The 115,343-nt window shown below is 35.7% G+C and carries 102 protein-coding genes and 2 tRNA genes (2 of these 104 only partly in view); 53 read left to right on the top strand and 51 right to left on the bottom strand.

Translation table 11 applies throughout. The annotated features are described in order from the left end of the window. The 3 genes from ACZ2G0_RS02715 to ACZ2G0_RS02705 all read left to right on the top strand — a co-directional run. Window positions 1-959: the 3' portion of a fasciclin domain-containing protein gene (locus tag ACZ2G0_RS02715; RefSeq protein WP_470308892.1), read on the top strand. Its footprint begins 67 nt before the window's first position; the window shows 959 of its 1,026 coding nt (coding positions 68-1,026); its start codon lies beyond the left edge, outside the window; the stop codon is at window positions 957-959. Between the two features lie 119 nt (window positions 960-1,078). Next, the gene (locus ACZ2G0_RS02710; protein ID WP_470308891.1) at window positions 1,079-1,501 is read left to right on the top strand and encodes a hypothetical protein; all 423 of its coding nucleotides are present in this window, start codon (window positions 1,079-1,081) and stop codon (window positions 1,499-1,501) included. A gap of 83 nt (window positions 1,502-1,584) precedes the next feature. Beyond that, window positions 1,585-2,070, top strand: coding sequence for a septal ring lytic transglycosylase RlpA family protein (locus tag ACZ2G0_RS02705; RefSeq protein ID WP_470308890.1), 486 nt, complete (start codon window positions 1,585-1,587; stop codon window positions 2,068-2,070). On the opposite strand, the gene ACZ2G0_RS02700 is transcribed toward ACZ2G0_RS02705, so the two are convergent. Continuing rightward, window positions 2,071-2,541 (bottom strand): CYTH domain-containing protein, encoded by a 471-nt coding sequence (locus ACZ2G0_RS02700; protein WP_470308889.1) that lies wholly within the window; start codon window positions 2,539-2,541, stop codon window positions 2,071-2,073. It lies immediately after the preceding gene. Window positions 2,542-2,697: 156 nt separating this feature from the next. On the opposite strand from ACZ2G0_RS02700, the gene dinB reads away from it, so the two are divergent. Together dinB and ACZ2G0_RS02690 are read left to right on the top strand one after the other, a co-directional pair. After that, window positions 2,698-3,783, top strand: coding sequence for a DNA polymerase IV (gene dinB / locus ACZ2G0_RS02695; RefSeq protein ID WP_470308888.1), 1,086 nt, complete (start codon window positions 2,698-2,700; stop codon window positions 3,781-3,783). An 89-nt stretch (window positions 3,784-3,872) separates the two neighbouring features. Further along, window positions 3,873-4,385, top strand: coding sequence for a PAS domain-containing protein (locus ACZ2G0_RS02690; protein ID WP_470308887.1), 513 nt, complete (start codon window positions 3,873-3,875; stop codon window positions 4,383-4,385). 70 nt (window positions 4,386-4,455) lie between these two features. Here ACZ2G0_RS02690 and ACZ2G0_RS02685 read toward each other — a convergent pair whose 3' ends face one another. The 6 genes from ACZ2G0_RS02685 to ACZ2G0_RS02660 all read right to left on the bottom strand — a co-directional run bounded on the left by ACZ2G0_RS02685 (window position 4,456) and on the right by ACZ2G0_RS02660 (window position 9,787). Then, window positions 4,456-5,223, bottom strand: a complete 768-nt coding sequence (locus ACZ2G0_RS02685) for a Bax inhibitor-1/YccA family protein (protein ID WP_470308886.1) — start codon at window positions 5,221-5,223, stop codon at window positions 4,456-4,458. A gap of 108 nt (window positions 5,224-5,331) precedes the next feature. Then, window positions 5,332-6,765, bottom strand: coding sequence for a pyruvate kinase (gene pyk, locus ACZ2G0_RS02680; protein WP_470308885.1), 1,434 nt, complete (start codon window positions 6,763-6,765; stop codon window positions 5,332-5,334). A 5-nt stretch (window positions 6,766-6,770) separates the two neighbouring features. Then, window positions 6,771-7,259, bottom strand: a complete 489-nt coding sequence (locus ACZ2G0_RS02675; RefSeq protein ID WP_470308884.1) for an IPExxxVDY family protein — start codon at window positions 7,257-7,259, stop codon at window positions 6,771-6,773. A gap of 114 nt (window positions 7,260-7,373) precedes the next feature. Further along, the gene (rnc, locus tag ACZ2G0_RS02670) at window positions 7,374-8,114 is read right to left on the bottom strand and encodes a ribonuclease III (RefSeq protein WP_470308883.1); all 741 of its coding nucleotides are present in this window, start codon (window positions 8,112-8,114) and stop codon (window positions 7,374-7,376) included. A gap of 4 nt (window positions 8,115-8,118) precedes the next feature. Continuing rightward, a complete protein-coding gene (gene fabF, locus ACZ2G0_RS02665; protein WP_470308882.1) occupies window positions 8,119-9,372 on the bottom strand; it encodes a beta-ketoacyl-ACP synthase II in 1,254 nt (417 codons plus the stop codon). A 178-nt stretch (window positions 9,373-9,550) separates the two neighbouring features. After that, the gene (locus ACZ2G0_RS02660) at window positions 9,551-9,787 is read right to left on the bottom strand and encodes an acyl carrier protein (protein ID WP_007137004.1); all 237 of its coding nucleotides are present in this window, start codon (window positions 9,785-9,787) and stop codon (window positions 9,551-9,553) included. Window positions 9,788-9,963: 176 nt separating this feature from the next. Between ACZ2G0_RS02660 and purN the strand changes: the two genes are divergently transcribed. The 4 genes from purN to ACZ2G0_RS02640 all read left to right on the top strand — a co-directional run bounded on the left by purN (window position 9,964) and on the right by ACZ2G0_RS02640 (window position 14,054). Beyond that, window positions 9,964-10,521 (top strand): phosphoribosylglycinamide formyltransferase, encoded by a 558-nt coding sequence (gene purN, locus ACZ2G0_RS02655; RefSeq protein ID WP_470308881.1) that lies wholly within the window; start codon window positions 9,964-9,966, stop codon window positions 10,519-10,521. 32 nt (window positions 10,522-10,553) lie between these two features. Further along, entirely contained in the window at window positions 10,554-11,039 is a 486-nt protein-coding gene (rnhA, locus tag ACZ2G0_RS02650; RefSeq protein WP_300288516.1) for a ribonuclease HI, read from the top strand. Between the two features lie 76 nt (window positions 11,040-11,115). Continuing rightward, window positions 11,116-12,039, top strand: coding sequence for a PfkB family carbohydrate kinase (locus ACZ2G0_RS02645; RefSeq protein ID WP_470308880.1), 924 nt, complete (start codon window positions 11,116-11,118; stop codon window positions 12,037-12,039). Window positions 12,040-12,155: 116 nt separating this feature from the next. Then, on the top strand, window positions 12,156-14,054 hold the full coding sequence (locus ACZ2G0_RS02640; RefSeq protein WP_470308879.1) for an amidophosphoribosyltransferase: 1,899 nt from the start codon (window positions 12,156-12,158) through the stop codon (window positions 14,052-14,054). 246 nt (window positions 14,055-14,300) lie between these two features. Here the strand turns inward: ACZ2G0_RS02640 and ACZ2G0_RS02635 are convergent, their stop codons facing one another. Together ACZ2G0_RS02635 and ACZ2G0_RS02630 are read right to left on the bottom strand one after the other, a co-directional pair. Continuing rightward, on the bottom strand, window positions 14,301-14,909 hold the full coding sequence (locus ACZ2G0_RS02635) for a superoxide dismutase (RefSeq protein WP_470308878.1): 609 nt from the start codon (window positions 14,907-14,909) through the stop codon (window positions 14,301-14,303). Between the two features lie 164 nt (window positions 14,910-15,073). After that, window positions 15,074-15,757: a ComF family protein gene (locus ACZ2G0_RS02630; RefSeq protein ID WP_470308877.1), complete on the bottom strand. Its 684-nt coding sequence runs from the start codon at window positions 15,755-15,757 to the stop codon at window positions 15,074-15,076. 95 nt (window positions 15,758-15,852) lie between these two features. On the opposite strand from ACZ2G0_RS02630, the gene ACZ2G0_RS02625 reads away from it, so the two are divergent. Further along, window positions 15,853-17,394, top strand: a complete 1,542-nt coding sequence (locus ACZ2G0_RS02625; protein ID WP_470308876.1) for a glycine--tRNA ligase — start codon at window positions 15,853-15,855, stop codon at window positions 17,392-17,394. Between the two features lie 59 nt (window positions 17,395-17,453). Here ACZ2G0_RS02625 and ACZ2G0_RS02620 read toward each other — a convergent pair whose 3' ends face one another. Continuing rightward, window positions 17,454-17,981, bottom strand: coding sequence for a DUF3575 domain-containing protein (locus ACZ2G0_RS02620; RefSeq protein WP_470308875.1), 528 nt, complete (start codon window positions 17,979-17,981; stop codon window positions 17,454-17,456). Between the two features lie 458 nt (window positions 17,982-18,439). On the opposite strand from ACZ2G0_RS02620, the gene ACZ2G0_RS02615 reads away from it, so the two are divergent. From ACZ2G0_RS02615 to ACZ2G0_RS02600, 4 genes are all read left to right on the top strand, one after another. Next, entirely contained in the window at window positions 18,440-19,258 is an 819-nt protein-coding gene (locus ACZ2G0_RS02615) for a LytR/AlgR family response regulator transcription factor (protein ID WP_470308874.1), read from the top strand. A gap of 184 nt (window positions 19,259-19,442) precedes the next feature. Next, window positions 19,443-19,733 (top strand): 3-oxoacyl-ACP reductase, encoded by a 291-nt coding sequence (locus ACZ2G0_RS02610; RefSeq protein ID WP_470308873.1) that lies wholly within the window; start codon window positions 19,443-19,445, stop codon window positions 19,731-19,733. Between the two features lie 104 nt (window positions 19,734-19,837). Further along, window positions 19,838-21,886, top strand: a complete 2,049-nt coding sequence (locus tag ACZ2G0_RS02605) for a tetratricopeptide repeat-containing sensor histidine kinase (protein WP_470308872.1) — start codon at window positions 19,838-19,840, stop codon at window positions 21,884-21,886. Between the two features lie 2 nt (window positions 21,887-21,888). Beyond that, entirely contained in the window at window positions 21,889-22,581 is a 693-nt protein-coding gene (locus ACZ2G0_RS02600; RefSeq protein WP_470308871.1) for a response regulator, read from the top strand. 71 nt (window positions 22,582-22,652) lie between these two features. Here ACZ2G0_RS02600 and thiL read toward each other — a convergent pair whose 3' ends face one another. Next, window positions 22,653-23,699 (bottom strand): thiamine-phosphate kinase, encoded by a 1,047-nt coding sequence (thiL, locus tag ACZ2G0_RS02595; protein ID WP_470308870.1) that lies wholly within the window; start codon window positions 23,697-23,699, stop codon window positions 22,653-22,655. 165 nt (window positions 23,700-23,864) lie between these two features. On the opposite strand from thiL, the gene ACZ2G0_RS02590 reads away from it, so the two are divergent. The 5 genes from ACZ2G0_RS02590 (at window position 23,865) to ACZ2G0_RS02570 (ending at window position 30,514) form a co-directional block, all read left to right on the top strand. Beyond that, window positions 23,865-24,749: an ABC transporter ATP-binding protein gene (locus ACZ2G0_RS02590; protein WP_470308869.1), complete on the top strand. Its 885-nt coding sequence runs from the start codon at window positions 23,865-23,867 to the stop codon at window positions 24,747-24,749. After that, entirely contained in the window at window positions 24,743-28,393 is a 3,651-nt protein-coding gene (locus ACZ2G0_RS02585) for an ABC transporter permease/M1 family aminopeptidase (protein WP_470308868.1), read from the top strand. Before ACZ2G0_RS02590 ends, ACZ2G0_RS02585 begins: the two co-directional genes overlap by 7 nt. A 106-nt stretch (window positions 28,394-28,499) precedes the next feature. Beyond that, window positions 28,500-29,432: a 1-phosphofructokinase family hexose kinase gene (locus ACZ2G0_RS02580; RefSeq protein ID WP_470308867.1), complete on the top strand. Its 933-nt coding sequence runs from the start codon at window positions 28,500-28,502 to the stop codon at window positions 29,430-29,432. Between the two features lie 46 nt (window positions 29,433-29,478). Beyond that, window positions 29,479-30,003 (top strand): hypothetical protein, encoded by a 525-nt coding sequence (locus tag ACZ2G0_RS02575; protein WP_470308866.1) that lies wholly within the window; start codon window positions 29,479-29,481, stop codon window positions 30,001-30,003. 16 nt (window positions 30,004-30,019) lie between these two features. Next, a complete protein-coding gene (locus ACZ2G0_RS02570; protein WP_470308865.1) occupies window positions 30,020-30,514 on the top strand; it encodes a hypothetical protein in 495 nt (164 codons plus the stop codon). A gap of 66 nt (window positions 30,515-30,580) precedes the next feature. Here the strand turns inward: ACZ2G0_RS02570 and lepA are convergent, their stop codons facing one another. Continuing rightward, on the bottom strand, window positions 30,581-32,377 hold the full coding sequence (gene lepA / locus ACZ2G0_RS02565; RefSeq protein ID WP_470308864.1) for a translation elongation factor 4: 1,797 nt from the start codon (window positions 32,375-32,377) through the stop codon (window positions 30,581-30,583). Between the two features lie 129 nt (window positions 32,378-32,506). Continuing rightward, a complete protein-coding gene (locus ACZ2G0_RS02560) occupies window positions 32,507-33,499 on the bottom strand; it encodes a YihY/virulence factor BrkB family protein (protein ID WP_470308863.1) in 993 nt (330 codons plus the stop codon). Between the two features lie 153 nt (window positions 33,500-33,652). Here ACZ2G0_RS02560 and dusB point away from each other — a divergent pair, with 153 nt between their 5' ends. Next, window positions 33,653-34,645, top strand: a complete 993-nt coding sequence (dusB, locus tag ACZ2G0_RS02555; RefSeq protein ID WP_470308862.1) for a tRNA dihydrouridine synthase DusB — start codon at window positions 33,653-33,655, stop codon at window positions 34,643-34,645. 65 nt (window positions 34,646-34,710) lie between these two features. On the opposite strand, the gene ACZ2G0_RS02550 is transcribed toward dusB, so the two are convergent. After that, window positions 34,711-35,910, bottom strand: coding sequence for an ABC transporter permease (locus tag ACZ2G0_RS02550; RefSeq protein ID WP_470308861.1), 1,200 nt, complete (start codon window positions 35,908-35,910; stop codon window positions 34,711-34,713). A 1-nt stretch (window position 35,911) separates the two neighbouring features. Next, window positions 35,912-36,304, bottom strand: coding sequence for a 30S ribosome-binding factor RbfA (gene rbfA, locus ACZ2G0_RS02545; RefSeq protein ID WP_300288900.1), 393 nt, complete (start codon window positions 36,302-36,304; stop codon window positions 35,912-35,914). 211 nt (window positions 36,305-36,515) lie between these two features. Between rbfA and ACZ2G0_RS02540 the strand changes: the two genes are divergently transcribed. The 4 genes from ACZ2G0_RS02540 to ACZ2G0_RS02525 all read left to right on the top strand — a co-directional run bounded on the left by ACZ2G0_RS02540 (window position 36,516) and on the right by ACZ2G0_RS02525 (window position 45,369). Further along, on the top strand, window positions 36,516-39,677 hold the full coding sequence (locus tag ACZ2G0_RS02540; RefSeq protein WP_470308860.1) for a UvrD-helicase domain-containing protein: 3,162 nt from the start codon (window positions 36,516-36,518) through the stop codon (window positions 39,675-39,677). Between the two features lie 134 nt (window positions 39,678-39,811). Continuing rightward, window positions 39,812-41,005: a glycine C-acetyltransferase gene (gene kbl, locus ACZ2G0_RS02535; RefSeq protein WP_470308859.1), complete on the top strand. Its 1,194-nt coding sequence runs from the start codon at window positions 39,812-39,814 to the stop codon at window positions 41,003-41,005. 133 nt (window positions 41,006-41,138) lie between these two features. Beyond that, on the top strand, window positions 41,139-42,539 hold the full coding sequence (locus tag ACZ2G0_RS02530; protein WP_470308858.1) for an OmpA family protein: 1,401 nt from the start codon (window positions 41,139-41,141) through the stop codon (window positions 42,537-42,539). Between the two features lie 64 nt (window positions 42,540-42,603). After that, window positions 42,604-45,369 (top strand): PD-(D/E)XK nuclease family protein, encoded by a 2,766-nt coding sequence (locus ACZ2G0_RS02525; protein ID WP_470308857.1) that lies wholly within the window; start codon window positions 42,604-42,606, stop codon window positions 45,367-45,369. Between the two features lie 42 nt (window positions 45,370-45,411). Here ACZ2G0_RS02525 and ACZ2G0_RS02520 read toward each other — a convergent pair whose 3' ends face one another. The 4 genes from ACZ2G0_RS02520 to ACZ2G0_RS02505 all read right to left on the bottom strand — a co-directional run bounded on the left by ACZ2G0_RS02520 (window position 45,412) and on the right by ACZ2G0_RS02505 (window position 49,781). Beyond that, window positions 45,412-45,900, bottom strand: a complete 489-nt coding sequence (locus tag ACZ2G0_RS02520) for a P-loop nucleotide/nucleoside kinase family protein (protein WP_470308856.1) — start codon at window positions 45,898-45,900, stop codon at window positions 45,412-45,414. A 19-nt stretch (window positions 45,901-45,919) separates the two neighbouring features. Continuing rightward, a complete protein-coding gene (locus ACZ2G0_RS02515) occupies window positions 45,920-46,702 on the bottom strand; it encodes an alpha/beta fold hydrolase (protein WP_470308855.1) in 783 nt (260 codons plus the stop codon). A gap of 712 nt (window positions 46,703-47,414) precedes the next feature. After that, window positions 47,415-48,215 (bottom strand): TIGR00266 family protein, encoded by an 801-nt coding sequence (locus ACZ2G0_RS02510; protein WP_300287915.1) that lies wholly within the window; start codon window positions 48,213-48,215, stop codon window positions 47,415-47,417. Between the two features lie 273 nt (window positions 48,216-48,488). Then, the gene (locus ACZ2G0_RS02505; protein WP_470308854.1) at window positions 48,489-49,781 is read right to left on the bottom strand and encodes an aminopeptidase P family protein; all 1,293 of its coding nucleotides are present in this window, start codon (window positions 49,779-49,781) and stop codon (window positions 48,489-48,491) included. A gap of 214 nt (window positions 49,782-49,995) precedes the next feature. Here ACZ2G0_RS02505 and ACZ2G0_RS02500 point away from each other — a divergent pair, with 214 nt between their 5' ends. From ACZ2G0_RS02500 to ACZ2G0_RS02475, 6 genes are all read left to right on the top strand, one after another. Beyond that, a complete protein-coding gene (locus ACZ2G0_RS02500; protein WP_300287913.1) occupies window positions 49,996-51,477 on the top strand; it encodes a helix-turn-helix domain-containing protein in 1,482 nt (493 codons plus the stop codon). A gap of 389 nt (window positions 51,478-51,866) precedes the next feature. Beyond that, window positions 51,867-52,532, top strand: a complete 666-nt coding sequence (locus ACZ2G0_RS02495; protein ID WP_470308853.1) for a succinate dehydrogenase cytochrome b subunit — start codon at window positions 51,867-51,869, stop codon at window positions 52,530-52,532. Window positions 52,533-52,544: 12 nt separating this feature from the next. Beyond that, on the top strand, window positions 52,545-54,545 hold the full coding sequence (locus tag ACZ2G0_RS02490) for a fumarate reductase/succinate dehydrogenase flavoprotein subunit (protein ID WP_470308852.1): 2,001 nt from the start codon (window positions 52,545-52,547) through the stop codon (window positions 54,543-54,545). 92 nt (window positions 54,546-54,637) lie between these two features. Further along, the gene (locus ACZ2G0_RS02485; RefSeq protein WP_300287910.1) at window positions 54,638-55,384 is read left to right on the top strand and encodes a succinate dehydrogenase/fumarate reductase iron-sulfur subunit; all 747 of its coding nucleotides are present in this window, start codon (window positions 54,638-54,640) and stop codon (window positions 55,382-55,384) included. A 195-nt stretch (window positions 55,385-55,579) separates the two neighbouring features. Then, window positions 55,580-58,378 (top strand): GH92 family glycosyl hydrolase, encoded by a 2,799-nt coding sequence (locus ACZ2G0_RS02480; protein WP_470308851.1) that lies wholly within the window; start codon window positions 55,580-55,582, stop codon window positions 58,376-58,378. Window positions 58,379-58,432: 54 nt separating this feature from the next. After that, entirely contained in the window at window positions 58,433-59,203 is a 771-nt protein-coding gene (locus tag ACZ2G0_RS02475) for an amidohydrolase (RefSeq protein WP_470308850.1), read from the top strand. On the opposite strand, the gene ACZ2G0_RS02470 is transcribed toward ACZ2G0_RS02475, so the two are convergent. Continuing rightward, window positions 59,193-60,866: an Ig-like domain-containing domain gene (locus tag ACZ2G0_RS02470; protein WP_470308849.1), complete on the bottom strand. Its 1,674-nt coding sequence runs from the start codon at window positions 60,864-60,866 to the stop codon at window positions 59,193-59,195. The genes ACZ2G0_RS02475 and ACZ2G0_RS02470 overlap by 11 nt on opposite strands. A 177-nt stretch (window positions 60,867-61,043) precedes the next feature. Between ACZ2G0_RS02470 and mce the strand changes: the two genes are divergently transcribed. From mce to ACZ2G0_RS02455, 3 genes are all read left to right on the top strand, one after another. Then, the gene (mce, locus tag ACZ2G0_RS02465; RefSeq protein ID WP_300287916.1) at window positions 61,044-61,445 is read left to right on the top strand and encodes a methylmalonyl-CoA epimerase; all 402 of its coding nucleotides are present in this window, start codon (window positions 61,044-61,046) and stop codon (window positions 61,443-61,445) included. A 141-nt stretch (window positions 61,446-61,586) separates the two neighbouring features. Further along, window positions 61,587-61,660 (top strand) — tRNA-Ile (locus ACZ2G0_RS02460). 160 nt (window positions 61,661-61,820) lie between these two features. Further along, a complete protein-coding gene (locus ACZ2G0_RS02455) occupies window positions 61,821-62,060 on the top strand; it encodes a hypothetical protein (RefSeq protein WP_470308848.1) in 240 nt (79 codons plus the stop codon). Window positions 62,061-62,088: 28 nt separating this feature from the next. Here the strand turns inward: ACZ2G0_RS02455 and ACZ2G0_RS02450 are convergent, their stop codons facing one another. After that, window positions 62,089-62,676, bottom strand: coding sequence for a riboflavin synthase (locus ACZ2G0_RS02450; RefSeq protein ID WP_470308847.1), 588 nt, complete (start codon window positions 62,674-62,676; stop codon window positions 62,089-62,091). 56 nt (window positions 62,677-62,732) lie between these two features. Between ACZ2G0_RS02450 and pdxA the strand changes: the two genes are divergently transcribed. The 6 genes from pdxA (at window position 62,733) to accC (ending at window position 67,728) form a co-directional block, all read left to right on the top strand. Next, the gene (gene pdxA / locus ACZ2G0_RS02445) at window positions 62,733-63,776 is read left to right on the top strand and encodes a 4-hydroxythreonine-4-phosphate dehydrogenase PdxA (protein ID WP_470308846.1); all 1,044 of its coding nucleotides are present in this window, start codon (window positions 62,733-62,735) and stop codon (window positions 63,774-63,776) included. A gap of 89 nt (window positions 63,777-63,865) precedes the next feature. Then, the gene (locus ACZ2G0_RS02440; RefSeq protein ID WP_470308845.1) at window positions 63,866-64,417 is read left to right on the top strand and encodes a YceD family protein; all 552 of its coding nucleotides are present in this window, start codon (window positions 63,866-63,868) and stop codon (window positions 64,415-64,417) included. Between the two features lie 9 nt (window positions 64,418-64,426). After that, window positions 64,427-64,621, top strand: a complete 195-nt coding sequence (gene rpmF / locus ACZ2G0_RS02435) for a 50S ribosomal protein L32 (RefSeq protein WP_007137315.1) — start codon at window positions 64,427-64,429, stop codon at window positions 64,619-64,621. 173 nt (window positions 64,622-64,794) lie between these two features. Further along, the gene (locus tag ACZ2G0_RS02430; protein WP_470308844.1) at window positions 64,795-65,793 is read left to right on the top strand and encodes a beta-ketoacyl-ACP synthase III; all 999 of its coding nucleotides are present in this window, start codon (window positions 64,795-64,797) and stop codon (window positions 65,791-65,793) included. Between the two features lie 23 nt (window positions 65,794-65,816). Beyond that, on the top strand, window positions 65,817-66,296 hold the full coding sequence (gene accB / locus ACZ2G0_RS02425; protein WP_470308843.1) for an acetyl-CoA carboxylase biotin carboxyl carrier protein: 480 nt from the start codon (window positions 65,817-65,819) through the stop codon (window positions 66,294-66,296). Between the two features lie 88 nt (window positions 66,297-66,384). Next, on the top strand, window positions 66,385-67,728 hold the full coding sequence (gene accC, locus ACZ2G0_RS02420; RefSeq protein ID WP_470308842.1) for an acetyl-CoA carboxylase biotin carboxylase subunit: 1,344 nt from the start codon (window positions 66,385-66,387) through the stop codon (window positions 67,726-67,728). A gap of 69 nt (window positions 67,729-67,797) precedes the next feature. Here the strand turns inward: accC and ACZ2G0_RS02415 are convergent, their stop codons facing one another. After that, window positions 67,798-69,699, bottom strand: coding sequence for a S9 family peptidase (locus tag ACZ2G0_RS02415; protein ID WP_470308841.1), 1,902 nt, complete (start codon window positions 69,697-69,699; stop codon window positions 67,798-67,800). Between the two features lie 153 nt (window positions 69,700-69,852). Here ACZ2G0_RS02415 and ACZ2G0_RS02410 point away from each other — a divergent pair, with 153 nt between their 5' ends. The 3 genes from ACZ2G0_RS02410 to ACZ2G0_RS02400 are packed head-to-tail and all read left to right on the top strand — an operon-like array spanning window position 69,853 to window position 72,644. Then, complete coding sequence (locus tag ACZ2G0_RS02410) at window positions 69,853-70,965, top strand: NAD(P)/FAD-dependent oxidoreductase (RefSeq protein WP_470308840.1); 1,113 nt, start codon at window positions 69,853-69,855, stop codon at window positions 70,963-70,965. Next, on the top strand, window positions 70,965-71,708 hold the full coding sequence (gene mtgA, locus ACZ2G0_RS02405) for a monofunctional biosynthetic peptidoglycan transglycosylase (protein ID WP_470308839.1): 744 nt from the start codon (window positions 70,965-70,967) through the stop codon (window positions 71,706-71,708). The genes ACZ2G0_RS02410 and mtgA overlap by 1 nt, the downstream gene beginning before the upstream one ends. Next, a complete protein-coding gene (locus tag ACZ2G0_RS02400; RefSeq protein ID WP_470308838.1) occupies window positions 71,709-72,644 on the top strand; it encodes a lipid A deacylase LpxR family protein in 936 nt (311 codons plus the stop codon). A gap of 110 nt (window positions 72,645-72,754) precedes the next feature. Here the strand turns inward: ACZ2G0_RS02400 and ACZ2G0_RS02395 are convergent, their stop codons facing one another. The 3 genes from ACZ2G0_RS02395 to ACZ2G0_RS02385 all read right to left on the bottom strand — a co-directional run bounded on the left by ACZ2G0_RS02395 (window position 72,755) and on the right by ACZ2G0_RS02385 (window position 73,472). After that, a complete protein-coding gene (locus ACZ2G0_RS02395; protein ID WP_470308837.1) occupies window positions 72,755-73,009 on the bottom strand; it encodes a GIY-YIG nuclease family protein in 255 nt (84 codons plus the stop codon). 93 nt (window positions 73,010-73,102) lie between these two features. After that, the gene (locus ACZ2G0_RS02390; protein WP_470308837.1) at window positions 73,103-73,357 is read right to left on the bottom strand and encodes a GIY-YIG nuclease family protein; all 255 of its coding nucleotides are present in this window, start codon (window positions 73,355-73,357) and stop codon (window positions 73,103-73,105) included. Between the two features lie 41 nt (window positions 73,358-73,398). Beyond that, a tRNA-Ala gene (locus tag ACZ2G0_RS02385) sits at window positions 73,399-73,472 on the bottom strand. Between the two features lie 171 nt (window positions 73,473-73,643). Here ACZ2G0_RS02385 and ACZ2G0_RS02380 point away from each other — a divergent pair. The 3 genes from ACZ2G0_RS02380 (at window position 73,644) to ACZ2G0_RS02370 (ending at window position 75,806) form a co-directional block, all read left to right on the top strand. Beyond that, window positions 73,644-74,414 (top strand): enoyl-CoA hydratase/isomerase family protein, encoded by a 771-nt coding sequence (locus ACZ2G0_RS02380; RefSeq protein WP_470308836.1) that lies wholly within the window; start codon window positions 73,644-73,646, stop codon window positions 74,412-74,414. A gap of 161 nt (window positions 74,415-74,575) precedes the next feature. Then, window positions 74,576-75,028 carry a 6-pyruvoyl trahydropterin synthase family protein gene (locus ACZ2G0_RS02375; RefSeq protein WP_300287799.1) on the top strand — a complete coding sequence of 151 codons (453 nt, stop codon included), beginning with the start codon at window positions 74,576-74,578 and terminating at the stop codon, window positions 75,026-75,028. 22 nt (window positions 75,029-75,050) lie between these two features. Further along, window positions 75,051-75,806: a UDP-2,3-diacylglucosamine diphosphatase gene (locus ACZ2G0_RS02370; protein ID WP_470308835.1), complete on the top strand. Its 756-nt coding sequence runs from the start codon at window positions 75,051-75,053 to the stop codon at window positions 75,804-75,806. Window positions 75,807-75,811: 5 nt separating this feature from the next. On the opposite strand, the gene ACZ2G0_RS02365 is transcribed toward ACZ2G0_RS02370, so the two are convergent. The 7 genes from ACZ2G0_RS02365 to ACZ2G0_RS02335 all read right to left on the bottom strand — a co-directional run bounded on the left by ACZ2G0_RS02365 (window position 75,812) and on the right by ACZ2G0_RS02335 (window position 82,788). Next, on the bottom strand, window positions 75,812-76,168 hold the full coding sequence (locus ACZ2G0_RS02365; RefSeq protein WP_470308834.1) for a hypothetical protein: 357 nt from the start codon (window positions 76,166-76,168) through the stop codon (window positions 75,812-75,814). 64 nt (window positions 76,169-76,232) lie between these two features. After that, window positions 76,233-77,516 carry an MFS transporter gene (locus ACZ2G0_RS02360; protein WP_470308833.1) on the bottom strand — a complete coding sequence of 428 codons (1,284 nt, stop codon included), beginning with the start codon at window positions 77,514-77,516 and terminating at the stop codon, window positions 76,233-76,235. Then, window positions 77,516-79,204, bottom strand: coding sequence for a single-stranded-DNA-specific exonuclease RecJ (recJ, locus tag ACZ2G0_RS02355; RefSeq protein WP_470308832.1), 1,689 nt, complete (start codon window positions 79,202-79,204; stop codon window positions 77,516-77,518). Before recJ ends, ACZ2G0_RS02360 begins: the two co-directional genes overlap by 1 nt. Before the next feature lie 346 nt (window positions 79,205-79,550). Further along, the gene (locus ACZ2G0_RS02350) at window positions 79,551-79,895 is read right to left on the bottom strand and encodes a HopJ type III effector protein (RefSeq protein ID WP_470308831.1); all 345 of its coding nucleotides are present in this window, start codon (window positions 79,893-79,895) and stop codon (window positions 79,551-79,553) included. Between the two features lie 11 nt (window positions 79,896-79,906). Further along, the gene (locus tag ACZ2G0_RS02345) at window positions 79,907-80,959 is read right to left on the bottom strand and encodes a flavin monoamine oxidase family protein (RefSeq protein ID WP_470308830.1); all 1,053 of its coding nucleotides are present in this window, start codon (window positions 80,957-80,959) and stop codon (window positions 79,907-79,909) included. Window positions 80,960-80,962: 3 nt separating this feature from the next. Beyond that, window positions 80,963-81,679, bottom strand: a complete 717-nt coding sequence (gene rsmI, locus ACZ2G0_RS02340; RefSeq protein ID WP_470308829.1) for a 16S rRNA (cytidine(1402)-2'-O)-methyltransferase — start codon at window positions 81,677-81,679, stop codon at window positions 80,963-80,965. A 59-nt stretch (window positions 81,680-81,738) separates the two neighbouring features. Beyond that, a complete protein-coding gene (locus tag ACZ2G0_RS02335) occupies window positions 81,739-82,788 on the bottom strand; it encodes a hypothetical protein (protein WP_470308828.1) in 1,050 nt (349 codons plus the stop codon). 239 nt (window positions 82,789-83,027) lie between these two features. Between ACZ2G0_RS02335 and ACZ2G0_RS02330 the strand changes: the two genes are divergently transcribed. Together ACZ2G0_RS02330 and ACZ2G0_RS02325 are read left to right on the top strand one after the other, a co-directional pair. Then, a complete protein-coding gene (locus tag ACZ2G0_RS02330; protein WP_470308827.1) occupies window positions 83,028-83,630 on the top strand; it encodes a thymidine kinase in 603 nt (200 codons plus the stop codon). Window positions 83,631-83,838: 208 nt separating this feature from the next. Further along, window positions 83,839-84,243, top strand: coding sequence for a YMGG-like glycine zipper-containing protein (locus ACZ2G0_RS02325; RefSeq protein WP_470308826.1), 405 nt, complete (start codon window positions 83,839-83,841; stop codon window positions 84,241-84,243). A 76-nt stretch (window positions 84,244-84,319) separates the two neighbouring features. Here ACZ2G0_RS02325 and ACZ2G0_RS02320 read toward each other — a convergent pair whose 3' ends face one another. The 5 genes from ACZ2G0_RS02320 to ACZ2G0_RS02300 form a co-directional block, all read right to left on the bottom strand. Next, window positions 84,320-84,625 (bottom strand): hypothetical protein, encoded by a 306-nt coding sequence (locus ACZ2G0_RS02320; RefSeq protein WP_470308825.1) that lies wholly within the window; start codon window positions 84,623-84,625, stop codon window positions 84,320-84,322. 172 nt (window positions 84,626-84,797) lie between these two features. After that, on the bottom strand, window positions 84,798-86,264 hold the full coding sequence (gene rpoN, locus ACZ2G0_RS02315; protein ID WP_300287814.1) for an RNA polymerase factor sigma-54: 1,467 nt from the start codon (window positions 86,262-86,264) through the stop codon (window positions 84,798-84,800). A gap of 214 nt (window positions 86,265-86,478) precedes the next feature. Next, a complete protein-coding gene (gene asnS / locus ACZ2G0_RS02310) occupies window positions 86,479-87,915 on the bottom strand; it encodes an asparagine--tRNA ligase (RefSeq protein WP_470308824.1) in 1,437 nt (478 codons plus the stop codon). A gap of 119 nt (window positions 87,916-88,034) precedes the next feature. Further along, window positions 88,035-88,277 carry a hypothetical protein gene (locus tag ACZ2G0_RS02305; RefSeq protein WP_470308823.1) on the bottom strand — a complete coding sequence of 81 codons (243 nt, stop codon included), beginning with the start codon at window positions 88,275-88,277 and terminating at the stop codon, window positions 88,035-88,037. Window positions 88,278-89,657: 1,380 nt separating this feature from the next. Beyond that, window positions 89,658-90,629 (bottom strand): zinc metalloprotease, encoded by a 972-nt coding sequence (locus ACZ2G0_RS02300; protein ID WP_470308822.1) that lies wholly within the window; start codon window positions 90,627-90,629, stop codon window positions 89,658-89,660. Between the two features lie 438 nt (window positions 90,630-91,067). Between ACZ2G0_RS02300 and ACZ2G0_RS02295 the strand changes: the two genes are divergently transcribed. Together ACZ2G0_RS02295 and ACZ2G0_RS02290 are read left to right on the top strand one after the other, a co-directional pair. Then, complete coding sequence (locus ACZ2G0_RS02295; RefSeq protein ID WP_300288392.1) at window positions 91,068-91,526, top strand: RNA methyltransferase; 459 nt, start codon at window positions 91,068-91,070, stop codon at window positions 91,524-91,526. Between the two features lie 115 nt (window positions 91,527-91,641). Beyond that, window positions 91,642-92,421, top strand: a complete 780-nt coding sequence (locus tag ACZ2G0_RS02290) for a TlpA family protein disulfide reductase (protein WP_470308821.1) — start codon at window positions 91,642-91,644, stop codon at window positions 92,419-92,421. Window positions 92,422-92,471: 50 nt separating this feature from the next. Here the strand turns inward: ACZ2G0_RS02290 and ACZ2G0_RS02285 are convergent, their stop codons facing one another. The 3 genes from ACZ2G0_RS02285 to ACZ2G0_RS02275 all read right to left on the bottom strand — a co-directional run bounded on the left by ACZ2G0_RS02285 (window position 92,472) and on the right by ACZ2G0_RS02275 (window position 98,913). Then, window positions 92,472-95,096: an MGH1-like glycoside hydrolase domain-containing protein gene (locus ACZ2G0_RS02285; protein WP_470308820.1), complete on the bottom strand. Its 2,625-nt coding sequence runs from the start codon at window positions 95,094-95,096 to the stop codon at window positions 92,472-92,474. A gap of 303 nt (window positions 95,097-95,399) precedes the next feature. Next, window positions 95,400-96,236 carry a mechanosensitive ion channel family protein gene (locus tag ACZ2G0_RS02280; RefSeq protein WP_300288357.1) on the bottom strand — a complete coding sequence of 279 codons (837 nt, stop codon included), beginning with the start codon at window positions 96,234-96,236 and terminating at the stop codon, window positions 95,400-95,402. A 262-nt stretch (window positions 96,237-96,498) separates the two neighbouring features. Further along, on the bottom strand, window positions 96,499-98,913 hold the full coding sequence (locus ACZ2G0_RS02275) for an efflux RND transporter permease subunit (protein ID WP_470308819.1): 2,415 nt from the start codon (window positions 98,911-98,913) through the stop codon (window positions 96,499-96,501). A 195-nt stretch (window positions 98,914-99,108) separates the two neighbouring features. Here ACZ2G0_RS02275 and ACZ2G0_RS02270 point away from each other — a divergent pair, with 195 nt between their 5' ends. Then, entirely contained in the window at window positions 99,109-101,379 is a 2,271-nt protein-coding gene (locus tag ACZ2G0_RS02270; protein WP_470308818.1) for a cation:proton antiporter domain-containing protein, read from the top strand. A gap of 47 nt (window positions 101,380-101,426) precedes the next feature. On the opposite strand, the gene ACZ2G0_RS02265 is transcribed toward ACZ2G0_RS02270, so the two are convergent. The 4 genes from ACZ2G0_RS02265 to ACZ2G0_RS02250 form a co-directional block, all read right to left on the bottom strand. Next, window positions 101,427-103,925, bottom strand: a complete 2,499-nt coding sequence (locus ACZ2G0_RS02265; RefSeq protein ID WP_470308817.1) for a DUF5686 family protein — start codon at window positions 103,923-103,925, stop codon at window positions 101,427-101,429. Between the two features lie 117 nt (window positions 103,926-104,042). Continuing rightward, window positions 104,043-104,606 carry a ribosome recycling factor gene (gene frr, locus ACZ2G0_RS02260; RefSeq protein ID WP_470308816.1) on the bottom strand — a complete coding sequence of 188 codons (564 nt, stop codon included), beginning with the start codon at window positions 104,604-104,606 and terminating at the stop codon, window positions 104,043-104,045. Between the two features lie 63 nt (window positions 104,607-104,669). Next, window positions 104,670-105,377, bottom strand: a complete 708-nt coding sequence (pyrH, locus tag ACZ2G0_RS02255; RefSeq protein ID WP_470308815.1) for a UMP kinase — start codon at window positions 105,375-105,377, stop codon at window positions 104,670-104,672. Between the two features lie 68 nt (window positions 105,378-105,445). Beyond that, window positions 105,446-106,240 (bottom strand): patatin-like phospholipase family protein, encoded by a 795-nt coding sequence (locus ACZ2G0_RS02250; protein WP_470308814.1) that lies wholly within the window; start codon window positions 106,238-106,240, stop codon window positions 105,446-105,448. Window positions 106,241-106,334: 94 nt separating this feature from the next. On the opposite strand from ACZ2G0_RS02250, the gene ACZ2G0_RS02245 reads away from it, so the two are divergent. Then, window positions 106,335-106,955 (top strand): thioredoxin family protein, encoded by a 621-nt coding sequence (locus ACZ2G0_RS02245; protein ID WP_470308813.1) that lies wholly within the window; start codon window positions 106,335-106,337, stop codon window positions 106,953-106,955. 165 nt (window positions 106,956-107,120) lie between these two features. Here the strand turns inward: ACZ2G0_RS02245 and ACZ2G0_RS02240 are convergent, their stop codons facing one another. The 5 genes from ACZ2G0_RS02240 to ACZ2G0_RS02220 all read right to left on the bottom strand — a co-directional run bounded on the left by ACZ2G0_RS02240 (window position 107,121) and on the right by ACZ2G0_RS02220 (window position 110,399). Further along, complete coding sequence (locus tag ACZ2G0_RS02240) at window positions 107,121-107,654, bottom strand: hypothetical protein (protein WP_470308812.1); 534 nt, start codon at window positions 107,652-107,654, stop codon at window positions 107,121-107,123. Between the two features lie 5 nt (window positions 107,655-107,659). Then, on the bottom strand, window positions 107,660-108,346 hold the full coding sequence (gene truB / locus ACZ2G0_RS02235) for a tRNA pseudouridine(55) synthase TruB (protein ID WP_470309804.1): 687 nt from the start codon (window positions 108,344-108,346) through the stop codon (window positions 107,660-107,662). 8 nt (window positions 108,347-108,354) lie between these two features. Then, window positions 108,355-109,173, bottom strand: a complete 819-nt coding sequence (locus ACZ2G0_RS02230; RefSeq protein WP_470308811.1) for an undecaprenyl-diphosphate phosphatase — start codon at window positions 109,171-109,173, stop codon at window positions 108,355-108,357. A 70-nt stretch (window positions 109,174-109,243) separates the two neighbouring features. Next, window positions 109,244-109,483 carry a DUF3098 domain-containing protein gene (locus ACZ2G0_RS02225; RefSeq protein ID WP_470308810.1) on the bottom strand — a complete coding sequence of 80 codons (240 nt, stop codon included), beginning with the start codon at window positions 109,481-109,483 and terminating at the stop codon, window positions 109,244-109,246. 40 nt (window positions 109,484-109,523) lie between these two features. Then, a complete protein-coding gene (locus tag ACZ2G0_RS02220) occupies window positions 109,524-110,399 on the bottom strand; it encodes a cell division protein FtsX (protein ID WP_470308809.1) in 876 nt (291 codons plus the stop codon). 160 nt (window positions 110,400-110,559) lie between these two features. Here ACZ2G0_RS02220 and leuS point away from each other — a divergent pair, with 160 nt between their 5' ends. Then, window positions 110,560-113,463 (top strand): leucine--tRNA ligase, encoded by a 2,904-nt coding sequence (leuS, locus tag ACZ2G0_RS02215; RefSeq protein WP_470308808.1) that lies wholly within the window; start codon window positions 110,560-110,562, stop codon window positions 113,461-113,463. 153 nt (window positions 113,464-113,616) lie between these two features. After that, the gene (locus ACZ2G0_RS02210) at window positions 113,617-114,309 is read left to right on the top strand and encodes a zinc metallopeptidase (protein ID WP_470308807.1); all 693 of its coding nucleotides are present in this window, start codon (window positions 113,617-113,619) and stop codon (window positions 114,307-114,309) included. A gap of 64 nt (window positions 114,310-114,373) precedes the next feature. Here the strand turns inward: ACZ2G0_RS02210 and ACZ2G0_RS02205 are convergent, their stop codons facing one another. Next, the gene (locus tag ACZ2G0_RS02205) at window positions 114,374-114,844 is read right to left on the bottom strand and encodes an Lrp/AsnC ligand binding domain-containing protein (protein ID WP_300288375.1); all 471 of its coding nucleotides are present in this window, start codon (window positions 114,842-114,844) and stop codon (window positions 114,374-114,376) included. Window positions 114,845-115,025: 181 nt separating this feature from the next. After that, window positions 115,026-115,343: the 3' end of a uroporphyrinogen-III synthase gene (locus ACZ2G0_RS02200; protein WP_470308806.1), read on the bottom strand. The gene runs 432 nt beyond the window's last position; 318 of the gene's 750 nt are visible here — the last part of the coding sequence; the start codon falls outside the window, past its right edge; the stop codon is at window positions 115,026-115,028.

The raw sequence follows: 115,343 nt of genomic DNA, 5'->3' as shown, positions 1-115,343 counted from the left end.
GTACAAGTGATTCTCCAAAAGAGGTTACTCCTTTGAAATCAATTATAGCAATCGCTCAAGCTGATCCTGCTAACTTTAGTATATTGGTAGATGCATTGAAAAAAACAAGTCTAGATGCTTCTTTAGGGAATGCAGGTTCTTATACTGTTTTTGCTCCAACTAATGCTGCTTTTACTGCAGCAGGTATTACAAGTGCTTCAATTGCTTTGATGACTCCTGCTCAAGTTGCTGATTTGAAAGTAACTTTACAAAACCACGTAATTGGTGTTGGTACAAGAGCTAATGATTTATTAACTGCAGGTTATACAAAAACTTTTGGGTTTTTACGTGCTACTTCTACGGCTACATCAGGGGCTAACTTAAGTGTTTTTGCTAACACAGTTGGTGGAAATGTATTATTAAACGGAGGTACTGCTAATGGTGGTGCTAAAGTTGTAACAGCTGATATTCAAGCTAGCAACGGTATTTTACACGTTATTGATGGTGTTTTGAAATTGCCTACAATTGTAGACCATATCAAAGCTAATCCAAGTTTGTCTTCATTATTAGGAGTGGTTACAAGTTCTGCACAGGCTGGTGTTTTAACTGATTTAACTGCTGCTACAGGTTCTGTTCCGGTTACCGTATATGCTCCTAACAATGACGCATTTACCGCTGCATCTACATACTTAACAGGAAGGACTGATGCTCAAGTAACTAATATCTTGAGATATCATTTAGAAAAGAGCAATAGATTGTCAAGTTCAGCGACTTCATTCACTTCATCTTCTGCAACTGCTGATGTTTCAGTGACTACATTGTATAAAGCTCCTGCAGACACTAAATTTACAATCTTGTTGGGTACAGTTAAAATCAAAGATGTAGTTGGTACAACAAATGCAAATATTAAAATAACAAATATTCAAGGAACCAACGGTGTAGTTCAAGTAATTGATAAGGTTTTGCAACCTTTCTTATAAGTTTCTAATTACCGCATTATAGAATAATTCTATATTATAAAACCGCTCTAGCTTTTAAGTTAGAGTGGTTTTTTTTTGATCCTTTTTTGTTTATATTTGTTATTCAAAAAACAAATTCTATGTACCAATTTATTCAAAAATTCCATTCAGGATGGGCTTATATCGCTTTACTTTTATTACTAGTTGCAGTAGTTAATGCCTTAATCGGACTAGTATCTAAAAAAGAGTTTACTGCTAAAGATCGTAAGATTGCCCTTTTTGGTTTAATAGGGATGCACATACAGCTCTTAGTTGGAATCATTTTATATTTTGTATCTCCTCTTGGTCTTGCTTCATTTGGACGAATGGCGGACAAGGCATTACGTTTAACATCGTTAGAGCACCCTTTAATAAATGTTATTGCTATCGCACTTATTACTATTGGTTGGTCAAAACATAAAAAAATAGAAGCAAGTAGTAGTAAATTTAAAACTTTCTCTATTTTTTACGGATTGGGATTAGTGCTTATTTTAAGTAGAATACCTTGGTCCATGTGGTTATAAAAACTTTTTAAAAGTCCTTATTGAGGACTTTTTTTATCGAGGTATGGTTTTTGTTTCTATTAAGTCAAACTAATACGTTATTAATGAAAAAATCAATTACATTACTATTATTGTTTTTTGCTTTTACTATGGTTGCCATTCGATCCAATGGATTTGTAGACAAACCAAAAGTTGGGATTCAAAGAGATACACTCAAGAGAAATAAACAAGGAATGGTGCTACAAGAGACCAGCAAGGACTCCGTATTGCAGGAAATTGGAAAGTTCAAATTCTATAAAAAAAATGCACACGCTTCCTATTATGCTGATAAGTTTCATGGTAAGCGAACGGCTAGTGGAGCCATATTCGATAAAAATAAGTTAACCGCTGCTCATAAAAAATTACCTTTTGGAACAAAAGTAAAGGTTACAAACGAGGCTAATGGTAAATTTGTTGTCGTTGAAATTACGGATAGAGGTCCCTTTGTGAGGTCCCGCGAAATTGATCTTTCAAAAAAAGCATTTATGGATATTGTTAGTAATAAAGGCGCGGGTTATATGTTGGTTACTATTGAAGTTTTAGTTAAATAACTAGAACCATTCTTTAAAAGGATGTAGACTCAAATGCGAGTTGTAGTATCTTTTATCGTTGGTCACTTCTTCAGCAAGCCAATCGGGTTTAGCAAAAGTTTCTTGTTCGTTTGATAGCTCAATTTCGGCTATGACTAATCCTTCGTTGTCGTCATAAAACTCATCTACCTCGTAGGTGTGCGTTCCAATTTTTATTTCAAATCTTGTTTTACTGATTATTCCTTTTTCGCATAAAAGTAGGAGTTGCTCCGCCTCTTCCAATGGGATTTCTTTTTCCCATTCATAGCGTGAAAGTCCACTTTCATTAGATTTCCCTTTAATAGTTATATAGCCCTGATCTCCTTTTATCCTAACACGTACGGTGCGTTCAGGATTAGAGCTTAGGTAGCCTTGCACGATTACTTTCTGGCTTTGTGCTTCTTGTTTATAGGCGTCAGATTTGACTAAAAATTTTCTTTCTATTTCGATCATTTTTTAAAATTTGGTTTCCTACCAAGACTTTTTATTTCTTTTCATCGAAGTAAATCGGTTGCAAGGAAGTAGGTAACGTTTGATAGGGATATCAAATGTATCAAATATTTTTGGGTAGGTTACTAAATTAAAATAAAAGCGCTGTAAATTTGTACTATGCAGGATCGGTCTCTTATTCGGAAAATAATTCATATTGATATGGATGCTTTCTATGCATCTGTAGAGCAATTAGATAATCCTGAATTACTAGGTAAGCCTATTGCCGTTGGTGGTTCTGAGAATCGCGGTGTAGTTGCTGCTGCCAGTTATGAAGCAAGAAAATATGGTGTGCGTTCTGCTTTAAGTGGTGCATTAGCTAAAAAATATTGTCCTCAAATAATTTTTGTGAAACCTCGTTTTGATCGGTACAAAGAAATATCTACTAAAATCCATGCTATTTTTAAAGAGTATACAGATTTGATAGAACCTTTGTCACTTGATGAAGCGTACTTAGATGTTACCGTAAATAAAAAAGGAAATTCGAGTGCAAGCTTACTAGCCCAAGAAATTAGGAATCGTATTTTTAATGAGGTTGGTTTGACCGCCTCTGCTGGAATTTCGGTCAATAAATTTGTTGCTAAGATTGCAAGTGACATCAACAAACCAAATGGTCAGAAGACGGTTAATCCTGATGAAGTCCTTTCTTTTTTAGAAACTTTACCCATTAAAAAGTTCTATGGTGTGGGAAAGGTAACTACTGATAAGATGTATCAATTGGGTATTTTTAATGGAATTGATCTAAAGAGTAAATCAGTGGAGTTTTTGGAAAAGCATTTTGGGAAGGCGGGTGCTTTTTATTATGATGTGGTAAGAGGTATACACAACAGCGAAGTGAAGTCCAATAGAATTACTAAATCAGTAGCTGCCGAGCATACTTTTGATAGTAATTTGTCCTCAGAGATTTTTATGTTGGAACATTTAGAATCCATTGCGGCTGAATTAGAACGACGTTTGCGAAAGCATGCTATTTCAGGTAAAACTATAACACTAAAAATTAAATACAGTGACTTTTCACAACAAACGCGGAGTAAAACGGTTCCGTATTTTATTGCTGATAAAGGCTTGATTTTAGAAGTTGTTAAAGAGTTACTGTTCCAAGAGCGAATGAAGGACTCAGTAAGATTACTTGGAATTTCGTTAAGTAACCTCAATACCGAGCGTAAAAAGGCAGTTGTTTCCGTCCAATTGCGATTTGATTTTTAATTTTGAAGTCGTTGAACAAGCGTTAAACTTGTCAAGAAGTTATTGTTGTTTTGATTTTAAACTTACATTTGATAAAAATAGTTGAAAAAATGAGCTTTTGTCAGTACGAAGATGCAGTTGTTAAATATTATGACACTCTTGATATAAAGGGAATGCCAGTACATGCTTGGCCTTTTCATTTTGAATTTTTAAATAGTTTAAAGGCTGTTTATGATGATGTGAATAAATTGTTTCAACTTTCTGTTGCATACAAATGGAGTCAGAAAGAATGGGATTTTGAAAGCAAATTAAAAGAAGAAGTGGTCATTGTCACTGATGCTAAATTGAGGATCGTATTTGCCTCTAAGAATATTGTTCAAATGAATGGTTACAGTAGAGAAGAGGTACTTGGACAAAGCCCAAAAATGTTTCATGGAGAGGAAACAGATTTACAAGTGTCAAACGAAATTAGGCTTGCCATTCAAAACAAGCAGGCATTTGAAAAAAAGGTTTTAAATTACAAGAAGAATGGCGAGACTTATCAATGTCTGATAAAAGGCTATCCCGTTTTTAATAGTAAAGGAGATGTCTCTCATTTTATAGCTTTTGAAAAAGTAGCCTAACTAAAAATATAAAATGCCCTTTCTAATTGTAGAAAGGGCATTTTTTTTTGGATTGAATTTCTTGAAAGAATTAATCTTTACTAGATAATTTAGATAATAATCTTAGGAACTCGATATACAACCATACTAGAGTAATCATTAAACCCATAGCGCCAAACCATTCCATGAACTTTGGCATTTTTTGTTCAACGCCCTTTTCAATACGATCAAAGTCTAAAAACAAGTTTAGAGCTGCAATAATAATTACAAAAACGCTGATACCAATACTCATCATGGAATTACCATAATGCACGGGCTGGAAGCTTGTAAACATGGAAACAACCCATGAAATCAAATAGTAGGTTGCAATAGCTAGGGTGGCAGCCACAACAACTGATTTGAATTGTTCTGTTACTTTTACGATCTTGAATTTATATAAACCCAAACATACAGCAAAGGTGACAAAAGTCGCTCCCACAGCTTGGATTACTATTCCAGGGTATCTCGCTTCGAAAATAGCCGAAATTCCTCCTATAAACAGCCCTTCAAACAAGGCGTATCCAGGGGCTAAGTAGGGTGAGTACTGCGGTTTAAATGCTGCTATTACTACAAGTATTAATCCTATTATGGCACCGCCTATCGCAGGTACAATTGGATTGTAGCCATTAAATGCCATCCACCAAATCACTATTGCTGAAGCAGTAAGTAATAAGAATAGTAATAAAGTTTTATTGATTGTTCCCGCTAGTGTCATCTCGTCGTTATAGTCAATAACGGTTGCGCGATGCACTTGGTCTGCTTTTGAAGTAGCAGAAAAAGATTTGTTATTTAAAAAAGGATTTTTAGATTTAAATTCCATCGAAATATGATTTAGTTTTTATCAAAGATAATCGAAAATTAGCAAGCATAAAAAAACCGTCTCGTTAAAATTATGATAAGAGACGGTTTGTTTTTATTGTAAAAAGAATTATTCTATTTCAGATACTCGCATGGTGTTGACCATTCCTTTCTCAGTAATAGGCATTGAGGCCAAATTGATGATGTAATCACCAGTGTCAACATGTCCTTTTTCTTTTGCGATTTCATTAATATCAGTAACCGTTCTATCCGTACTTTCGTCTTTGTCGTAGAAATAAGATTTTACTCCCCAAAGCAAACTAAGTTGCGTTAGTATTCTTCTATTGGATGTAAATACAAGAATGTGTGCTGTTGATGGTCTCCATGCAGACAATTGAAAAGCAGTATAACCACTGTTTGTCATTGTAGAAATAGCTTTGGCTTCGATAGCGTTAGCCATAACAGCTGCATGACGACAAATAGTTTTAGTAATAAAACGCTTTGTTTTTATTTGTGGTGTATTTTGTGGTACTTGAATTAATGGAGAGTTTTCTACAGCTTCAATAATTTGAGTCATTTTTTGAATAACTTGAACCGGATAGTTTCCTGCTGCTGTTTCTCCAGAAAGCATTACCGCATCGGCTCCATCCATTACAGAATTGGCTACGTCGTTAACCTCTGCTCTAGTAGGAGTTAAACTTGTAATCATTGTTTCCATCATTTGAGTGGCAACGATAACAGGAATTCTAGCCATTTTAGCTTTACGAATCAATTCTTTTTGAACTAAAGGTACTTCGTGAGCTGGTAATTCTACCCCAAGATCTCCACGAGCTACCATTAAGGCATCGCAATAAGCGACGATCTTGTCCATGTTCTCTAATGCTTCAGGCATTTCGATTTTGGCAACAATCGGAATTTTATATTCGGCATGCTCGGCAATTAAGTCTTGAAGGTCTTTTAAATCTTGTGGTGTTTTCACAAATGATAAAGCGATCCAGTCTACTTTTTGTCCTATAGCAAAAATAGCATCAGCAATATCTTTTTCGGTCATTGCAGGTAGTGATATTTTTGTGTTTGGTAAATTAACCCCTTTCTTAGATTTTAATTCACCTCCTTGGATAACTTTTGCAACCACCTCTGTGTTTTTATCTGTAGAAACGATTTCAAAAATAAGTTTTCCATCATCCAATAAGATACGCTCGCCAGGATTTACATCATTTGGGAAGTTTTGATATTTCATGAAAACTTTTTCAGCTGTACCAATGATGTCTTCGGCTGTAGTAAAAGTTATTAGGTCACCGTCATTAACTACGACACCTTCATTCATTACTCCAACACGTAGCTTTGGCCCTTGTAAATCGGCTAATATTGCAGTTGTGTATCCAAATTCAGCATTCAGATCTCTGATGATGTTTATTTTTTCCTTTACACCTTCGTAATCAGCATGCGAAAAGTTAATTCTAAATACATTTACACCAGCATCAATCATGTCTTTAATGATTGCTTTAGTACTACATGCAGGTCCAAGTGTTGCTACAATTTTAGTTTTTTTGTTTGTACTCATATGTTTTAAAAAATTAAATTGTTTTTTGATTTTATTTTATTGGTATCCACGCTGTATACGGTAGATACACTTTCAATTTCAGTAAGATGCTTTTTTATATTTAATGCGTTCATACAATCTTGTGTATTCTCGATTTTTAAAAAATAGTCTGCTTTTTTAAATTCAGGAAGTAAGTACACTTTTGTTGAAATTTCCATTGAAATTTCCGAAAATAAATTTTGAGCGCTACCCTGGTTTTGTTTCAGGACCTCTGATTTATTTTTGATTAAATTCCAAGAAACAGCATTTTCGTTATCATAGTAGTAAAAACGGGAAAAATTAGTTTCTCCTTCTTTTACACTAATCTGTACTTCGTCTTTACTTTTGCTCAAGTTGACAGGAAGTCGCTGGTTGATGTAGTAGGCTAATCTATAATCTTCTAATGAAGTATGAATCGCAATTAGATAATAATCTATTTCGTCAAAATCACCAAGATCAAGTTTATGAGTTGCCATTTCATGATAAAATAAGTCGTAAAGATAGTGCATCTATTGAAGTAATAATGCACATATTCTTGTTGTTTTGATAAAATTACTAACGAAAACGTTATAGTTTTCAGTAATTTAGCATTATTTTTTATCCATTTTTTCTTGAAATGCAAAATAAGCTCTTTGGGATGCTTTTTCCTCTGCTTTCTTTTTTGAGGTTGCTCTAGCTTTGGCAATTACTTTGTCTTCGATGCTTAATTTTACACCAAAAAGACGTTGCCCATCAATAGCGTTGTCATCAAAAATGTCATAATGAAATGATTTTTTCTCTTTTTGACACCATTCGATAACCAGACTTTTGTAACTAATTACTTTTCCTTCTAATCTAGAAATATCTACGTAGGGAAGGATAACCTTTTTTTGAATAAAGTTTTCGCAATAGGTGTAGCCTCTATCTAGATAAATAGCTCCGATTAAGGATTCGAAGATATTACCATGAATGTTTTCGCCAAAATGATTGACTGGGACTTTGCTTTCTATGAACTGAATTAATTTATAATCCTTTCCAAGTTCGTTTAAATGTTCTCTACTTACAATTTTTGAGCGCATTTTGGTTAGATAGCCTTCATCACCATTGGGTGATTTATTGTATAAATGTGCTGCGATGACAGCGCTTAGCATTGCGTCTCCTAAAAACTCTAAACGTTCATAGTTCATTGGAGTGCCATCTAAACTGAATTTATTTGAAGAGCGATGAGTAAATGCCTTCCTGTAAAAATTTAGATCTAAGGGCGCAAATCCAAGTATTTTTTCCATCGCATTAAAAAAAATCCCGTCCTCTTGAGAACGGGATTTCTTAAATATTTTTTTGATGATATTCATTAAACTACAAATCTAATTTTTTTACTAGCACACAAGCATTGTGTCCACCAAATCCAAAAGTATTACTCATCACTACATTCATTTCTCTTTTTTGAGCAACGTTGAAAGTGAAGTTTAATTTAGAGTCTATTCCCTCGTCATCAGTAAAGTGATTGATGGTTGGAGGTACGATACCATGTTGCATAGACAAGATAGTTGATATTGTTTCAACAGCTCCTGCGGCTCCTAGCAAGTGGCCTGTCATTGATTTAGTAGAATTGAGGTTCATGCTATAAGCATGTTCTCCAAATACATGTTCGATTGCTTTTGATTCAGCTAAATCTCCCAGTGGAGTTGATGTCCCGTGCATGTTCACTCCATCTACATCTGTTGGTTTTAAACCGGCATCTCTTAGACAGTTTAGCATTACATTTTTAGCACCTAAACCTTCAGGATGTGGCGCTGTAATATGGTGTGCATCTGCAGACATTCCGCCTCCGCCAATTTCGCAATAGATTTTTGCTCCACGGGCAACTGCGTGTTCGTATTCTTCTAATACTAATGCGCCGGCACCTTCTCCTAAAACAAATCCGTCACGGTCTTTGTCCATCGGTCTTGATGCTGTTTTTGGATCATCATTTCTAGTCGATAGCGCATGCATGGCATTAAATCCACCCATTCCAGCTATCGTAACTGCAGCCTCTGATCCACCTGTAACCATAACATCAGCATGACCCAAACGTATATAGTTAAAAGCATCAATCATAGCGTTTGTAGAAGAAGCACAAGCAGAAACTGTTGTGAAATTAGGTCCTCTAAATCCGTATTTTATTGATATATGTCCACCAGCAATATCAGCGATCATTTTTGGGATAAAAAATGGGTTGAAACGTGGTGTTCCATCACCAGCAGCAAAATTAAGGACTTCGATTTGAAAAGTTTCTAAACCTCCAATTCCAGAACCCCAAATAACTCCTGCGCGATCTTTGTCAATTTTGTCAAAGTTAAAATTGGCGTCTTTTATAGCTTCATCACTAGAAACCATCGCATACTGTGCGTATCGATCCATTTTTCTAGCTTCTTTTCGATCAATAAAATCCTCTACATTAAAGTTTTTCAACTCACATGCAAATTGTGTTTTAAATTTGGAAGCGTCAAAATAAGTAATGGGAGCAGCTCCGCTTACTCCGTTTACAAGAGCGTTCCAGTATTCTTGAATATTATTTCCTATAGGAGTAAGAGCACCTAAACCTGTAACAACAACGCGCTTTAATACCATATCTAATCTATATTTTTATCTTAAAACAAATAAAACCCACGCTTTCTTTACTGTATTATTACAAAAAAGCAGTGGGTAGTACATTGTAAATATCTTTTTGATTGAATTTCAATCTCGAATCCATAATTTTAAAAAATAACAACACCCGCATACGGTTAAGCATGCGGGTGTATGTGTATTATTTTTTAGCTTCCTCGATGTAAGAAATAGCTTGACCAACAGTAGCAATGTTTTCTGCTTGATCATCTGGAATTTGGATATCAAATTCTTTTTCGAACTCCATGATAAGCTCAACAGTGTCTAATGAGTCAGCTCCTAAATCATTAGTGAAGCTTGCTTCTGTTACAACTTCGTTTTCGTCAACGCCTAATTTGTCTACGATAATCGCTTTTACTCTTGATGCAATGTCTGACATAATCTTTAATTTTAGAATTTAATTTGTTGGCAAAAATAAAAAACTTTATTTTAAAACAACCAATAAGTTAATAAATGTGACAACTAAATTATAAAATATATTTTAACAAAGACTTTGTATTGCTATTTATTTTCAAATATTATTCCGTTTTTTGCTTAACATTAAGTGGGTTTATCATGAAAAAAATTGTCGTTTTTGCGTCGGGTTCGGGGACTAATGCTGAAAATATTATAAAGTACTTTACTGAGAGACGTACTGCTACCGTAGTAATGGTTTTGACCAATAATCCTTTGGCACTTGCTATTGAGAAAGCTGAAAAATTAGGTGTTGAAACCGTAATTTTTTCAAAATCGGAACTAATTGAAGGTAAAATACTGAAAATAATTAATGAAATTCAGCCAGACTTGATCGTTTTAGCTGGTTTTTTACTTAAGTTTCCGCAATCTATACTACAAGGATATCCGAATAAAGTGATCAATATACATCCCGCATTATTGCCTAAATACGGTGGAAAAGGGATGTACGGGATGCATGTGCATCAAGCCGTTGTTGCAAATAAAGAAAAAGAGACCGGAATCACCGTTCATTATGTAAACGAGCAGTATGATGAAGGAGCTATAATAGCTCAAAAAAAGGTAGTTGTATTAGGAACTGATACTGCAGAAGTTGTTGCGGCTAAAATTCATGATTTAGAACAACGCTTTTTTCCGGAAATAGTAGCAAGTCTTGTATAGCAAGTTGAATTTACATCATAATTAGGGATAGAATGAGTCACGAAGTACATATTTATACGGATGGTGCTGCCAAGGGTAATCCTGGTCGCGGTGGTTATGGCGTTGTGATGGAAACCAACGTAGCAGGAACAACATACAGAAAAGAGTTTTATGAGGGTTTCAGAATGACCACCAATAATAGAATGGAATTGTTAGCCGTTATCGTTGGGCTCGAAAAATTGAAAAAGCCAGGCACAAAAGCATTGGTCGTATCAGATTCCAAATATGTTGTTGACTCGGTTGTGAAGAAATGGGTACTGGGCTGGGAGAAAAAAAATTTTGTGAATAGAAAAAATGCTGATTTGTGGAAACGCCTTTTAGTAGTTTATCGCAAACATTCAGTAGATTTTAAATGGATAAAAGGACACAATAATCACCCTCAAAACGAACGATGCGATGAATTAGCTGTTATGGCATCCATGCAGAAAGAGTTGTCTGTAGATGCGTTTTATGAAAGAGAGGAAGGCAAAATATTGTGATAATTTTGCGAGTTTCATCTTTTGCAACTCTGAAACATATAAGCTATCTTTGCACTTTAATTTGAAAATCACATAAATGAATAAATTATTGATTGTTGGGACAGTTGCTTTCGACGCAATTGAGACTCCTTTTGGAAAAACAGATAAAATATTAGGTGGAGCAGGAACCTATATTGGTCTATCTGCTTCGTTTTTTAACTTGCAATCTGCCATCGTATCTGTTGTAGGTGACGATTTTCCTCAAGAATATTTAGATTTATTAACCGATAGAAATATTGATATTTCAGGACTTGAAGTAGTTAAAGGCGGTAAAACCTTCTTTTGGAGCGGACGCTACCATAATGACTTAAATTCAAGAGATACTTTAGATACACAATTGAATGTATTGGCTGATTTTCAACCTAAAGTTCCCGAAAATTATAAAAATGCCGATGTAGTAATGTTAGGAAACTTGCATCCATTGGTACAAAGTGGAGTGCTAGATCAAATGACAACCAAACCAAAATTAGTTGTTTTAGATACTATGAATTTTTGGATGGACTGCGCTTTACCTGAATTATTAGAGGTGATTAAAAGAGTTGACGTTATTACTATCAATGATGAAGAGGCTAGACAATTATCAGGAGAATATTCTCTTGTTAAGGCTGCTGCCAAAATTCAAAAGATGGGTCCTAAATATGTTGTAATCAAAAAAGGAGAGCACGGTGCGTTATTGTTTCACAATGAGCAAGTGTTTTTTGCACCAGCATTACCGCTAGAAGAAGTATTTGATCCAACAGGAGCAGGTGATACTTTTGCGGGAGGTTTTGCAGGTTTTATTACGCAAAGCGAAAACGTGTCATTTGAGAACATGAAAAATGCAATTATTTACGGATCAAATTTGGCTTCCTTTTGTGTAGAGAAATTTGGAACGGAACGTATGGTTGGTTTAGAAAAAGACGAAGTCGTGTCGAGATTGAAGCAATTTAAATCTTTGACTCAGTTTGATATAGAATTATAATGCCTTAAAGCCTCGGAAACGGGGCTTTTTTGATTTTTAATGATTGACAGCATAAAGCGCTTTGTTACACGCAATAAAGCGGAGAATAAAACAACAACACAACAAAAAAATACACAATGAGCGACGCTTTAAAACACGAGTGTGGTATAGCTTTAGTTAGACTACTTAAACCGCTTGAATTTTACAAAGAGAAATACGGTTCAGCTTTTTATGGAATACAAAAAATGTATCTCCTTATGGAGAAGCAGCACAACCGCGGACAAGATGGTGCTGGATTTGCTAGTATAAAATTGGATGTTGAGCCAGGCGAACGATACATCAGTCGTGTGCGTTCGAACCATGCTCAGCCCATACAAGATGTTTTCGCTCAAATTAATGACCGAATTAATGATGAGATGGCTGCACATCCTGAATATGCAGACGATGTTCCAGCACAAAAAGCAAATATTCCGTACATTGGCGAGTTGTTTTTAGGTCACGTACGTTACGGAACTTTTGGAAAAAACAGTATCGAAAGTGTACACCCATTTTTACGTCAGAACAATTGGATGCATAGAAACCTGATTCTAGCAGGTAACTTTAATATGACCAATGTAAAGGAGCTTTTTCAGAGTCTTGTTGAATTGGGTCAACATCCTAAAGAAATGGCAGATACGGTTACGGTTATGGAAAAAATCGGACACTTCCTTGATGACGCTGTTACTGATTTATACCAAGATTGTAAAAATGAAGGGCTGAGTAAGCTTCAGGCTTCACCCGTAATTGCTGAGCGGTTAGATGTGGCAAAAATACTGACTCGTGCTTCAAAAAATCTAGACGGTGGGTATGCCATGGCAGGACTTTTAGGTCATGGAGACGCTTTTGTTTTTAGAGATCCAGCAGGAATTAGACCCGCTTACTATTATCAAGATGATGAGATTGTAGTTGTGGCTTCGGAGCGTCCTGTAATTCAAACTGTTTTTAATGTTTCTTTTGAAACTGTTCATGAAATAGACCCAGGAAAAGCGTTAATTATCAAGAAAAACGGAATGGTTTCCATGAAGGAGATTTTGCCTCCTACGGTTAAAAAAGCATGTTCCTTTGAGCGTATTTATTTTTCTAGAGGTAGTGATGCCGAAATATACCAAGAAAGAAAAAAATTAGGTAAGCTAATTTTACCAGCTGTTTTAAATGCAATTGATCAAGATACTGATAATACGGTTTTCTCTTATATACCTAATACAGCTGAAACCTCATTTTATGGTTTGGTTGAAGAAGCGCAGGATTTCTTAAACCAAAGGAAAAATAACTTTATTCTAAAAAATAGAGATACGCTTACTGCAGAGAGCTTAAAAGAATTACTATCAGTAAAGATTCGCACCGAAAAAGTAGCTATAAAAGATGCGAAACTTAGAACCTTTATCACTGAGGACAGCAGTCGTGACGATTTAGTAGCTCACGTATATGATGTGACTTATGGTGTTATCAAACCTACGGACAACCTTGTTATCATCGATGATAGTATTGTGCGTGGTACAACATTAAAAATGAGTATCATTAAAATGATGGATCGATTGAATCCAAAACGAATAGTTGTGGTGTCCTCAGCGCCACAAATTCGCTATCCAGATTGTTATGGTATTGATATGGCAAAGCTTGAAGGATTGGTTGCCTTTAGAGCTGCGTTAGAACTTTTAAAAGAGCGCAATTTATATCATATCGTTGATGAGGTTTATGCCAAATGTAAGGCACAAGAAAATTATTTAGATCGAGACGTGATCAATTATGTGACGGCGATATATGAGCCATTCACACCTCAAGAAGTATCCGATAAGATTGCAGAAATGTTAAGTTCTCCTGAAATTAAAGCTGAGGTTAAAATCATCTTTCAAACAGTAGAAGATTTACACATTGCTTGCCCTAAAAATTTAGGAGATTGGTACTTTACTGGAGACTATCCAACAGCTGGAGGGAACAGAGTTGTAAATCGTGCTTTTATGAATTTTTATGAAGGAAAAGACGCTAGAGCATACTAAGGTTGTAATAAAGAGGTGGTTTATCGATTTTTTAGGTTATTCACCTATTAAATTTGGTGTAACTAACTTAGATACATAGTTTTGGTTTACCATAACATTAGTAGGTTAAGTTTATGGTAGATTTGGGGCAAAAAGGGTGGAAGCAATTCCGCCTTTTTTATTGGAATAAAGTCAAAAAAATAAGCATAAAAAAATAGACGCACTAGCTAAAAGCTAAGCGTCTATTTTTTTATGCTTTAATTTTTCTTATTTCTCTGAAGCAAATCTTCTTGCAACTTCAGTCCAATTGATCACGTTAAAGAAAGCGTCAATATAGTCAGGTCTTCTGTTTTGGTAATGCAAGTAGTAAGCATGTTCCCAAACATCCATTCCTAAAATTGGAGTTCCACCACAACCTACACCAGGCATTAATGGATTGTCTTGGTTTGGAGTCCCACAAACGTCTAATTTACCGTCTTTTTGCACACATAACCAAGCCCATCCTGAACCAAATTGTGTTGCTCCCGCTTTGCTAAATTTAGCTTTGAACTCATCAAAACTTCCAAAACTACTTTCAATAGCAGCAAGTAAATCTCCTGATGGAAGTCCACCACCGTTAGGTGACATTACTTCCCAAAAAAGATTATGATTGTAAAAACCACCACCGTTATTGCGAACAGCAGCATTTTTCATATCCAAGTTTAATAAAATATTTTCGATTGTTTTTCCTTCCATATCTGTACCAGCAACGGCAGCATTAAGGTTGGTAGTGTAAGCATTATGATGCTTTGAGTGGTGAATTTCCATTGTGCGAGCATCAATGTTTGGTTCTAATGCATCGTAAGCATAAGGTAACTGAGGTAATTCAAAAGCCATAATATGTTTGTTTAGATATTTATAAAAATTTATTCAAATTTAAACATTTAACTTCGGAAAAGGAAATAGTCGATTGTTATAATTTCATTAAAGTTGCAAAAGCACTATTGCAATGTTTGGTTCTTTGGTGATAAATAGGAACCGTTATTCGTCTTGATTTAAGTTTAGGATTGCGCCATTGCCATACATACAATACTAATTTTAGCATCAGGAATTTTTAATAAAGCGCGGGAACAAGCCTCTAATGTTGAGCCAGTTGTAATAACATCATCAATTAGTAAAAAATGTTTGCCATGATCTTTTTCTGTAAACACAACATCAAATAGGTTTTCAATTCCTTCGGATCTGCCTAGCAAATTTTTCTTTGATTGTGTTTTAGAATAGACGGTTCGGACCAATAAATCCGTAGTATAAGCAATATCTAATTCCTCTGAAAGTGCAAGACCAAAAGTAGTGACTTGGTTGTAACCTCGTTCTTTATATTTTTTTCGGTGCAGCGGAACGGGTATGATTTGGTCGGGTTTACTAGTATGCATAAGCTGTTTTAGTTCATCGCCGTACCAATGGCCTAGTAAAGTGCCAATCTCTTCATGTCCTTTGTATTTTAGGTTGTGAATTAGCTCTTGTACTATTCCTTTTTTATGAAAATAGAGAAACGCTGAAGCAGTTTCTACCGGAATCCTACCATAGAATTTTTTGTAAGCTTCATTTTCAATAGCTAAATGGTGATTCGTTAAAGGAAGATTGTGTCGACAAGGAGTACAAATAACCAATTCATTAGTTAGCAAAATTGCGGTGCAACCTGCACATATTCTTGGAAAGAATAAATTAATAAGGTGTTTCAGCATACAATTAGGAGATTATTTGATAAAAATATGAAAATCAAGGCTTCAATCTTGTACTATTTCCTTTTTTTTAAGTTCACTTTTTATATTTTTGCAGTATGGCAAAACAAGAAGATATATTTAAGAACGTAGTTTCGCATGCAAAAGAGTATGGATTTATTTTTCCGTCAAGCGAAATTTATGATGGTTTGAGTGCAGTCTATGACTATGCACAAAACGGAGTAGAGTTAAAAAAGAACATAAGGGAATATTGGTGGAAAGCAATGGTTCAAATGAACGAAAACATTGTTGGCTTGGATGCTTCGATATTGATGCACCCAACTACCTGGAAAGCGTCAGGTCACGTAGATGCTTTTAACGATCCCTTAATTGATAATAAAGATTCAAAAAGAAGATATAGAGCGGATGTTTTGATTGAAGATTATGCTGAAAAGCTTAACGTAAAAGCAATCAAAGAAATCGAGAAAGCTAAGGTTCGTTTTGGAGATGCTTTCAATGAGGCTGAATTTGTGTCAACAAACCCAAGAGTTGTTGAATACAAAACACGCGAAAGAGAAATTTTAGAACGTTTAGGACGCTCATTAGGTAATGAAGATCTGGAAGATGTTAAGGCTTTAATCGAAGAGTTAGAAATCGCTTGTCCGGAATCGGGCTCAAGAAATTGGACCGAAGTACGTCAATTTAACTTGATGTTTGGTACTAAATTAGGAGCTTCTGCAGATACTGCAATGGACTTGTATTTACGTCCAGAAACAGCACAAGGGATATTCGTTAACTTCTTGAATGTTCAAAAATCAGGAAGAATGAAAGTTCCTTTTGGTATCGCTCAAACAGGGAAAGCATTCAGAAACGAGATTGTTGCAAGACAGTTCATTTTCCGTATGCGTGAATTTGAACAAATGGAGATGCAATTTTTTGTACGTCCAGGCGAGGAAATGAAGCACTACGAGTTTTGGAAAGAAGCACGATTGAAATGGCACTTATCTTTAGGACTAGGAAAAGAAAACTATCGTTTTCACGACCATGAAAAATTAGCTCATTATGCTAATGCTGCCGCAGATATCGAGTTTAATTTCCCTTTTGGATTTAAAGAATTAGAAGGAATTCACTCCCGTACCGACTTTGACTTAAAAGCACACGAACAATTCTCAGGTAGAAAACTACAGTATTTTGATGCTGAGTTAAATAAAAACTATGTGCCTTATGTTGTAGAAACATCTGTAGGATTGGACAGAATGTTTTTGGCCGTTTTTGCGACTTCTCTAAAAGAAGAAACGTTAGAAGATGGATCAACTAGAACGGTATTGCAATTACCATCAGTATTAGCTCCTACTAAAGCTGCTGTTTTACCATTAGTGAAAAAAGATGGATTGCCTGAAATTGCACATCAAATTATAGCAGATTTAAAGTGGGACTTTAGTGTTGCTTATGATGAAAAAGATGCTGTGGGTCGTCGTTATAGAAGGGCGGATGCTTTAGGAACGCCTTTTTGTATTACGGTAGATCATCAAACAATCGAAGATCAAACAGTGACTATCAGACATAGAGATACGATGAAACAAGATCGTGTTGCGATAGCAGATTTAAAATCAATTATCGAAAATGAAGTTTCGATGAAAAATTGGTTAATGAAAATGTAGTTCGAATGAACTTATTCAAATAATAAAAGGCTTCTCAATTGAGAAGCCTTTTGTGTTTTTTAAAAGCGGTATCCTATTGTTATTCCGCCGCGTCCAACTACTTCAGGACTCTCTTTGCTTAATAGATTACGACCTATTCCGGCATTAATTTCAAAAACATATCCTTTCTTGTGGACCCATTTTGAACCCAACCCAAATCCTAAAGCAAAATCAGAATAACGGTCTCTTTCGATTCGGCTAATATTATTATTGTTGTCATAGTAATAAGTGGAGCTTGCTACACCCGTATTAAACATGCTAAAGCCTTCGACGAAAAATCCAGCTGCAGGTTTTTTGCCAAAATAAGCTCTATAATAGGGAGTAAGCATAAAGTTACTATCGAAATCATCTTGGTTTACGAAAAAAACAGAAACTCCAAGTCCTGTATCTTCGTTTAAAATACGTTCATAAGTAACTTCTACCGCGCCTAATACTAAAAATAAGGCATTTCCTTTTAATTCATTTTTTTTAAAATCGGGTGCGGTTTTCTCTTGACTGTATGTCATTACAGTAGAGAAGAATAATAAAAGAGCTATTGATTTTTTCATAGTTTTGGTTTTATGACGCAAAAGTAAGATAATTTTGTAAAAAACAAATTTATTATTTATTTCTGTCATGTAAAAATGAGCAATACTATTAAGAGGCTTTTATAAAAAAAATATCAGATACTATTTAAAGCACTGCGAATTGTGATTGATGTGCTTTACAAAGAGGTAAGATTGTTGGTTAAGATGTTTTTAAAGGGACTTAAAATAGATAAAAAATGTTCTTTATCGGATTTATTTGCACTTGGTCAAAATCTATTAACATTTATTAAAATTCTATTAACAAGCGCTTTAGATAGCGAGCTAAATACCTATTTTTAAAACGTTAAAATTCTGTTATGTGTTAAAAAGACAACAGAGTATTTAACTAGTTTGCCCCAAAACTACCATTTATTTAATTTATAAAGCAAAGAAAAGCTTTAGTATCTAGTGTATGCCTAAAAATTTGGGAAGCATAGTAGATGAATCATTCGTACATTATTATTGACGACAATCAAGAAAGTGTTTTGAAAACTAAAGCTATAGCTGAAAGTTTTTCAGAGCTTCACTTTCTCGCATCTGCAAATACATACGAAGCAGGCTTGAACCTTATCTTAGAGCATACACCGCAATTAATTTTTCTAGAAATAGATCCTTCTGATAAAAAGAGTAATTTATCGTTATTGCTAATTAATGAGCTTCATCGTTATTTAAAGGTGATTCCAAAAATCATCATTACCACTTCCAAGAAAGAATTGGCTTTTGATGCACTTCAATATGACGTAGCAGGCTATATACTGAAACCGTTGGCTCGTATTGATTTTGTAAAGTCTTTGCTTAAGCTTAAAAAAGCAATCCCTGAGGAGTCATCAAAAGAATTAGTGCTGTCAGTCCAGCCGGAGGAAGAGCGTCCCTTAGTAGCTGTTCCCAATAGAATCGAATCAGGAGACCAACCCTTAATCCTTTGCATCAAGTCCTATGGGGATTACAGGTATATCGATGCGCGGGATATCTGTTATTTACAAGCAGACAACAATTCGACTGATATTCATTTAAACAGTGGAGAGATGGTTACCGCATTCAAAACATTAAAGCATTTCGAAGGCGCTTTATCATTTCCTTTCGTTCGCATCCACAATAGTTATATTGTAAATACGAGCTATATATCACGCATTCATACCGGGAATGCAGTTTGTTACATTAAAAATACCGCAACGAAATTGCCTTTTAGTAAGTCTTACAAGGTAAATATTGACCTTATTATCGCTGAGATTTCAAATGGTAATTACCTTGAAATTTAATAAAGATACCATTCACCAAGATTTGAATGTCATTCACTATCAAATGGCGACAATCTACCATAAACGCCCTAAAAACAGATTATAATTGAGGATGACTATGTAGTTTTACCACATGATAACCACGTAAAAATACGTGATTTAACCAAAAATAAAACCAAACAAAAACATAACAAATCCCCTTTTTATGAAAAAATCAATTTTAACAATCGGACTTTTATCTTTAGTAATGATCTTAACTTCTTTCACTGTTTCTGAAACTAATATCGTGGGTGGACAAGCTACCGGTGGTAACATGAAATTAGATATAGTTGGTGGACAAGCTACCGGCGGTAACATGAAGTTAGATATAGTTGGTGGACAAGCTACTGGTGGCAACATGAAATTAGATATAGTTGGTGGTCAAGCAACTGGTGGAAATATGAAATTAGATATCGTTGGAGGTCAAGCAACTGGTGGGAACATGAAATTAGACTGATTTTACCATCACATAATAAAATTTAAAGGCTATCAAAATTGATAGCCTTTTTTTATGTCAATAGTTTTATTTTAGTATTTTTGATAAAACTAGACACCAAACCATTGAAAAATTTTTACTCTATTGGGATATTTTTAGCAGTCCTTTTAACAATAAATTGTACAAGAACTACAAATAAAATTAAGACAGATAGCTCATCTAAAGATAGTTTAACTGATTATTTTAGTTTAGCTAATGACCCAGATCTGACAATAAAAAAAAGAATAGCTAATATTCAGAAGGCAGAGGCAATTGTCTTGGAGCAAGAAAATGATTCTATGAATAGGGTTAATTTATTCAAGGTAGCAAATAGATACTATAATATTGCTAATTGGAAAAACTTTAATAAAGTAGTTAATGTAGTTTTAGAAAAATCTGAAAAAGAGCGAGATACAATTAATATTGCCAAAGCCTACTCTTATCTTGGTGATTATTATGAATCACAAGCTGTTTCAGATAGTGCGTTTCTCTTTTATTATAAAGCTGAAAAGTTGTATGGTAAATTAGGTGACAACAAAAGTTTAGGTAAAATATTAATTAACAAAGCTAACTTGCAGTATAAGGCAGGTGATTTTTTAGGTGCGGAAAAATCTGTTTATAACATATTGCGAATAATTAAAGATGAAAAACAGATTAATAATATTTACTATGATGCCTATAATCTTTTAGGTATAACTTATGTCGAACTTGGCGAGTACGATAATGCGATTACCTATCATAACAAGGCTTTGGGAGTAATCGATGAAAATATTATTCCTCCCGAATATCAATCTAGAGCAACTTCTTATAATAATTTAGGTTTTTTGTACTTAAATTCACGACGATATTCAGTTGCCAAAAATTATTTTCAAAAAGGACTCTCCCAAAAAAATATAGAGATTCAAAAACCTTTTGTTTATGCTATGCTTTTAGATAATTTGGCATATTCTAAGTTTAAATTAAACGAAAAGGAAGGGGTTTTGGAACTTTTTTATAAATCCCTTTTATTGAGAGAGGAACTTAACTTAACTACAGGTGTTTTTATCAATAAAATTCACTTGTCAGAATATTATGCTTTATATGGTGATAAAATTAAATCAATCAAATATGCAAAAGAAGCCCTTTCTTTATCTAGGACAACTAACAATCCGCACGATATTCTAGTAGCCTTAAAGCAAATGTCTCTTGCTCAGCCACAAAATGCTGCTTTTTTTAATAAGGAATACATTCAAATAAACGAAAAATTGCAAAAAGCGGAGCGTAGTATGGGAGAAAAATTCTCCCGTATAGAGTATGAAACGGATCAAATTAAAGATGAGAATTCCTATCTAGAAGTTCAAAACAGGAATTTGTTATATGCTTTGAGTATTTTAACCATTGTAGGGTTATTTATTTATATTATTAAGACCCAAAAAACTAAAAACAGGGTGCTTTTATACAAGCAACAACAACAACAAGCGAATGAGGATATCTATAATTTAATGATTTCTCAGCAAAACACTATCGAGACAAGTAGGGTACAAGAGAAAAAACGGGTAGCACAAGAGCTCCATGACGGTGTTTTGGGTAGGATGTTTGGCGTTAGGATGAATTTAGATAGTCTTAATAAAATTCAAGATGATATGGCTATACAGCAAAGAGACAGCTATTTATCTGAATTAAAAAATATCGAACAAGATATTCGTGAAATTTCGCATGACCTGAATAGAGAAAAATCAGAATTAATTAATAACTTCGTCACAATTGTGGATAATATGCTGGAAGAGCAAAGAAAAACCTTTCCCGCTAAAATAATATCTACAATTGATTCTTCTATTAAATGGGATAAAGTAAAGAACTCAGTAAAGATTAATTTATATCGAATTATTCAAGAGTCACTTCAAAATTGCAATAAATACGCAAATGCCAATGTTATTAAAGTTGAATTGAAAAAGAAAGACGATACTATTGTACTTTTAGTAAAGGACGACGGTATTGGGTTCGACATTAAGACAAAGAAGAAAGGAATTGGATTAAATAATATGATTTCCAGAACAAATGAATGTGACGGACAGTTTGATGTTTCCTCAATTAAAGGACAAGGAAGCACAATTATGGTCACTATTCCAACAGAACAAAAACAAATACCATCATAAAAATGACAGTTGAACCCGGTTCTTTAACGCGTCTTAATAAAAAAATATTAATTGTTGACGACCACCCTTTTATAATTCAAGGGTATAAAAACGCGATAACAAGATACAAACCCGAGAAGTACGAGTTTACTATTAGCGAGGCCAAAGACTGTGAGTCGGCTTATGCTTTAATTGTAGATCCCAATACACCCGCTTTTGATATAGCTTTTTTAGATATTAGCATGCCTAGCTATGAGGCTAAAAGTATTTATTCCGGTGAAGATGTCGCTAAGTTGATTCTAGAGCACATGCCCAATTGTAAAATAATTTTGCTAACCATGTTTACGGAGTTTTTAAAGATTAAAACGATCATTAAAAACATAAATCCACATGGTCTTGTTATTAAAAATGATTTGACTTTTGATGAATTACTTTTTGCATTTGATAAAGTCATTAAAGACACTGTTTATTATAGTCAATCCGTTTTGCAAATGTTGGAATCACAGGATCACAGTATTGAAATCGACTTATTTGACAAGCAAATTTTATTTCATTTGTCTAAGGGGACCAAAGCAATTGACATTCCAAAATACATTCCTATTTCGTTAAATGCAATCGAGGCTAGAAAGTTAAACTTAAAAGAATTGTTAAAACTAACAGAGGGCACCGACCTTGATTTAGTTCGGGAAGCCAGGAAAATAGGACTTTTGTTTTAATAAATCATAAAAAAACACCCCTAAAAGATTCTCTTTCAGGGGTGTTTTTTTACTTGCAATGGGTTGTTTTTTTATTCCGCTAATGCGTTCCAACCACGCGCTTTTAATGCTATTTTAGTATTAGCTCTTGTTACTAGGTGTATTCCTTCGCTTTCTTGGGTCATATGTCCAATTATAGAGAAGTTGGGATTTGCTTTAATTTTTTCAAAATCTTCCATTGCGATAGTAAAAAGTAATTCGTAATCTTCGCCGCCATTAATCGCAACAGTGGTGCTATCGATATTGAATTCTTCGCAAACACTGATTAATTGTGGATCTAACGGTAATTTATCCTCGTAAAGATTACAACCTACTCCTGATTGTTTACACAAATGCATGATTTCTGACGATAATCCATCTGATATATCGATCATCGAAGTTGGTTTAATTTCTAAAGCGTGTAAAAGCGTGCGAACATCTTTTCGAGCCTCTGGTTTTAATTGGCGCTCAATTAAATAGGTGTAAGCGTCTAAGTCGGGCTGTGAGTTAGGATTAACTTGAAAAACCTGTTTCTCTCTTTCTAGTACCTGAAGTCCCATATAGGCCGCTCCAATGTCACCAGTTACCACTAACAAATCAGTTTCTTTAGCACCATTTCGATAAACTATTTCTTCTTCATCTGCCTCACCAATTGCGGTGATGCTGATAATCAATCCTTTTTGTGATGAGGTGGTATCACCGCCTATAACGTCTACTTTATATTCGGCAGCAGCATGTGCAATTCCGTCAAATAATTCTTCAAGTGCTTCAAGTGGAAATCGATTTGAAACAGCTACTGATACTGTGATTTGAGTTGCCTTGGCATTCATGGCACAAATATCCGATACGTTCACAACTACTGCTTTGTATCCTAAATGTTTTAAGGGCATATAGGCTAAGTCAAAATGAACTCCTTCAATCAACAAGTCAGTTGATATCACTACTTTTTTATCCTTGAAATCAAGGATGGCAGCATCATCACCAATACTTTTTAAAGTGGAAGGCTGGTTTACTTCGAAATTTTTTGTCAAATGGTCTATTAGTCCAAATTCGCCTAATTGACCTATACTCGTACGCTGTGGGTTTTTATCTTCAATCATCCTTTTTAATTATAAAGTAGCAAAGGTACGAAGATAAAGCAGATTGTAAATTTTGACTGCTAATGATTTTTACTTTTGTAAGAATTCATTTTATAGAATGTTAAAAACTATGTAACAAACAAGGCAAATCCTCTACTTACTAGATAACTAATTAATTTATCCATAATGAAACTTAAAATAAATAACCTCAGTAAGACTTACAAAAACGGCGTAAAAGCATTAGATGACTTAAATCTAGAAATTGGAACTGGAATGTTTGGTCTTTTAGGTCCTAACGGAGCAGGGAAATCGTCATTAATGCGTACTATTTCGACTTTGCAAAAGCCAGATTCAGGCAGCATCGAATTTGATGGTATTAATGTCTTAGAAGATCAAATGGGGTTGCGCAAAATTTTAGGTTATTTGCCACAAGAATTTGGAGTATATCCTAACATGTCAGCAGAGAAATTATTAGACTACTTCGCACAGTTAAAAGGAATTGCTTCAAAATCAGAAAGGGCTACAATAGTAAAGCAGGTCTTGGAGGTTACCAATTTATATGAAGTGCGATTAAAAGATGTAAATGGATATTCAGGAGGGATGAAACAGCGTTTTGGGATAGCTCAATTATTACTAAACAACCCAAAACTAATTATTGTTGATGAGCCAACTGCTGGATTGGATCCTGCCGAAAGACATCGTTTTCTTAATGTCTTGCGTGAAATAGGAACCAATCATACGGTGATTTTTTCGACACATATCGTAGATGATGTTAAGGAGCTTTGTAATGAAATTGCTATTTTAAACGGGGGTAAAATTTTAACACAAGGGACACCAACAGCAGTAGTTGAGACTTTAAGCGGATCTATTTGGACCAAAATAATTGAAAGAGAAGCTTTAGAGGAAAACGAAAAGGAATTTAATGTGATTTCATCTAATTACAATCAGGACAATACTTTAAACATTAGAGTACATAGTGCGGATAAACCAAATGAAAGTTTTGTTGCAGCAACTCCTCAACTTGAAGATGTGTATTTTGTAGCACTTAAAAAAGACGCCGTACTATGTTAGGAACTATATTTAATTTTGAGTTGAAAAGGTGGTTGAGAAACCCTTCATTTTATATTTATACAGCTATTTTCTTTTTTCTTTCGATGCTTATTATGGCGAGTAGTCTAGGGATTTTTGATAGTTTCTCTACAACAACTGCCTCTAATGCTTTAGCAAATTCACCAATTGCTTTAAACGATTTGATCAACACCTTGTCGGTATTAACTTATTTCTTGTTGCCCTCCATAATTGGGGCTTCGATCTACAGAGATTTTAAGTACAATATGCACACGATACTATTTAGTTATCCATTTACTAAAGCTGATTATCTACTTGGAAAGTTTTTCAGTTCTTTAGTAGTTGTTATTTTAGTTGTTCTAGCTATTGGATTTGGAGCCTTTTGTGCTAGTTTTTTACCAGGTACCAATCAAAGTTTATTAGGTCCGGTTTCGATAGTAGCTTATCTACAAATTTATTTTATATGGGTAATACCCAACTTGTTTTTTTATGGAGCCATCGTATTTGCAGTGGTAACCATTACTAGAAACATTTCGGTGGGATTTATTACAGTGATTTTACTGTTATTTGTTCAAAGTATGGTGAGTAGTTTTACCAATGACGTCGATAATCAATATGTAGCAGGTTTGCTAGATCCTTTTGGGAGTGAGGCCTTGTCATATTATACCAAATACTGGACTGTTTCAGAAAAAAACACAAACTTGCTGCCTTTTGAAGGAGTAATCATTTACAATAGATTATTGTGGTTGGGTATCTCACTTTTAGTTTTAGTAGCACTTTATCGCTATTTTTCTTTTACTCAAACTGCTTTAACTTTTGGAAAAAGCAAAAAAGAAGAACGAGTTACTAAAAATAATTTTGGCGGAATTACGAGAATCAATTTACCAGCAATTCAATTTGACTTTTCGGTCAAACAATACCTTAAGACTGCATGGAATTTATCAAAAGCAGATTTTAAGTTTATTGTTAAAAATTGGATTTTCATCAGTATCGTTATTGTAGGATTGCTTTTTATTTTACTAACGTCTTTAACTGCCGGGGAAATTTTTGGAACAAAAACGTATCCAGTCACATGGCAAATGTTAGCATTACCGGGTAGCGCTTTTAGTCTTTTTATTAATGTGTTGACTTTTCTTTTTGCTGGAATATTAGTGCATAGAGGGTTTACAACTCGAATGAATCATTTAATAGATGTAACTCCTATTCCCAATTGGGTGTTGCTGTTTTCAAAATTTCTAGCCTTACTGCAAATGCAAATAGCGCTGTTAGCAGTTATTATGATTGGCGGTATTGCAATCCAGTCTTATAATGGATTTTTTGATTTTGAAATCGGACATTATCTGTTTGAGTTGTATGCGATAAAATTAGTGCATTTTGTCATTTGGGCATTTCTAGCGCTATTCATTCAAACGTTGTTTAAGAATTATTTACTTGGATTTTTTGTTTTACTGATTCTTTCCATCGGATTAGTTTTTATTCCAGAGATTGGAGTAGAACAAGATATTTTTAGATTTAATAGTGATACAGGTTTTCAATATTCTGACATGAACGGGTACGGTAATACTTTGCCATTGTACTATTTATACAAAGGATATTGGTTTCTATTTGGACTAGGTATTTTTGGTCTTACTCTTTTGTTTTGGACTAGAGGAGTTGGTCAATCAGTACGTGCTAGATTTGTTGATGCTAAAAAAAGGTTTAGTAGTAAAACGGCTTTATTAATTAGCGCGTCTTTTATTAGCTTCCTAGCCGTAGGTAGTACTATTTACTATCAGGATAATGTTGTTAATGAATACAGATCACAACAAGAAGGTGAAAAATCGCGAGTAGAATGGGAAAAAAAATATAAAAAGTACCAAAAATATGCACAGCCTAGAATTACAGATATCAAGGTTGACTTAGATTTATTTCCGCAGGAGCGCAATTTTGTAGCTAAGGGAACTTATGTACTAAAGAATAAAACTAAAATAGGTATTGATTCCATTTTTATTAATTACAACAGCTATAAAACTAAAATTGCTTTTGCAAAAGAAGCGAAACTCGTTTCACAAGACACAATATTCAATTTCAACATTTACAAGTTGGCGAAAACTTTGCTACCAGGTGCTTCTATTGTAATGTCATTTGAAGTTAAGAATAAACCCAATAGTTTATTCAAAGATAATTCACCAGTAATCTACAACGGAACCTTTATAAATAATAGTTCTTTTCCAACTATTGGATATACTGAAAACGGGGAATTGAATGATGACGATGTTAGAAAAAAATACGGATTGAAGCCTAAAGAAAGAATGGCAAGCCCTACCGATTCGATTGCGAAAAAGAATAATTACATAAGCAACGATGCTGACTGGGTTACGTTTGAGACTACTGTTAGCACCTCGGGAGATCAAACCGCAATTGCACCAGGCTACTTGCAAAAGCAATGGAAAAAGGACGGCAGGAACTATTTTCACTATAAAATGGATCAAAAAATGCTGAATTTTTATGCATACAATTCAGCTCAATATGAAGTGAAGCGCGATAAATGGAAAAACATAAATATCGAAATTTACTACCATAAAGGACACGAGTATAATTTGAACAGAATGATTGCAGGTGTAAAGAAATCACTAGATTATTACACGATGAACTTTAGTCCGTATCAACATAAGCAAGTGCGTGTAATGGAATATCCAAGAACACAGGGCGAATTTGCGCAATCATTTGCGAATACGATTCCGTTTTCAGAAGCAATTGGTTTTATTGCAGCGGTCGATGATAAAGCAACTGATGCGGTAGATTATCCTTTTGCTATTACCTCGCACGAGGTAGCGCACCAGTGGTGGGCGCATCAAGTAATAGGTGCAAATGTACAAGGTGCAACGATGTTGTCTGAAAGTCTATCCGAATACAGCTCTTTAAAGGTTTTAGAGCATCAATATGGCAAGTCTCAAATGCGTAAGTTTCTTAAAACCTCTCTTGACAGGTACTTAATGGGAAGAGCGGTGGAGAGTAAAAAAGAAAAACCATTGATGTACAACGAAAATCAGCAATACATTCACTACGAGAAAGGATCTTTAGTGTTTTATGCATTGAGTGATTTCATTGGCGAGAAAAAACTAAATAGCGTTTTGAAATCGTATATCGCTAAGGTAGGCTATCAAGAGCCACCTTATACAACATCGCTAGAATTAGTTAGTTTGTTAAAGCAAGCCACACCTGACTCACTGCAATACGTTGTTAAGGATATGTTTGAAAACATTACACTGTACGATAACCGCATTAAAAAAGCTACTTCAAAAAAACTGCCCAATGGTAAATACCAAGTGGATATCGCGTTTGATGTGTCAAAATACAAGGCGGATGACCAAGGCAAACGTATTTTTAAAGATGAAGCTGGCAAAACGTTGACCTACAAGAAAAAGGGAGACATTATTGCTACAACTTCATTACCCTTACGTGACTATATTGAAATTGGTGTTTTTACGGAGGAGACTATTAAAGACAAAAAAACAGAAAAGGAACTGCATTTAAAGAAATATAAGATTGATAAAATAGATAATAAGTTATCGATCGTTGTAGATAAAAAACCAACAGAAGTTGGTGTCGATCCTTACAATAAATTAATAGATACAAATTCTAACGATAACCGAAGAAAGCTGTAATTTGGCAGAGATAAACTAGGGTGAAAATTTTGATTTTCACCCTTTTTATTCCCCTATTATTGATTTAAATTTTTGAAGCTGCTGCAATTCTTATTAAATTTATCAAATGAAAAAAAATAAAATTATTACACTAACAGTAAATCCAGCTCTAGATAAAAGCGCCCATTTTAAAGGTTTGGTTCCTGAACAAAAGATACGATGCGATGCCCCTCGATTTGATGCTGGAGGCGGTGGGATAAATGTTTCTAAAGCAATTTTTCGTTTGGGAGGTGAGTCGCTTGCAATATTCACCGCTGGCGGTCCTACAGGTGAAACAATAAAGGACTTGCTAACACAAGAAGGTATCGCTATAGCACCTATTGAAGTTACTAATTGGACAAGAGAAAGCTTTGTGGCTGTTGACGATAATACTAATTCGCAGTATCGATTTGGTTTTCCGGGTGCTGCTATGAGCACCTCTGAAAAAGACACAATTTTGTTAAAAATGCAATCCATATCCTGTGATTTTTTAGTACTCAGTGGTAGTATTAGTGAAGGACTTCCTGTTGATTTTTATAGCCAAATTGCTCTTGTTGCTAAGCAATTAGGTATTAAAGTTATTGCAGATACGTCAGGTGAATCCCTGCACAAAATTTTAGAAACAGGTGTTTATCTAATCAAACCTAATGTAGGCGAGTTAGCCAAATTGGTAGGTGTTCCAAGTTTAGAGATGGAAGAAGTAGATGAAGCTGCAAAAAAGATCATTTCGAGTGGTGGCGCTGAAATTGTTGTTGTTTCCCTTGGACCACAAGGAGCTGTTTTAGTGACTAAAGATTCCTATGACTACGTCCCTGCTCCCAATGTGGTCAAAAAAAGTACCGTTGGTGCTGGCGATAGTATGGTAGGCGGAATGGTGTGGGCGCTTTCGCAAAATAAAAGCTTGAAAGAAGTAATCCGTTGGGGAGTTGCTTGTGGATCGGCAGCAACTATGAATGAAGGAACGCAATTGTTTAAATTCGAAGATGCAAAGCGTTTATACGATTGGTTACAAAAGAGTTAGTTGTAGCGCTTTGAAGTTCAATAATTAAAAAAAAGAGCAAGATAAGATGGAACAATTACCATATCATCATAAAGAGGACATTAAAAAACGATTACAAGAAGGAACTTTTTCAGAAGTTGACGAGATATCTAAAATAATGCAATTAGGCCATGACGAAACTATGGCAGTAAATCTTTTAACTACCCTAATAAAAGAGTACAAACAAGAGCTGTATTTCAATTTGAAGGAAGAAAAAGAGAAAGAAGAAAAAGGAAATATTGCTACAACTGTAGCTGTAGTATCTTCTTTATTAGTTGCTGTTATGGGTCAAAACAACGTTCTATTACTTTTGTTTTCCATAGTAGTGGCTGTTGGAGCAGGATATATCGGTTTTCCTGATAAGCCAATTGCCGCAATAGTAGGTTTCGTTACAGGAGCTATATTGATGCCCGTTGTAGTTGGTTTTTATTTAAGTGGACGAAGTTCTTTTTTTACCTTAGAAATGATTATACCTATGGCCTTATCCTTTGGACCTGGCTTGCTAATAAAGTATCTTATCTCAAGATATTTTTATAATGACCTTAATGATTAATTAAATTTAGATAAATATGATTGACAATTATAACTACAATGAATTGTATAAACGATTTGAACCTCAAGAAAATAAGTGTACTTATTGCGGACGAGAAGAAGTGCAAAATATTGATGAATGCTATTACATTCCTTTATTTATGACTAAGGATAGTACAAATTTAGTTGTATATCGATCCGTTAAGTTTGCCAAAATTTTAATTGGTATTCCAAGATGCTCCAATTGTAAAAAAATTCATGAAAACGCAAGTTATAAAGCAGCAATGTTATCTTGGGGAACAGCAATTGCTCTTGTAGCACTATTATTTTATAATATGGTAGCGGTGGGAGGAATTGTCCTCGCTTTAGGGTTTATTGCAGCGATTTTTATTGGTATTTATGGTTCACAACAATTGAAGGATAGGTTTGCTGTAAGTAATGACATCTATGCGCTTAAGGATGGTGCCGAGACTAATGAGATCGTACGTGATTTAGTACTTGCCGGTTGGTCACTGGAACAGCCCGCTCCATAAAAAAACCTGATAATTTTTACATTATCAGGTGTCCTTTTTATTCTTGGTTCTATTCTCTAGAAAAGCTTAATCATTCAATTTCAAAACAGCCATAAACGCTTCTTGCGGAATCTCAACATTTCCAACCAATCTCATACGTTTTTTACCTTTTTTCTGTTTTTCCAAAAGCTTACGTTTACGAGAAATATCTCCACCGTAACATTTTGCTGTAACATCTTTACGTAAAGCTTTAATGGTTTCACGAGCAATAATTTTAGCTCCAATTGCGGCTTGAATCGGAATATCAAACTGTTGTCTTGGAATCAATTCGCGCAATTTCTCACACATTTTTTTACCAATGTTGTAAGCGTTACTTTCATGAATCAAAGCAGACAAAGCATCTACTGATTGAGCATTAAGTAAGACATCTAAACGCACTAATTTTGAAGTTCTCATTCCAATTGGTGAGTAATCAAAAGAAGCATATCCTTTAGAAACCGTTTTTAAACGATCGTAAAAGTCAAATACAATCTCGGCTAATGGCATATCAAAGTTCAACTCAACACGTTCTGTAGTCAAGTACGTTTGATTAGTTATGATACCACGTTTTTCAATACACAAACTCATAACGTTTCCAACGAAATCTGCTTTAGTAATGATAGTTGCTTTAATAAAAGGCTCCTCTACGCGATCTAATTTTGAAGGTTCTGGTAAATCAGATGGATTATTTATAATGAAAGGAGTTTCAGGATCTTTTTTGGTGTAAGCCAAATAAGAAACGTTGGGAACTGTAGTAATTACAGTCATGTCAAACTCACGTTCCAATCGCTCTTGGATAATCTCCATGTGTAGCATTCCTAAAAATCCACAACGGAAACCAAAACCTAAAGCAGCGGAACTTTCAGGTAAAAATACTAACGATGCATCGTTTAATTGTAGTTTTTCCATTGAAGCACGCAAGTCTTCATAATCTTCAGTATCTACAGGATATATTCCAGCAAAAACCATTGGTTTTACGTCCTCAAAACCAGTAATCATATTGGTGGTTGGTACCTTAGCATCAGTCAAGGTATCTCCCACTTTTACTTCTTTGGCCTCTTTGATCCCTGAAATTAAATACCCAACATCACCTGCTGAGATTACCTGTTTCGGTACTTGATCTAATTTTAAGGTTCCAATTTCGTCAGCAAAATATTCATTGCCAGTAGCCATGAATTTGATTTTTTGCCCTTTTTTTATCTGTCCGTTTTTTACACGAAAAATAACCTCAATACCTCTAAAAGGATTGTAATGAGAGTCAAATATTAAGGCTTGTAGTGGCTCATCAACATTTCCTGTTGGAGCAGGAATTTTTTCGATAATGGCAGCTAATATATTCTCTACACCAAAACCTGTTTTTCCAGAAGCATGAATAATATCCTCTAATTTACATCCTAGTAAATCAATAATATCATCACTTACTTCTTCAGGATTGGCTGATGGCAAGTCTACTTTATTTAAAACTGGAATAATTTCCAAGTCATTCTCTAAAGCTAAATATAAGTTCGAAATAGTTTGCGCTTGAATACTTTGTGCGGCATCAACGATCAAAAGTGCTCCTTCACAAGCAGCAATAGATCGAGAAACTTCATATGAAAAATCTACGTGTCCCGGAGTATCGATTAGGTTCAGTATATATTCTTCGCCTTTATAAGTGTATTCCATTTGAATGGCGTGGCTCTTAATCGTAATTCCGCGTTCTCTTTCAAGATCCATATTATCAAGTAACTGCGCTTTTTCTTGACGAGCAGTCACCGTTTGTGTAGCACCAAGTAAACGGTCAGCAAGTGTGCTTTTCCCGTGATCAATGTGTGCAATTATGCAAAAATTCCTTATTTTTTTCATCTTTTCCATCTGTAATTTTCAAGCAAAATGCTAGCGCATTTAGTAGGCAAAGATAAGGCAAAGTTTTGATTTATAAGGGAGCCAGCATAAATTCTGTTAAAAGGGAAATTTCTTTATTTTTTGCTGTTTTTAAAGAGGATTTTTAGTTTCCCCTTTTTCCGATTCAAAAACTACTTCAGGATTCGGGGTTTCAGTATTAGGCAACACTTTTACTACTCTTTCTTTTTCAAATTGTTCTACGTAAACGGCATAATCTGCAGGTTCGATTTGAGCACCAGTATATTCAGTATACGTTTTAGTGAATTGTGCACCAAAATATAATATAGCTGCAGTATAGTACACCCAAACTAGAATTACAATTAGGGAACCAGCTGGGCCATAAGCGGAGCCAGTGCCACTTACATCAATATACAGCCCAATTAAAAAGCGACCAAGCATAAACAGACAGGCCGTAAAAAATGCTCCAATTTTAACATCTTTCCACGCTATTTTAGCATCGGGAAGAACCTTAAAGATAACCGCAAACAATATAGTAATAACCGTAAAACTTATACATATATTGATGGCTTCAAAAACGATTAGGATCACATTAGGGAAATAATGTTTCAACCAGTCGTTAATGGCTAATAAAACGCCATTAACCATGAAGGAAACGATTAATAAAAAACTCAATCCTGCTATCAGCGAGGAAGATAGTAAACGGTCTTTTATCCATTTAAGCCAGCCTCGTTTTGGTTTTGCTTTTAGGTTCCAAATGATATTAATAGAATCTTGAATTTCGCCAAAAACGGTGGTAGCCCCAATAAGAAGGGTGATACTACCAACAATTATAGATAATGTGGTTTTACCGGATAACGCGGTATTTTTTATGACATCTTGTATTTGAGCTGCTGCTTCGTAACCAATCAAACCATTGATTTCGCCAAAAACCTGACCTTGAATGGCTTCACGGCCTAAAAACACGCTAGCCAAAGAAATCATTAAGAGTAAAAGAGGTGCTAGTGAAAATACGGTATAGTAGGAAAGTGAAGCGCTTAACTTTAAGGCTCTGTTGTCTAGAAAACCTTGAAAAGTATCTCTTAGAATATGATATGCTGCTTTAAAATTTATTTTGGTAATCATGTTATTTATGTTAAGTCACAAAGCTAAAGCTTTCTGCTTTGAAAAAATTACAGAATTATTTCCTTTTTTTGTAAAATTGAGGTCGAACTACTCAACTTTAGAATTGCGTTTTAGTTTATTTAAAATGTTGTAATTTTGCATAAAATTAAGCAGATGATTAAAATAGGCAACATAGAACTACCAGATTTTCCTTTACTACTTGCTCCTATGGAGGATGTGAGCGATCCACCTTTTCGTAGATTGTGCAAAATGCATGGGGCTGATATGATGTATTCTGAGTTTATTTCTTCTGAAGGTTTAATTCGGGATGCCATCAAAAGTCGGATGAAGTTAGATATCTTCGATTACGAGCGACCGGTTGGAATCCAAATTTTTGGTGGTGATGAAGAAGCGATGGCGCTTTCTTCTAAAATTGTTTCTACTGTTAATCCTGATATTATTGATATTAACTTTGGTTGTCCAGTAAAAAAAGTAGTGTGTAAAGGAGCTGGAGCAGGAGTATTGAAAGATGTTGATTTGATGATTCGCTTAACGCAGGCGGTTATCGATAGTACGCATTTGCCGGTGACAGTAAAAACGCGTTTGGGTTGGGACGATAGTTCGATTAATATTGATGAGGTTGCGGAGCGTTTGCAAGATATTGGTGTGGCGGCTTTGAGTATTCACGCTCGTACAAGAGCACAAATGTACAAAGGGCATTCAGACTGGTCACACATTGCGCGTGTAAAGAACAACCCTAGAATTACGATGCCTATTTTTGGTAACGGAGATATCGATAGCCCTGAAAAAGCTTTACAATATAAAAACGAATACGGCATCGACGGAATCATGATTGGTCGTGCTGCTATAGGTTATCCTTGGATTTTTAACGAAATAAAGCATTTCTTTGAAACTGGGGAGCATTTGGCTAAGCCAACGGTTATTGACAGAGTTGAAGCCGTGAGAAATCACCTCACGTGGGCAATGGAATGGAAAGGAGAACGATTAGGAATTGTAGAAACGCGTCCGCATTATACCAATTACTTTAAAGGGATTCATTCGTTTAAGCCCTTCAAGCAAAAACTAGTTACCGAAGATAATCCTCTTGAATTATTTTCTATTTTAAACGAAATTCAAGACGCCTACGCCGGATATGAGGTTGTTTAGACACCGTATTAAACAAAAAATGCTACTAGATAATTAGTAGCATTTTTTGTTTTTATGATAAAAACTTATTCCAATAACTTCTTACTCACGCGACTACTAGCGATCAACGAAGCGATAAATCCAAGGGAAACAATGGTACCCATAACAATGGCCACGTTTTCCAAAGAAAAAACTACCGGATAAGCCAAAGTTGGTGTAAGCATTATCAATTCAAAGTGTTGCTGGACAACTACAATGGCAATACCTAGGGTTAAGCCTATGAGTCCGCCAATAACACTGAGCAAAGTACCCTGAAGCAAAAATATTTTACGCAGACTAGGAATCTCAACTCCTAGATTAAAAAGTGTTTTTAAATTCCCTTTTTTATCTAAAATCATCATAATCAAAGCGCCAATTAAGTTAAATAAGGCAACAACGATGACTAAGGTAAAAATTAAATAAACAACAATATTTTCGGTATTGAGCATTTTATAAAGAGACTCATTGAGTTGGGCTCTATTCTTAACCGTGACTTTATTTTTAAAAATAGTTTGCAATTTGCTAATGATTGCATTTTCATCAGCTCCTACTTTTTCCTTAAGCTCGATTCCTGAAACCTGATTGGGTTGGTACTCTAGTAATTCTTGGGCAAGGCCTAAATCAGCAAAAACATACTTGGAATCCAGGTCTTCACTAATGGCATATATACCAACAGGTATGATGGTACTTTTATTAAATGCTTGGTCGGCATTTTCAATGTTTCCTTTTCCGGGTTTAGGCACTAAAACCTCAAGTTGCTTATTGAAATCAAGTAATCCTAGAGAAAATTTCTGAGTAAGTCCGTATCCTACCACTACTTGATAGGTGTTTGGTTCAATCCATTGTCCAGTGTACATTATTTTTTTAATGTCGTTAACTTTACCAAAGTTAGTATCAACTCCCTTTAGATAAGTAACTTCTTGTTTGTCATCAAAAGTGAACAAAACACGTTCTTCAATGATTTTGGAGTACGAAGCAAGACCTTCAATTTTATTAATAGCAGCCTCTTGTTCCGGAGAAACCAAAAAAGATTTTCCTAAAACACTGCTAATTTTTAAGTCGGGATCGATATCGTTCGTAAACGAAAGGCTAAACACTTTTAAGCCACTAAAAACAGATAACACGACAAATAATGCCATAGCACCCACAATAATCCCCATACTAGCAATACGATTGATAATATTAATGGCATTGTTTTTACTGTTCGTGCGTAGGTACCGTTTGGCTATGTAAAGAGGGAAATTCAAATTAGATTTGCTTGCGTTTTTCTAGTAAATCCCTGTTTTCAATAGGATTGTCTCTGTTAGAAAGTGCATTGTTTATTTTTTCAATATAATCTAATGAGTCATCAATAAAAAACACCAAGTTAGGTACTTTTCGTAATTGCAAACGCACCCTTTGCGATAAATCATGCTTGATATTTTTAGCATTTGATTTTACCGCTTCTAAAATTTCAGGCGCTTTATCCTGAGGAAATACACTTAAATATACTGTTGCTACAGACAAGTCTGTAGTCACACTAACTTTAGATACCGAAATAATCAAATTAGATACGCCATTTTTTCTCACTTCACCTTGCAGAATGTCAACCAAATCTTTTTGGATAACCCCACCTATTTTTTTCTGTCTATTTGTTTCCATAGTGCAAAAATACTACTTTTAAACATTAAACAAACAATTTTTGAAAGCAACCTAGTAGTTAGGCTGTTTTTTGGAGCTATTTCCTGCTGTCCACTATATCTTTCCCGTCCGCTACGCCGGACTGGAAAGGATGCCGTTCCCATCAGGGCTAGGGCATAAAGTGCTACAGAAACATGAGGATTAAATCAAAAAATTGTACAACAACAACACAATGCAAAGACCTTCCTTCTCCATATACGATGCATCAGCTGGCTCAGGTAAAACATACGCACTCGTAAAAGAATATCTAAAAATTATTCTTAAAGCACCTAAAAATGATGCCTATCGCAATATCTTGGCTATAACCTTTACCAATAAAGCGGTACATGAAATGAAAAGCCGAATTGTAGGCAGTTTGTCTGAGTTTGCCAAAGAAGAACCTTCTCAAAAAGCAGCCGACTTAATGCAAGATGTAGCTGCAGATACCGCGCTTTCAATTATCGAAATCAAAACGAAATCACAACAAATCATCAAGCATATTATTCATAATTATGCGGCTTTTGATATTTCGACCATCGATAAATTCACGCACAAAGTAATTCGTGCATTTGCTCATGATCTAAATTTACCCATGACTTTTGAAGTCACCTTAGATACTGATAATTTATTGATCGAAGCAGTAGATGCCATTATCGCGCAAGCAGGTGAGGACGAAACGTTAACAAAACTGCTAGTTGATTTTACCATGGAAAAAACCGATGATGATAAATCTTGGGACATTTCACGTGAAATTTTAGAAACTGGAAAGCTAGTACTTAATGAAAATCACCGCTCTGAAATCAATAATTTTAGCGATAAATCCATAGCCGACTTTGTAGCGATAAAAATGAAGCTAGTTGAAAGTTGTAAAGTGCTCGTTAAAGACAACGCCGAATTTGCGCAAGCGGCTTTAACGCTGATTGAAAATAATGGTATCGATTTAAAGTCGTTTTCTAGAGGTACATTCCCAAATCATTTAATTAGCATTCGGGACGAGAAATACAATCCAAAAAATAAAACTTTTAAAATTGCAGAAGATATTGCAATCAATAAAGCAGCAAAAGACCGAGCGCTAATTGAGAATTTAATTCCAGAGCTAATGCAACTATTAGCTGTGATTTATAAAAATTTCGAGAAAAGAGATTTTTATACAGCGTTCTTAAAAAATATTACGCCGCTCTCTTTATTGAATACCGTAAGTAATGAATTAGCTAAAATTCAAGAGGAGCAAAATGTGCTATCCATAACCGAATTTAACTCGCTGATTCATAGGGAAATTCAAAATCAACCTGCTCCTTTTATATATGAGCGACTGGGCGAGCGCTACCGTCACTTTTTTATCGATGAGTTTCAGGACACATCTGAGATGCAATGGCAAAATCTGATTCCGTTAATTGATAATGCACTTGCGGGACAAGATGAATATGGCGAAAAAGGAACTTTAATGATTGTGGGTGATCCCAAACAATCCATTTATCGTTGGCGCGGGGGGAAAGCGGAGCAGTTTATAGACTTAAGCAAAGAGGCGAATCCATTTAGCAATCCTGATAAAAAGCTAGAACACCTGGATAAAAACTACCGCTCGTATTCACAAATCATTGATTTTAATAACGAATTTTTCAAACTGCTTTCGGCCGAATTTAAGCATCCTGATTACAAGGATTTGTATGAAAATCATAGCCATCAAAAAGCGAATAGTAAAATAGGTGGCTATGTCAATATTTCATTTATTCCAAAAGTTGATACCGTCGAAGATGATGATGAAGCGTTAGACAAAACAGAATTATATGTTTTAGCTACACTAACCACCATAAAAAAAGTCTTGTCAAAAGGGTTTGAGTACAAAGACATTGTGATTTTGACCCGTAAAAGAGATCAAGGAGTAGCTATTGCTAATTACTTGACTGAGCAAAACATACCGCTTTTGTCTTCCGAGACTTTGATGATTCAAAATGCAACTGAAGTTCGTTTGATCATTCACCTATTGAAATACCTTAAAAACAACGCCGACTTGGAGGCAAAAGCCTACTTTCTGCATTATATCGGGGAACATATTCAGGATCGGTTAGCTGTCCATGATTTCATCGCACAAGGAATGGAATATAAAAATGAAGCCGATTTTGAACATTGGTTAATGAGTTTTGATATTTCACTTTCTTTTCAAAACATTAGAAAAAAATCGCTTTATGAGGCAGTAGAAATTGTGATTGCTAAGTTTTTATCTCCCAAACTTGCCAAAGGCGGTGGAGCATATGTACAGTATTTCCTAGATATTGTATTGGAACGTGATGTGCGCAACCAAGCTGGAATCGCTGATTTCTTAAATTTTTGGGATAAGAATTCTAGTAAATTTAGTATTCCGTCTCCCGAAGGAAATAACGCAGTACGCATCATGACTATTCATAAATCAAAAGGTTTGGAATTTCCAGTTGTCATCATGCCTTTTGCCGAGGAAGATTATAGTAGGAAGCCAAAAGATAAATTATGGTTAGCTGGAGAGGGAATGGATTTTGGATTACCAAAAGTGCTAATCGATAATAGTAGTGCTGTTGAAGGATTTGGTGAAGAAGCTAAAGCCGTTTTTGATTTAAAAAAGCAAGAAGAATTACTCGATAATATCAATGTTTTATATGTAGCATTAACACGAGCAGAGGAGCAGTTGTACGTTATTTCAAATATGAATTTAACCAGCAAAGGAGAGGTGAAAACGAATGACATGTCTACTTTCTTTATCAATTATTTAGACAGTAAAGATGGTTTTGATCCAGAGCAATTGGAATATGAATTTGGAAGTGATATAAAATTATCCAAAGGTTCAAAACATATTGACACTTCAAAAAAGATAGAACAAGTGGCAGAAACATTGAATCCTAAGAATATAAAAATCGCCCAACGCGAAGCTTTGATGTGGGGAACGCATCAGCAGGAATCCATCGAATATGGTAATGTGGTACACGAAATTTTATCTTTTGTGAAAACAAAAGACGATGTAGCGCTAGCTGTCGAGAAAGCGATAGAAAATGGCTTAATTAATGTGGGACAGAAAGAATTGGTCCGCCAAACGATTTTGGATATTGTGAATCATAAGGAGTTAGAAATATGCTTCGTGCCGGGGAATATTGTATTGAATGAGCAAACCATCATTCAAAAAGAAGGAAACACCATCAAGCCAGATAGAATGGTTGTGAACCAAGCTAAGGAGGTTTATTTATTGGACTATAAGACAGGAGCGCATAATGCAAAATATCAAAAGCAATTGGAGGATTACCAATATGCGATTGAACTTATGGGTTATAAAGTCGTAAAAAAAGCGCTGATTTACATCGGAAAAGAAATCGATGTAGTAAATTTGTAGCGCAAAAATGAATTATTCGTAAAAGTCTACTCTATATGAAAGAGAGTTTAGTACGATACGAATACTTGAATTATTGAGGTCATTCGATTAACGGTAGCCTTAAGAAAAACTTTAAACAAAATACACGATAAGTTATGTACGGAAAATTAAAAGAGCATTTGCAAAAAGAATTGCAAACAATAGAAGATAACGGAATCTTTAAAAAGGAAAGAATCATCACCTCTGCTCAAGATGCGGAGATTACCATTTCGACTGGTGAAAAAGTTCTGAATTTTTGTGCCAACAATTACTTAGGATTGTCGTCACATCCAGAAGTTGTTCAGGCTGCAAAAGAGGCTATGGACACGCACGGTTTCGGAATGTCGTCGGTACGTTTTATTTGTGGGACACAAGATATTCACAAAACACTAGAAAGAAAAATTTCTGAATTCTACGGAACTGAAGATACGATTTTATACGCTGCCGCTTTTGATGCAAACGGAGGAGTTTTTGAACCCTTGTTTGGTGAGGAGGATGCTATTATTTCAGATAGTTTAAATCATGCTTCTATTATTGATGGAGTTCGCTTGTGTAAAGCGGCCCGTTATCGTTACGCCAATAATGATATGGCCGATTTAGAACAGCAGTTGATAAAAGCGAATGAAGCGGGAAGTCGTTTTAAAATAATTGTTACTGACGGTGTTTTCTCTATGGACGGTATAGTAGCCTCTTTAGATAAAATTTGTGATTTAGCTGATAAGTACGATGCGATGGTTATGGTTGATGAATGCCACGCGGCAGGATTTATTGGGGCTACAGGTAAAGGTACGCTAGAAGCAAAAGGCGTAATGGGTAGAGTTGATATAATTACAGGAACACTTGGTAAGGCTTTAGGTGGAGCTATGGGAGGATATACTACCGCTAAGAAAGAAGTAATAGAATTATTACGCCAGCGTTCAAGACCGTATTTATTTTCAAATTCTCTAGCGCCAGCAATCGTTGGAGCCTCTATTAAGGTGTTTGAGTTGTTAGAGAAAGACACTACATTAAGAGATCAATTAGAATGGAATACAAACTATTTCAAGGCGGGCATGAAAAAAGCAGGATTTGATATCGTTGATGGTGACTCTGCAATAGTTCCTGTAATGCTTTATGATGCGAAATTATCACAAACTATGGCTGATGAGTTACTGAAAAAAGGTATTTATGTAATCGGATTCTTTTTTCCTGTTGTTCCAAAAGATAAAGCAAGAATAAGAGTACAGCTTAGTGCAGCACATACAAAAGAGCAGCTAGACCAAGCTATTGCTGCTTTTGTTGCGGTTGGTATAGACTTAAAAGTTATATAATTTTGTTTCGAAATTATAAAATTGCCATTTTTCGCTCACATTTTGTTTTTTTTTTAACATTCTATTTTGTAGTTAAAGATTTACGCATTACTTTTGCTAATAATTAACTAAATTGTAATTAAAATTTTTAAGTATGAAACATCTTAACAAACTCTTAGTTGCTGTAATGATGGTGATGGGATTAACATCTCACGCACAAGACAGTAACAACCCATGGGCTCTTGCTTTTGGAGCTAATGCGATAGACACTAGAACTAGCGCAGGTCAACAAGATTTCCACCATTTTGATCAAATGTACAATATCAAAGACAATTGGAATATTCTTCCTTCTGTATCTTATTTGAAATTGTCGAAATTTGTTGGAAGTAATTTTTCAGTATCTCTTCAAGGGTCAGTAAATAAAATGAGCAAATTCGTCGTTGATGTTAATCCAGTATTAGTTACTAATCCAGGAGACTTGATGTATTACGGAGTAGATGGAGCAGTTAGATATAGTTTTGCTAATCTAATTAAATCAAAAGTAATTGATCCAAGTGTAAACTTAGGTGGAGGTTATACTTTCCTAGGAAAATCAAGCTATGGTACTGTTAATGGAGGTGTAGGTCTTACATTTTGGTTGTCAGAGAATGTTGGTTTAGAATTTGGAACTACTTATAAAAAATCTTTTGGACAAAGAATGTCAACAGTTGGTTTCCCAATTGCACCTTCTTACTTTCAACACACTGCTGGTATCGTTTTCAAATTTGGAGGTAAAGATACTGACGGAGATGGAATCTACGATAAAGATGATGCTTGTCCAGAAGTTGCTGGTTTAGCTCAATTTAAAGGTTGTCCTGATACTGACGGAGATGGAATCCAAGATAGTGAAGATGCTTGTCCAGAAGTTGCTGGTTTAGCTGCATTCAATGGTTGTCCTGATACTGATGGAGATGGAGTAGCTGACAAAGATGATGCTTGTCCAGATGTTGCTGGTTTAGTAGCATTGAAAGGTTGTCCAGATGCTGACGGAGATGGAGTAGCTGATAAAGATGATAAATGTCCTACAGTTGCAGGTCCTAAAGATAACGCAGGTTGTCCTTGGCCAGATACTGACAAAGATGGTGTTTATGACAAAGATGATATGTGTCCTACAGTTGCAGGTCCAGCAAGTAACAAAGGTTGTCCTGAAGTAACTGCTGAAGCAATGGATGCTCTTAAAATGCAAGCTAGATTCATCTACTTCAACAGTGGAAAAGCAACTTTCAAAGAAAAAGATGTTCCACAGAGATTAGACGCAATGGCTAATGTTCTTAAAAACTATCCTAACTCTAACTTCTTAATTGAAGGTCACACAGATTCTGATGGAAGTAATGAATACAACCAAGGTCTTTCTGATGATAGAGCTGCTGCTGTTAAAGAAGCTTTAGTTCAAAGAGGTATCAACGCTAGTAAAATTAGTACAGTTGGATTTGGAGAAACTACTCCAGTTGCTACTAACAAAACTGCTGCTGGTAAAGCATTAAACAGAAGAACTGAAGTGAAATTAGTAAAATAATTTCTTTCAAAATATTTTAAGAAAACGCCTCGATTTATCGGGGCGTTTTTTTTATTTTTATGAAATGATAAATAATTCGTTTCTAGAAAAAATTGCACAGGTTTTAATTCAAGATTACTCTGATATATTATCGGATACTATTGTAGTCTTACCCAATAAGAGAGCTAAGATATTCTTAATCGAAGCTTTAAAGAAACAAGTGAGTGCTAATATACTTTCTCCTGAAATTATTAGTATTGAAGATTTTATTCAAGATATTGCTGCCATTCGTACTGTCGATCCTATAGAGTTGTTATTTGAATTCTATGAAGTGTACTTGTCAGTCACTGAAAAATCAAGCCAACAATCCTTCGAGTTATTTGCTAATTGGGCAAAAATGCTATTGCAAGATTTTAACGAAATCGACCGCTACCTATTAGACCCTAATTATGTGTTGTCCTACCTAAAGGACATTGAAGATATCAAAAAGTGGGGAATCGAAGTAGAGAATAAAACACAACTGCTCGAAAACTATATTGATTTCTGGAAATTATTACCTAATTACTATCAATCGCTCTATACCCATCTTTTAAAAAAGGGGATTGGATATCAAGGATTAATTTATCGTCAGGCTGTCACTAATCTTATTCCGTTTTCAAAAACAATTTCAGATAAAAAATATGTATTTGCGGGCTTTAATGCTCTAAATGCCTCTGAAGAAAAAATAATTCAACATCTCATTGCTTCCGATCAAGCCAAAATATATTGGGACGCTGATCAAACCTTCTTAAACGATCCGTATCATGATGCGGGATTGTTTTTAAGACGTTTTAAGGCGAATTGGAAGCATTATAAATCCAACCCCTTTGAATGGATCGTGAATGATTTTGCTGAAGCCAAGAATATTCAAGTTATTGGCACACCCAAAACTATTGGCCAAGCTAAAATTACTGGAACTATAATAGAAAAAATCATCAACGAAAACCCAACAGCTTCACTGGATAAAGTGGCGGTTGTTCTAGGTGAGGAAAATGTTCTCGTACCATTATTATATTCCTTACCATCTACGGTAGGTGCTTTAAATATCACCATGGGTTATTCGAGCAAAAACAATCCTGCACAAATATTGATTGCCAAACTGTTTAAAATGCATACTAACGCTTTGTCTCGAAACGCAAAAAGTTATGTGCTGTATTACAAAGATGTATTGGATATTTTAACGCATCCTTTAGTAGAGCCTTATGCTAAAACGTCTGTTTTAATAAACACAATCAATCAAAATAATTATACCTTTATTACACATCAAAAGGTACTTGATCTACATCAGGAACCAACAGAATTATTCTCCTTGCTGTTTACTAAATGGAACAATGGTTCTATGGCTGTATTACAAATGCTTTCCAATTTATTATTAACGATCAAAAATAATTTGAGCAACGATAGTGAAGAGGAGAAAATAACTAAGGCATTTGTATTTGCTATTTTTAAAGTAATTAATAAGCTGATTAATTATTATTCGCAACATGAACACATAGATAAAATTGACACACTCTACGCCATATACAAACAGGTTATTGATCTCGCTGAAGTTTCTTTTGAGGGTGAACCACTGAATGGCTTACAAATTATGGGAGTCTTAGAGAGTCGTGTTCTTGATTTTGACACGGTTATTGTAACCTCCATGAATGAAGGGAAGTTTCCAGCAGGTAAATCTCAGAATTCCTTCATTCCGTATGATGTGAAACGTGAGTTAGGATTGCCAACTTTTAAAGAGAAAGATGCTATTTATACCTATCACTTTTATCATTTATTACAGCGTGCTAAAAATATTTATTTGCTGTACAATACCGAAAGTGACGGTCTAGATGCTGGTGAGAAAAGTAGGTTTATAACGCAGTTAGAAGTAGAGAAACAACCCAATCACAATTTATCACATGAGATTTATAATGCCGTTTTACCCGAGACGGCTTACATGCCTATGGTTATTGAAAAATCGGATAGTGTGATGGACCGCTTGAAAGAGATCGCTACCGTTGGTTTTTCACCATCTGCATTGACGAGTTATATTCGGAATCCAATTCAGTTTTATTTTCAAAAAATTCTACGTATTCGCGAAGTCGAAGAAGTCGAAGAAAATATAGCTTTGAATACTTTGGGAACCATTATTCACGAAACATTAAAAGTATTGTATGAACCGTTTATTGGAAAGTTTATATCTGAGGCGGCTATCGAAAATTGTTTTAAATTAATTGACGCCGAGGTGCTCAAGCAGTTTAAAGTGGTTTATAAAGAAGGCGAAATTAAAAAAGGACGCAACCTCCTAGCTTTTGAAGTGGCTAAACGGAATGTGTCTAATTTCCTGAAAGTAGAACTAGAAAGCATTAAGGCAGGCGATGCAATCAAGATTATCGCTTTAGAACAAACATTTCAAAGAACGTTAACGCATCCTAGTTTACCTTTTCCGGTATTGATAAAAGGGAATGTGGACCGAATAGAAGAACGAAATGGTACTATTCGAATTATAGATTACAAAACAGGAAAAGTTGAAAAAGCGAGCGTAACTCTTAAAACGTGGAAAGGACTTACGGAGGAGATTAAAAACGATAAAATTATTCAGGTTTTAGCCTATGCTTTTATGTACGAGAATGAAGTTAATGGAAAGCCAATTGAGGCGGGAATTATCTCGTTTAAGAATTTAAAGTCGGGATTTTTACCTTTTAATTTTAAAGAGGAAAAAGACAGTGAATTCATTATCAACGATGCAATAATGAACAATTATCTCGAGCAGATTGTCTTGTTACTTCAAGAAATTTTAGATCAGAAAATTCCGTTTGAGGAAAAAGTTGTTTAGTAAATAGACTATCTAATCAGAAATTTTAAAAGTAAGAGTGGTTTATTCTGTTATAATTATTCCATCAATCATTTCTGTTTCGCTAGGTTTTTCAAACCAAGTTTCCATAAAGTCAAAGTTTTCTTTCGATACTTCAAATTCGAATGTGACTCCCTTTTCATTATTTCTTTCCATCACTCTTTGCCACCTCGTTTCTTTGGAGATATCTAAAAGATGAGATTTCGTTAGATATCCATTTTCTACAGCAAATTTTCTAAATTTTGCGCGATGCTCTAGTTTAGAAAGTCCAAGATCTAAAATAGAATCTGTTCTTGAATTTTCTAATTGCATTACTACATCTAATATTATGGTTTCGGCTCTTTCTATTCGTTCCAGAAACCATTCTAAGCCGTCCGTTGGCTTTTTGTCAGTCAAAAATAAGGTATTGTTCCATTTGTCAATAGAGAAAATCACACCGTTTACTTCAACTTTTAATTGGTTAGAATAGGTCGTTTTACCAGAACCCGTATTTCCTATTATTAAATGAATCATATTCTTTGTTTTGAATGTTTTAAATCTTTTTTAAAAACTGTAATAAAACGGTTGTAAGTTCTTCTTGATTTTCGATATGTGACATATGTCCGTCAGGAAAAGTAACTAAAGCTACATCCGTATTTACAATTTGCTTTTTAGTATCCTCGTACTCTAAAACAGGATCTTTTTGTCCCAATATTAGTAATTTAGGATAAGGAGTTAAGTGTAGCAAAACCTCTCGATCTAACCTTATTTTCATTCCTTCTAGTGAGGCAACGATGGCTTGAAGTGGCGTTTTTAGCGCTTCGGTTTTTACATTTTCAATTTCAACGCGTAGTCTTTCGCGGTTGTTTTCACTGAATAAATTAGCAATTGCTAAACTTACAAAGCCTTTGTAATTTTGCTTCACCGCCTTAATCGCGCGGTCTCGGTTTGTTTTTCTTTCCTCGCTGTCGGCATTTGCAGTGGAGTTCAATAAAACCAAACCTTTCACAAAATCAGGGTACAAGTCCGCAAAAGCCAAGGCTACGTAACCCCCCATCGAGTGTCCTATAAAAACTGCTTTTCTAATCCGCAATTCCGCTAAAACCGCATGCACTGCATCGGCATTATCCTCCATACTGTGCACATAACCCAAGCATTCCGTTGCGCCATGACCCAATAAGTCAATTGTGATGACTCTGTTTTTTTTAGAAAGAGGAGCGATGTACTGTTCCCACATTTTTTGATTTTCCAAAAAACCATGGAGTAGCACAACCGCAGTTCCTTTGCCAGTATCAGCGTATGCGATGCTTGTATTTTTAAATTGTGTAGTTTTCAAAGCCAAATTTTAGATTACAAAAGTAGGATTATTTATTTTTTAAGGAGCAGACTAATGCGGTATTGTTCCTGATTCCTCCCGCTTTTCGCTTTATCTTTTATGTTTTGAAAAAAAACATAAAAGGATACCGCTGCAATCGGGGCTAGTTTAGACGTTAATTGCTTTTAAGAGGCTTGATGATATAGAATCAATCCTATTGAAATTTCAGATAGTATGTACTACCATAATTTGTTAGAATGACAAAGTTGCTAGTTTTTTTGTTTTACTGGGTTACTAAGAATAACAAGGGAATTGTCTTTTCTAACTAAAGTGCACCACCCTTATTTGTCATTCTGACGAAGGAAGAATCTCTACAATGATTGTTAAGTATTTTCAGAATGAGCATTATACTTATTTGTCATTCTGACGAAGGAAGAATCTCTGCAGCGATTACTTTCTATTTTGTAAAAAAATCATTTTTTTATTTTGTGGATATCGGACCGTTTTTAGTGTGTTGTTGTGATCGTGTTGATTAGATTCTTCGTTCGTCAGAATGACAAAGTTGTCAGTACAATTCTGTGATGTAAATAGATTTATCATAATGACAAATAGTTGAAGAGCAGTTTTAAATACAAAACGGCTTCCATTTCTGGAAGCCGTTAGTTATTATTTTGAAATCCTTCAGTCATCAGGATTACAAGTTTAGAGTGAAAGTCAAGTTGGCAATGATACTTTAAAAACGATTATCGCCATCTAATAAATTACCTAATCCACCTAATAAGCTTCCTTCGCCTCGGCTGTCTCCGCCGGCTCTTGGTGCTGATGCAATGATTCTATCAGCTAGTCTGCTAAACGGTAGCGATTGTATGTAAACTGTTCCTGGACCGCGTAAGGTTGCGTAGAACAATCCCTCGCCTCCAAAGATGGAGTTTTTGATACCGCCAATGAATTCGATATCATAATCAACATCTTTAGTAAAACCGATAATGCATCCCGTGTCTACTTTTAAAACATCGCCTGCTTTAAGTTCTTTTTTAGCCATGGTTCCGCCGGAGTGTACAAAAGCCAGTCCGTCACCTTCAATTTTTTGCATGATGAAACCTTCACCACCAAACAGGCCGCGACCTAGTTTTTTAGAAAACTCAATTCCTACCGATACACCTTTGGCAGCGCATAAAAAAGAGCTTTTTTGACAAATGAATTTCCCTTGAAATTCGGTTAAGTCAATAGGAAGGATTTTTCCAGGATAAGGAGAGGCAAAAGACACCTTACCTTTGGTATGGGCTTGATTGATGAACGCGGTCATGAATAAGCTTTCGCCGGTTAGGACTCTTTTTCCCGCGCTTAACAATTTGCCGAACAAACCAGATTGCTGCTCTGATCCATCGCCAAAAATGGTTTCCATTTGGATGTTATTGTCCATCATCATGAAACTGCCTGCCTCGGCAATTACAATTTCTTGTGGATCTAATTCTATTTCGACGTATTGCATTTCCTCGCCAAATATCTCGTAATCGATTTCGTGTGCTTGCATGATTTAAGTTTTTTTGATTGAAATAATAAGTTGATTTGTAGGGCGAAATGTTACAACTATTTTTGTTTTTTATCACTGTTTTAACAATCGTGTTTTGAAAATTAATAGTGAATTCTAGCCCTGATGGCAGTGGCATCCTCTTGTGTAGTGGCAACGGAACAAGAGATATAACGAACAGCAGGTGAGAGCGTTTGCATAAAACGGAAATAGCTGCTCCAAAAAAAAAACAGCCTAGCTTGCGCTAGACTGTTGCTTTTAAAAAGTTGGATATGATTATTTATTCATTAAACTCTCGATTTCATCGATTTCGATCGGGATGTTGCGCATCAAGTTAAATGGTTCGCCTGACTCTTGAATCACGACATCATCCTCAAGACGGATTCCGAAACCTTCTGCAGGAATGTAAATTCCAGGCTCTACAGTAAATACCATATTGGCTTGCATTGGCTCAGTTAAAATTCCGTAATCATGCGTGTCCAATCCCATGTGGTGTGAGGTTCCGTGCATGAAATATTTTTTGTAAGCGGGCCAGTCTGGGTTTTCGTTTTGCACATCGGCTTTATCGATTAGACCAAGGCCAAGCAATTCTGAAGTCATTAATTTACCAACTTCGATATGGTACTGTTTCCATAATGTCCCTGGAACAAGCATTTTTGTAGCTTCGTTTTTTACATTTAAAACAGCGTTGTAAACCGCTTTTTGTCTGTCAGAATATTTTCCTGAAACCGGAATTGTACGCGTCATGTCGCTAGAGTAATTCGCATACTCAGCACCAACATCTAATAGGATCAAATCGCCTTCGCGACATTGTTGGTTGTTCTCGATGTAATGCAAAACGTTAGCATTATTTCCTGAACCAATGATTGGCGTATAGGCAAAACCTTTAGAACGATTGCGAAGGAATTCATGAATAAATTCGGCTTCGATTTCGTATTCCATTACATTAGGTTTCACGAAAGATAGGATGCGTCTAAATCCTTTCTCAGTGATGTCACACGCTTTTTGAATTAAGTCGATTTCTTCACTCTCTTTGATCGAACGAATGCGTTGCAAAATAGGATTGCTTTTGGCAACAGCATGTGCTGGATATTTGTCTTTCCACCATTTTACAAAACGAGCTTCACGCGTTTCGGTCTCTACTGACGCACGATAGTGTTCGTTAGTGTTAATGTAGATCGTCTCAGAATGTGTCATTAGTTCAAACAAAACTTTCTCAAATTCCTGCAACCAATAGACGGTTTTGATACCTGAAACGGCCAAAGCGCGCTCTTTGGTTAGTTTTTCACCTTCCCAAACTGCGATATGTTCGTTGGTTTCTTTTAAAAACAAGATTTCTCTTTGGTGCTCGTAAGGAGCATCTGGGAAAAGCAAAAGGATACTCTCCTCTTGGTCCACACCTGATAGGTAAAAAATATCACGATGTTGTGCAAATGGCATAGTACTATCGGCACTAATTGGGTATATATCGTTAGAGTTGAAAACGGCAACACTTTTAGGCTTCATTTGAGCCATGAACTTGGCGCGATTTTTTATAAATAGGTTGCGCTCAATTTGATGGTATTTCATAATACTATAGTTTTTACTTTTAATTACTCAAAAATACTAAGATTAAATTGTTTCTGGCTGGGAATCGCATAATTTTATAATAAATCTTTAAAACAGGAATTGGCTTTGCAAGTCGAAAAGGAGATTGAAAGAGTTAAAATATTTTTAAAGAAGGATGTAATCTAGCGAACGTTCTTTTTTTTAGTCATTTTGATTTTTAACGTATATTTGAATCATGAATATGGAAAAGGAATATATCAAGTTAATTTTTGGGCTCAAGCTCAAGCAAGCGCGCACGAACAAGGATCTTTCTTTATTTGGCTTAGCCAAAATCACCGAATTATCTAAGTCGTATTTGAATGAAATCGAAAAAGGAAAAAAATACCCTAAGACGGATAAAATAATTCTTTTGGCTGAGAAACTAGATGTTTCCTACGATCATATGGTTTCGTTAAAACTAGATAACAATTTAGCGCCTATTGGTGAAATATTGAAATCGGGAATTTTAAAAGAGATTCCGCTTGATATTTTTGGAATACAAGAGAATGATTTAATTGATATTATTGCCAATGCACCGGCAAAGGTAAATGCATTTATCAGCACAATTATTGAAATTGCACAGCATTACAACCTGAGTAGAGAAAGTTTTTTTCTAGCCGCTTTGCGCTCGTATCAGGAGGCGCACAATAACTACTTTGAAGATTTAGAAGATAAGGTGCTTGATTTTTCGAAAGCGTTCCATATTGATATCAATACTAAAATTTCGCTAGAAGAATTAACTGCAATCTTAAAAGAGGAATACGGATATACGATTGAAGAACTTGTTTTTTCAGAGCAAGAAGAGTTGGGCGATTTGCGTTCAATTTTTGTACCCAAAAGCAAGACGTTACTGTTGTCCTTAGATATTGATGCACAGCAAAAAGCGTTTATTTTAGCCAAAGAAATTGCGTATAATTATTTAGGAATCAAAGACCGATTGTATACTTTTAGTTGGATAAAATTTGACAATTTTGATCAGGTATTAAATAACTTTTATGCTTCTTATTTTGCCGGAGCTTTATTGCTACCTCGAAAAAAACTAATCGAAGCCCTGAATGCTTTTCTTTCAAAAACGCACCCCACAGCAGATGAAATGATAGCTTTGATGAATCAGTTTAATGTTTCGCCAGAGTCTTTTTATCAACGATTGACAAATATATTACCAAAGGATTTTCAGTTGAAAAACCTGTTTTTTCTCCGCTTGTCTCATAAAATAGGTTCGGATTCCTATCAAATAAAAAAAGAATTACATATTACGCACCAGCAAGAACCTCGCGCTAACGAAATGAATGAGCATTATTGCCGTCGATGGGTTTCGATTCGCACTATTGAGGCCGCCATTGCCCAAAAGAAAGACCACTTTTTTAGTGCTCAAATTTCGAGATATGACAATAGTAATAATGAATACTTTGTGTTTTCATCAGCTACAGAAGACCCTTTCAAAAAAGACCATCTACGCAGTATCTCAGTTGGTATATTGATGAATGCAACAATGAAAAAGAAGTTCAAGTTCATTGAAAGCGGAATCGTAAAAAAGGAATTAGTAGGGGTAACTTGTGAAACTTGTGCTGTGAAGGACTGCGAGGTTCGAGCAACGCCTCCAATTCATCTGGAGAAAAAAAAGAGAAACGAAAATACTGATTTGATTGTTCAAAAGTACATGGAGAAATTTAGTTAATTCTGTTTTTGACAACGTATTGGTTTTTAATTAAATACATTTTGTAATTGTGTCCGAACCGATTATAGATTTCTTTTATTAGGACTTTAATACTCTATTGCAAATTTTGGTTTATTTAATTTTAAATCTTTGATTTTTATCTACAGTTCGTACAACCGTGTTGTATTTGTGATTTTTCGGCATTATTTCTTCAGTTTTTAAAAAAGGCATTGCTTGTATTTTGTTTAGTGTTTTGAACAGGATTAATTTCTAATTTACTGTTAAGCATCGCTTTAAATTTCTATTAATTTGAACACTTTAAAATGATTATAAATAAGAGCGAAAAGGTTGTAGTTCAAATCTAATTGCTTTATTTTTGTATTATTTTTTAAAACAAACTACAAAATCTTATGGCAAAATCTGAATTATTGAAATCGTCAATAGCAAAAAAAGTTGCAATGGCTCTTTCAGGACTTTTTTTGATGTTGTTTTTAGCACAGCATTTTTTTATCAATATGACTTCGGTTTTTAGCGCCGATACTTTCAATTCTATCTCCCATTTCATGGGTAACAATCCTTTAGTTCAATTTGTTATTCAGCCGATATTGATCGTTGGAGTAATTTTTCACTTCATCATGGGATTTGTTTTGGATTTTAAAAATAGAAAAGCAAGACCTATTTCATATGTGAACTATAACGGTGGGGCTGCTGCTTCGTGGACGTCTAGAAATATGATCATCACAGGATTAGTAGTATTAGCTTTTTTAATTTTGCATTTTTATGATTTCTGGGTTCCAGAGATGGTTTACAAATATGTAGAGTTTAGTCCGCTAGACGAAACAAGATATTTCCCAGAGCTAGTTCATAAATTCGAGAGCCCAGTACGTACTGCATTGTACTGTATTTCTTTTGTGTTGTTGTCTTTACACTTGCAACATGGTTTTAGTTCTTCGTTTCAATCAGTTGGGTTCAACAACAAGTACTCTAAAGGTTTAAAAAATTTCGGATTAGGTTTTGCAATCTTGATTCCTTTTGGTTTCGTTTTCATTGCATTATTTCATCATTTCAATCATTAATATTCACTTATTATGGCATTAGATTCAAAAATTCCAAATGGTCCTATCGCGGACAAATGGACAAATTATAAAGATCACATTAATTTAGTAAACCCTGCTAACAAGCGTAATTTAGATATTATTGTTGTTGGAACAGGATTAGCAGGTAGCTCTGCTGCTGCAACTTTAGCTGAATTAGGTTACAACGTAAAAGCGTTTTGTTTTCAAGATTCACCTCGTCGTGCGCACTCTATTGCTGCACAAGGGGGTATTAACGCTGCAAAAAATTATAAAGGAGACGGGGATTCTGTTTTCCGTTTATTTTATGACACTGTAAAAGGAGGAGATTATCGTGCTCGAGAGGCTAACGTATACCGTCTAGCTGAAGTGTCCGCTAATATCATCGATCAATGTGTGGCTCAAGGAGTACCATTGGCACGTGAATATGGTGGATTATTGGACAACCGTTCTTTTGGAGGTACATTAGTTTCTCGTACATTTTATGCGCAAGGACAAACTGGACAACAATTATTATTGGGAGCTTACTCTGCTATGAACCGTCAAATTGGTCGTGGTAAAGTAAAAATGCACCACCGTCACGAAATGCTAGATTTAGTAATAGTAGACGGAAAAGCAAGAGGAATTATTGCTCGTAATTTAATTACTGGTGAAATCGAAAGACATTCAGCTCACGCAGTTGTAATCGCTTCTGGAGGTTACGGTAACGTATTCTTCTTATCAACAAATGCAATGGGTTCTAATGCTACTGCAGCATGGAAAATTCATAAAAAAGGAGCGTTTTTCGCAAATCCTTGTTACACACAAATTCACCCTACTTGTATCCCAGTTTCAGGAGACCACCAGTCTAAATTAACTTTGATGTCAGAGTCATTGCGTAATGATGGACGTATTTGGGTTCCTGCTAAAGCAGAAGATGCTAAAGCAATCCGTGAAGGAAAGAAAAAAGGAACAGATATTCCTGAAGCAGATAGAGATTATTTCCTAGAAAGAAGATATCCTGCTTTTGGTAACTTAGTACCACGTGACGTTGCGTCTCGTGCGGCTAAAGAAAGATGTGATGCTGGTTTTGGAGTAAACAAAACAGGTGAAGCAGTTTACCTAGATTTTGCTGCAGCAATTCAACGTTACGGAAAAGAAGCGGCTTATGTAAAAGGACTTGATGAAAATGATAAGGCAGTAGTAACAAAATTAGGTACTGAAGCGGTTAAAAGTAAATACGGAAACTTATTCCAAATGTACTATAAGATCGTAGATGAGGATCCTTATACTTCTCCTATGATGATTTATCCAGCAGTTCACTACACAATGGGTGGTACTTGGGTAGATTATAACTTAATGACGACAATCCCAGGATGTTTCTCTATTGGAGAATCAAACTTCTCTGAGCACGGTGCAAACAGGTTAGGAGCATCTGCTCTAATGCAAGGTTTAGCTGATGGATATTTCGTATTGCCTTATACAATAGGTGATTATTTATCTCCAGATATTAAAATGGGACCTATCTCTACTGACTTACCTGAATTTGCTGAAGCAGAAAAAGGAGTGAAAGAGCAGATTGAAAGATTCATGAACAATAATGGTACACACTCTGTAGATTATTTCCATAGAAAATTAGGAAAAATCATGTGGGACAAAGTAGGAATGGCTCGTAACGCTAAAGGTTTAACTGAGGCTATCGAAGAAATTGCTGCACTACGTGAAGAGTTCTATAAAGATGTTAAAGTTCCAGGAACTGATAAAGGATTTAATCAAGAATTGGAAAAAGCAACTCGTGTTGCCGATTTCCTTGAACTAGGAGAGCTTTTCGCTAAAGATGCATTACACCGTAATGAATCTTGTGGAGGTCACTTTAGAGAAGAATACCAAACTGAAGATGGTGAAGCAATGCGTGATGACGAAAACTTCGCATACGTTGCCGCTTGGGAATACAAAGGAAAACCAAGTGATGCCGTTTTACACAAAGAAGACTTGGTATTTGACACCGTTAAACTAGTTCAAAGAAATTACAAATAGAAATTGGTCCAAAGTCCAAAGTCTTAAATTCAAATGGCTACACACCACGCGAGTTTTGACTTTCAACTTTATGACTTTCAAACTTAATTAGTATGAAACTTACATTAAAAATATGGCGTCAAAAAAGCGCCAAAGATAAAGGAGCAATGGTTGATTATCAAATCGACGGAATTGAGCCAGATATGTCATTCCTTGAAATGTTAGACGTTTTCAATGAAGACCTAATGAGTAAAGGTGGCGAGCCAGTATCATTTGATCACGATTGTCGCGAAGGAATTTGCGGAATGTGTTCTTTGTTTATTAACGGAGAAGCACACGGTCCTGATCGTGGTGTGACGACTTGTCAATTGCACATGCGTATGTTCAAGGATGGTGACACCATCACAATTGAGCCTTTCCGTGCCGCTGCTTTTCCAGTAGTAAAAGATTTAGTAGTTGACCGTAGCGCTTTCGATAGAATTCAGCATGCAGGTGGATTTATATCGGTAAACACTTCAGGAAATACCATCGATGCGAACACAATTCCAATTGATAAAAATGACGCTGATGAATCATTCATGGCAGCAGCTTGTATTGGTTGTGGAGCTTGTGTAGCGTCTTGTAAAAACTCATCAGCTATGTTATTCGTTTCAGCTAAGGTTTCACAATTTGCTTTGTTGCCACAAGGTAGAGTAGAAGCTACGGATCGTGTTTTAAACATGGTTAGACAAATGGATGACGAAGGTTTTGGTAACTGTACCAACACTGGAGCTTGCGAAGTAGAATGTCCTAAAGGAATCTCTTTAGAGAACATCGCTCGTATGAACAGAGAATATTTGGCTGCAAGCCTAAAAGGATAAAAAGAGTCACTCTGAGCTTGTCGAAGAGTAAAACGCATTCATTCATTTGAATGCGTTTTTTTTATGGCGTTCCCTTTCAGGTCGGGCTATACGTTCCAATCTTTATAAAAATTCCATTAGCATTCCATTTTCATAAAGGATTTCCACTTTTATCCCTAACGCAAAAGATGTATATTTGAGAAACCCTTTGCTACAATGAAAAACTTTCTTGCGTCACTACTTTTACTATTATCCGTTTTCGGTTTCGCTCAAAACAACCAACAATACGTAAATCCGTTTATAGGCACCGGTGGTCATGGACATACCTATCCAGGTGCAACTGTACCGTTCGGGATGGTGCAACTTTCGCCTGATACACGAATCGACGGTAGTTGGGATGGATGCTCAGGGTATCATTACTCTGATTCCGTAATTTATGGCTTTTCGCATACGCACTTAAACGGAACAGGAGTTTCTGATTTTGGAGACATTATGATGATGCCTACGCTGGGTGAAGTTTCCTTTGATAATAAGGAGTATTCTTCTACTTTTTCACATACTAACGAAAAAGCAACTGCAGGTTTCTACTCCGTGAAGTTAGATAAGCACAATATCGATGTTAGTTTAACCACTTCAACACGTGTTGGTTTTCATCAATATACCTTTAATGCAACTGGTCAAGCTAATATAATAATTGATCTGAATCATCGAGATAAATTAGTGCAAGGCGAAATAAAAATCATTGACAACAAAACAATCCAAATTCTGCGTAGGAGTGAAGCTTGGGCAAGAGATCAATATGTTTATGCGCAAATTGAATTTAACGTTCCTATGAAAGTCTCGAAGGTAAAAGCGAATCAAGAGAATAAATCTGATTTCTATTCAGGAACGGAACTTAAAATAGCTTTTTCAAAAGACGTTAAAAAAGGAGAAAAAATTCTTGTAAAAGTAGCGCTCTCACCAACAAGTTATGAAGGCGCTAAACTAAATAGTTCTGAAATTAAAGGTTGGAACTTTAATCAAGTCAAAAAACAAGCCGAAGCCCTCTGGAACAAACAATTGTCTAAAATTGAAATCACAGAGTCGAATCCCGATAAGAAAGCTATTTTTTACACTGCCCTATATCATACCATGGTGCAACCAAATATTGCTCAAGATATTGATGGTAAGTACCGCGGCAGAGATAACAAGGTACACGAAGGCGAAGGCTTTGATTATTATTCGGTTTTCTCACTTTGGGACACCTTTCGAGCCGCGCATCCTTTATACACTTTGATCGAAAAAAAGCGTACCGCTGATTTTATAAATACCTTTCTGAAACAATACGAGCAAGGAGATCGATTACCCGTTTGGGAGTTGGCCTCTAATGAAACCGATTGTATGATTGGTTACCATTCGGTTTCTGTTATGGCTGATGCTATGGCCAAAGGCATAACGGGTTTTGATTACGAAAAGGCTTTCGAGGCGGCTAAGCATTCGGCTATGCGCGACGAATTAGGATTGAAAGCCTACAAACAAAATGGATTTATAGCGATCGACGATGATCACGAAAGCGTTTCTAAAAACTTAGAATATGCTTATGATGATTGGTGCATCGCTCAAATGGCGCAAATACTAAATAAAAAAAAGGATTTTGACTATTTTATGAAAAGATCCCAAAACTGGAAAAACCTATTCGATTGGAAATCGGGCTTTATTCGCCCCAAGAAAAATGGTGGTTGGGATATGCCTTTTGATCCTAGAGAGGTGAACAATAATTTTACTGAGGGTAATGCTTGGCAATATACTTTTTTTGTTCCGCAAGATATTCGTGAAATGATCGAAGCTTATGGCGGGAAAGAAAAATTTGAGGCGAAGCTGGACGAAATGTTCAACAGCGAGAGTAAAACAACTGGGCGCGAGCAAGTAGATGTTACTGGCTTAATAGGGCAGTATGCCCACGGTAACGAACCGAGTCATCACATGGCCTATTTGTACAATTATGTAGACAAGCCAGAGAAAACCACGGAGAAAGTACACTATATTTTAGATAATTTCTATAAAAATGCACCTGACGGCCTAATAGGAAACGAAGACTGCGGCCAAATGAGTGCTTGGTATGTGTTGAGTTCGATGGGTATTTATCAAGTTACACCCGGGAAAAACTATTGGGAAACGAATTTTCCAACTTACTTTAAAAAAGCCCAAGTTGATACAGAAAATGGTCTGATTACAGTTAGTTCAGAATTTGAAAGAACTGGTTTTCTTGCACAAGAAGGCAGGGAAACTGTTGATGAAATTCCTTTTGAACCTATTATTCCAGTACCAGTTATACAATCAAAAAGTAAATCGTTTCAAGATAAAATGATAATTGAAATTAGTTCTCAAAATCCTAAGGATAAGATCTACTACCTGTTAAATGGAAAAAATGATTTGCTAAAAGATACAAATTGGAAAGAATACACAGAGCCATTAGTGATTAACGAAACTACTGAAATTAAGACAAAAATAAATAACAGCGGAAAGGAAAGTACTGTTGCAACAGCCAACTACTTTAAAAAACCAAATAATTATAGTGTTGACATCAAATCTAAATACAATTCACAATATACCGCGGGAGGTATTGAGGGCTTAATTGATGGTATACACGGAGATGAAAATTGGCGCAAGGGAGAATGGCAAGGCTATCAAGATCAAGATTTTGAAGCAGTGATCGACTTGAAAGAAGCTCGGGCTATTTCTTCCATAAGTGCTTCATTTTTACAAGATTCTCGATCTTGGATTTTAATGCCTGCTTATGTACAGTTTTACACTTCGGAGGATAATGTAAATTACAAAATCGTAGATTCCCCAATTTTGCATTCGGTGGACCCAAAAGACGATACAACCCGAATTATGCCTTTTACAATTAATCTGAAAGTGCCGAAAGTGAGATACGTGAAAGTTTTTGCTAAAAATTTTGGTAAACTACCAGCCTGGCATCAAGGGTATGGAGGAGACGCCTTTATTTTTATTGATGAAATTACAATCAAATAAACCTATTGCAAACTTGTTGATTGTCACTTTATAATTCTAAAACATTCTAATAAAATGAATATAGCCTTAATCCAAGCATCGCTAATTTGGGAAAATCCCGATGCTAACAGAAACTATTTTGAAGATAAAATAAACGGTATTAATGACAATGTTGATTTAATCGTACTGCCTGAAATGTTTACGACTGGTTTCACCATGAATCCCAGCGCAGTTGCAGAAACTATGACAGGAAAAACGGTATCGTGGATGCAAACTTTGGCGAAAGCCAAAAACACAGCAATAACAGGAAGTGTGGTAATCAAGGACAATAGCAGTTTTTACAATCGAATGTTGTTCGTATTTCCTTCAGGAGAACTACAGTTTTATGATAAGCGGCATTTATTTACCTTGGCAGGAGAAGGCAAGGAATACACCGCGGGCGATGCTAAGTTAATTGTAGATTATATGGGTTGGAAAATCTGTCCCTTTGTTTGCTATGATTTACGTTTTCCTGTATTTTCCCGTAATGTCAATCAAGAATACGATTTGTTGCTTTATGTAGCGAGCTGGCCCAAAACACGAATTAAAGCGTGGGATACACTACTAGCAGCGCGAGCTATTGAAAACATGAGTTATGTAATTGCGGTTAATAGAATTGGTCAGGACGCTAACGATTACCAATACGTAGGTCATTCGCAAGTCATAGATATGCTTGGGGAGCAGCTTGTAGAGCCATCAGAGTTGGAGGGAATTTATTATGCTACACTTGATCGCGAAAAACTAATTGAAACACGACTAAAACTAAATTTCTTGAACGACCAAGATGCTTTTGAAATTAAAAACTAGATCTTCTGCTGTTGTTAGGATCTGCTTTCTTTTTTGGTTCAGGTGTATACGGAATACTCAAATCAAAAAATTCTACATCGTCCCAATTGGCGCGTACATCTCTAATTGTTTTTGAAAAATAAATGACTTCTTCAGGCTGAATTTTTTCTATGTAATTCCCTGAATCCCATTTTTTATTTTTGTTGTCATCGTAAATAACACGGAGGTTAAATGTGTTGGGCTGCAATAAATTGAATTCAATTTTAGTTTCACTGTTGCTGTATTCACTGGCGATGAGTTCGCCTTTTTCATCGGTTAGCTCAATGAGTACTGGAAAACGTTTTACATTTTGGAGATTTACAATTAAATTGCCATATTCCTCGGTTTGTTGGGTAGTCGTTTTGAAACTTAAACTATCATTGCTAATACCAAAAAAGTCAGTGGCTGCGCCAGGGAGTAGCGAGAGGGTGTATTTTTCCGAAGGTTCTTTTTTGAAATCAAAGTACCACTCTTGCAGAAAGTCGTCATATACAGTTGTGAAATCTACGGCAACAGAATCTTTATTAACTAACTTGATTTTACTAGTGTCAAATTTTACTAACGGTGTACCACTAGTTACTAGATAACGATCTCTAAAATGCAAGACACCATTGTATTTTGGAGTCAAGGTTAGCGTGTCTTTTTTTTGGTCTTTTATTTTTACAACAAAATTCTTGATGTAATTCTGTTCGCTTATCGAGACACTTAATGAATCAGTCTTTAAAGGTTTAAACCATACGTTTAATGAATCTTTTTTAGGATATTGGGTTGTCAGACTTTCTACTATTTGGTTTTTATTTTTCACTACAACCTTAGGTCGGCTAGCTATTTTCGATAGATCACCTTCATATCCCAAAAGTAGTTTGTTGCCGGATGCCTGTGTTGGTTTAAAAGCTCTGAATGGAAGCGTTTCTTTAAATAACTCGAGTTCGTACACGGTGTCATTAGGTATCGTAATATAATTTTTGATATACCCTATTTTCTCTTTTGATAAATCAAATATATTGTTTCCGTTATAATCCTTTAATGCTACTAAAAGATATTTTCCTGCCTTTAGGTTTTCTAGTTTAAAGGTTTTTAAGCTGTCGAGTGTATTGGTTATGTAGCTTGGCGGTTTTTTATAAATGATGGAATCGTTAAAGGTATCATTCACTTCGTATAAATGAACGGATACAAAAGCATCTGCTTCTTTTTCAATGGCATCTTTAATTCGTCCTTTTAGTGAAAGTGAGTCGATATAATTTCCGGTGGAGAAAACATATTTAAATTGATTTAACGGATTACCCTCATTGTTATCGGCAATGCTTTGGCCAAAATTAAAACTGTAGGTAGTGTTAGGGGCTAAAGTATCTTTTATTTTTATAGAAATAGTTTTACTAGCATTTAGCGGAGTAATCAACGGCTCGTATTTTAAAGGAGGGGAGATTACCAGCTGTTTGTTTAGATTTTTAAGTTTGATGTATTCATCAAAAACTAATTTGACCTCTTTGCTTTTAAAATTCGTACTATAATTAGCTGGGAAACTTATTTTTAAAGTTGGCGCAATTGAATCTTTGAAGCCACCGGTAATGGTTCCCCTTTTAGCACAACTAGCTAGGCCTATCAGAAGGAGCAATAAAAAATATTTGATATAGTTTCGCAACATGAAATTCAGAATTTATAATGCACAAAATAACGATTATATTTATTGGAATGGAAACTTTTTGGCGATTTATTAAGATGCCTTTAAACAGGCTGAGTTACGAGATAAATTCAATCTTTAGTTTTTAATATGTAATTTTGTGGTAGAAATAATTTACATTCGAATAAGATAGTTGACATGATGAGAAAAATAGAACACATAGGTATTGCAGTAAAAGATTTAGAGGCTTCCAATTTGTTATTTGAAAAGCTTTTTGGTCAACCTTCATACAAGCAAGAAGAAGTAATTAGTGAAGGTGTAATGACTTCATTTTTTGAAAATGGTCCTAACAAAATTGAACTGCTTGCTGCTACCAATCCGGATAGTCCTATTGCGAAATTTTTAGAAAAAAAGGGAGAGGGGATTCATCACATCGCATTTGATGTAGAAGATATTGAAGCAGAGATTCAAAGGTTGAAAGGCGAAGGTTTCGTAGTGCTAAATGAAACCCCTAAAAAGGGGGCTGACAATAAGTTGGTGGCTTTTTTACACCCAAAGAGCACGAATGGTGTTTTGATCGAGTTGTGTCAAGAGATAAAATAATTGTCACGCACCACATTTTTATAAATCTAATAATCAGTAGGTTTGTATTGGGTTAGATTTAATTAGCTGTTTTGAGACAAAACTATTATTAAAATATTTGGAGCAAACGAAAAATAGTGGTAATATTGCAAACTCTTAACCGGTCCTATAGCTCAGCTGGTTAGAGCACCTGACTCATAATCAGGTGGTCCCTGGTTCGAGCCCAGGTGGGACCACAGAGATAAACCCTTTAAATTTTTTTTTAAAGGGTTTTTTTGCTTTACAGTAAAACCAAAACGTACAAAAAGTCGTATTTTTAGTAGAAGGATATTGTTTTTCAACGATTATCTTAAATTAGATTTCTTTTTTTGCGTTAATTTACTATTTTTGAATTCGATGAAGGTTTTTACAAACAAATTTTATATAACAGTCATTTTTCTTTTTGGAATGATGGGCGCATTTGCTGGTACTGTACCAGCTTCAGGGCCGCCAGCTCCAACAGGCAAAGTGCCGCCTCCACCTCCTGGATTGCCTATCGATGATTACATTGTTTTATTGGTTATAATAGCTGTTATTTTTGGATATTATGTAACTGAAAGTAAACGTATAAAAAATGAAACCCTCAATGTAGATTGAGAGTTTTGTTTTTTTACATATAGAGAATTTATTTATTTGCATGCAGTCTAGCTACATATTTTCCGATGACATCAAATTCTAAATTAACTTTAGTTCCTATCTTAAAGGACTGAAAATTAGTGTGTTCGTAAGTGTAAGGTATGATAGCAACGCTAAATTGATTTTTTTTAGAATTTACAACGGTTAAACTTACTCCGTTTACTGTAATTGATCCTTTCTCTATAGTTAGATTGTTGAGAGATGCATCGTATTCAAAGGTGTAGGACCAACTTCCGTTAGTTTCTTTAGCTTCAATACAATGTCCAACTTGATCAACATGACCTTGAACAATATGGCCGTCAAGGCGGTCACCCAGCTTCATGGCTCTTTCGATGTTTACTTGGTCACCTTTGGACCAATTTCCAATGTTTGTTTTTAAAACAGTTTCTTCAATCGCAGTGACTGTATAGGAGTTGTTGTTAATGGCTACAACGGTTAAACATATTCCGTTATGAGCGACACTTTGATCTATTTGCAGTTCGCTTGTTATGGAAGTCTCAACGGTGATGTGTAAATTATTCTGTTCTCGTTCTATTTCTTGGATGGTTCCAAGGGTTTCTATGATTCCTGTAAACATTCTTGTTTTATTTTACTAAATTTGTACCTCAAAATTAGTAATAAAAAGCCGTGGTCATGATGAAAAAAGCAGAAAATATAGTCGTTGGGATTTCGATTGGAGATTTAAACGGTATTGGAAGCGAAATTATTTTAAAAACTTTCGAGGATGCTCGAATGTTAGAGTTGTGTACGCCGGTTATTTTTGCCAATGTGAAACTGTTGTCTTTTGTTAAAAGAAATCTGAACTTAACATTGTCATTACACGGTATCGATAAATTGGATCAAGTAGTGCTCGGTAAAATTAACGTGTTCAACCTTTGGAAAGAGGGTGTTGATATAAATTATGGAGAAAATGATCAAAAAATAGGTGAATATGCAGTTAAATCATTTGTAGCTGCAACCACAGCATTAAAAGAAGGAGATATTGATGTTTTAGTAACTGCGCCTATCAATAAATACAACATTCAATCAGACGATTTTAAATTCCCAGGCCATACTGATTATTTAAATCAGGAGTTAGAAGGTGATGCTTTAATGTTAATGGTAAATGATAATTTACGAGTAGGGTTGCTTACGGATCATATTCCAATTAGTGAGGTCGCCGCTCATTTAACAGAGGAATTGATTGTTAAAAAAATAGAGACTGTTAGAAAATCACTGGTTCAGGATTTTAGTATCAACAAGCCAAAAATTGCTGTATTGGGATTGAATCCTCATTGTGGTGATGGCGGAGTAATTGGTAATGAAGAAGACGTGCTCTTAAAACCCGTCATAAAAAAAATATTCGAAAAAGGAACCCTTGTTTTTGGGCCTTTTCCAGCTGATGGGTTTTTTGGTAGTGGACAATATGAGAAATACGATGCGGTTATTGCGACCTATCACGACCAAGGTTTAGTGCCTTTTAAAACTTTATCATTTGGTGGTGGTGTTAATTTTACGGCAGGCTTAAGCAAAATAAGGACTTCGCCAGATCACGGTACTGCCTTTGATATTGCAGGTAAAGGTGAGGCTGATTATAATTCATTTAAAGAAGCGGTATATTTGGCTATTGATGTTTTTAGTAGTAGAATTCAGCACCAAGAAATTAGTCAAAAACCACTGCGAGTTAGAGAAAAATAGTAGTTCATAAAAAAAGATAAATAAGATTATTAGATTTGTAATAATTTTATATCTTTGCACTCCCGAAGTTTAGGGCAAAATGTATTGAAATGAGTAACGTAAAAGATTATTTAATTCCTTTTATAGGATTAAAGCTAGGAAAACATCATTTTGAGTATCAAATAAATAATGCGTTCTTTGAAATCTTTGATTATAATGAATATGAAAATTCAGACATCAAAGTAAATGTAGTTTTAGAGAAGAAAAGCACCATGCTCGAATTGAGTTTCAGTCACAAAGGAATAATTAACGTTCCATGTGATATGACGGGTGAGGATTTTGATTTACCAATAAAAGGTAAAATGAAAGTAATCGTTCGTTTTGGTGAAGAGTTTAATAATGATAATGAGGAATTACTAATTCTCCCCTTTGGTGAGTTTGAGATAAACGTTTCACAGTACATATATGAAATGATTGTACTTTCGGTGCCTCTAAGACGCGTACATCCAGGAGTTCAAGACGGAAGTTTAAAGACTAAAGCGCTTGACAAACTGAATGAATTAGCAGTGACGGAGCTAAAACAAGAAGATAATAAAGATAATAAAGAAGAAAATATTGACCCACGTTGGGACAAATTAAAGCAACTATTAACGGATAAATAATATAGTAAAATGGCACATCCTAAAAGAAAAATCTCGAAAACAAGAAGAGATAAAAGAAGAACTCATTACAAAGCTACTGTAGCTCAAATCGCTACTTGTCCTATTACAGGTGAAGCACATTTATACCACAGAGCTTACTGGCATGAAGGTAAAATGTATTACAGAGGGCAAGTTGTTATAGATAAATCTGTAGCTGTTGCTTAATACGTTTTCGTAAATAATATTCGAACTCTCACATCGTGAGAGTTTTTTTGTTGTTTATAATTTGCGTCAAATTAAGAAGTTCTAAAACAAAGGGTGTGGATTTTTTTTTGTAATTTCCCCCTCTTCTAAACGTTTTGTCAAATAGTATATTTGTCAAAAAATATTTGAATACAATGAATACAATTACGGCCGCAATTACAGCTGTTGGGGGGTATGTTCCTGACTTCGTACTTTCAAACAAAGTGCTTGAAACGATGGTAGATACCAACGATGAATGGATCACAGCCCGAACAGGAATTAAAGAAAGAAGAATACTAAAGGACGAAGATAAAGGTACATCTTACCTAGCAATACAAGCAGCACAAGATTTATTAGCTAAATCAAATGTTGACCCTTTAGATATTGATATGGTGATTATGGCAACTGCAACACCTGATATGCCTGTGGCATCAACAGGAGTTTTTGTAGCCACAGCAATTGGTGCAACTAATGCTTTTGCATATGACTTACAAGCAGCTTGTTCTAGTTTTTTGTACGGTATGTCAACTGCAGCAGCGTATATTCAGTCAGGTAGGTACAAAAAAGTACTTTTGATTGGTGCTGATAAAATGTCTTCAATAATAGATTATACAGATCGATCTACTTGTATCATTTTTGGTGACGGAGCAGGAGCAGTTTTGTTTGAACCAAATCATGAAGGTTTAGGTTTACAAGATGAGTATTTAAGAAGCGATGGTGTTGGTCGTGACTTCTTAAAAATCGATGCAGGAGGTTCACTTAACCCAACCTCAATTGATACTCTTAACGAAAAAAGACATAACATTGTTCAAGACGGTAAAACAGTATTTAAGTACGCTGTAACCAATATGGCAGATGCTAGTGATTTGATTCTGAAAAGAAACAACCTAACCAATGAAGATGTTGATTGGTTGGTACCACATCAAGCCAACAGAAGAATTATTGATGCTACTGCAAGCAGAATGAATTTAGAAGAATCCAAAGTTTTAATGAATATAGAAAAGTATGGCAATACCACATCTGCCACGCTTCCATTAGTGCTTAATGATTTTGAACATTTACTAAAAAAAGGCGATAGTGTTATCTTTGCCGCATTTGGTGGTGGATTTACATGGGGTTCTATTTATTTAAAATGGGCATACGACAAAAAATAAATTTAAACTAAAAACAAATAATTATGGATTTAAAAGAAATTCAAAACCTAATCAAATTTGTAGCAAATTCGGGAGTTGCAGAAGTTAAATTAGAAATGGATGATGTAAAAATCACCATTAGAACTACTTTAGAAGGCAATGTTACTGAAACTACTTACGTACAACAAATGCCGAGTCATAATCCATTGCAACAAGCAATAGCTCCGCAAGCAGCTGCGCCTGTAGCAGCAGTTGTTGAAGCTCCTGTAGCGGAAGAATCTAAATATATTACTATAAAGTCTCCAATTATTGGAACTTTCTATAGAAAACCATCTCCAGACAAACCTATGTTTGTAGAAGTTGGTAACACTATCGCAAAAGGAGATGTTTTATGTGTAATTGAAGCAATGAAATTATTCAACGAAATCGAATCTGAAATTTCAGGTAAAATCGTGAAAATATTAGTTGATGACATGTCACCAGTAGAATTTGACCAACCTTTATTTTTAGTTGATCCATCTTAATTAATTTTTAAATTATAAGTTTCAAAAAAAGATAACTTTTATTGAAATAATTTAAAATTTAAAACTCATAATTTAAATTTACTACAAGATGTTTAAAAAAATATTAATTGCAAACAGAGGAGAGATTGCACTACGTGTGATCAGAACTTGCAAGGAAATGGGAATAAAAACGGTTGCTGTTTATTCTACCGCCGACGCAGAAAGTCTTCATGTAAAGTTTGCTGATGAAGCAGTTTGCATTGGACCAGCGCCAAGTAATTTATCGTATTTAAAAATGTCGAATATAATTGCTGCTGCTGAGATTACAAATGCGGATGCAATTCATCCAGGATATGGTTTCCTTTCAGAAAATTCTAAATTTTCTAAAATTTGTCAAGAACACGGTATCAAATTTATTGGTGCTTCACCTGAAATGATCGATAGAATGGGAGATAAAGCTTCGGCTAAATCTACCATGATTGAAGCAGGCGTGCCTTGTGTTCCAGGATCAGTTGGGATTTTAGAGTCTTACGAACAAGCGTTAAAATTGTCAAGAGAGTTTGGTTTTCCAGTGATGCTAAAAGCAACTGCTGGAGGTGGTGGAAAAGGAATGCGTGCCGTTTGGAAAGAAGAAGATTTATTAAAAGCTTGGGAAGGAGCTCGTCAAGAGTCTGCTGCCGCTTTTGGTAATGACGGAATGTATCTTGAAAAATTAATCGAAGAGCCACGCCATATCGAAATCCAAGTAATTGGAGATTCATACGGAAAAGCATGTCACCTATCTGAAAGAGACTGTTCTGTACAAAGACGTCACCAAAAATTAACTGAGGAAACTCCATCACCATTCATGACTGATGAATTGCGATTAGCAATGGGAGACGCTGCTGTTAAAGCCGCTGAATACATTAAGTATGAAGGAGCAGGTACAGTTGAATTCTTGGTTGATAAGCACCGTAACTTCTACTTCATGGAAATGAATACACGTATTCAGGTAGAGCACCCTATTACGGAGCAAGTAATTGATTATGATTTAATTAGAGAGCAGATATTAGTTGCTGCAGGTGTGCCAATTTCGGGTAAAAACTATTTACCACAATTGCACGCTATCGAATGTCGTATCAATGCTGAAGATCCTTATAATGATTTTAGACCTTCACCAGGAAAAATCACAACACTTCATATGCCAGGAGGACACGGTGTTCGTTTAGATACGCATGTGTATTCAGGATATACGATTCCGCCTAATTACGATTCTATGATTGCTAAATTAATCACAACTGCACAAACAAGAGCAGAGGCGATTAGCAAAATGAGAAGAGCTTTAGATGAATTCGTAATCGAAGGTATCAAAACTACAATTCCATTTCATAGACAGTTAATGGATGATCCTCGTTATATTGCGGGAGATTATACTACTGCTTTTATGGATACTTTTAAAATGGATGAAATCTAAAATAGTATTTTATTTATCAAATAAAAAAAAACTCGCTGCGAAGCGAGTTTTTTTGTTTTAAGCAGGTAATTATAAGGTTTCTTTAAGCCATTTAAAGAATTCTTTTTGCCAAACTTGTGCATTTTGAGGTTTTAAGACCCAATGGTTTTCCTCTGGAAAATAAACGAAACGACTTTTAATCCCTCGTAACTGTGCAGCTTGAAAAGCTTCTTGTCCTTGCCCAATTGGTACACGGAAATCTTTTCCACCTTGAAAAATTAGGATTGGAGCATTCCATTTTTCTACCAAAGTAGCAGGATTAAATGTAGTGTAGGTTTTTTGAGCCGCTGCATTGTCTTTTTCCCAATACGCTCCACCAAAATCCCAGTTGGCAAAGAAAACTTCCTCAGTAGTACCAAACATACTTTGGGTATTAAAAACTCCGTCATGGGCAATGAATGTCTTGAAGCGATTGTTGTGAATACCTGCTAAGTAAAACGCAGAATACCCGCCATAACTAGCACCTACACATCCTAAACGATTTTTGTCAACATAACTTTCTTTGGCAACGTCATCAATGGCCGAAAGGTAATCATCCATCACTTGTCCGCCCCAATCTTTACTTATTTTTTCATTCCATTCTACTCCGTGTCCGGGCATTCCGCGGCGGTTAGGTGCAACAACGATGTAGCCATTCGCAGCCATCAATTGAAAATTCCATCGGAAAGAATAAAACTGTGTCAATGCACTTTGAGGTCCTCCTTGGCAATATAACAAGGTTGGGTATTTTTTTGATGCATCAAAATTAGGAGGTAAAATTACCCAAACCAGCATTTTTTTTCCGTCAGTTGTCGTTACATATCGCTTTTCGGTTTTGCTCAACGCTAAGGTATCGTACACCGCGGAATTTACATTCGTTAATTGTTTCCAACTTTTCTTCTTTAAGTCATAAGAGAAAATTTCAGCCGCATGATTCATATCGCCTCGCGTTACAATCATGCTTGTACCAACTACAGCTACAATTTCATTTACATCAAAATCACCGTTTGTGATTTGGTTGACACGGATAGCAATTTTAGTGTTTGCTGGGAAGTTTACTTCAAATACTTGTTTAGTTCCATCTATAGCGGCTATAAAATAGATTTTTTTTCCATCAGTACTCCATTTAAAACTATCTACAGTTCCGTCCCAATTTGCTGTAAGGTTCATTTTAGCTCCATTGTAATCAACAATAATGTCGTTTTTATCAGCTTCGTAACCATCACGCTTCATTTGTAAATACGTAAGGTTACCCATTGGTGAAAACTGAGGCGCTACATCGTAACCTAAATTTTCCTCCGTTTTGTTAACTGTTTTTCCCGTAGCAAGATCGTATTGGTAGATATTAGTGTTCGTAGAAATGGCGTATTGAGTACCCGCTTTTTTCTTAGCAACATAAAAGATGCTTTTGCTATCCGGTGACCAAATGTAATCTTCATCTCCTCCAAAAGGCTTTTGTGGGCTATCAAATGGTTCTCCTTTTAGAAGGTCAATCCCAATGGCGTTGTCTTTGTTTTCTTTGTAAAAAACATGGTTGAACTTTCCTTCGTTCCAACTGTCCCAATGACGGTAATCCAATCCATCATAGATTTGAACATCTGATTTATCAAGATTTGGATAAAAATCTTTTCCATGAACGTTAGCCAATTTTACCTCTTCATTATAAACGAGGTATTTTCCATCAGGCGAGATATTTTTATCAGCAAGTAGTGTTTTGTAGTTTGTTATCTCAACTGGATTTCCTCCTATAACAGGAATTGTATATGTTTTAGAAGTGGACTTGTTTTCCTCGATAGAAGGTGTACTGACTTTGTAGACGATATTTTTGTTATCAGTAGAAATTCCTAAAACGGAAACCCGACCTAGTTTCCAAAGCATTTCGGGGGTCATTACATTTTGACCAATGGCGCTTAAACTCATCATTGTTAGGGTTGTAAAAAGTATTTTTTTCATATTAAATTAAATTATTTTTGGTTCTTAAAAGTACAATTTTATTGTAAAATAGGAACATGGATTTTGTTAACTCTTTTAAAATGTTTGGTCAGATAAAAGAAAACAATGGGGCTTTTTATTACTTAAAATAGTAATTTTATAAAAAAAACAAAGATGCAGCTTAGTTATTGGGAATTAAAAAACTGGTTTTCGAATGTTGATTATACTATTGTAGGGAGTGGAATCGTGGGTTTACACGCTGCTTTGCGCTTGCGTGAAAGATTTCCTGATAGTAAGATCTTGATTCTCGAAAAAGGAATGTTACCTCATGGCGCAAGCACTAAAAATGCAGGTTTTGCCTGTTTTGGCAGTATTTCAGAAATCATTGATGACTTAAATTCGCATTCTGTGGAAGAGGTGGTGCAACTGATCGAAAAACGCTGGCGCGGGTTGCAACTGTTACGAAAAAGGTTGGGAGATGCAGTTATTGATTTTAAGCCATATGGTGGTTATGAAGTTTTCCTAAACGAAGAGGAGTCTACTTATTCCAGTTGCATCAATAAACTGCCTTTTATTAATGAAATGTTACGTTCACAATTTAAAGCAGATGTTTTTGTGAAGCAGGTGGATCGTTTTGGTTTTCAAGGCACGAAGGAGTATTTAATTTACAATCCTTTTGAGGGACAAATTGATACTGGAAACATGATGCAAGCCTTGCTGAAAAATGCGTATGCTGAAAATATTTTAATACTAAACCAACAAACGGTCAGTGGTTATGAGGAAACGGGTGATTTTGTTCAAGTAGCTTTGGGTGATTTTACTTTTAAGTCTAAGAAACTGTTGTTCGCTACGAATGGTTTTGCAAATGAATTAACTGCCGGTGCGGTAAAACCTGCTAGAGCTCAAGTTGTAATAACGGAACCGATTGCAAATCTCGATCTTAAGGGAACTTTTCATTTAGATTGTGGTTACTATTATTTCAGAAATATTGGCGATAGAATTTTATTAGGAGGAGGGAGAAATCTTGATTTTGAAACGGAAACTACGACCGATTTTGCCCAGACAGAAATTATCCAAAATAAATTGGAACAATTATTAAAAGAAGTAATTTTGCCCAACCATGATTTTAAAATTGCGCACCGTTGGAGCGGAATCATGGGCGTTGGAAATAGCAAGCAACCTATAGTTTCTCAATTATCAAATCACGTTTATTGTGGCGTACGATTAGGAGGTATGGGAGTGGCGATAGGAAGTGTAATAGGAACAGAATTAGCAGATCTAATATAATGGCAACAAAAATAACAGCAAAAAAACCGACAAGAAAACCTAGTAAAAAAGACGAAGCTAGCTTTACTTCTAAAGCATCTCGAATCATTGGTAAACTACTCCTGTGGTTTTTTGGTGTTTCTATATTTTTAGTGGTACTTTTTAAATTTGTTCCCGTTCCTTTTACGCCTTTAATGGCGATACGAGCAATAGAAAACAAAACTTCGGGCAAAGACGCTATTTTAAGTCACGATTGGGAACCGCTTGAAAATATATCTATTAATCTTCAAAAAGCGGTTATTGCTAGCGAAGATGGCTCTTTTTTAGAACATAGTGGTTTTGATTTTAATGCCATGCAAAAAGCCTACAAAAACAATGAACGCGGTCGTAGGATAAAAGGCGGAAGCACCATTTCGCAGCAAACAGCTAAGAACGTATTTCTTTGGCAAGGACGTAGCTATATACGAAAAGGATTGGAAGCGTATTTTACGGTTTTGATCGAACTTATTTGGGGAAAAGAACGTATTATGGAGGTGTATTTAAATAGTATCGAAATGGGGAATGGGGTTTATGGAGCCCAAGCTGCATCTCAATATTGGTATCGCAAAGACGCCGCAATTCTTACTCCCATTCAAGCTGCAGGGATTGCAGCGATACTTCCTAATCCACGAAAATTTACTGCAACGAGTTCATCTTCTTACATCAATAGACGCAAAACTAAAATTATGAAAGTCATGCGAACAGTGGGTAAAATCAAATATTAAATGGGTTTTAAAAATATTGCCTGTGCTTTTTTCCTTTGCTTTATTATACAATCATGGGGTCAAAATCGCGAGTCCGAAATAGGATTACTCACCGATAACGATTTGTATACTTCCTCTAGATATGATATGTATTACACTAATGGTCTAGAGCTATATTATCGTTTCAAGACTAAGAATAATACCGAATCAATTGCTAAGGAAATAACAGAATTCAAAATAGGCCAGTATATCTATACTCCTAGGTTTATTGATTCACCTAACAAGGCTCTCGTTGATCGTCCTTACGCAGGCTATCTTTTTGGGGAATTTGGCAAAAGTTTTTTTTACAAAAATGAAAATGTAGCAAAGGTTAGCTTTCAGCTTGGTTATGTAGGTCCAAATGCTTTTGGTGAGCAAGTTCAAAAAAACTTACATAGATTAATAGGATACAAAGAAGTCCTTGGCTGGGAAAATCAAATAAAAAATGCCTTGGCGATACAAGCTCGCTTTGCTTTTTCTAAAAAAATGTTTCCTGCTAATCCTAGTAGCACAATAGATTTACATTGGCGTTCGGAATTTAATATAGGTACTGTTTTAACAGGAGCATCTACAGGACTTTTAAGCCGAATCGCAATTAAAAAATTGGTTCCCGTGAACGATTCTAATCTATACAATGGAGCAATTGGAAGCAATGCCACTGAATTCTATTTTTATATAGCACCGAGTATTAATTATCAGTTATATGACGCCACGATTCAAGGAAGTAGGTTTAGCAATGCCAGTCCCATTACTTTTAGTTTAGTTCCATTTCGTTTCAATGGTGAAGCGGGATTTAAATACCGCAAAAACAATCTCAATTTATCGTATGTTTTTAATTACCGCGGTAAAGAATTATACAGTAAGACGATTTCGGGTTATTTTTATGGATCAATTGGAGTTTCATATCTGTTGAAATAAAGTATAAAAAAACTAAAAACCGTAAATCTTGTGAAAGGTTTACGGTTTTTGCTTTTTGTGGAGAATACCGGATTCGAACCGGTCACCCTCCCGAACGCTTTCGGGACACTCTAGTTAATTGAGTTCAGGGATATTAAAAATTCGATATATTTTCTACTTTTCTTTTTTTTGATTTCCATTTCTCTTTGTACAGCTAAGGACCTAGAATCAAAAGTTTCAAAATATACAAGTATCCAATCTTTTGCGGCTTTAGTATATTTACTTCTACTGTTTAAATGATCATTTAGCCTGTTTTCAATGCTTTCACACGAACCAGTGTAGTATTTGTCTAAAGTTTTAGAAAAAATAATATAAGTGTAGAACATAGCCCTAAAATAAAAAAACCAAGCCTTATGACTTGGTTTTGTGGAGAATATCGGATTCGAACCGGTCACCCTCCCGAACGCTTTCGGGACACTCTAGTTAATTGAGTTCAGGGATATTAAAAATTCGATATATTTTCTACTTTTCTTTTTTTTGATTTCCATTTCTCTTTGTACAGCTAAGGACCTAGAATCAAAAGTTTCAAAATATACAAGTATCCAATCTTTGGCGGCTTTAGTATATTTACTTCTACTATTTAAATGATCATTTAGCCTGTTTTCAATGCTTTCACACGAACCAGTGTAGTATTTGTCTAAAGTTTTAGAAAAAATAATATAAGTGTAGAACATAGCTCTATAATAAAAAAACCAAGCCTTTTGACTTGGTTTTGTGGAGAATACCGGATTCGAACCGGTCACCCCTTGCCTGCCAGGCAAGTACTCTAGCCAAATGAGCTAATCCCCCAATATAATAATTTAAACGGTAACCTTCCAGAAAGCTTTCAGGATACTCTAGCCAAATGAGCTAATCCCCCATATTAGCGCAAATATAATATAATTAGTATTCCAAATAACAATTTTTAAAAAAAGAATCGGTTTCATTTTATATTTTTAACTTTACCTAAAAAATAGCATAATGTTACAAGAAACCATCCAAGGAACCCTAACCACTACTATCGAAAATAAGATTGCAACACTACAATTTGGCCATCCCGCAAGTAATTCTTTTCCCCGTCAATTATTAAATGCGGTAACTAATGAACTCGATAAATTGAGCAATAATGACCAAGTTTCGATCATCATTCTTAAAAGTGAAGGAACAGGAGCCTTTTGTGCGGGTGCTTCTTTCGACGAACTTTTAGCTGTTTCTAATTTAGAGGAAGGAACCGAATTCTTTTCGGGTTTTGCACACCTAATCAACGCCATGCGCCGTTGTGCCAAGTTAATCGTTGGTCGCATTCATGGTAAAGCTGTGGGTGGAGGTGTAGGAATTGCCTCTGCTTGCGACTATGCTTTTGCAACAGTTGATGCGAGTATTAAACTGTCTGAACTAGCAATTGGTATCGGACCCTTTGTTATTGAGCCCGCCGTTAGTCGTAAAATTGGTAAAGTGGCCATGAGCACCATGACTTTAGAAGCGCACGAATGGAAAACAGCATCTTGGGCGTATGAAAACGGACTCTATGCTAAAGTCCTTGAAAACACCACTGAACTTGACATCGAACTAGCTCATTTCACCCAGCGATTGGCTACCTACAATCCTGATTCACTTCTAGAAATGAAAAAAATTATCTGGGAAGGAACCCAGCACTGGGAAACGCTTTTACTAGAAAGAGCGGCCATTACGGGGAAATTAGTGTTATCTGATTATGCCAAAAATGCTTTAGAGCAGTTCAAAAAGAAATAGTTTTTCTGGGAGCTATTTCCCGTCATCCGCTGTATTCCCGCCAAAAAAAGGCGGGAGATGCCGCTACTACCGGGGCTAAAAACGATCCGAATTCCATTCACGCTATTTCTACTTCATTTCTCGACTCAATTTACTAAATTTGCAGCCAAAATAACATTACAATGAGCAATATCAGAATCACAAAACAATTTAGTTTCGAAACCGGTCACGCCCTTTACGGCTATGATGGGAAATGTAAAAATGTACATGGTCACAGCTACAAATTGTCAGTAACGGTTATTGGTAAGCCCATTACGGATCGTACAAATGTTAAGTTCGGAATGGTAATCGATTTTACCGATTTGAAAAAAATTGTAAAAGAGGAAATCGTAGATGAATTTGATCATGCTACCGTTTTTAATCAAACCACTCCGCATGTAGAGTTGGCACACGAACTCAAAAATCGCGGTCATCACGTTATTTTGGTAGATTACCAACCTACAAGTGAAAATATGGTGATTGATTTTGCTGAAAAAATTAAAAGTAGATTACCAGCAGATATCGCCTTGTTTTCCTTAAAACTACAAGAAACAGAATCTTCATTTGCTGAATGGTTTGCAAGCGATAATTTGTAACTCTACACCAACTCCTGACTAAATGCAATTAGCCAACAATAAAAAAGTATATTTCGCCTCAGACCAACATTTTGGAGCGCCTACGCCCGAACTTAGTTTTCCAAGAGAACAAAAGTTTGTCGCTTGGCTTGACGAAGTAAAACAAGATGCCGAAGCTATTTTTTTATTAGGTGATTTATTTGATTTTTGGTTCGAGTACAAAACAGTAGTTCCTAAAGGATTTGTTCGTGTATTGGGTAAATTAGCCGAGATTCGCGATAGTGGAATTCCAATTTACTTTTTTGTGGGCAACCATGATTTATGGATGGAGGATTACTTTCAAAAAGAATTGAATATTCCTGTATTTCATGATAACAAAGAGTTCACCTTTGGCGATAAAACTTTTTTGATTGGGCATGGAGATGGCAAAGGACCAGGCGACAAAGGATATAAACGCATGAAAAAAGTGTTTACGAATCCTTTTTTCAAATGGCTTTTTAGATGGTTGCACCCTGACATTGGGGTTCGGTTAGCGCAATATTTATCAGTTAAAAACAAACTTATTTCTGGTGACGAAGATGTTACCTTTCTAGGAGAAGATAACGAATGGCTGATTCTATATTCGAAACGAAAGTTAGAAACGAAACATTATAATTACCTCATTTTTGGTCACCGCCATTTACCAATGAAAGTAAGCGTAGGTGAAAATGCCGAATATGTAAACCTAGGAGATTGGATTACTTATTTTACTTATGCTGTTTTTGACGGCGATACTTTTGAAATAAAAAAATACGAATAGGTTTTCTAATTCATCCCTTCTCCGTGTAAATAGTCTATCATGGAGATGTTGAATAGCGTGCCTTCTACTAAATCTTTTACGGCTGTTAACTCATTCATTGTGACAGCAAGATCAATTTGGGAACATGGTGTTCGTAATAAAAACTTGTGGCAACTATTTTTCAAATCACAATTATCACAGGAGTGATTAGTTCGATAACTTTCATCGATGCAATTCTTGAACTGTTTTAGTTCCGGTCGACTAAAGTAAAATCCGGTCTCTCTAAAAATCAATTGGACTTTATCGGTAACAATATCATTCTCCTTTTTCCAAAAGAAAGAGGTACCTGACTCGTTGTGGTAAATTGGTTTTACGGCTTTCATCTGCTAACAGTTTTTAGCAAATATAGGTATTATTTATAATTATTCTAAATAAATAAAACACTAATTACTCTTGGTTTTCGTGGTCATCAATATCTTTTTGTAAATCTAGTTTTCTAAAAGTAGGAGAGATGATTGCAGTGGTAGCCACTATTAGTAACGTCATACTTCCTCCAAAAACTACTGCCGTCACTGTCCCCATGAGTTTAGCGGTTAAACCACTTTCAAACGCACCCAATTCGTTAGACGAACCTACAAACATTGAATTTACTGAAGCTACACGACCACGCATGTGATCAGGAGTTTTTAACTGCAAAATCGTTTGGCGAATCACAACGGATATACCATCAAAAACGCCACTCAAGAACAAAGCTGCTAGAGAAACCCAAAAAATAGTTGACAGTCCAAAAACAATGATGCAAATACCAAAGCCGAATATGGCAGTTAACAGTTTCATTCCGGCATTTTTACTCAAGGGAACGTAAGCTGTAATTAGCATCGTCAAGAAAGAGCCAATAGCGGGTGCCGCTCTTAAGAATCCAAATCCTTCTGAACCCACTTTTAAAATATCTTGAGAAAAAACGGGTAACAAAGCTACGGCTCCACCAAATAAAACAGCAACCATATCTAAGGTGATGGCTCCTAAAACGGTTTTGTTATTGAATACGAATTTGATTCCTTCCGTTAAACTTTGCATCACCGGTTCGCCAATTTTAGGATTCAAAATAGGCTTCTTTTCGATTTGTGATAAAGCGATCAAGGCAAATACGGAACAAGCAAACACGGTACACATCGACCAATGCACTCCAATTAATGTGATTGAAAAACCGGCTACTGCTGGCCCAACCACTGAAGCAATTTGCCAAACCGAACTACTCCAAGTAGCGGCATTAGGATATACTTTTTTAGGAACCAATAATGATAAAAGCGAAAATATGGTAGGCCCTAAAAAAGCACGTACCAATCCGCCTAGAAAAACCAAAAAGTAAATCGCATACAATAGTGTTTGAGTAGCATACGAACTAACTACGGACGGCCAAGTCAATAAGAACAACCCAAAACTGATTACGGAGAAGGCTAAAATGCATTTGATAAGCAAGCCCTTTTTTTCTTTTTGATCTACAATATGACCCGCAAATAAGGCCAGGGAAACAGCTGGAATTACCTCCATTAGACCAATAATCCCAAGTGAAAGAGGATCTTTAGTGATACTATACACTTGCCATTCGATTACAATAAATTGCATCGACCAAGCGAAAACCATGGCAAAACGAAGGATTAAAAAAATATTGAATTCTCTATAGCGTAAGGCAGCATAGGGATCTTTTTTCTTCGTGATATCGTTGCTCATTATTTGATATTTTTTAGTCGTAATTGTACTGTTGTTGTTCCTTTCCACTCATTTTCATCAATGCAATATACTGCCTGAAAAGGTTGGTGGTTTTTTGTTAATCCTATTTTGTCGCCTAATCCAAAACCAATAGCCGTGATGCCTTCTGAGTTATTTTGTTTGACAAATAATTTTAAATGTTCATCGTCAGCACCCAAAGTTTTAGCATAACCGGTATCCGTTATATTCTTAGTTAAAAAAACAGGTGTCATGTTTAGTGGCCCAAAAGGCTCGAATTGTTTCAAAAGCCGAATGAGCTTTGGGGTAATATCGGTAAAGTTAATTTCAGCATCGATTTCTATTTCTGGAACACGTAAATTCTCTGGAATAGTATCTTGTACTTGCTTTTCGAACGCTTCTTTAAAAGCTGGATAGTTTTCGGGTTTTATCGTCATGCCCGCAGCATACATATGTCCACCAAATTGTTCTAAATGTTCGGAGCAAGCTTCAAGTGCATTATACACATCAAATCCTTTTACAGATCGTGCCGATGCGGCATATTTGTCACCACTTTGGGTAAAAACTAAAGTAGGGCGATAATACGTTTCTATCAATCTTGAAGCAACAATTCCAATAACGCCTTTGTGCCAGTTCTCTTGGAAAACGACAGAGGTATAGCGGTCTTGTTCTTGATTTTCTTCTATTTGATTGAAGGCTTCTTTAGTAATTTGTTTGTCTAGATCTTTACGATCGGAGTTGTATTGCTCAATTTCAGATGCAAATTGTTGGGCTTGCTCGAAATTAAATTCGGTTAAAAGTTCCACGGCATGGTTACCATGTTTGATGCGTCCTGCAGCATTAATTCTGGGAGCAATGATAAAAACAACATCGGTAATATCTAGGGTTTGCTTTTTGACTTGATGCACCAATGCTTTGATTCCCGGTCTAGGATTTGCATTGATAACCTGCAGTCCAAAATAAGCTAATACTCGGTTTTCACCCGTCATAGGAACAATATCTGCTGCAATTGCGGCTGCAACTAAATCCAAGTAAGGAACCAAATCATCGATAGTCTGCTGTCTATTTGAACCTAAAGCCTGAATCAGTTTAAAACCGATCCCGCAACCACACAACTCATCATACGGATAAGTGCAATCATCTCTTTTCGGGTCTAAAATAGCGACTGCATCAGGCAGTGTGTTGCCCGGCCTATGGTGATCACAAATAATAAAGTCGATGTTTCGCTCTTTTGCGTAAGCGACATGATCGATTGATTTTATTCCGCAATCTAGCGCTATGATTAATGTAAAACCATTGTCGTCAGCAAAATCAATACCTTTAAAGGAAACACCATAGCCTTCATCATAGCGATCCGGTATATAGGTCGCTACTTCAGGATAGTACGATTTTAAGTAGGAGGAGACAAGAGAAACCGCGGTGGTTCCGTCTACATCATAATCTCCAAAAACCAATATGCGTTCCTGATTTTCAATCGCTTGTTCGATTCTAGCCACTGCTTTGTCCATGTCTTTCATCAAGTACGGATCATGCAAGTGCTCTAGTGAAGGACGAAAAAACAGTTTGGCATCCTCAAAAGTTTCAATACCGCGCTGCACCAACAATTGCGCCACAAAATCTTCGACTTGTAAGGCTTGCGCCAAATGTTTGATCTTGTCTTCGGAAGGTTTCGGTTTGATTGTCCAGCGCATATTATTTTTATTTTTACAAAACTGTCGTATTTGTACACTAGTAAAATATGAGATTTCATATTTAAAAAAAGCGTAAACAGTTGATTTTTAAGTGAAATTCGTGTCCTATTTTATTTTTTCTGAAAACAATAAGTTTACCAAATATTTTTAAACTTATGTATGATGGGAAATCTATTTCTAATGTCTTTATCACTATGTTTTTGCAATAACATCCTAAAATTAATCACAATATATACTCTGAAAAAGATATATCCAAGAATGACTATTGGAGATTTAATAAAGTATCAAAAGAAATCAAAAAAAGCTAAATTTAAATTTAGAACTATAAAAAAATGAAAATAAATTTCTATTTCAATGCTAAAGCTTCACCGTAAAACGCAATTCCGTCCCAGCCGGATTTCATGAAATTACGAATGTTTTGATGGTTTGTTCCTTCTGGATCTCCTAAAACCTCTTCGCGATAATACGCTCCAAAGCAAGACAAGGTAGACTCTTCAGACAATTTTTGTAACTCTGCGAAAGCAAATATCTTGCACGAACCAGAGTTTTCACCTGCGGCATTGTGTAGCAAACCGTTTTCGAAAGCGGTAGGAGAGAAGTCGTAGTTGTCCTCAATTACTGCAATGGTTTCTGCAAAAGTTATATCTTGAGGAGTTTTATTTAATTTTTCTAAAAAAGAATCAATATTCATAGGGATAGTTTTTAAAATTGAGAGGCAATGTGGATTGCTGCATTGATGGCACCATCCATATAACCTGGATTTATGGAGGCCGTTTCAGCCCCTGAAAAATAAAATTTATTGTTGTATAATGGTTTTTTGTAAGCTGCATGACCATTATTTTGATGCGCCATAACCAAGTCTTCGTACGGCAAAAAAGTGAGTTCTTCCTCGCGCCATACTTTTTCATGATAGGCTAGGTAGTTCTCGGCCTCTGGACCAAATAAGGAAGTTAGTTGCTTAATCACTTTTTCTTGACGCGCTGCTAAGGTCAAAGTATGCGATCCACCGTTTAAAAAACCTTTAAGTGCAAAGCCCGTACCATCAAATGTGGTATGATCGTACATTTCCTGTGCAATACTAGCGTGACTAAATAAGGTACCTGAAAAGTTTTTCTCTTTCCAAAACGGACTAGTGTACTCTACAGCAAACTTGATTGATTCACCCATCCAGGTGTGCGTTTTTTTAGCTAGTTCTACAATGTCATCTGCTAAAGCAGGTTCGAACTTAACTGTTTTGATAAGTAGATGAGGTGGTAAGGTTGCTATCACTTTCTCAGCAAGAAATTGTTTTCCGTTGGAATCAGTTACTTCTAGCTGATTGCCGAGTTCTTTTATCGCCGTTACTTTAGTATTGGTTTGAATAGTTTCACTACCAATTTCGGTAACTAATTTGTTAATTAGGGTTTGGGTTCCGCCTTGAATTCTATACGAAGGTTCTTCAGAATCTGGAATTTCAAATTTTTGTGGTGGTACGAAAGACATCGTTTCAAAAAGCGAAATCCCTTTAGTATGTTGCTTAAAATAAGGTATTTCTAATTTGTCTAGCAATGAAAGTAAGGTGGGATGTTGCTTGCTAAACCAAGTCGCTCCCATTTCTATAGTTACACCGCTTGTTCCTGTTATTGTGTTGATTCGGCCGCCAATGCGTTCATTGGCTTCCAGAACTAAGGCTTGAATTCCTTTTTGCTTTAACAAATAGGCAAGCATTAAACCAGATAGTCCAGCGCCAATTATAATAACCTTTTGATCGTTCATTTTTTATTCTTCCTCTTTTTGGAATTTACTTTTCTTAGCTTCTTTAACTATTGTTTTTCCAGCTACAACCACCACTATTTCTCCTCTAGGTGCTGTTTTTTCAAAATGCGCTAGCACTTCTTTTGCGGTGCCTCTTCGGTTTTCTTCATGAAGCTTTGATAATTCTCTTGAAACACAAATTTGACGGTCTTCACCAAAATAGGTAACGAACTCCGCCAATGTTTTTACTAGTTTATGTGGAGAAACATAAAGAATCATTGTTCGTGTTTCTTCGGCAAGTTCTAAATAGCGCGTTTGACGTCCTTTTTTTTCTGGAAGAAAGCCTTCGAATATGAATTTGTCATTTGGTAGTCCGCTGTTGACTAAAGCGGGAACAAAAGCTGTTGCGCCAGGTAAACATTCGACTGTGATTCCGTTTTCGACGCAAGCTCTAGTTAGTAGAAAACCAGGATCAGAAATAGCAGGAGTTCCTGCATCCGAAATTAAAGCAATCGTTTCGCCAGCTTTTAACCTTGAAATTAAATTTTCAACGGTTTTGTGTTCGTTATGCATGTGGTGACTGTGCATATGTGTCCCAATCTCAAAATGCTTCAAGAGCTTGCCGCTGGTGCGCGTGTCTTCGGCCAAAATCAAATCTACTTCTTTTAGAATCCGAATGGCTCTGAAAGTCATATCCTCGAGATTGCCTATGGGTGTGGGAACAATATATAATTTTGACATGTTTTACAACAGTGTATTAGGTGTTAGAAAGAGTCAAAAGGCAATTTCTAGTGGTTGTTTTACAAAAACTTCTTCTCGATAATATCCATAAATCGCTCTTCATAATTCTCTTTTCCTTCCCAATTATTGTAGTCAGGCTTAACCATTTCGTCAATGAAGTTCTTGGTTTCGTAAAAATTATCAAAAGTGATAAGTTGGTTTAAAACTCTATTGTAGTCTTCGTCATTGTTGCCAAAAAGATGTTTTACAAAAGCAATGCGATCGTTCAGGTCGATGTCAAGTCCTTTTGATAATTTATCATTTAGAGAAACAATTTTGGGAGGATTAGGGCTTGCCGGTTTCTCTACTTCGGTAACGGTTCGGTCTATGGCAATAGGTTCGTTGATTACCGGTTCAAAAACGGTTTCTACTGGTAAAGGCGCAACATCATCAACTTTTACAAATTGCGGCTCGTTATAATTACCGCCAAGTAAATCAGCGAAGGAAATTTGTACCGCAGCTGGCTTAGGAGCCTCAATTTCTTCTTCTTCTGTTTCTTCCTCGGTAAGTTCAAAAGCAGCTGTAAAAGCAGGTTCAAACTCTGTAGTACTTTTTTCTTCTTCCAATAAAGTCGCAATTTCTTCTTCTGCCTCTTCGTTATCTGCTGTTACTTCCTCTTCATGCTCTTCTTCGATAACAGCTACGCTTTCTTCTCTAATGTCTGCTTCAAATTCACCTAATTCGGGGTCTTTATCTACCGCAGGGACTTCAATTTTTTCATCTGTTGAAAATTCTGCTGTAGTTTCTGCTACCGGAATTTCAATAGTTTCTTCAATTGCATTTGAAGGCTCTTCTTTTGCTGGAGCAGGAATTTCTTCTGTCATTTCGATTACCGTTTCAACAGGAAGAGATTCTTCTTTGTCGTAGAACGCTTCAATATCCTTTTCAATTTCAGTCTGTAAAATTGTTGGTTTTGTTGTACCGTATTGTTCTTCTACAAATTTTAGAACAGCCAGTTTTTCATATAACTTTTGTGTTTCAGCATAAAGAACATTGATGTCAGACTTATTCTTAAGTTGTAAAATTCTATGTGCGATGCTAACCAAGTCGGCTTCTAATCTTTTTTTCATAACAGTTGATATCGTAAGTGTGGCGTATGTGTTTCTTGTGTTCGTGTCCTATTTATTTTTCAAATAAGGTCTGAGTAGGAAAGGAGACAATATTTAAATTGAAATAAATGTTCCTAAATCTTTCAATTGATAAAATTTTTCTACTTTTGAGACCATATAAAAAGTATAAAACTATACTCTGATTTATTACAGTACAAAGTAATAAAAACTATTCATTTTTTAAGTTAGAAAAATACAAAATGTTTCTCGAAAATACAGTAAATCACAAAGAACAATTTGGTTGGATCGAAGTTATCTGCGGCTCTATGTTTTCGGGCAAAACAGAGGAGCTGATTCGTCGTTTAAAGCGGGCACAATTTGCTAAACAAAAAGTGGAAATCTTTAAACCGGCCATTGATACCCGATACGATGATGAAATGGTCGTATCACATGATTCAAACGAAATTAGATCTACACCCGTTCCAGCAGCGGCAAATATCGCTATACTTGCTCAAGGTTGCGATGTAGTTGGAATTGATGAGGCTCAGTTTTTTGATGATGAAATAGTTAAAATATGTAATGACCTAGCCAATCAAGGCATCCGTGTGATTGTGGCAGGATTAGACATGGATTTTAAAGGAAATCCTTTTGGTCCCATGCCGGCACTCATGGCAACGGCTGAGTATGTTACTAAGGTTCATGCGGTATGTACACGTACTGGAAATCTAGCTAATTATAGTTTTAGAAAAACCGACAGCGATAAACTAGTTATGCTAGGAGAAACGGAAGAATATGAGCCTTTAAGCCGGGCAGCTTACTTTCATGCCATGAAAAAAAACCAAGACGAAAAAAATTCAGACTAGGCTTTTCATCGGTCAATGATTTCCCTTTAATTGTTAGCTATAAAGTAAATTAAGTTCAAGTTTTAAATTAGATAGCAGTACTTCCTAAGGTATAGAGTTATTATGTAAAGCAATACGTTAATTGTATAAAAGATAGCCAAAATATCATAAAACTAAAAGTGGCGCTCCAACGTATATTTGCCATATAATTAATTTAAAATTAAAGAAGATGAAATATATTTATGTGTTACTAGCATCTTTGGCAATCGTTTCTTGTCAAAAAAAGGCTGATCAAGCAGGATTTATTGATGATAAACAAGTTGTTATCGATTCGATGAAAATGGAGATGGTGAAACAAAAAACAATTGATTCTATGAAAATAGAGTTAGCTAAGCAACAAGAAGTGCAAGCAGCAAGCTCAAAAGAAGTAATTGTTGTGAATCAGACTGCTCCGGCACCTGCTAGAAAAAAATGGAGTAGTACTGCTAAAGGTGCCGTAATTGGTGCTGGAGTGGGTGCTGCAACTGGAGCTATTATAAGCAAGAAAAAAGGAACTGGAGCAATCATTGGTGGATTAGCTGGTGCAGGCGTAGGTGCAGGTACAGGAGCGATTATCGATGGGAAAAAGAACTAAATAAATCCTTTTTATAAAAAGCAAAGGCTGTTTCATTAATTTGAAACAGCCTTTTTTATGGGGAATAATGTCCTGGTTACAAACGAATAATTTTTATCGTTTGGGAATTCTCTTTTTTTTCAATTTGCAAATCATACTTACCTTTTAGCGTATCGGTAATAGAATTGAATTGGGCCAGTTTGTATTTTACTTTGTCTAGTTCAACGATTGTTTGCTTGTAAGTATCTGAATTCAGCATCGATCGGATTACACTTTTTTCATTTGCTCCAGCTGAATAAGCATCAAGATTTACAGTCTCCCATGATTTCTTGTCAATAGTATTTTTATTGGTTGCACAACCACAAAGGATTGCAACGAGCAGAAAAGAGAAAAGTAGTTTCATAGTAAATTGTTTAACATCAATCAGTACACTTTAGATAGGTATTGCTGCCTACGAATAAAGGTAAAGATTTTTCTTTCACGCCAATAAAAAAACCATTAAAAATTTAAGTGGGTTAAGTTTGACTTTACTTTTTCTTAAACTTTTAATGGTTCTGTAAATATATGAACTAGTCTTATATTTTCTTTCTCATTCTAGCAACGGGAATATCGAGTTGCTCTCTGTATTTAGCGATGGTTCTTCTTGCTATTGGATAGCCTTTTTCTTTGAGTAAATCAGCTAGTTGATCGTCAGGAAGTGGTTTTTTCTTGTCCTCTTCTTCAATTATATTTTGCAATATTTTTTTGATTTCTAAAGTGGATACATCTTCTCCTTGGTCGTTTTTCATGGCTTCAGAGAAAAATTCTTTGATCAACTTGGTGCCGTAAGGTGTTTCTACATACTTGCTGTTGGCAACACGAGAAACAGTCGAAATATCTAAACCTACTATATCCGCGATATCTTTTAAGATCATTGGTTTTAGCTTGGTTTCATCACCCTCTAAGAAATATTCTTCTTGATAATGCATGATAGAATTCATAGTGACAAATAAAGTCTCTTGTCGCTGACGAATGGCATCGATAAACCATTTAGCCGAATCTAGTTTTTGCTTAATAAATTGTACTGCATCCTTTTGAGCACCTGATTTGTCTGATGATGCCTTGTATGTTTGCATCATTTCTTGGTAGTCTTTTGAGACGTGCAAGCTTGGTGCATTACGCCCGTTTAAGGTAAGTTCTAACTCTCCTTCAACTATTCGAATAGCAAAATCAGGAACTACGTTTTCAGTTACTTTATTGTTTCCAGTAAAAGCACCACCTGGTTTAGGATTTAGTTTTTCTATTTCGTGAATTGCTTTCTTTAATTGCTCATTAGAAACGCCATACTTTTGAATCAATTTATCATAATGCTTTTTGGTAAAAGCATCAAATTGATTTTCGATGATGTCGGTAGCTAAGTCAACGGATTCGGTTGGCGTCTTGTGTTTTAGTTGTAGCATTAAGCACTCCTGTAAATCGCGAGCACCCACACCCGATGGTTCCAGTTCATGAATAACATGCAAAATTCGTTCTACAGTTTCTTCGTCCGTATAAATGGCCTGTGTAAAAGCCATATCATCTACAATGTCAGGAATACTGCGACGGATGTAACCCATATCATCAATACTACCCACAAGAAATTCGGCTATATCGCGCTCTCCGTCATCAAGGATAAAAGTATTCAATTGATTAATTAAATCCTGATGAAAACTAATTGGTGAAGCCAATGGTGACTCTCGTTCCTCATCATCATCACTGTAATTATTGGTTTGGGTTTTATAATCAGGAGTATCGTCACTGTTTAAATACTCATCGATATTAATGTCGTCTGACTCCATGCGATCCGCTTCTGCATCATCGTAGTCGTCATAGTCATCATTTTCAAACTCATCTTTTTCGTATTCGTCCTCTTCTTTTCCAGCTTCAAGAGCCGGATTTTCGTTCATTTCTTCCAACAAACGTTGCTCAAAAGCTTGCGTAGGCAATTGAATTAACTTCATCAGCTGGATTTGCTGTGGAGATAATTTCTGTGATAATTTTAAATTTAAGAATTGCTTTAGCATAGAAAAAGTTAGTGAGTTACTTAGTTTCAAAGCGACTAAGTAACGTATGTTGACCAATTATAATTATTAACTAGAAAATTTGTTTAAAAAGTTTAAGTTTAAAGTTGCTCGTGTTTTGAACAACTTAAAGCAAATTTCTAAAATGTAAAACCCTAGTAACTTAGCATCTTAGAAACTTTGTGACTTTGTGACTTTGCATCCCAGAAACTTTTCCCTAAAACTCCGCATTCATTGGTGTTCTTGGAAAAGGAATTACGTCACGAATGTTTGTCATTCCAGTTACAAAAAGTACCAATCTTTCGAATCCTAGTCCAAAACCAGAGTGTACTGCCGATCCAAATCTACGGGTATCTAAGTACCACCACAATTCTTCTTCGTCAATTCCTAAGGCTTTCATTTTTTCGACTAAAACATCAAAACGTTCCTCTCTTTGAGAACCTCCCACAATTTCTCCAATTCCAGGGAAAAGGATATCCATTGCACGAACTGTTTTTCCGTCTTCGTTCAAACGCATGTAAAACGCTTTGATATTTGCAGGGTAATCAAACAAGATCACCGGACATTTAAAGTGTTTCTCTACCAAGTAACGCTCGTGCTCTGATTGTAAGTCAGCTCCCCATTCGTTTATAATGTAGTTGAATTTTTTCTTTTTATTTGGTGTACACTCTCTCAAAATGTCGATTGCCTCCGTGTATGAAACACGTTTAAAGTTGTTATCTAAAACAAAATTCAATTTGTCAAGCAAAGCCATTTCGCTTCTTTCCGCTTGTGGTTTTGATTTTTCTTCGTCAAGCAATCTTCCTTCTAAGAATTTTAAATCCTCAGGACATTTGTCAAGCGTATATTTAATCACATACTGAATAAAATCTTCAGCCAGATCCATATTGTCATTCAAATCATTAAAAGCAACCTCAGGTTCAATCATCCAGAATTCTGCCAGGTGACGCGAAGTATTGGAATTCTCAGCTCTAAACGTAGGTCCAAACGTATATATCTGACCTAAAGCCATCGCAAAAGTCTCTCCTTCCAGTTGTCCAGAAACCGTTAAATTCGTCTCCTTACCAAAGAAATCTTCTCTATAATCTACTTTTCCGTCTTCTTTTCTCGGTGTTCCGTCAAATGGTAAAGCCGTAACCTTAAACATTTCACCAGCACCCTCAGCGTCAGATCCCGTGATAATAGGTGTGTTTACATACACAAAACCTTTCTCCTGAAAATAACTGTGCACCGCGTATGACAGTACCGAACGCACTCTCATAATCGCTCCAAACATATTCGTACGCACACGTAAGTGAGCATTCTCACGCAAGAAGTCAAGACTTGGTTTGTTCTTAGGCTGTATTGGGAATTTCTCCGCATCCGAGTCTCCAAGGATTTCTAATTTGGCAACTTGAATCTCAAATTTTTGTCCCGCACCTTTGCTCTCTACAAGAGTACCAGTAACAGATATCGCAGCTCCAGTGGTAATTCTTTTCAAAGTTTCGTCAGGAGTATTCTCAAAATCCACCACACACTGAATGTTGTCAATCGTAGAACCATCGTTCAAAGCAATAAACTGATTGTTTCTAAAAGTTCTCACCCATCCTTTTGCATTTACTTCATGAAGCGTCTTGGTACTGTTTAGTAAGTCTTTAACTTTTGTATGTCTCATTTTATGTGTATCGTTGATTTTATAATTGTCTTAAGTTCTAACTGCAAATATAATTCATTTGTTTCAAATGTCGAAGGAGTAAGGACGCAATCAAGTCCTATAAAGTTGTTTTTTTGGAGCTATTTCCCGCTATCCGCTTTATCTTTTACTTTTTTAAAGAAAAAAAGTAAAAGGATGCCGCTCCTATCGGGGCTAGAGAGTAGTATTTGGTAGGATGTTTTGCTCTTTGTTTGACCGTCTGAGGAACGAAGCGTCTCTGTTAGTTGAGCAAGTTGTTGAGATTCTTCCTTCGTCAGAATGACAAATGTGTGCTTATAAGCTTTCACTCTGCTCCAATTTTGTCCTGCTGAGGAACGAAGCATCTCCGTTAGTTGAGCAACTTAATTGGATTCTTCCTTCGTCAGAATGACAAAGTTGAGGTGTTTTTTATTGCATTTTACGCTTACATTGTCCTGTTGAGGAACGAAGCATCTCCGTTAGTGGAGCAAGTTGTTGAGATTCTTCTTTCGTCAGAATGACAAAGTTCAGAAGTTTATTATTGTCCTCCACGTTTATATTGTCCTGCTGAGGAACGAGGCATCTTTGTTAATTGAGCAAGTTGTTGAGATTCTTCCTTGGTCAGAAAGACAAAGTTGAGGTTTTATAAGCTTTCAATCTGCTCCAATTTTGTCCTGCTGAGGGACGAAGCATCTCCGTTAGTTGAGCAACTTAATTGGATTCTTCCTTGGTCAGAAAGACAAAGTTGAGGCTTTATAAGCTTTCACTCTGCTCCAATTTTGTCCTGCTGAGTAACGAAGCATCTCTGTTTATTGAGCAAGTTGTTGAGATTCTTCCTTTGTCAGAAAGACAAAGTTGAGGCTTTATAAGCTTTCACTCTGCTCCAATTTTGTCCTGCTGAGGAACGAAGCACCTCTGTTTATTGAGCAACTAGTTTGGATTCTTCCTTCGTCAGAATGACAAAGTTCAGACGTTTATTATTGTAGTCCGCGTTTATTTTGTCCTGCTGAGGGACGAAGCATCTCCGTTAGTTGAGTAAGTTGTTGAGATTCTTCCTTCGTCAGAATGACAAAGTTGAGGCTTTATAAGCTTTCACTCTGCTCCAATTTTGTCCTGCTGAGGAACGAAGCATCTCTGTTTATTGAGCAACTTGATTGGATTCTTCCTTCGTCAGAATGACAAAGTTGAGGCTTTATAAGCTTTCACTCTGCTCCAATTTTGTCCTGCTGAGGAACGAAGCATCTCTGTTTATTGAGCAACTTGATTGGATTCTTCCTTCGTCAGAATGACAGGTTTGGGGTGTTTTATATTGTAGTCCGCGTTTATTTTGTCCTGCTGAGGAACGAAGCACCTCCGTTAATTGAGCAACTAGTTTGGATTCATCCTTCGTCAGAAAGACAAAGTTCAGAGGTTTATTATTGTACTTTGCGTTTATATTGTCCTGCTGAATAAAGAGACATTTCTATTTATTGAGCAACTAGTTTAGATTCTTCCTTCGGCAGAATGACAAAGTTGAGGTGATTTAAAATGTACTATGCGTTTAACTTGTTCTGCTTAATAACAAAGCATCCTTTTTCTCTTTTCAACAAGTTCAAAATACACTAAACGGCAGGATACACATAAAATTAGTGGAGACTAACAACGATCTATACTTGTAGTATTGGGTATTGATTTTCTTTTTCAAACATTAGTTCAATAAAAAACCCGCTACAAGAGCGGGTTTAATTATATTAAAATCTTATCAATTATCTAAAAGACGCTCTTGGTCCAGTTGAAGCAAAAGTAGCTGCCATTCTACTCGCTTGACCGCTTGAGAACATGTACATTCCTCTATCATCAGTATAATCCATGTAATTCATAAACATTTCAAGTGGAGCTCCTGCACATGAACTTCTAAGACCTGCAGCTGGAACACCATAGTTAGGTCCATCATGAGAAGGTGTGTCATTTACTAAATCCGAACCACAATTAGCATCACCCCAAATGTGACGTAAGTTCATCCAGTGACCTACTTCGTGTGTTGCTGTTCTTCCTAAGTTGTAAGGAGCTGCAGCTAAACCGTTTGTACCTGTACAGTAGTTACCGCATACAATTCCATCTAAAGAAGCACTTGTTGTACCTGGGAATTTACCATACCCTAATAATTGGCCATTATCTGATTTTCTTCTTAAGTTAGAAACTACCCAATAGTTTAATTTTGTGGTTGGAGAAGTAGCCGTAATTCCGTTTGTAGCATCTTTCATAAATTCGTCTTCAGAATACCAAACTGTTCTTGTAGTTGCCTTACGAATAACTTGATCAAGTACAAATCTTACGTTCAAGGCACCTCTTACGCTATTGTATGGATTGCTTGAATTGTAATCTGTATTTGTACCTTGGAAATCTTTATTTAAAACGTCAATTTGAGATTGTAATTGGCTCAGAGAAACATTTTCAGCAGCAGTTCTGTACAATACATTAAAAACAACTGGGATTTCCAAAACGCCATTTACTATTTTTCCTGTTGCCATAGCTTTTGCAGTTGATATTTCCATATCTGCTAATTTTTTAGCTAAACTCGGGTCTTTTTTTAGTTGTGCATCTAACATGTCTTGTGTGGCGCAAGATCTTTTAGAAACTACAGATTGAAGAGATTGAACTGAGTCTAATTCTTTTTGGTCATTCTGACAAGAAAACATAATAAATACAACACTAGCTGCTAATACTAATTTTTTCATAATGGATTTGTTTTTGGTTTTGAATACTACTTTAATTCATTGTTTCTTTGAAAACAGATGCAATAGTATAGCTATTTATGTTTTTTACAAAACATATTGTTATTATAAGTATAAAATTTTGAGGATAATGCAATCTTATTTTTTAGATTTTATAATTTAAGTACTTGATTTACATCGCTTTGAAAACAGTGTAATTGCTGTTTAAAAACCGTATTTAATTTGGTTTTTTTTAACAAATTTTTATCTAATAAAATAAATTCTTACAACTCTTGAAGTAGTACGTGATCTTAAATTTTGAAAACAAGTAGTAAGCCGCATTCCAAACTTATAAATAGGCAGTTCAAAAGGAGTAATTTGTCAAACGTTCGGCAACGCTTGGCGGTCTTAAATTACCGCTTATATTTGGACAAACCGCCTAACAGTTTGTACTTTTGCGGCATGAACGACAATTTTATAACTGAGTATTTTGGGATAGGCATACAAAACGGAAAAACGCCTGAGAACTTGGGCGTATTATGGCGTACGGCTCAAAATTTAGGAGCTAGCTATATTTTTACGATTGGGAACCGCTATGCTAAACAGTCGAGTGATACCCACAATGCCGTAAAATCGATTCCGTATTTTCACTACGACACTTTTGAAGATTTCTATAAAAACCTGCCTAAAGGCGCTCGCCTAGTAGGTGTTGAGCTTGATGATGCAGCGGTAGATTTAGAAACTTTTGAGCACCCTCGTCGTTGTGTGTATTTGTTGGGCGCTGAGGATAATGGATTATCCAAGAAAGCCATCGAAAAATGCCATCATTTGGTTAAGTTCAAATCTGAAAAAAGTTTGAACGTTTCTGTTGCAGGAAGCATCGTTCTCTATGATAGAGGTTTAAACAAACCGAGGTCATAAAAAAGTGATTTGATTATTCTTACTTTGGTTAGTTGGACTTTGTGCTACTAAAAAGATTTGATTAATTGGTTTTGTATGGTTTAAATCGGTTACATTAGTTCCTTAAACCAGAATGATGAAAAACATTTTTTACCGTTTTACTTTTTTTTTACTGCTTGTTTCTTGTTCAAATGCTACGCATTATGGACCACCAGAAGTTAATCCGCTAGAAATTCAGAAAAACTTCATGGATTGGTGGACTTACCACTATAATAACGTAATGCTTTCTCGAGATTTTGTTGGTTTAGATGCCAATGCAAAAGAAATTAGTAAAGAGGAGTTCTTGATAGCGTTAAGAGACGGAGGTTTTATTCCGATTCGCTTAAACTCTAGCAATGAAGAAAATTTTCACTACCAACTCTTTAAAATTGAACCGAGTTCAGATACGAGTATTCAAGCGACTATTGCGGAAGAGGCTTTTAGTACACTCCATAATTATAAAAAAGAAGGAACAGCTTTTCCTAATTTTTCTTTTAAAGACCTTGATGGTAATTTAATTACTAATGACAATCTCAAAGGAAAAATAGTAGTGGTTAAGTGCTGGTTCATTCATTGTGTTGCGTGCATTGAAGAATTTCCGGAAGTAAACGCTATGGCTGCAAAATATAAAAACAGAAAAGATATCGTTTTTATTAGCTTGGCAGAAGATACTCCCGAGCAGCTACAGACTTTTTTAGCTAAAAGACCTTTATCCTATTCTGTAGTGCCTAACTTGAAATTATATATGAATGAAACGCTTCAAATTAATGGTTTTCCAACTCATTTTATAGTGAACAAGGAAGGAATTATCGAGAAGGTTACTTCCAATTACCATGATTTAGCGGTCGCTTTGCAGCAAGTTAGCTCTGAAAAATAAAGTAAAAATCCCAATACGAGTGGGATCTTTAATTTACAATAAGGCTACTTTTATTGGTTTTCTTCTAGTTCCAGAATCAAATTAGCGATTAGTGCTGTCCATCCGGTTTGATGGGAGGCTCCGAGTCCTTTTCCAGTATCTCCATCAAAAAATTCATAAAAGAAATGCTGCTTTTTGAAGTGCTCCTCTTTTGTAAAAACATCATTTGGATCCTCAGAATGGTAGGCATATTTGCCATTTTCGTCGGGTTCAAAAAGAGCAATTAATCGTTTGGTTAACTCATTCGCAATTTGCTTTAAGTTCATTTTATTGCCGGAGCCTGTTGGGAATTCATACAGATAGGTGTCTCCATAAAAAGTATAGTATTTTCGTAGCGACTGAATAATCATGTAGTTCAAAGGCATCCAAATTGGACCACGCCAGTTCGAGTTTCCTCCAAACATGCCAGAGCGACTTTCGCCCGGCTCATACTGAATTTGATGATGGCCTTCAGTACCAAATACGTAAGGGTGTTCTTTATGGTATTTAGAAAGGGAACGTATTCCGTAATCCGATAGGAATTCATTTTCGTCTAATAATCGTATCAAAAGATGCTCAAGCCTAAATCCTCGCATAATAGAAAAAAGAAAATTCCCATCACTATTACTTTTTTCGATATTCGATATTAAGGAAGCGAGATCAGGGCGCGTTCGGATGATTTCGTTGGTTTGTTTTTGGAATTCTTTTAATTCTTGGAATAATTCTACATTCATGATTTCGACAGCAAACATCGGAATTACGCCAACTAAGGAACGTACTTTTAATCGCTCCGTACTTCCGTCTGACATCTCCACGACATCGTAATAAAAATTGTCTTTATCATCCCAAAGCGAAAGATCTTTTTTACCAATATGGTGCATGGCCCAAGCGATATTGATAAAATGCTTAAAGAATTTTACTGATATGTCTTCATAAATTTCATTAGTCTTGGCTAATTCTAATGCCATTCGCAACATATTTAAGGAGAACATTGCCATCCAACTGGTAGCATCAGCTTGTTGCATTTTTTTTATGCCTTTGGGCATATGGTTTCTGTCGAAAACACCAATATTATCAAGTCCTAAAAAACCTCCTTCAAATAAATCAGTTCCACTTTTGTCTTTTTGGTTGACCCACCAAGTAAAATTAATTAGTAGTTTTTGGAATGCTTTTTCTAAAAAGGGTGTGTCCGCTGTTCCTGTTCGTTTTTTATCTTTTTCATAGATGGTCCAAACTGCCCACGAGTGAACAGGCGGGTTGACATCGTTAAAATTCCACTCGTAAGCAGGAATCTGTCCGTTAGGATGCATGTAGTTCTCTTGTAAAACGAGTAGTAGTTGCTGCTTGGCAAAATACGGATCAATTTCTACAAACGAAGCCATATGAAAAGCCAAGTCCCAAGCTGCATACCATGGGTATTCCCATTTATCAGGCATAGAGATTACATGACGATTGTTAAGATGCTGCCAACTGTAATTACGTCGATCGGACCGATTGGGTGGGGTTTCATTTGTGCCTCCAAACAACCATTTATGAACGTCATAGTAATAAAATTGCTTGGTCCATAATAAGCCTGAAAAGGCGCTTTTGGCAATTGATTGGTGTTCCTTTGGAATTGTATCGCTTATAATGCCATTATAAAAAGTTTCACATTCCTGCTTGCATCGGTCAAATATCGTGTCATAATCGTGCCAAGGGTGCTCAATTTTGACATTGCTCAAGCGTATTTTTACACTTTTTTCTTGACCAGGTTGCAGTTCAAAATGATGCCAAATAGCTGCTTTGGTTCCAAATTTCTCTGGATTCACAGTAGCTTGTTTATTAATTATGTGATTGTTGATTCCGTCTTTTACGTAAACCGTTTCGTTTGGAACATGGTATAGGCGCTCGTTGTTTGTTTCGTTTTCACAAAATAATTGTTGGCCATCTTCATGGTATAAGTAGTAGTCTCCGTTTCTTGAACTTTGGGAATGTAGGACATGATCATCAATAGACGACATAGTAGGTCTAGGATGTCTGTCATTGTGTTTCCAAAAATTACGAAACCATAGATGGGGTAGAATATGGATTTCGGCTGGGTTGTTACCACGATTTACAACAGTCACTTTCATTAAAATATCATCAGGACCTGCTTTTGCATATTCTATGAAACAATCAAAATAGGCATTTTGCTCAAACGCTTTGGTGTCTAATATTTCATATTCGGTATCTTCTCGACTGCGTTTATTTTTATATTCTAATTCTGCATAAGGGAACTCAGTTTGCGGGTATTTATACAGGTATTTGTTGTAGGAATGAGTTGGAGTAGAAACTTGATGAAAGTACAGTTCTTTGACATCTTCCCCATGGTTTCCCTGATTATTGGTTAGGCCAAAGAGTCGTTCTTTTAGAATAGGATCTTTTCCATTCCAAAAAGCAGGAGCAAGGCATAATATTTCTCTTGAATCACAAAAGCCACCGATACCTTCTTCTCCCCAACGATAGGCATTACTACGCGCTTTATCGTGGTTAATGTAGCCCCATGCGTCTCCGTTGGAACTATAATCTTCTCTAACAGTTCCCCATTGCCTTTCGGCTAAATAAGGCCCCCATTTTTTCCAATTTCTATAATTATCAGCAACTGCTAATTTTTCTGTTTCAGAGCTATTCTGATTCATATATGATGGTGTAATTTTATTTGTATTTCTGATTAGCTACCTATAAAACAGGAACTAATTTGTTTTTCGAACTACGCTAGTCATAGGAAGTTCGCGCGTAAAAATAAGCTTTATTTTTAGAACTTAAAAAGTCCTGCTTTACTATTGCTTAATTATAGATATAGGTAATTTAGGCACTCAAATTCCTAAAAAACAGTTGCATTCTTTGACAAACTGTTAGCTCCATTGTAATGATTTTACAAAAAGGGCTTTCGCTTATATGACGAAAGCCCAATTGGAATCTATGCTGTAAATTTAATAATTCTAACTGTTTTTTTGGACATGAATATCCATTTGTGGAAACGGGATATTCAATTTATAATTTGCAAACTGGGTATATACTTTTTCGTTCATTTCGAAAAACACATTCCAATAGTCAGGACCGTCTACCCATACACGTACAGCAAAATTTACGGAACTATCTGCTAATTCGGATAATCCAATAAAAGGAGCTGGATCTTTCAGTATGCGTGCATCAGCAGCTATGAAATCATTCATGGCTCTTTTAAAATCCTCAACATCATCTCCGTAAGCAATACCAAAAGTCCAATCTACACGACGTAAAGGTTCTGCTGAAAAATTAGTCAAAGCACCAGTCGACAAGGGGCCGTTTGGAATAATTACCAGTTTTTTATCCGCTGTATTTAACATGGTGGAGAAAATGGTAATTTCTTTTACAGTACCCGTATATCCTTGTGCTTCAATAAAATCACCAATTTTAAATGGTTTTATTATCAAAATGATAACGCCTCCTGCAAAATTTTGTAAAGTACCTGATAAAGCCAATCCAACTGCTAGTCCTGCAGCTCCTAAGATTGCTACAAACGATGTCATTTGAATGCCAATCATTCCCATAACCGTTATGGCAACCAAAGCCTTTAAAATAATATTAGTTAGGCTTTTTAAGAAAGGAACGAGGGATTGGTCAATATTTGATTTTACGAGAGATCTACCTACTGCTTTTGTGATTAATTTAGTTATCCATAACCCAATAATCAGAACGATAAGTCCTCCTATTAGCTTGGGTACATATTCAAACCCAAAATCGATAATTTTATCAAAATACTTGTTTACTACTGTGACTTGTTGGTCTAATGCCATTTAATACTTCTTTTTTTTCTACTCATTAGGCTTTTCGATTTCGCCCCGTTTTTATAATGGTGGCTGGACTCCATCTTGTTAATGGCTTTGCTGCAAACCCTATTAAAACTGATATTTTTTAGTATGATAATGACAAGCAGGCCATTTTCTCAAATATAAGAAAATAAAAACACAATGCGAAATAAGGCACTCCTACTAACACAAATCCCGCCTAAAAAGACGGGATTTGATATGATTTATTTCAGAAAATATGAAAAATTCACTATTTATCTGATTCGGTTTGCTCGCTTGATTCTTCGGGCTTATTTAGGATATCAACTGTTGGTTCTTTAAACTCTTGCTTGTTCGCAAGAGATTTGTTTAAAGTCAAAACAAGACAAGGCAATAACATTAAATTAGATAACATTCCAAAGGCAAGGGTAATTGCAATTAATCCTCCCAAAGCTACTGTTCCTCCAAAATCAGAAAGCATAAAAACAGAGAATCCAGTAAATAAAACTACCGAAGTATAAAACATACTAATACCTGATTCTTTTATTGTAGCAAAAACAGATCGTTTGATTTTCCAGTCATTGCGTGTTAATTCTTGACGGTATTGTGCTAAAAAGTGAATGGTATCATCTACAGAAAGTCCAAAGGCAATACTAAAAACTAAGATTGTTGACGGTTTTAAAGGAATGCCAAAATAACCCATGAGACCAGCAGTTATCATCAGCGGTAGTAAATTAGGGATAAGCGAAACGACCACCATTTTAAAGGATCGGAACATAAAAACCATTAAAAGTGAAATTAGCAGTACTGCAAAAAGTAAGGAGCTTACCAAATTGTCTAGTAAATATTGTGTCCCTTTTTCAAAAATTAAAGCTTTACCCGTTAACACTACTTTATAGCGATCTTTAGGGAAGATAGAGTCTATTTTAGAACTTAGGCGGTTTTCAATTTTGGCCATATTCCCAGTTCCAATATCTTTCATGAAAGTGGTTATACGCGCTACTTGACCCGTACTATCCACATAGCTTTTCATGATGTTGTTTTTATTATCCTTTGTCGCATTTTTGGCATAGCCAAGGATAAAACTCTGCTCCTGAGATGTGGGAAGTGCATAATATTCTGGATTGCCATTGTAATACGCTTGTTTCGAATATTTCACAATATTCAGGATGGAAATAGGCTTGGATAATTCCGGAATTGCTTCAATTGTATTTTGCAAATCATCCATTTTTCGTAAAGTAGATAATTTCATCACTCCTTTTTTTCTTTGTGTATCTACCATGATTTCAAGTGGCATTACCCCATTGAATTCATTTTCGAAAAAAAGAATATCTCTGTAAAAGCCGGTATTCTTAGGCATATCCTCAATTAAATTTCCAGAAGTCTTGATTTTAAAAGCACCAATAGTACTTACTAAAAATAAAAATATGGCAACAACATAAACATATCGGCGGTTGTATTTTACTGTTTTTTCAATCCACTTAATGAACGTTTTAGTATAGTTACGGTTAAGGTGCTCTAAATGTTTCGCCTTAGGCACAGGTTGGTAACTGTAATAAATAGGAATTACGATCAAACATAAAAAGAAAAGCGCAACGATACTTAAGGAGGATATGATTCCAAATTCCTTTAAAATATCACTACTAGTAATAATAAAGGTGGCAAAACCAGCTGCTGTAGTCAAGTTGGTCATTAAAGTTGCTGTTCCTACCTTGGTGATAACCCTTTGCAGTGCCTTAGCTTTATTTCCGTGAGCGCTGTATTCTTGTTGGTATTTGTTGGTAAGGAAAATACAATTAGGAATCCCTATGACAATGACTAAAGTAGGAACAATGGCAGTTAGAACAGTTATTTCAAAATGCAATAATCCTAGAAGTCCAAATGTCCACATCACCCCAACAATAACTATTAATATAGAAATAAGGGTGGCTCTAAAAGAGCGAAAAAAGAAAAAGAAGATTAAAGAAGTAATCAATAAGGAAGCCCCAATAAAAAGACTGATTTCTCCGGTGATGCTATTTGCGTTTAAGGTTCTGATATAAGGCATTCCTGAAACCTTAAGGTCGATTCCAGTTTTTTTCTCAAAAGCCACTATTTTTGGGATAAAATGATTCATGATGTACTCCTTTCGCTGTGGAGTATTCACTATTTTTTTATCGAGATAGATTGCGGAGCGGATGGAACCTTTTTTATTGAAAAGTAAGCCTTCATAAAAAGGCATTTTAGTAAATAAATTTTTCTTAATCTCGTTAAGGTAAGCTTGGTTATTTGTTTTGCTTTGATCTACAAAAGGAACCAACTCAAATTTTTGTACAGATTCGTTTTTTTCTAATTTTTTTAAATCGTTGATAGAAACGACGAGATCAACTTCTTTTTGTGCTTTTAATTCGGTCATTAAGGTCGTCCAAGCCGCAAAAGTTTTGGGAGTAAAAAAACGATCGTCTTTTACGCCTACGATGATTAGATTTCCTTCCTCGCCAAATTTTGACAAAAAAGTATTATAGCCTTTAGTGATACTGCTTGTCTCGGGTAATAAATTAGCTTCAGTAAACGAAAAACGAATGTTTTTCCATTGCGTACTAAGGAATAAAGTGATCAGTAAAATAACACCAAGAATAAATATACGGTTCTTAAGTACGATTCGAGCAACGAGCTCCCAAAACCCTACTTTTAATTTGTTTTTCATAGAAATAGTAAAATGGCAGCAAATGTAGTGAAAACCAAAGTAAAGCTGTAATTTATTAGGAATATTTAACGCTAGTTCAAGGTCTCTTATGGGACGTTTTATTTGTTAAAATTGTTCGATTTATCCATGTAAATTGTATTGAAGAATTTACCATCTTTGTTTTTGATTTAATTGACTTATTGAAGCAATATGGTTTTGAAAAAATATAAGAACACTTTGTTCTATTTCGGAGTTACTGGTCTCTTTTCGGTATTGATTTTTTGGATAATTAAACGAGGAAAATTACTCGAATTACAAGAAGCAAATGTGGCTGCAACCAGCGGTAATGACTCTTGGACAGATTTTATCAATTCGATGTTACACAACTTTAATGATCCCTTAGCGATTCTTTTGGCACAAATTGTCATGATCATCCTTACGGCAAGGGTTTTTGGTTGGTTTTTCCAAAAAATAGGGCAACCTACAGTTATTGGCGAGATTATAGCAGGAATTGTTTTGGGGCCTTCGCTTGTAGGAATGTATTTTCCCGAATTCTCATCAGCGCTATTTCCAGAAGAGTCATTAGGAAACTTAAAATTTTTAAGTCAAATAGGATTGATCTTATTTATGTTCGTTATTGGTATGGAACTCGATGTAAAAGTCCTCAAGAACAAAGCCAGTGAAGCAATTGTAATTAGTCATGCCAGTATCATTTTTCCGTTTGCTATGGGAATTGGCTTGTCTTATTATGTTTACAATCAATTTGCTCCAGCGGGTGTAGAGTTTTTATCGTTTAGCCTTTTTATGGGAATCGCCATGAGTATTACTGCTTTTCCTGTTTTGGCGCGTATCGTTCAAGAAAGGGGTATTCACAAAACTCGTCTAGGAGCCATCGTTATTACGTGTGCTGCAGCCGATGATATTACGGCATGGTGTTTACTTGCGGTGGTTATTGCCATCGTAAAGGCGGGTGATTTTGTAGGTTCTTTGTATGTGATTTCATTAGCATTGGTGTATGTGTTAGCGATGCTGTTTATCGTTAAGCCGTTCTTAAAACGTATAGGTGATTTGTATGGTGAGAAAGATAATATAGGAAAACCAGTGATGGCTATTTTCTTCTTATTACTTATTATTTCGTCTTATGCAACTGAGGTTATTGGTATTCATGCTTTATTTGGTGGTTTTATGATGGGTGCAATTATGCCTGATATCGCTAAATTCCGAATGATATTTATAGAAAAAGTCGAGGATGTTTCTGTTATCTTATTATTGCCATTGTTTTTTGTTTTTACAGGTTTGCATACTCAAGTAGGATTGATTAATGACCCTTATCTATGGAAGGTAACTGGGGCAATTATTGCAGTGGCTGTGATTGGTAAATTTGTTGGTAGTGCGTTAGCTGCTAAATTTGTAGGGCAAAATTGGCACGATAGTTTAACTATTGGCGCATTAATGAATACCCGTGGTTTAATGGAGCTGATTGTGTTAAACATTGGTCTAGAATTAAAAGTGTTAACTCCCGAAGTATTCACCATGATGGTTATTATGGCTTTGGTAACCACTTTTATGACCGGTCCGGCTTTAAATTTAATCGGTTTTATTTTCAAGAATAAGCGAGAGGTAGAGTTGGTAGAGACGCAAGACGAGAGTAAATTCCGGATCTTGATTTCGTTTGGTAATAATGAAAAAGGAAAGTCATTGTTGCGTTTAGCCAATAGCTTGACTAAAAAGCAAGCAACAAATTCCGTGATTACTGCGATGCATCTATCTAAAAGTGATGAATTACATGCTTTTAATTTAGAGGAAATTGAGAAAGAAAGTTTTGATCCTATTTTTGATGAATCAGAACAACTTGGAGTAAAGCTACTTTCGATATTTAAAGTTACTAACGATATCGAGGCGGAGATTGCTGATGTTGCCAATAATGGCGACTATGATTTACTTCTTGTAGGTCTTGGAAAGTCGATTTTTGAGGGAAGTTTATTAGGTAAAGTAATTGGTTTTACCACAAGAATAATTAATCCGGATCGTTTAATTGATAAGTTTAAAGGAAAAGAAGGTTTGTTTGAAAATTCCCCTTTTGATGAAAGAACACGACAAATTGTTACGAGAACTAAAACGCCTTTGGGAATATTAATTGATCATGATTTTGAAAAGTTAGACCACATATTTGTCCCAATTATTAAGTCAGAGGATGTTGTTTTGATTGATTATGTACAAAAAATGATTTATAATAATAATTCAATAATTAGTTTTTTAGACACCAATGGCTTCATTAAAAATAATTTTGTAATGCAAAGTGCGATTGCGACGCTTACGCAAAAGTTCCCCAATAATATTGTGGTAGTAACGGAAAGTAATCTAGATCACGCTTTTTTTAAGGAGCAAGATTTAACATTAATTAGTTTAGAAAGTTGGAAAGTAAGTATTGATTCGGATACCACATGGGTTGATGAACTATCGTCTGTTTTGATAATGAAATCTTAATAACACAACTGCTTTTATTGTTGAAAATTGGAATTTGTTTACAGATATTAAATTCCTAGGTTGAATATGAAGCTGAGTTTAATGGCAATATTATCGGCGAATTTAGGCAACTGATTGGGTCCGTATCGATAAAAAGCGACTAGTCCAAACGCATTGAAAATTTGATTCAGCTCTATTCCGGATTCAAAGTAGCCTTTATTTAGTCGTTTGTAATCCAAACCTACATGTTGCTGTTGATTTTGAATATCTCCCCATCCCATTCTCGAAACAAGCACAAGGGTGGGTTTAACTTTAGGGAAGATGGTTACTCTCTTAAAACCATGTTTGAACTGGAAGTAAACAAATTCATTTGAGAAAAACTCGTTAAAAAACATCGTTTCAAAACTGTTTTTACTGGCAAATGTAATTCTTTGCATCACAGTTTCCTTGGTGATGTTGTTAGGTGAAGTATTGTATAAATGCGTTAATGGAATGTCACCCGTGGCATAGCCAGCTTGGAATAATAGATTTGTTTTTTGGCCATTTAGGTATTTTTTTTCATATTCAGTTTTGAAGTCGATTTTGCTAAAGGTAAAATCATTCGCCCATACTTTAGGTAAAGATTGGGTGTACTGCAAGGTAAATTTTGGAAATCGTTTTTCAACTTCAACTCTTCCAGTTGGTGTTTGCATATAATCACTAAAAGGATTCCATTGCAATGAAATTATTGCGGTGGTCATGGTGTATCTTGAATAAAGTTTATCGTCCAGGTTGTACACATAATTGAATTTAGGGGCGATTTCAGCATGCGCAATCTCGATAAAGCTATCCGTTTTAGGAATAACTTTCGTCTCAAGAAAGGTTCTCCATGTTCGATAATTATAAAAAGTACTGATATTGATAGGTCTAGGATCATAAATTTTATAGCGGCGACTATCTACTGAAAATAGGGTCGTACCTATCTCTCGTACATCATCTGCATAGGAAACATTTAGCCATGTGTTAGAATAGGTGTCGAGATTTACTGCCGTTCCTACACTGTATTTAAAGGTGCCATCTTTAGTTCCATAGGCTGTATACCCGCTTATTTTTAGGTGTTTAGAAAGGCGATCATTAGTCACGCCGCCAAACCCTATGCGAAACCCTTCATAGTTGTTATAGGAAAATAAATGGCGCAGATCAATGTCAAAAATGGATACTGGTAGGTAACCATTAATGATTTTTCGACCCAAACGAATGCGATTTACAATACGTTTTTGTCTTCCAATACTGTCCAATGTTTTATAGGTATTGCTATTGCGAATATCGATACTGTCTTTTCTATACTGATCCCAAAAACTCTCGGGTCGGTCGATAGCTTCCTTTTTAAGTTCTACAGCAATAAACTTGCGATCAAGTGCAATGGGTGAATTATAGGTAACGTCAAAGTTATTGGATTCAGATAATAAATAAACAAAATCAGAAGGTTGTCTTTTTCTCGTTTGAAAATCCTTGTCCATGTCACCATCAAATTGGACCGTTCCGCCTAATATTTTGATATCATCATCATTTTTTCCTTTTACAATTTTGAATGTTTTTCGCTTCGGGAACCAAAGATCTTGAGAGGCAATGTATTCAAAATCGTGTGTCCCACTAATATCTAAAACCCCTTTTATGCGCATTATCGCTTTTGCAATAGCGTAATTTTTTCCATCGATATAAAGGATGCCTTCTAGTCCAGCGGCATTACTAACCTTTTTGTTTTTAAAATAAATCATGTAGGCAGCGCGACCATTTATAGGTACCGTGTCTAGGAGCTTGTAATTGTAGTCAGTAGGAGCGTCGTCAGCGATGGGACTTTTGTATTTCGTTTCGAATAATTCATAATTTCTATCGTAAACAGAAAAGGATTGTAGATTAAAACTCAAAATTTCATATACTGGTTGTTTAAAACCAGCCATTTTAGTCCCTAATATTGTTTCTTTTAATTTGGCGCCATCAAATTGATATTGTGATACTTTTTCTGTTTGAAACAAATGCCTTTTGAGGATGGTTTCTTTGAATTTGTAATTAGTAGAATCTACTTTAGAGAAAATTTCGCGTTCTTTCTTTTTGATGAAAACAGAATCTATGGTGCCTTCAAAAGTTTCAGGATTGGCAGTAACTACTAGTTTAGTGTAAGACTTAAAATCAAAACTTTGCAAACGAGTTGCTGGATTATTGGTTGTTTTTTTGGCGATTGTTTTTTTAATAATGGCAAGTGCAGGATTTTCATTAGAGATTATGACTTCTCTAAGATCATCACTTTTTTCATCAAGGGAAATGTAGTAGGAGCTTTTATTGGTAGTAATAGTAATGATAGATTTAACAAATCCGATATAGGAAACGGTAAAAGAGCTAATCTTTTTTTTGGTGTTTAAGGTAAATTTTCCATCGACATCAGTGACGGTTTTAGTGCCATTATCAGCAACTACTGATGCAAATGCTAGCGGTTGCCTAGTCGATGCAGCTGTTACGAGCCCATTCACTTGAAATTGCGCTTGAAGCGTAAGCGAGAATAGAAAAAAAAGGAAACAAATATGCTTCATGAAAAGGTTTATTTAAAAAACGAAAATAAAAGCGTTTTGTTATGGCAAAAATAATAATAAAAAATCCGTTTTGTTAGCGTTAACAAAACGGATTCTATTTTTAGATTTAGTAAAAGTTTACACCTTCATGATCTCTGCTTCTTTCACCACAAGTAATTCATCTACTTTTCTGATGAAACTGTTGGTAAGGTTTTGAACTTCTTCTTCGGCACTTTTACAAATGTCTTCTGAGGTGCCTTCTTTTTCTAATTTTTTGATTTCAGTGTTGGCATCTTTTCGCGCATTTCTAACTCCTATTTTAGCATCTTCTGCCTCCACTTTGGCTTGTTTAGCCAGCTCACGTCTGCGGTCTTCTGTCAATGGCGGAACACTAATAATAATAACATCACCATTATTCATAGGGTTAAATCCTATGTTAGCCACCATGATTGCTTTTTCAATTACTTGCAACATGTTTTTTTCAAAAGGTTGTAAAGTAATCGTGCGGGCATCAGGAACACTAATTTTAGATACTTGAGAAAGTGGTGTTGCTGAACCGTAATAATCTACAAAAACACTTCCAAGCATTGCTGGTGACGCTTTTCCTGCTCTAATATTTAAAAATTCTTTTTCTAAGTGAGCAATAGAACCAGTCATAGATTCCTTAGTGCTATCTAATATAAATTCAATTTCTTCAGTCATTTTATTTTAATTTAGTATTCCGTTTTCCACTCTTTCGCTAGATAATCAGTGGTCTCCGGTTTATTATATATTTACTACTGTTCCAATGTTTTCTCCAGCACAAATTTTCTCTAGATTACCAATTTTATTCATATCAAAAATAACAATCGGTAATTGGTTTTCTTGACTTAAAGTAAAAGCTGTGGTATCCATTACATTTAATCCTTTTTTCAAGACATCTTCAAATGAAATAGTATCAAATTTTATGGCTTCAGGGTTTTTTTCAGGGTCTGAGTCATAAACTCCATCAACACGAGTTCCTTTAAGGATAACATCAGCATGAATTTCTACTCCACGCAGTACAGCGGCAGTATCAGTAGTAAAATAAGGATTTCCTGTCCCTGCTCCAAAAATTACAATTCTGCCTTTCTCTAAGTGACGCACTGCTCTTCTCTTGATGTAAGGCTCGGCAATCGCTTCAATTTTTAAAGCTGTTTGTAATCGAGTCAACATTCCTTTGTCTTCAAGAGCTCCTTGTAGCGCCATTCCGTTAATTATAGTAGCGAGCATACCCATATAATCCCCTTGAACGCGATCCATCCCGTTACTTGCTCCGGCCACACCTCTAAAAATGTTTCCACCACCTATAACAATGGCAATTTCAACTCCTTGATCGTGAATTTTTTTAATTTCTGCAGCATATTCAGCTAATCTCGTAGGATCTATACCGTATTGTCTTTCACCCATTAAAGCTTCGCCGCTTAATTTTAGAAGAATTCTTTTGTATTTCATGTCTGTGTTGCGTTGTTTAGTGCAAATATAGTCATATTCTTTTTTTATGAAATAGCACACTCCATATTTTAAGGATTTTGTTTTTCGTACGACTCCTTAGCAGCTTGATAGCCAATGTTGAATATCGCATCCATTTTTGTTTTATTGGTTTCAAATGTACTATATGCACTCAGCTCTTTGGGTTCAATAATCCAATCGCAAATATTGAATTTCTGCAGGTTAGAATTCGCTGAAAAAATATCGAAAGCGCGGGTTGTTACGGATCGAATCGAGTTCAAATCTTCGGCTTCTATTTTCTGAATCGGACTCACATAAACACCTATAATAGTCTCACAATGTCCTTGTAATAAGTCAGTGGGAAAGTGATTTAAAATTCCACCATCACTAAAAGGTTCCTTATTAATTTCATAAGGCGAAATAATTCCTGGAAAGGCTGATGATGCTAAAAGAGCATCGACTATTTTGGTTTCGGGATCAAATATTTTCAAACGACCTTTGACCATATCAGTAGCCGTAATTTTCATAGGAATTTTTAAGTCGCCTACTTGAGCATCTTCGAATATATTGATGAAATAAGCTTTAAAGGATTCGGAGTCGATCAATCCTGCTTTTTTAAACGTAAAATGCCTCCAGTGAAAAAAGTAAATCGATTTAAAAAAAGCTAAAATCTCCTGAGGACTTTTGCCCCAAGCGTACAAGGCTCCTACGATACTACCAGCGCTAGTTCCTGAGATCGCATTGGGTTTGATGTTTTTTTCCTCTAAAAATTGCAGTACGCCCGCATGTGCTAAACCTTTAGAACCACCTCCCGAAAGGGCAATTCCTACTGATTTTGAATTGATAATATCCTTGTAAGATGCCATATCATAAAATTACACTTTTCAATTATTGATTGACTGATTTTTGTCATTTTTTAACTAATTATTTTTAGGTAACTTTACAAAAACATATACAATCATGGACAAAACAATAGGTAAAGCACTTTTTAATAGTCACTCTTACATCGAATACCGAAAAATAGTCACCGACTTGCTGCGTGAAAACAAATCAACTGGTCACGAACAATCCGAAGCGTTAACGCATTACAGCAGTTTAAACGAAACGAGAATGAACCGCTTGGACAAAACCATGAAAGTTTTGCCTGAAGTAGCTACTAATTTACAAGCCTTGCAAAACGAGTATATTTGGCTCGTAATTTCCGAAGGTTGGTGTGGTGATGCCGCACAGTTATTGCCTATTTTTGATAAAATGGCCGAGCAATCTGAGGGTAAAATTGAACTTCGAATCGTTTTACGAGACGATAATGAGGAGTTAATGAATCATTTTTTGACAAACAAAGCCAAATCCATTCCTAAATTAATCGTGATTAATAAAGCAACCAGTGGTGCACTCGCGCATTGGGGACCAAGGCCTTATGCCGCTGTAGAACTTGTAGCAAATTATAAAAAAGAGCACGGGGTGATCGATGAAACCATCAAAACCGATCTACAAATGTGGTACCTACATGACAAAGGATTGTCTACACAGTCCGAATTAATTGACATGATGCTTGATCTCGACTCAGTTGCTGATGATTAATAGTATAAACAGTAGAGCCAATTCCTGCTATTCGCTCTAGCCCTTCCTCATAACCCTTTTTTTACAAAGTCATTACAGGAGCTTCCGCTGGTCGCTCTGTAACTTCCGTAAAAAAAGGGTTTTTCAGTCGGGGCTGCCGCTGCTATCAGGGGCAGGGTAGTAGTGCTAGAAACTAATTAAGGCAAGACCTAAACTTATATTGCCAGAGTCTCCTCGTCTGTTTATAGGGATTGTATAGTGATTGACTTCAATAAAAAGCACTAAATCATCATCTGTTTGTATTCCTAAGCTTATTTTTTTATAGTCTCCTATCAAGTTACCACGACCCAAGGCAATTGCTTTTCCCAATCCAGCTTGAAGGGTTATTCGAGTTTCATCACTGATTTTCGGACTCAATCTTAAATTAGCAAAAATGGGAACAACGACTAATTTGCTTGACCATTCCCAGCTCAAGCCGCTGTGAACGCCTATTGCAATCCACTTATGGTAGTGAACACCATAACCAAATTTTGATCCAATGCCATCTGGTATAAAAAAGGATTGTTTTTTGTTAGTGTAAGGATCAATTTCGTCACGGTTAGGATTTCCTGTCAAGGCAACCGTAACATCAAATTGGGTGTAAGTGAATTTTTTATTTTGGCTAAAAGCCAACGTTGATAAGAACAAGAATAACAAAAGGTTCTGTATTCTATAATTCAATAGCATTATAGTTGATCTTCAAATAAAGTCACATCAGTGGCGTCTATCACATTGTAATCGCCAATTTTTGTTCTGCGTAAAGCAGTTAAATGGGAACCAGAGTTCATAGCTTGACCAAAATCGTAAGCAAGGGAACGAATATACGTTCCTTTACTGCAAACTACTCTAAAGTCGATTTCTGGCAAATCAATTCTAGTAATTTCAAACTCATGAATCGTCGTTTTTCTAAAAGCTATTTCAACAGTTTCTCCAGCGCGAGCATGCTCATACAAGCGAACACCATCTTTTTTAATTGCCGAGAAAATGGGTGGTTTTTGATCTATTTCTCCAAGAAACTGTTGTACTGTTTGGTGAATCAGTGCCTCGTTAATATGTTCCGTCGGAAAGGTTTGGTCAACTTCGGTTTCTAAATCATAGGAAGGTGTAGTAGCACCTATAAAAAAAGTTCCCGTATATTCTTTGGCTTGACCTTGCAACTCAGAGATTCTTTTGGTGAATTTCCCCGTACATATTAAAAGTAATCCCGTTGCTAATGGATCTAGAGTCCCTGCATGTCCTATCTTGAATTTTTTAGGAAGTCCTACTTTGTTAATTAGCGCGTATTTTAACTTATTCACTGCTTGAAACGAACTCCATTTTAAGGGTTTGTCAATCAATAAAATTTGTCCTTCTAGATAAGCTTCGGGTGTTATTTTCTCCATTATTTAGTTTGGTAAAAATAAATGAGTAGGGCAATTCCAATAATGATTCGGTACCATCCCCAAAATTTAAAACCGTATTTTGTCAATACGCTTATAAAAGTTTTTACTGCCAATAGCGCCACTACAAAAGCAACAATATTACCTAGTATAAATAATTGAATATGATTTTCATCTTGAAAAATCATTTCGTATCCCTTCATTTCAGTAGCTGTTCCTTTTCCCCATGTTTTTACAAAAACGGAGTAAACCGTTACCGCTAACATAGTAGGTACCGCTAGGAAAAAAGAGAATTCGGCTGCCGCTTTTCGGCTTAAACCTTGTGTCATTCCACCAATGATGGAAGCTGCTGATCGGGAAGTTCCTGGCATCATGGCTAAACATTGCCAAAATCCAATAGTAACCGCTGTTTTGATAGAAATATCTTTTTCGTCTTGAATAGTTGGGTTTTTAAACCATTTGTCCACAAATAAAAGGACTACACCTCCTAAAACCAATACAGCTGATATCGCAATTTGGTTCCCTAAAACAGCTTCAATTTTATCATCAAATAAGTAACCTAGTACAAGCGCAGGAACAACTGCAAGAGCTAGTTTGATGTAAATATTGAAGTTTTTAAAATCAAAGAATTTTTTCCAGTACAAAACAACGATGGCCAAAATAGCTCCAAACTGAATCGAAACTTGAAACATTTTTAAGAATTCTGTTTCTTCCATTCCCAATAAAGCCGCGGTGAAACCCATGTGAGCGGTAGAAGAAATAGGTAAAAATTCCGTAAGCCCTTCAATAATCGCCAGAATTATAGCCTGTAGTGTATTCATGAAAATAAGGATGTTAGGATGCTAAGTTTGGAAAAAGTAATAAGTTGTAGTTTTTTCCAAACGGTAATGACTACTTTTTTGGACTCTTTAAAATAGCGTAAATGGTAATTCCAAAACCAATCAAAACAGTAGTTGGAGCCAAACGAATTCTTCTAAAGTTAAAAATATCCTCGCTAAAAACAGCTGGATCATCGCTACCTCCACCTGACATTAATATAAATCCAAGTAAAATTACTCCTATTCCGATAAGAAGAATAGTGTAGTTATTTTTTCCGAAAAGAAATTCTTGTTTTTGCTCGTTGTTTTTCATAATGTCTTTGCAAGGAATGCATAGCACTCCTATTTATAGTTTAGTATAAATCGTCTGTTCTTAAATTCAGGAATCGTTGTGTCGCGAAATGCGTACTAATCCAAGTGATTAATATTCCAATACCAAATACGGCAATTAGTACCATACCAGTCAATAACGGATTGTCTAAAATTCCCAAATCAGGGAAGCTTGTTTCTACATATAAAAGAACACCTACCAGCGCAAAAATAGCCAGTAAAGCTCCAATCATTCCTAGTTTTACGCTTCGCATTACGAATGGTTTTCTAATGAATGATTTTGTCGCGCCCACCATTTGCATGGTTTTTATGATAAATCGATTAGAGTGAATAGACAAACGCAGCGAACTATTAATTAGTAAAACCGCTATAAAGGTCAAGAAGCCACTAATGATTAAAATCCACATGCTCACTTTCTTGATATTGTCATTCACTAAATTGACCAATTGCTTATCGTAGACAATGTCTGATATCATTGGGTTCGCTCTTAATTTACTTTCAATTTTAGCAATACTATCTTTTTCAACATAGTCCGCTTTCAAGTGAATGTCGTAGGAGTTTTGCAATGGGTTTTCGCCCAAGAACGTCATGAAGTCTTCGCCTATAATATCCGTATGTTGCTTGGCTGCTTGCTCTTTAGTCACGTAAACAGTGCTTTTAGCATAGGCTGCTCTTTTTAATTCGGTTCCAAAAGCCTTCAAGATAGTGTCATTAGCTTCGTTTTTAAAGAAGACCGTCATGGCTATTTTTTCTTTAAAATCATTCGCTAACTTTTGGGAATTGATGATGAATAATCCTAATACACCTAAAAGGAATAACACCAAGAATACACTTAGTACAACCGAAAAATAAGAGGAAATTAACCTGCGTTTTTGAAACTTATCAAATGAAGAACTCATAGTTTATTTTAATTATGGGGTAAAAATAATAAAGTATTTCTTTATTTGAAGTTAATAACGGCCAAAGTTTTAACTTTCGTACAATAAACGTAAATTTGCCAGCACGATAATAAATAAAAAGTATAGAAACTTTGCAGCTTTGCAACTTTGAAACTAGATAATGAAATACAATCCGAACGAAATTGAAGCCAAATGGCAAAAATACTGGGCAGACAATAAAACATTTGCAGCTACAAACTACAGTCATGCTGAGGCTGGCGAAGTACAAAAACCAAAACACTATGTTCTTGACATGTTTCCTTATCCATCAGGAGCAGGCTTGCACGTAGGACATCCACTAGGTTACATTGCTTCGGATGTATATTCAAGGTACAAAAGACATCAAGGATATAATGTGCTTCATCCAATGGGGTACGACAGTTTTGGTCTTCCAGCGGAGCAATACGCTATTCAAACTGGACAACGTCCAGAGGATACCACTCGAGTTAATATCGACGGTGGAGTTGATAAAGAAGGAAATAAAATTGCCGGCTATAGAAAACAGTTAGATCAAATAGGTTTTTCATTTGATTGGGACAGAGAAGTTCGTACTTCAAATCCGGATTATTACAAACATACACAATGGATTTTTATTCAGTTATTTAATTCGTGGTACAACAAAGAGTCAGATAAAGCTGAAGACATTAGCACACTAACCGCTATTTTTGAAAAAGAAGGAAATGCGAATGTAAAAGCCGTTTGTGATGATAATATTGCTGTTTTTACAGCAGAAGAGTGGAATGCTTTTGCAAAAGAGCAACAAGAAAAGATTTTGTTGCAATACAGATTAACCTATTTAGCAGAAAGCGAAGTAAACTGGTGTCCTGGATTAGGAACGGTCTTGGCTAATGACGAAATCGTAAATGGCGTTTCAGAGCGTGGTGGATTTACCGTAGTTCGTAAAAAAATGACACAATGGAGCATGCGTATATCGGCTTATGCGGAGCGTTTGTTACAAGGATTAAATGATATTGATTGGAGTGAAAGCATTAAAGAAAGTCAACGCAACTGGATTGGAAAAAGCGTTGGTGCGATGGTGTCTTTTAAAGTTCAAAATTCAGATGCTGAAATTTCGGTGTTCACAACACGCCCTGATACTATTTTTGGTGTAACGTTCATGACCTTGGCTCCTGAGCATCCTTTAGTTCAAGAAATTACTACTCCTGAATATTTGGATAAAATAAACGAATACATAGTGGCATCTTCAAAACGTTCCGAAAGAGAGCGTATGGCCGATGTGAAAACAATTTCAGGTGTTTTTACAGGCGCTTATGCCGAGCATCCTTTTACCAAGGAGCTAGTTCCAGTTTGGATTGGTGATTATGTCTTAGCAGGATATGGAACAGGTGCTGTAATGGCGGTTCCTTGCGGAGATGAGCGTGACTATGCTTTTGCTAATTTCTTTAAAGGGCAAGCGGGAATGCCTGCTATCAAAAATATTTTCGATAAAGATATTTCTGAAGCTGCTTTTGGAGCTAAAGAAGGTTTTAAATTAGTGGATTCTGATTTCCTAAACGGTTTAGGCTACAAGGATGGAACGTACAAGGCTATTGAAGCTTTAGAGAAAATAAATCAAGGAAAAGGGAAGACAAACTACCGCTTGCGTGATGCTGTTTTTTCTCGTCAACGCTATTGGGGAGAACCTTTTCCAGTGTATTATGTCAATGGTTTGCCGCAAATGATTGATGCAAAATATTTGCCAATCATTTTGCCAGAAGTGGAGAAATACTTACCTACCGAAGACGGTTTGCCTCCATTAGGAAATGCGACAGTTTGGGCTTGGGATAGTGTAAATAATAAAGTAGTTTCTAATGAACTTTGTCATGCTGAGCCTGTCGAAGCAAATCATAACGGAGTGTATCCTTTAGAATTAAACACCATGCCAGGTTGGGCAGGAAGTTCTTTTTACTGGATGCGTTATATGGATCCAAAAAACGAAAACGAATTTGCAAGCCAAGAAGCACTAGCGTATTGGGAAAGTGTCGATTTGTATATTGGAGGAAACGAACACGCTACGGGACATTTATTGTATTCTCGTTTTTGGAACAAATTTTTAAAAGACAAAGGTTTTGCACCAACCGAAGAGCCGTTCAAGAAATTGATCAACCAAGGTATGATTTTGGGAACTAGTGCTTTTGTGTACCGATTAGAAGGAACGAATACATTTGTTTCTAAAAATAAGATTGAGGGTCAAAATGTTCAACCAATCCATGCCGATGTTTCAATGGTTAATTCATCTGATGAGTTAGATGTTGAAGCTTTCAAAAGATGGAGAGAAGATTATAAAGACGCCGAATTCCTTTTGGATGAAAACGGAAAATATATTGTAGGTCGCGAAGTAGAGAAAATGTCTAAGTCGAAATACAACGTAGTGACGCCGGATAATATTTGTGCGGAATACGGTGCTGATACTTTGCGTTTGTACGAAATGTTTTTGGGACCATTAGAGCAAGCGAAGCCATGGAATACAGCCGGAATTTCGGGTGTATTTGGTTTCTTGAAAAAATTATGTCGTTTGTATTTTGACGAGCATGGCATGATCGTTACTGATGACGTACCTACCAAAGACAATCTAAAATCGTTACACAAAACCATTAAGAAAGTAGCTGATGATATTGAGAATTTCTCTTTTAATACTTCGGTTTCGCAATTTATGATTTGTGTGAATGAACTATCGACTCAAAACTGCCATTCAAGAGCGATACTAGAACCTTTAGCAATTGTGATTTCGCCTTATGCGCCGCACATTGCTGAGGAATTATGGTCGCTGTTAGGTCACGAAGGGTCGATTGCCTTAGTTCCTTTTCCAGCATTTGAACCAAAACATTTGGTCGAAAGCGAAAAAGAATACCCAGTTTCCTTCAACGGAAAAATGCGTTTTACAATTACGTTGCCTTTGGATTTAACCAAAGAACAAATTGAAGAAATCGTAATGAAAGACGAACGAACTATAAAACAACTAGATGGTAAAGCGCCTAACAAAGTGATTATTGTTCCCGGAAAAATTATCAATTTAGTAGGTTAATTTTTTTGATCCTAAAATCTAAATCCCAATTGCAACTCGTGCAATTGGGATTTTTTATTTAGAAATATTTAACTGATGCCAAACTGACATTTTTTATATTTGGTTCAGATTTTGCTATTTATATTCAAACAAACAAAACTAAAAAATAAAGATATGGGATCAGGATATTTAATTCTAGCAGGTGCTATCATGCTTTTTAGCTGGTTAGTAAGCTCTAGGCTCAAAAGTAAATTTGAACAGTATTCTAAACTGCATTTGCAAAACGGAATGTCGGGTGCTGAAATCGCTGAGAAAATGTTAGCGGATAATGGTATTCGTGATGTTCGTGTTATTTCGACACCAGGTCAACTTACTGATCATTACAATCCAGTGGACAAAACAGTAAATCTTAGTGAATCAGTATACAATCAGCGTAATGCGGCAGCTGCTGCAGTAGCGGCACACGAATGTGGTCATGCAGTGCAACATGCAATAGGGTATCAATGGTTAACGATGCGCTCTAATCTAGTTCCTTTTGTTAATGTAGCTTCAAAGTACATGCAATGGGTTTTGTTGGGTGGAATTTTGTTAATCAATACTTTTCCGGCTTTATTGTTGGGCGGGATTGTACTTTTTGCGGCAACAACACTTTTTTCGATAGTGACTTTGCCGGTAGAATATGATGCGAGTAATCGTGCCTTAGCTTGGTTAGAGAACAAACGAATGCTAACACAACAAGAGCAAGCAGGAGCAAAGGACGCATTGAAATGGGCTGCTAGAACTTACGTAGTTGCAGCATTAGGATCTATTGCTACGTTACTCTACTATGTTTCGCTTTACATGGGAGCGGGAAGTCGAAGAGATTAAAGTATTTTCTAAAATTCACATGTTATAATTGTAGCCGTCTCATTTAACTAATGAGACGGTTTTTTTATAGCTGGATTTGACGGTCTATTTGCTGGTCTAAGGAAATGAAAGTTTCGGTTCTTGATACGCCTTCGATCGCTTGTATTTTAGTGTTTAATAGTTGCATTAAATGTTCGTTATCTCTGCAAATTATTTTTATCAATATCGACCAGTTTCCAGTGGTGTAGTGGCATTCGAGTACTTCGGGTATTTTTTTTAGCTCTTTTACAGCCTCAGGGTTTCGTGCGGCTTTGTCTAGATATACGCCTACAAAAGCCATGGTGTTGTATCCTAGTATCTTGTTGTTAACTGTGAATTTAGAGCCCGAAATCACGCCAGACTGTTCGAGTTTGCGCAGCCTTTGGTGTATTGCAGCACCTGATATGCCTATTTTATTAGCGATTTGCAAAATAGGTTTTCGAGCATCATCCATGAGGTCTCTTAAAATTTCTTTATCGATTCCGTCTATTTCAACAACTAAGGAATTAATCTTCATGTCTTATTGTTTATAACTGTAATTGAGTATTCAGTTTCAAATTGAAATCAAATGTAAATAAAATCAAGTAAAAAGTAGTGATAACAGAGGTTTAAGTTTTGCTTTTTAAATCAACTAAAAGTCAAGCAAAAAAAAATCACCTGCGAACAGATGATTTTTGTATGATGAAGGAGTGTTTTTTTTACTTTCCTTTATTTGCTTCAGCAATGTATTTCTCAAGTGCCATTGTCATAGAAGGTGTATTAGGTGTTGGAGCAAGAATATCTACTCTTAGTCCGTGATCTAAAGCTTCTTTTTGAGTAGTACTTCCAAAAACAGCTATTCTCGTATTGTTTTGTTCGAAATCCGGAAAATTCTTGTACAATGATTTGATTCCCGTTGGGCTAAAGAAAGCTAGAATGTCATAATAAACATCTGCTAGATCAGACAAATCACTCATAACTGTTTTGTAAAAAACGGCTTGAGTCCAGTCTACTTTTAAATTGTTTAGCACAATAGG

The organism is Flavobacterium sp. KKT103, from assembly GCF_055640565.1.
The sequence above is the reverse complement of the archived record's forward strand: the minus strand, read 5'-3'. Positions and strand labels throughout refer to the sequence as shown.

Bases quoted from the DNA above. Each gene is read 5' to 3' on its own strand.
- ACZ2G0_RS02370 (WP_470308835.1), top strand. From the start codon at position 75,051: ATGCAATTAGCCAACAATAAAAAAGTATATTTCGCCTCAGACCAACAT.
- ACZ2G0_RS02470 (WP_470308849.1), bottom strand. From the start codon at position 60,866: ATGTTGCGAAACTATATCAAATATTTTTTATTGCTCCTTCTGATAGGC.
- ACZ2G0_RS02615 (WP_470308874.1), top strand. From the start codon at position 18,440: ATGAATCATTCGTACATTATTATTGACGACAATCAAGAAAGTGTTTTG.
- pyk (WP_470308885.1), bottom strand. From the start codon at position 6,765: ATGAGTACAAACAAAAAAACTAAAATTGTAGCAACACTTGGACCTGCA.
- ACZ2G0_RS02245 (WP_470308813.1), top strand. From the start codon at position 106,335: ATGGACAAAACAATAGGTAAAGCACTTTTTAATAGTCACTCTTACATC.
- ACZ2G0_RS02660 (WP_007137004.1), bottom strand. From the start codon at position 9,787: ATGTCAGACATTGCATCAAGAGTAAAAGCGATTATCGTAGACAAATTA.
- recJ (WP_470308832.1), bottom strand. From the start codon at position 79,204: ATGCGCTGGACAATCAAACCGAAACCTTCCGAAGACAAGATCAAACAT.
- dinB (WP_470308888.1), top strand. From the start codon at position 2,698: ATGCAGGATCGGTCTCTTATTCGGAAAATAATTCATATTGATATGGAT.
- ACZ2G0_RS02410 (WP_470308840.1), top strand. From the start codon at position 69,853: ATGCAGCTTAGTTATTGGGAATTAAAAAACTGGTTTTCGAATGTTGAT.
- ACZ2G0_RS02330 (WP_470308827.1), top strand. From the start codon at position 83,028: ATGTTTCTCGAAAATACAGTAAATCACAAAGAACAATTTGGTTGGATC.
- mtgA (WP_470308839.1), top strand. From the start codon at position 70,965: ATGGCAACAAAAATAACAGCAAAAAAACCGACAAGAAAACCTAGTAAA.
- pyrH (WP_470308815.1), bottom strand. From the start codon at position 105,377: ATGAAATACAAAAGAATTCTTCTAAAATTAAGCGGCGAAGCTTTAATG.
- ACZ2G0_RS02205 (WP_300288375.1), bottom strand. From the start codon at position 114,844: ATGAAGATTAATTCCTTAGTTGTTGAAATAGACGGAATCGATAAAGAA.
- ACZ2G0_RS02570 (WP_470308865.1), top strand. From the start codon at position 30,020: ATGATTGACAATTATAACTACAATGAATTGTATAAACGATTTGAACCT.
- ACZ2G0_RS02400 (WP_470308838.1), top strand. From the start codon at position 71,709: ATGGGTTTTAAAAATATTGCCTGTGCTTTTTTCCTTTGCTTTATTATA.
- dusB (WP_470308862.1), top strand. From the start codon at position 33,653: ATGATTAAAATAGGCAACATAGAACTACCAGATTTTCCTTTACTACTT.
- ACZ2G0_RS02640 (WP_470308879.1), top strand. From the start codon at position 12,156: ATGAGCGACGCTTTAAAACACGAGTGTGGTATAGCTTTAGTTAGACTA.
- ACZ2G0_RS02590 (WP_470308869.1), top strand. From the start codon at position 23,865: ATGAAACTTAAAATAAATAACCTCAGTAAGACTTACAAAAACGGCGTA.
- ACZ2G0_RS02685 (WP_470308886.1), bottom strand. From the start codon at position 5,223: ATGGAATTTAAATCTAAAAATCCTTTTTTAAATAACAAATCTTTTTCT.
- ACZ2G0_RS02375 (WP_300287799.1), top strand. From the start codon at position 74,576: ATGAGCAATATCAGAATCACAAAACAATTTAGTTTCGAAACCGGTCAC.
- frr (WP_470308816.1), bottom strand. From the start codon at position 104,606: ATGACTGAAGAAATTGAATTTATATTAGATAGCACTAAGGAATCTATG.
- leuS (WP_470308808.1), top strand. From the start codon at position 110,560: ATGAAATACAATCCGAACGAAATTGAAGCCAAATGGCAAAAATACTGG.
- lepA (WP_470308864.1), bottom strand. From the start codon at position 32,377: ATGAAAAAAATAAGGAATTTTTGCATAATTGCACACATTGATCACGGG.
- ACZ2G0_RS02265 (WP_470308817.1), bottom strand. From the start codon at position 103,925: ATGAAGCATATTTGTTTCCTTTTTTTTCTATTCTCGCTTACGCTTCAA.
- mce (WP_300287916.1), top strand. From the start codon at position 61,044: ATGAGAAAAATAGAACACATAGGTATTGCAGTAAAAGATTTAGAGGCT.
- ACZ2G0_RS02350 (WP_470308831.1), bottom strand. From the start codon at position 79,895: ATGAATATTGATTCTTTTTTAGAAAAATTAAATAAAACTCCTCAAGAT.
- ACZ2G0_RS02710 (WP_470308891.1), top strand. From the start codon at position 1,079: ATGTACCAATTTATTCAAAAATTCCATTCAGGATGGGCTTATATCGCT.
- rnhA (WP_300288516.1), top strand. From the start codon at position 10,554: ATGAGTCACGAAGTACATATTTATACGGATGGTGCTGCCAAGGGTAAT.
- ACZ2G0_RS02390 (WP_470308837.1), bottom strand. From the start codon at position 73,357: ATGTTCTACACTTATATTATTTTTTCTAAAACTTTAGACAAATACTAC.
- ACZ2G0_RS02675 (WP_470308884.1), bottom strand. From the start codon at position 7,259: ATGGCAACTCATAAACTTGATCTTGGTGATTTTGACGAAATAGATTAT.
- ACZ2G0_RS02585 (WP_470308868.1), top strand. From the start codon at position 24,743: ATGTTAGGAACTATATTTAATTTTGAGTTGAAAAGGTGGTTGAGAAAC.
- ACZ2G0_RS02220 (WP_470308809.1), bottom strand. From the start codon at position 110,399: ATGAGTTCTTCATTTGATAAGTTTCAAAAACGCAGGTTAATTTCCTCT.
- ACZ2G0_RS02560 (WP_470308863.1), bottom strand. From the start codon at position 33,499: ATGATTACCAAAATAAATTTTAAAGCAGCATATCATATTCTAAGAGAT.
- ACZ2G0_RS02700 (WP_470308889.1), bottom strand. From the start codon at position 2,541: ATGATCGAAATAGAAAGAAAATTTTTAGTCAAATCTGACGCCTATAAA.
- ACZ2G0_RS02510 (WP_300287915.1), bottom strand. From the start codon at position 48,215: ATGCAAGCACACGAAATCGATTACGAGATATTTGGCGAGGAAATGCAA.
- purN (WP_470308881.1), top strand. From the start codon at position 9,964: ATGAAAAAAATTGTCGTTTTTGCGTCGGGTTCGGGGACTAATGCTGAA.
- ACZ2G0_RS02320 (WP_470308825.1), bottom strand. From the start codon at position 84,625: ATGAAACTACTTTTCTCTTTTCTGCTCGTTGCAATCCTTTGTGGTTGT.
- ACZ2G0_RS02380 (WP_470308836.1), top strand. From the start codon at position 73,644: ATGTTACAAGAAACCATCCAAGGAACCCTAACCACTACTATCGAAAAT.
- rsmI (WP_470308829.1), bottom strand. From the start codon at position 81,679: ATGTCAAAATTATATATTGTTCCCACACCCATAGGCAATCTCGAGGAT.
- ACZ2G0_RS02415 (WP_470308841.1), bottom strand. From the start codon at position 69,699: ATGAAAAAAATACTTTTTACAACCCTAACAATGATGAGTTTAAGCGCC.
- ACZ2G0_RS02625 (WP_470308876.1), top strand. From the start codon at position 15,853: ATGGCAAAACAAGAAGATATATTTAAGAACGTAGTTTCGCATGCAAAA.
- ACZ2G0_RS02305 (WP_470308823.1), bottom strand. From the start codon at position 88,277: ATGCTTCGTTCCTCAGCAGGACAAAATTGGAGCAGAGTGAAAGCTTAT.
- ACZ2G0_RS02540 (WP_470308860.1), top strand. From the start codon at position 36,516: ATGCAAAGACCTTCCTTCTCCATATACGATGCATCAGCTGGCTCAGGT.
- ACZ2G0_RS02600 (WP_470308871.1), top strand. From the start codon at position 21,889: ATGACAGTTGAACCCGGTTCTTTAACGCGTCTTAATAAAAAAATATTA.
- ACZ2G0_RS02210 (WP_470308807.1), top strand. From the start codon at position 113,617: ATGGGATCAGGATATTTAATTCTAGCAGGTGCTATCATGCTTTTTAGC.
- ACZ2G0_RS02335 (WP_470308828.1), bottom strand. From the start codon at position 82,788: ATGAAAAAAAGATTAGAAGCCGACTTGGTTAGCATCGCACATAGAATT.
- accC (WP_470308842.1), top strand. From the start codon at position 66,385: ATGTTTAAAAAAATATTAATTGCAAACAGAGGAGAGATTGCACTACGT.
- ACZ2G0_RS02300 (WP_470308822.1), bottom strand. From the start codon at position 90,629: ATGAAAAAATTAGTATTAGCAGCTAGTGTTGTATTTATTATGTTTTCT.
- ACZ2G0_RS02630 (WP_470308877.1), bottom strand. From the start codon at position 15,757: ATGCTGAAACACCTTATTAATTTATTCTTTCCAAGAATATGTGCAGGT.
- ACZ2G0_RS02430 (WP_470308844.1), top strand. From the start codon at position 64,795: ATGAATACAATTACGGCCGCAATTACAGCTGTTGGGGGGTATGTTCCT.
- ACZ2G0_RS02580 (WP_470308867.1), top strand. From the start codon at position 28,500: ATGAAAAAAAATAAAATTATTACACTAACAGTAAATCCAGCTCTAGAT.
- rpoN (WP_300287814.1), bottom strand. From the start codon at position 86,264: ATGCTAAAGCAATTCTTAAATTTAAAATTATCACAGAAATTATCTCCA.
- ACZ2G0_RS02610 (WP_470308873.1), top strand. From the start codon at position 19,443: ATGAAAAAATCAATTTTAACAATCGGACTTTTATCTTTAGTAATGATC.
- ACZ2G0_RS02290 (WP_470308821.1), top strand. From the start codon at position 91,642: ATGAAAAACATTTTTTACCGTTTTACTTTTTTTTTACTGCTTGTTTCT.
- ACZ2G0_RS02495 (WP_470308853.1), top strand. From the start codon at position 51,867: ATGGCAAAATCTGAATTATTGAAATCGTCAATAGCAAAAAAAGTTGCA.
- ACZ2G0_RS02275 (WP_470308819.1), bottom strand. From the start codon at position 98,913: ATGAAAAACAAATTAAAAGTAGGGTTTTGGGAGCTCGTTGCTCGAATC.
- ACZ2G0_RS02530 (WP_470308858.1), top strand. From the start codon at position 41,139: ATGAAACATCTTAACAAACTCTTAGTTGCTGTAATGATGGTGATGGGA.
- ACZ2G0_RS02505 (WP_470308854.1), bottom strand. From the start codon at position 49,781: ATGAAATACCATCAAATTGAGCGCAACCTATTTATAAAAAATCGCGCC.
- ACZ2G0_RS02645 (WP_470308880.1), top strand. From the start codon at position 11,116: ATGAATAAATTATTGATTGTTGGGACAGTTGCTTTCGACGCAATTGAG.
- ACZ2G0_RS02295 (WP_300288392.1), top strand. From the start codon at position 91,068: ATGAACGACAATTTTATAACTGAGTATTTTGGGATAGGCATACAAAAC.
- ACZ2G0_RS02250 (WP_470308814.1), bottom strand. From the start codon at position 106,240: ATGGCATCTTACAAGGATATTATCAATTCAAAATCAGTAGGAATTGCC.
- ACZ2G0_RS02450 (WP_470308847.1), bottom strand. From the start codon at position 62,676: ATGTTTACAGGAATCATAGAAACCCTTGGAACCATCCAAGAAATAGAA.
- ACZ2G0_RS02440 (WP_470308845.1), top strand. From the start codon at position 63,866: ATGAGTAACGTAAAAGATTATTTAATTCCTTTTATAGGATTAAAGCTA.
- ACZ2G0_RS02365 (WP_470308834.1), bottom strand. From the start codon at position 76,168: ATGAAAGCCGTAAAACCAATTTACCACAACGAGTCAGGTACCTCTTTC.
- ACZ2G0_RS02705 (WP_470308890.1), top strand. From the start codon at position 1,585: ATGAAAAAATCAATTACATTACTATTATTGTTTTTTGCTTTTACTATG.
- ACZ2G0_RS02455 (WP_470308848.1), top strand. From the start codon at position 61,821: ATGAAGGTTTTTACAAACAAATTTTATATAACAGTCATTTTTCTTTTT.
- ACZ2G0_RS02230 (WP_470308811.1), bottom strand. From the start codon at position 109,173: ATGAATACACTACAGGCTATAATTCTGGCGATTATTGAAGGGCTTACG.
- ACZ2G0_RS02620 (WP_470308875.1), bottom strand. From the start codon at position 17,981: ATGAAAAAATCAATAGCTCTTTTATTATTCTTCTCTACTGTAATGACA.
- pdxA (WP_470308846.1), top strand. From the start codon at position 62,733: ATGATGAAAAAAGCAGAAAATATAGTCGTTGGGATTTCGATTGGAGAT.
- ACZ2G0_RS02575 (WP_470308866.1), top strand. From the start codon at position 29,479: ATGGAACAATTACCATATCATCATAAAGAGGACATTAAAAAACGATTA.
- ACZ2G0_RS02325 (WP_470308826.1), top strand. From the start codon at position 83,839: ATGAAATATATTTATGTGTTACTAGCATCTTTGGCAATCGTTTCTTGT.
- ACZ2G0_RS02690 (WP_470308887.1), top strand. From the start codon at position 3,873: ATGAGCTTTTGTCAGTACGAAGATGCAGTTGTTAAATATTATGACACT.
- ACZ2G0_RS02525 (WP_470308857.1), top strand. From the start codon at position 42,604: ATGATAAATAATTCGTTTCTAGAAAAAATTGCACAGGTTTTAATTCAA.
- ACZ2G0_RS02475 (WP_470308850.1), top strand. From the start codon at position 58,433: ATGAATATAGCCTTAATCCAAGCATCGCTAATTTGGGAAAATCCCGAT.
- ACZ2G0_RS02225 (WP_470308810.1), bottom strand. From the start codon at position 109,483: ATGAAAAACAACGAGCAAAAACAAGAATTTCTTTTCGGAAAAAATAAC.
- ACZ2G0_RS02345 (WP_470308830.1), bottom strand. From the start codon at position 80,959: ATGAACGATCAAAAGGTTATTATAATTGGCGCTGGACTATCTGGTTTA.
- ACZ2G0_RS02360 (WP_470308833.1), bottom strand. From the start codon at position 77,516: ATGAGCAACGATATCACGAAGAAAAAAGATCCCTATGCTGCCTTACGC.
- fabF (WP_470308882.1), bottom strand. From the start codon at position 9,372: ATGGTATTAAAGCGCGTTGTTGTTACAGGTTTAGGTGCTCTTACTCCT.
- asnS (WP_470308824.1), bottom strand. From the start codon at position 87,915: ATGAGACATACAAAAGTTAAAGACTTACTAAACAGTACCAAGACGCTT.
- ACZ2G0_RS02520 (WP_470308856.1), bottom strand. From the start codon at position 45,900: ATGATTCATTTAATAATAGGAAATACGGGTTCTGGTAAAACGACCTAT.
- ACZ2G0_RS02285 (WP_470308820.1), bottom strand. From the start codon at position 95,096: ATGAATCAGAATAGCTCTGAAACAGAAAAATTAGCAGTTGCTGATAAT.
- accB (WP_470308843.1), top strand. From the start codon at position 65,817: ATGGATTTAAAAGAAATTCAAAACCTAATCAAATTTGTAGCAAATTCG.
- rnc (WP_470308883.1), bottom strand. From the start codon at position 8,114: ATGAATATCATCAAAAAAATATTTAAGAAATCCCGTTCTCAAGAGGAC.
- rbfA (WP_300288900.1), bottom strand. From the start codon at position 36,304: ATGGAAACAAATAGACAGAAAAAAATAGGTGGGGTTATCCAAAAAGAT.
- ACZ2G0_RS02480 (WP_470308851.1), top strand. From the start codon at position 55,580: ATGAAAAACTTTCTTGCGTCACTACTTTTACTATTATCCGTTTTCGGT.
- ACZ2G0_RS02280 (WP_300288357.1), bottom strand. From the start codon at position 96,236: ATGGCATTAGACCAACAAGTCACAGTAGTAAACAAGTATTTTGATAAA.
- kbl (WP_470308859.1), top strand. From the start codon at position 39,812: ATGTACGGAAAATTAAAAGAGCATTTGCAAAAAGAATTGCAAACAATA.
- ACZ2G0_RS02500 (WP_300287913.1), top strand. From the start codon at position 49,996: ATGAATATGGAAAAGGAATATATCAAGTTAATTTTTGGGCTCAAGCTC.
- ACZ2G0_RS02485 (WP_300287910.1), top strand. From the start codon at position 54,638: ATGAAACTTACATTAAAAATATGGCGTCAAAAAAGCGCCAAAGATAAA.
- thiL (WP_470308870.1), bottom strand. From the start codon at position 23,699: ATGATTGAAGATAAAAACCCACAGCGTACGAGTATAGGTCAATTAGGC.
- ACZ2G0_RS02490 (WP_470308852.1), top strand. From the start codon at position 52,545: ATGGCATTAGATTCAAAAATTCCAAATGGTCCTATCGCGGACAAATGG.
- rpmF (WP_007137315.1), top strand. From the start codon at position 64,427: ATGGCACATCCTAAAAGAAAAATCTCGAAAACAAGAAGAGATAAAAGA.
- ACZ2G0_RS02395 (WP_470308837.1), bottom strand. From the start codon at position 73,009: ATGTTCTACACTTATATTATTTTTTCTAAAACTTTAGACAAATACTAC.
- ACZ2G0_RS02635 (WP_470308878.1), bottom strand. From the start codon at position 14,909: ATGGCTTTTGAATTACCTCAGTTACCTTATGCTTACGATGCATTAGAA.